The sequence below is a fragment of the Flagellimonas beolgyonensis genome (assembly GCF_003992615.1).
Taxonomy (GTDB): Bacteria; Bacteroidota; Bacteroidia; order Flavobacteriales; family Flavobacteriaceae; genus Flagellimonas; species Flagellimonas beolgyonensis.
In genome coordinates, this window is the sequence record NZ_RZMY01000017.1 from 115939 (window position 1) to 231281 (window position 115343).

Genomic DNA, 115343 nt, shown 5'->3' on the forward strand with positions numbered 1-115343 from the left:
ACCGCCATTGGGCATTTTACTTTTAGTGATGGGATGTCCGCGATGATACCCCGCTTTATCCCATATAAAAAGGAATTGGTCTGTATTACAGGCATCATGGAAATTGTATTGGGGGCCGGACTCTTATTTCCAAAATATCAAAAAGGATCCGCTTGGTTATTAATCCTATTTCTTTTTCTGGTATTACCTGCCAACATAAAGGCCGCCCTTGAGCATATCAATTACCGAACGGGCAAAATGGACGGCCCAGGAATAGCTTATCTTTGGGTCAGGATTCCACTACAATTGTTTTACGTGATTTGGATTTATTTAATGGCTATCAAACACAAATAAAAAAGCCCATCCTTGCGAATGGGCCCAATGTTTTATTGCTGAACAATCGATTTATTTCTTGTACTTATCGTTCAAGATTTTTAAAATGGCATCAGTCAAATCGTTGGCCTCTTCTCCGTACAAAACAGAACCGCCATCACCACCACCCAAAATATAGGTGTATCCGTTGGCCTTGCCGTACTCCTTGATTTCTTTTTTCACTTTCTTCACCAATGAATCCATTTCTACTTGGCTCACCTGTTGCAATTGCTGTTCTTCCTGTTGCAATTGTTGACCAATGAACTGGCCACGTTGCTGCAATTGCCCATATTCTTCTTGGGCGCTTTGTTGCGACATTTTTTGTGCCTTGGTTTGGAATGCTTGTAATTCGATTTGGAAGGATTGGGAAATACTGTCCCTTTTCTTGGTCAAGGCATCGGCCTTTACCTTGAAGCGGGCCTCCACATCAATTTTCTCTTGATATTCGTCCATCAACTTAACGCTGTCCACAAATCCGATCTTGTTCTGCTGACATGCCATGGCTGTAATCGCGATGGCAAGTACCACTAATTTTTTCATGCTTCACTTTTTAGAGATGCGCAAAAATAGGAAAGCTTTTGGAATGGCAACCATATTCTTTCCGAACATGAAAAACGCCTGAAATTTATCCCATTGTTAAAATCTATTGCCCTTGTTGCAATTCATTTGCACAATCTATTTTAATGGGCTTCAGAAACATGGCCTAGAGCGAAGATTTTGCTTTGGAGATGGAATTGGTCGGCTGCAACTAATTAAATGCCTCTGCGGCGAGCAAAACGGTTATTTTGCCTTTTGTAGCACATAGATCAAGGATGAAAACTCTTTGGTGAAGATGGCTTTGAAATTGGACCACAAACCAATCAAAAATCCAAGGGGCAAATGCCATTTGTTGCCTTTGTATTTTTCAGATAGCATGGAAACATAAAAAGCATCGAACCACATCGGCTTGATTGTTTTAACTACCATACCATGATGATCAAAAATTTTGGAAATGGCGGTTTGCGAAAAATGCCAAAGGTGTCGGGGCACATCATAGGCTGCCCAGTAACTTCCGTAATGTTTAGCATCAAAGGATTTAAAATTGGGAACAGCAACCACCATACACCCCTCATCTTTCAACATGACTTTCAGTTGTGCAATCTGCTCATCCAGATTGGGAACGTGTTCCAGCACATGCCACAAAGTAATCACATCGTAGCTTTTTCTTGTCAACGCTTCCAAATTTTCGTGAAGGGCTATTCCCTTTTGTTGCGCCAACTGTCTAGCAGCGTTATTTGGCTCTATGCCAGCTACTTGGACGCCAGCAGACTGGGCGATGGCCAAAAAATCGCCTGTTCCAGCGCCAAAATCGAGCACAGATTCAATGCTATCTGTCTGATTGTTAATTAGTTGGATTTTTTTCTTGATATTCCTTCGTTTTACAGCCTGATATAATTTGTCCATGAAAGAATTGGATGCATCCGTATGGGAAATGTAATCCGTACTTTCATAATACTTGGCCAAATTCGCTGGCACCGGTTGGGTCACCAACATATCAAGGTTGGGATCCCACAGCAAATCAAAGGATTCACCGGAAATAGAATGGTCCTTAGTTTTTAAAAACAACTTCATTGTAATTGCTCGTGGCGAGGTATTCGGATTTCAGCTCTCGAAGATAGGGCAAAACTACATCTCTTGAAACCGAACCTTCACTTAAACAATCCTGTTCTTGATCATTGAATACTTCCATGGCGATATACCAGTTTCCTATTCTCGAGGTATGCAACTCATCGAATACGGGATCCATATCTGCGGCCTGGCTCAAAATACCATCCATAGCAAGTGGAATTAAGTTAATGGTTTTGGTAGAGATTTCAACTTCATAAAAAGAAAGGAAATAATTGGTGCCATCAATTTGAAAAGGAACTTCCACATCCACAAAATAATCGTCCAGCTGAAATTTGGTGTTTATGTAGTTATAAAATTCGTTCGCTTCCTTCGGGTCTTCAAAAACAAAAACAGTTTTTTTGGGCAACCCCTTTTTAAATCGTTTTCCTTTGGTCAGTTTATAGTCCTTAATGTTCGGCGCAATGCGCAGCGGAATACAGGATATGGTAATTCCCAAAACAAAAACTAAGAGCAATGACTTTCTCATTTGAATCTGGCTTGAGAAAGTTAGCGCTCAAAAATCGCGCCACAACTAGTTAAAAATGTCTCGGTATAATTTGTGTTCCACGTGGAACACTAATGAAGTTTATCTACCCAAATACACCAAAAGCACACTAATATCCGAAGGGGAAACACCACTGATGCGAGAAGCCTGTGAGATGGTTACGGGCTGAATTGTTTTCAATTTTTCCCTGGCTTCATAGGAAAGGGATTTTAACTTACTGTAGTCGAAATTGTCGGGGATTCGCACGTTTTCCAAACGATGCAGTTTGTCCGCATTGCTTTTTTCCTTTTCGATATACCCTGAATATTTGACCTGAATCTCGGCCTGCTCCAACACTTCGGAATCCAAATTTTGTTCTGAAACAAACTCCGAAACCGATTCCAATTGCAGCATATGGTCCATGGTTACCTTTGGCCTGGAAAACACTTTGAACAACTTATCGGATTGCCGTACCGTGGCAGAATCCACAGATTCCAAAATGGGATTTATTTCCGCGGGATCAAAGCTCGTCTTCTTGAAAAACTCCACAAAGTTTTCCGATTTGGCCATCTTCTCCTCCATTCTTTCCAACCGTTCTTTCCTTGCCAATCCAATTTCATAACCTTTGGGCGTAAGTCGTAAGTCTGCATTGTCTTGTCGCAACAGTGTACGATATTCTGCCCTGGAAGTAAACATTCGATAAGGTTCCTCGGTTCCTTTGGTGATCAAATCATCAATCAAAACTCCGATATACGCTTCATCTCTTTGTAGCACGAACGGGTCCTTTTCGTTGATCTTTAAATGGGCATTTATACCTGCCATCAATCCTTGAGAGGCGGCTTCTTCGTAGCCCGTGGTTCCATTAATCTGACCTGCAAAATATAAGTTGTTGAGCAACTTCGTCTCCAACGTGTGTTTTAATTGGGTTGGCGGAAAGTAATCGTACTCGATGGCATAACCCGGTCTAAAGAACTTGACGTGCTCAAAACCTTTAACGGATTTTAATGCCTTGTACTGCACGTCTTCCGGCAATGATGTGGAGAAACCATTCACATAAACTTCCACCGTATGCCATCCTTCGGGCTCTACGAAAATTTGGTGGGAATCTTTATCTGCAAAGCGATTGATTTTATCCTCGATGGATGGGCAATATCTAGGTCCTATGCTTTGAATTCTACCATTGAACATTGGGGAGCGATCAAAACCTTCACGAAGTAAATCGTGAACCAAAGCACTGGTATGCGTCATGTGACAATCCCGCTGTGTATTCAAAATGGGCGTATTCAAATACGAAAACTTTTCGGGATTTGCATCCCCAGGCTGGGGTATCATTTTTGAATAATCCAAAGAACGTCCGTCCACTCTAGGAGGCGTTCCTGTTTTCATTCGACCACTGTCAAAACCAAAGTCTACCAACTGCTCCGTAATTCCTGTTGCGGCCTTTTCACCTGCCCTACCTCCTCCAAATTGCTTTTCACCAATGTGGATTAAACCGTTTAAGAAAGTGCCGTTTGTTAGCACAACTGCTTTGGACCGAATCTCTATTCCTAAACTTGTTCTAACACCTACAACCTTATCACCTTCCACCAACAATCCAGAAACCATTTCTTGATAGAAATCTGCATTGGGCGTATTCTCCAAAGCCATCCGCCATTCTTCTGCAAACCGCATACGGTCATTCTGTGCTCGAGGACTCCACATGGCAGGGCCCTTGCTTTTATTTAGCATTTTAAACTGTATGGCAGACTTGTCAGTAATGATTCCACTATAGCCGCCAAGCGCATCTATTTCACGCACAATTTGACCTTTGGCAATTCCGCCCATAGCCGGATTGCAGGACATCTGTCCAATGGTTTGAAGATTCATCGTCACCAAAAGCGTACGCGAACCCATATTGGCCGCAGCAGCTGTTGCCTCCGCTCCAGCGTGTCCGCCACCCACTACTATAACATCATATTCCTTCTCAAACATAACTATGGTTCCACGTGGAACAATTGCATTTTTTCTTCTTCCTTTTGACGCATTATTGCGGACTCCCTTTCTGTTTTGTCTCCATAGCCCATCAAGTGTAGAAGACCATGGCTCATGACCCGTAACAATTCATTACTAAACTCAACAGCAAAACTTTCTGCATTATCAGCAACCCTATCTGTGGATATAAAAATGTCGCCAGAAATTTGTTTGCCTTTTGTATAATCGAAAGTAATAATGTCGGTAAGTGTATCGTGATTCAGATATTCCAAATTAAGTCCCAACAAGTAATCGTCGGAACAAAAAATATAATCAATGTGTCCCAAGACAAATCCTTCAGAAGAAATAATCCTATTTATCCAATCGACAAAATTGGTTTTATCCCCTATTACAAAATCTGACTTAAAATGAAAATCAATCATTATTGAAATACGACTTTACCTTTCTTTCGAAATTTTGGCGCAAAGGTAAAACTTGTCTGTTTAATATTTCAATATCAGATGAATGATCTTTTAGAAGCTCTGGTTTGGTTATAATAGGATTTGTAAAATTACGCTCCGATGAATTACTTTCCCTTTCCTTACGTTCTCCCTGTTCCATAGCAGCGTTTTCCAATTTCATCAATTGGTGTTGAATAGTATTTGCTTTACTAATTGTTCGATTGGTGATTCCGTTTTCCAGCAAATCATTTTCAAAATCTTCCATTTGTTGGATCAATTTTTTAGTTAAATCCTTATCGGAATTTTGAATCATGTTTTCTAGCTGTTGCTCCAACTGTTGGCGCAAGAACTGTTGTTCTTTGTAAATTTCATACACCTCATTCAACCCCATTTCCTCACCACCGTTGCCATTTCCATTGGTACGGCCAGAATTGCCTTGTTCTCCATGATTGCCTTCCTTATTCTTTCCTGAAGCATTGCCGTCTTTAGACTCCTTGCCACTTTGTTTTCCTTCTCCTTCCTTCCCCTCCTGTGGATTCTTACCATCCTTACCGGAACCTTGCATTTGCTCCTGTATGCTTTGTTGCCCTTTTATGATATCAGGCAACTGAAAATCGGATCCTTGGCCATTGCCTTGACCGGGTTGCATATTCTGCTGCAGATTATCCAAAATGTTTGCCAGAAAATCCGCCAATGCATTCGTTGCATTGATTACATATTGCTGATAAGAAGCTCCTTGATAAATTTGATTATCGGCTATACTCTCCAAGGACTTGTCTATGTTGTAATACACTTCCGCAATCTGTTCATTTACAAATTCTGATATCTCCGCTTTGCGAAGTGATAGGGCAAACAAACTATCATCCACATGTTCAAACAAACGTCTGAGGTTTTGTTGATCTTTAACCGTTCTTGAAAACTGGGAAACATCTACATCCGCAGTTTGCACCTTATCAAATAGGGATTCCTGCTTAAATGAAAATGTAACCAGATTATCCAGAATCTGCCGTAACATTTCTGCGTCTTCACTATCGGAATTCCCCCCATTAGACGAGCCTTGTTTAAGCGCATCACTCATCTCCTGCATCTTTTGAGCTGCCGATTTTTGCTTTTTGGATATGGCGTCCTCCTTTTTATTTTGTGGTTGGTTCGAGTCCGCTTGCTCTTGTCCTTGTTGCTTATTGATTTCTTCCAAAGCACCTTCTTGATCCTGTTTTACAGATTCGGTTTTCCTGTTATCCAGATCAAAATCCATTGGCTTTTGTAAATTGGAATTGTCTTTGAGCAACTCATTAATCTCTTGCTCCAATTCCTTAAAATCTTCGTTAAGCTTTCGTTGTTCCTTATCCGAAAAATCATCCCCCAATTTTAACTCTGAAAGAATGTCCTGCCTTTTGGCCTGCTTTTCTAATTCCAACCCAATTTGGTTGGCCTTTTCGGTAACGTAATACCTTTTCGTAAGTTCCAGAATCTGTTCTAGATTTCTTGTATCCTTACCTTGGTTCTTGGCCATTTCCTCCAATCTACGCTGCAGTTCTTCTTTATCTATTTTCTCAGCTATCTTTTCGAGCTCCTTAAGCAGTTCGGCATTCTTCTTAGCTTCCAATTCCTGACGTTCCAGTCGTTCCTGAAGCATTTTCTTCATCTCACTATCGGCATCATCCTTGGCCAAACTTTTATTAAGATCCTCACTGAACTTTTTCATCAAGGCCTCCTGCTGTTGCTGCTTTGCTATAAAATCGCGTATCTGTGATTTATCCTCAAATGAAATGGAGCGCTCCTCTTTCTGACGGGTATTGATGGCATCCAAGGTTTCCTTCTGCTCCTTTAATTTATCCAAGGTTTGGTCCATTCTGGACAAAGTAGTGTTTTGAAACTCCAACTCCTTGTTTTTCAATTCATTATCGCTATAAACCGAGGCGTCGAATACCTTGCTCTTGGTTATCTTTCCACCTCTAACACCATCATTATCAACCACTTCGAAATACAATTTGTATCGCTTACCCTCTTCTAAATGTAACCCACTAGGAAAACTGTAATAAAACTGATGGACATTCGTATTGGGTGACTCCAAAAATAATTTCTGCAGGGCATTTTTATCATCGGACGGATAACACACCAACCTGAGTTTCGCTACGCCGTGATCATCTGAAACCACACCAGTATAATAGGACTGATTTGGATTAATTGAATCCATAAATTGTTCTACCTGAATTGTTGGGCTGGCATCTTTAACCACATCTATGTGATACCCCAATCTTTCAAACTCTTGAACATACTCGTTTGATGTGCTTATTTCATACGGAAAATTAGACAAGACCTGCTTTGAAAAATGGAATAATCCTTCGCTTCCTTGAATGTTTTGTATGGTATCGGATGTAGTTAACTGCAAGGCATCTATAAACTTTCCTTTAATCTGCCATGTTACTTTTGTGCCCTCAGGAACAACAGCATTTCCGCTACCAACAATGGTTTCAGGGCTTTGTTTTAGATAATCAGGATAAACCAGTTTCATGCTAAACTCATCCAACCTGGGTGTTTGAAAAGAACGAACCGTATACGACCTCGATGTCCATTGATCCGATTGTAAATAAAACACACTTTCAGCATCTGAAGGAGACAACGTATAGGTAAACTCTTCCCCGCTAGGCATCATTACCAAGGTTTCCCCATTGTAAACCAAACTTACCCGTTCGGGCCTAACCTCCCCGGTTGTGGTTACGCGCAACGTTAATGGTTCATTATCCAGAACATCCAGAGATTCATTCAAAACTTTAAAACTGAATGGGGCCGGCCTTTCAAATGCCATTTGATAATGTACTACCCGATTGTGTGAGTTAAAGAAGGATACCAAGTCCCCGGTAATCCAAATAAAACCAATAATAAGTGCGGGAATCAATAGATACTTCGCATACCGATAACTTTCCTTGACTTGAACTGCTTCAGTAAAAGGCACCGGACCCAAGGTCTTAGCACGTTGTTCTATACTCGCCAGCAACAAATCGGACTTCTGATCACTTTCAGATAACTCCAATAGATTGAGCAACCTATCGTCAACTTCAGGAAAATGTTTGCCCACCAATTTTGATGCTGCCCGATTATCAATTCCCTTTCGAACACGAAACAAATACAATAAAGGGACAACAATAAACCGATAGAGCAAAAAAGTTTCAATACCGATGAATACAAGAAAAAGCATCAGTCGCCATCCCTGATTGAGCCACAAAACATACTCAAAGGATAAAATAAACAACCAGAACAATAGGCCCAAACTCAAAAAAAGGAATACCCCTTTAATCAGTTGCTTGGTATAAAACTTTCTGATAAAGGCTTCCAATTTGCCTAAAATGTGCTGATAATTATTCAATAGGGACGTTATTTCTTACCAAAATACCTGATCCTTAGGAAATCAATGGAAAATATTTTGTTAAACCTTAGAGCCGATCGACCAAAGGTGATACAATAAATCCTTTTTCAAATCCTATCCCCCTATGTATCTTTGCAGCACAATATAAGATACCATGAGTGAAAAAGTACGGGTGCGTTTTGCCCCCAGTCCCACCGGACCGCTACATATTGGTGGTTTGCGCACCGCTTTGTTCAATTATTTGTTTGCCAAAAAACATGGAGGTGATTTTCTGCTTCGTATTGAAGATACCGATCAAAACAGGTATGTGCCGGGAGCAGAGGACTATATCATCAACGCTTTAAACTGGTGTGGTATCCCTTTTGACGAAGGACCAGGAAAAGAAGGTTCGGTTGGACCATACCGGCAAAGTGAGCGTAAAGCCTTGTATAGAGACTACGCGTTGAAGCTCATCAACAAAGGATGGGCCTATTACGCTTTTGATTCCGCTGAAACGCTGGAGCACCATAGAAAAGAGCACGAAGCCGAGGGAAAAACCTTCATATACAACTGGCACAATCGATTAAAATTGACCAATTCCCTTTCGCTGTCAGAAGATGAGGTTTCAGCTCGTTTAAAGGCCGGTGAAGATTATGTGATTCGATTTAAATCTCCAAAGGATGAAACCTTAGTGTTAAACGACATTATACGCGGTGAGATTAAAATAGACACCAATATTTTGGATGACAAAGTGTTGTTCAAAAGCGACGGTATGCCAACATACCACTTGGCCAATATTGTTGACGACCATTTAATGCAGATCACCCATGTGATTCGTGGTGAGGAATGGTTGCCCTCTTTAGCTCTTCATCAACTATTGTACACTGCCTTTGATTGGCAAGCACCCCAATTTGCACACTTGCCCTTGATCATGAAACCAGTGGGCAAGGGTAAACTGAGCAAACGTGACGGAGAAAAGGGAGGATTTCCTGTTTTCCCATTGTCGTGGAATGAATCCGTGGGGTATAAAGAAGCAGGCTTTTTTCCAGAAGCTGTTGTGAATTTCTTGGCTTTATTGGGATGGAATCCAGGTACGGAACAAGAAATTTTTACACTGGAAGAATTAATCCATTCCTTTAGTTTGGAACGTGTTAACAAGTCTGGTGCACGATTTGACCCAGATAAAAACAATTGGTATAATCAGCAGTGGTTACAACGAAAATCCGATGGTGAACTAGCCCGATCTTTTCAGCAACTATTGAAAGAAAAAGGTGTTACTTGTGAAGCTTCCCGTATAGAAAAAGTGGTGGGGTTGATCAAGGAACGAGCCACTTTCGTTGCAGATTTTTGGGATTTGGGCAGCTACTTTTTTGTTACACCAACCAATTGGGACGATAAGTCTGTAAAAAAACAATGGAAGGAAGATACACCCAAAATATTGGAGAAGGTAGCCGCTCTATTGGAAAATCTTTCCGACTTCCAATCCGAAATTATAGAAACACAAGTCAAAGAATGGATTGCAGACCAAGAACTTTCCTTTGGCAAGGTGATGCCACCCTTACGTTTGGTTATTGTTGGCGAGATGAAAGGACCCCATTTGTCCGATATTTTGGAATTCATCGGAAAAGAAGAATCCGTAAAACGCATTCACAACGCGATTGCCGCCCTTCCCAATTGATGGATGTGTAACAAAACTTGATGGATGCCTACTTATAGTGTACGAGAGTTTCGTAAATTCCATTTCTAACATAAAAATATAAACACTATGGGCAATTATTATCTATTTCTAGGCGGATTCTTTGCATTGGTCATTCTGTTCAAGTTTTTCTTTATCGTTAAACAACAGACCGCCGTAGTCATCGAGCGCTTTGGAAAATTCCAAAGTATCCGTAATTCCGGGCTTCAAATGAAAATTCCATTGATCGACCGCATTGCCGGAAGATTGAGTCTTAAAATCCAGCAATTGGATGTGATTGTAGAGACCAAGACCTTGGACGACGTATTTGTAAAACTCAAGGTTTCCGTTCAATACGTTGTTATTCGAGACAAGGTATATGAAGCCTTCTACAAATTGGAATACCCACACGATCAAATTACCTCCTATGTTTTTGATGTGGTACGTGCCGAAGTGCCAAAAATGAAATTGGACGATGTTTTCGTGAAAAAAGATGACATCGCCATTGCAGTAAAAGCAGAACTTCAGGATGCCATGTTGGAGTATGGGTACGATATTATTAAAACGCTGGTGACCGACATTGATCCCGATGCCCAGGTAAAAGCAGCCATGAACCGCATCAACGCATCCGAGCGTGAAAAAATTGCTGCCCAATTTGAAGGAGACGCTGCCCGTATCCTTATTGTGGAAAAAGCAAAGGCGGAAGCGGAAAGCAAGCGATTACAAGGACAGGGTATTGCCGATCAACGTCGCGAAATTGCACGTGGTTTGGAAGAATCCGTTGAAGTATTGAACAAGGTGGGCATCAATTCCCAAGAAGCTTCCGCCTTGATTGTGGTTACCCAGCACTACGATACGTTACAAGCCATTGGAGAAGAAACCAACACCAATCTTATTTTGTTGCCCAACTCCCCACAGGCTGGCAGTGACATGCTGAACAATATGGTGGCTTCCTTTACCGCAAGCAATCAAATTGGTGAGGCAATGAAACAACAAAACAAAAAGAAGGAGCAATAGATTAACGCTCACAAATAAAAAAAGGCTCCTAATTGGGAGCCTTTTTCTTTTGGTACTGGTTTAGGGTCAGTTAAGCTTTTGCAGTACTTTTTTTGCAACCAAGGAAATTGCAATTTTTTGAATTAACGGGGCCAGTTCACCCAATAAATTGGAGGGATACATTTCCTGTTTTACGTGTTCGACAGAAAGTTTCAGCTTTTCCTCATCAATTTGTCGTTGTAGCTTCAAGATGTGGAGATCTTGATCTATCGCTTCAAAAGTGTCGTATTTCGTATGTTTCATCATTCTTCAAAATAAAATTCAGAAAATCTTCTCAGTAGGGGACGCTCAAGTTTCTTTCTAATCAAGAAGAGTACAATACCAAACAGTACATAAATTAAGCCGACCATAAGAAATCCCTTCGTTATGCTTTCAAAATAACTTCCCATCCAAAATGCAAGACTCATGGAAAGAAACAACAGGGCAAGAATCACCATGGACCCCACCAAAACAGTCTTGGCGGCCATGGTAATGCCTTTCATCATCGACTTAAAACTTTTCAAGCGATAAAAGTCAATGCTGTGCTTCACATAAGATTTGGTACTCTGCTCGGCTTCTAAAAATTGCTCTTTGATCTCCTCAAATGCCATAGCCTACTTTTGAAGTTGGGCGTTCTTTTCCCTCAAATCTTCCAATTTCTTTTCTAGGGCCACGATAATGTCGTCTGCTTTGTAACTCATGGTGGAGAGGGTGTCTTCCAATTTTTCCTCGAACTCCACTTTTTTGGCTTCGGCCGATTTGGAGAACTCATCCTTGGCGTGGGTAATACTGTTTGCAAGATCATCCTTGGCCTTGATTGCGCTCTTCTTTATTTTCTTTCTCGTCTTTTTCCCTTTATCAGGCGCATACAAGATTCCAACTCCGGCACCTACTACAGCTCCGGTCAATAATGCGGTTAAAATGTTTCCAGTGTTATTTAACATGTTTTTTTGATTTTAAATTAAACTTCAGTGAAGAATCGATAAGCTTCCAAAAAACGTTCATCATTTCATCAAGCTCCATCCATTCAAGTGCAAGATACTTTCCGTTTATCGAGACATTTGATGCTATCGATATAAAGATTGACGCTTTCGCTGAAAAAATTCAATTACATGCCCTCTAACAGGGTTTTGGAGCCAAAAATGAAGAAATGGATGGCCCAAACTAAAAATGACGCCAAACGGCGCCATTTAAAGTCAATTTTCATTGCGGTTTTCTATGTTGTTGCTCTCAATAATAAGGTTTGCTTATATTAATCCTTTTGTTCCAATTTGGCCCAAGTATCCCTTAAGGTAACCGTCCTGTTGAAAACCATATGGTCTTCTGTTGAATCCTTATCCACATTAAAATAGCCCATTCGCTGAAACTGGAATTGGTCGCCAACTTTTGCCTCTTTTAAACTGGGTTCCAAATATCCTGTGAGCTTTTCCAAAGAGTCCGGATTCACGAAATCCATAAAATCACGATCCTTATGGGCATCGGGTGTTGGGTCATTGAACAAACGATCGTACAATCGAACTTCCGCTGTTACTGCATGGGGTATGGAAACCCAATGCAAGGTGCCTTTTACCTTTCTGAGACTTTCTTCGGTACCGGAGCCACTCTTACTTTTTGGATCATAGGTGCACTGCACTTCTATTACGTTACCATTAGCATCTTTGGTACAGCTTTCAGCCTTAATGATATAACCATTCTTCAAGCGAACCTCACCATCCAATTTCAACCGGAAGAACTTTCGATTCGCTTCTTCCCTAAAATCTTCTTGTTCTATATACAGCTCCTTGGAAAAAGGTACTTTTCGAAAACCTGCACCTTCATCTTCGGGATTGTTCTCAGCATCCAACCATTCTTCCTTACCCTCTTCATAATTGGTGATCACTAACTTTAACGGATTAAGAACCGCCATCACCCGAGGTGCAATCTTATTCAAATGTTCCCTTACATGAAATTCCAACAAGGACACGTCAACCACATTCTCGCGCTTGGCAATACCAATGGTATCCGCAAAATTCCGAATGGATTCAGGCGTAAAGCCCCTTCTGCGCATTCCAGAAATGGTGGGCATCCGCGGATCGTCCCAACCAGCTACAACTCCGCTGGCGACCAATTGCAACAATTTTCGCTTACTCACCACGGTATGACTGAGGTTTCTGCGGGCAAACTCGCGCTGTTTGGGTCGCAACTTATTTTTAGATACCAATTGGTCCAAAAACCAATCATAAAGTTCCCTGTGCGGCAAAAACTCCAGTGTACATAAGGAATGGGAAATTTGTTCAATGTAATCACTTTCTCCGTGGGTCCAGTCGTACATCGGATAAATACACCAATCGGTATTTGTTCTGTGATGGGCTTTGTGCAAAATCCGGTACATCACGGGATCGCGCATCAGCATATTGGAAGACGCCATATCAATTTTGGCCCGCAACACATGCTCACCCTCCTTGAATTCCCCATTTTTCATGCCATCGAACAAACGGAGGTTTTCCTCAACCGACCGATCTCGGAACGGACTTGCTTTACCGGGTTCCGTAGGGGTACCCTTTTGATTTGCGATATCCTCTGAAGATTGGCTGTCCACATAGGCCTTTCCCTCTTTGATCAACTGAACGGCCCAATCATACAATTGTTGGAAATAATCGGAGGCATAACATTCAGTGTCCCACTTAAAACCCAACCAAGAAACATCGGCTTTAATGGCCTCCACATACTCCTTTTCCTCTTTGGCGGGATTGGTATCATCGAACCGCAAATTAACCGGCGCATTGTATTTGAGTCCCAATCCGAAATTGAGACAAATTGAACTCGCATGTCCTACATGCAAATAGCCGTTTGGTTCGGGTGGAAATCGGAATCTCAAATCGTTTTTTGAGTAGCCACTTCGAAGATCTTCTTCAATGATATGCTCAATAAAATTCAGCGATTTTACATCTTCAGCCATATACAAATTTTGAAGCGCAAATGTAGCAAAATCAACAGTTCATCGCTATTATTTGTGCTTTAGTCTATACAAAGTAAGCGATTTCACAACACTTTTGGCACCGCCCACAACAATATCTTTCCGTTCGACGAAATTAACAACATATTTGTTATTGGAATACTATATGAAATCGGGCCGTAGAGAAGCGACCCGGAGAACTAACACATTAAGGGGCACAAACTAACAGGGCATTATTGCCCATAACCTCTTAAAAACTAACGGTGATGAAAAAAAGAAGTTCAACCTATGGTATTCCGTTTCTGGCCTTGGCCATGATGCTCCTTTTTGCCCTTGGAGCCCATGCCCAGGTATTGAACAAACCCACTCCTGCCGATAACCCCAATTTGGCCGGGAACTCTGCCTGGACGGCAGCATGTGCCTCGGCAAGCTTCAACGAATATTTTGTCAACTTTACCTGGAGCCCTCCTTTGGTGGCTTCCAACAACGAATTTATACTGGAGCTTTCGGATGCTAACGGCTACTTCAGTGATCCCGTTGAATTGGATAGGGTAAGTGACAAAAACACTGTTTTCGATTTTGAATTTCAATTTGCGTTGCCAACGGACATCCGTGGGGAGAATTACAAATTCAGGGTAAGAAGCACCAATCCCGCCAAGACCAGCCCTGCCTCCGATGCGTTTTCCATGTACTTTATCGATTACAATTCACCATTGCTCATTAGCGAAAATGGGAATGGAACCATTCCTTCGGGTGGTGTGATCCAGCTTTGTGGCAGCGGTTCGGTTACTTTGAAACCCCATAACATTCCCAATGCAAGCTCTTATCGTTACAACTGGTACAAAAGCGGCACTTTATTGGCCGAAAAGACTGAAAGCATCACCGTTTCAGATCCAGGAATGTACTACGTTGAGTTGGATTATGGTTCTGTTTGTTCCGGTTCTGCCAATACGTTGTCCAATACCATCGAAATCAATACAGGTACCAGCATAGGTATTGCAATTACCGGGAACAGCAGCGTACAGGTTTGTCCGGGTGATCCGCTGACTTTGTCTGCCAACATCACCGGCATGGGATATACGTATACCTGGTACAAGGATGGTACTATAGTTGGTGGGCCTACGGTTGAGGGAGGTTCTTTTAATGTGAATACCAATACGGCTGGTTTTGAAGGTGAATATGCCGTTGAAATCAGTGGATCCGGGGTTTGTATTGAAAAATCATCACCGGTTGCTGTTACAAGTCCCAGTGGTTTTGAGGTAGATCTTCAAAATGAAGAAAACATTGTACTGCTACCCGCGCAGACCAAGACACTCTCGGTTACCACAACGGCTTCATCTCCGACCTATCAATGGTATATGAATGGTGCCCCCGTTGCAAGCGCCACGAACAACTCACTAACTATTAATGCAGTAGGAACCTATTACGTAGAAGTAACTGAAAACGGTGGGCCATGTACTGCCGCGCCTATTGCCTCTGCAACCACTACGGTTGTAAGTCCGGATAGCTTTGAATTGGTGATTGATTATGTGGGATCATACAATTCTTGTGAAAATACGGATGCTACATTGAGTCTTTCCAAAATTAATGCGGTAAGCAATAATGGTGCAAAAACCGATGTAACTGCCGATCTACAGGCATCTTACAATTACCAGTGGAAACTGAATGGTGCCGATATCAACGGAGAAACTTCCAAAACAATTACTGTTTCCAATCAAAACAATGGGTCTTACGCTTTATATGGTACAATAAGCACCTTTAATGCTACATCCAATACGCTGGATGTTAAGTTGAAGTCCAGCCAAAACCTTCAAATCACCGCAAACAGCACAGTGTACTGTGAAGGCGGCGATCCTATCGTATTGGAAAGTTCATTAGATCTGACCAACGAAACCTACGCTTGGAAAAAGGATGGTGTAACCGTGGATAGCGCTTCTGAAGCGTTTACCGTAACTGCACCCGGCGTTTACGAATTGACCATCAACAGTAACGATTGCCCAATAGTTTCGAATAAAATCAACATTGTTCCTTTCGATGAGTCCTTGTTGGTACTGGACAGACCTCAAACTGTTATCATTATTGAGGGGGAAACAGAAACCGTTACTGCAACTGGTGCCAACTCGTACGAATGGTACGATGCGGGCAACAATTTAATATCCACCTCCAACAGCTACGATTTCCAGGAAGAAGGCGAATACCTTTTGATAGCCAACTTCGGAACCTGTACTGTAAGTAAAGTAATCACCGTAACGTTTAGGGACATGTTCTCCATTCCCAATGTGATTACGGCCAATGGAGACGGAATCAACGACCTATGGGTGTTGCCAAACACCTATTCAAGAGACCCTAATGTGCTGGTTACCATTTTCAACGAAAGGGGAGAGCAGGTATTTAGCCAAGCGGGTTATGAAAACAACTGGCCCCAATCCACCACGGCCTTCAACAAGCAGAGCATGATCTTCTATTATAAGATCACACGGGGTGGTAAAAGCCTGAAACAAGGAACCATAACTGTTATTAAATAAGCAGAAATGCAGACCAAAAAACCTCTACTATCACTCATATTCATCTTGCTACTTGTTTTCACCGGAATGCGTGGACAGGAAGAGGACCCCTTTGTGGCCTATAACGTCCCTTCCCAAAACTTGTTGAAGTTCAACCGGTTTTTGATAAACCCCACATTTTCAACGGTTAGGGAGGATAAATCCTATATTAACCTATTCCACAGAAACCAGTCGGTATCTTTTGATGATAACAATCAGGTCTACTTCTTGAGTTATAGTGGTAGGGTTAGTGATAGAAGTGGTGTTGGTCTTAGCTTATTTACCAACCGCGAAGGATTGTTCAACAATTTTGGTGTGCATGCCAATTACGCCTACGGTGTGCGTTTGAGTCCAAAAAGTACGTTCACCTTTGGTGCCAATGTTAGTTACTATCAAAGTGCCTTTAATCAAGATAGGGCCAATTCAGTAGAGATCGACCCATTTCTAAATACTCTGGAAAGTAGTTCTTTGGTGAGCTTTCAACCAGGTTTCAACTTCTCTTTCGGCAATTTCGATATTGGTGGTTTCGCCGAAAATCTATTTGATTACAACCTAAAAACCAGTGAATCGGTCACCGATTTCAATGAAAAGACTTATTCTGGACACCTGCAATATACCCATCAGTTTAAAAATGGTGCCGGGCTTTTGGAAAAGGCGCGGTTAATGCCGTTGGCGCGTGTACGCAAAATAGGGGACCAAGACTTGGTGTTGGGTGGAAACTTGATCCTTGATTTGCCCAAACTGGGATGGATTCAAGGAGGGTACGACGACTTTTATGGGGCTTCCGCTGGTCTTGGATTCAACTTGACCAAAAACATCTCTTTGGGTTATACCGTTGAAAAAGGATTGTCCAACGAGTTTGAAAACTTTGGGGTTACCCACGAAATCTCCCTTGCTTACTCCTTTACCCCTAACCTTACCGAGGACCGCGTAATGTTGGAGAAAGAAGGAGAAGAATTGGTGTCCAACGATGAAGATGTTCCCCAAGATGAACTGAACATCACAGATAAAGACCTTGAAATTGCACAATTGAAAGACAAATTGGCCGAAAACGATGCCATTTTGGACGAACTGCTAATGCGTCAAGATTCTATAGAAACCTATCGCAAGCAAGATCTAGAAAAACGCTTTGAGACCGTTATGAAAATGGTGAAGCGAGAAACCAAGGGAGAGAACCCCGCTTTGGAAGAAAAAGCCAAGGCATTGTATTTCGCCAATATGGACAGTGCCGATATTGTGGCCAGGCCTACCCAACCATTGGCCAATCACGGGCTATCCAACAATACTTCGACCAAAAAGGTCATCAAGATCAACGAAAACAAAAACAAGGATAGGGTAGTGGCCACCACGCCAGTGAAGCAGGACCAGACCCTAAGGGCCAACACAACCGCCAAAGTAACACGGGCCCGATTTAAAGCACACGTTGTTCCTCAGGTGGAAAGCGGCCATTATTTGATTGCCAATGTGTTCAAAAATCCTGACAACGTAGATGCCTTTATCGAAAAACTAAGGCAACAAGGTTTGGATGCTGATTATTTCCAAAATCCAAAGAACGGTCTCAATTATGTATTTATAGGCGAGTTCCAGGATAAGAGCGAAGCATTGACCGCCTACCATTCCAATATGAATGGGAAATACCAAGGCGATGCGTGGATCATGAACGTAAAAGGTGAGGATTCTCCAATTGCTGGATACAATCCAGTGGCACAGAACAACCCATCCAAATACGGCAACAGTGTATTGTCCAAAAATGTAGCCAACAGATCCAATGGCAAGGGAGGTGTCATCATGCAGACACAATCCATCAACGGCCTGCCTTCTGGATTCTACATAATTGCCAATGTATTCGACAACTCCTCCAATGCAAGAAGGTTTGTGAAAGAACTGAACGCCAGAGGGTTAAATGCCAGCTATTTTATAAATCCGAATGACAATTTAAGATATGTGTATCTCAAGAAACACGAAACTTGGGACAACGCGCTGACCTCATACTACAACAAACTAAACCATTCGTATGACGACGACATGTGGATCATGCGAATAAAACCGAACCGAACCACATAGCACCAAACCTATGAAACAATCACTACTCAAATGGTGTATGGTCACCTGTTTTCTTATGCTATCCCATTTTGGGATGGCACAGGTGAAGAATAACTTTGATGTCCGATATGTAAATCGACTCAAGGGTGATCTTACATTTATAGCCAACAATATTGTAAACAGGGATTCTGGTTCCACAGACCCGGAAGACCCCTATAATTTAACCGGAAGCAGCTCGGAATACAACGACCGGCTGAACATGCAGTACATCGACATAGATGGGGACCCCAGCACTTTCAGTTCAAGTAGTGCTACCCTTGCTGTTCCAGACCCAAGTTGTTCCTTGATCCGTTATGCGGGCCTGTATTGGTCTGCGGTATATCGAGACAGTAACCGAAGTGATTTCAACCAAGTTAAGTTCAGGGTCCCGGGCGGTTCCTATGTTGATTTGACCGCGGATGAAATCCTGTTTGATGGATACAATGATGTAGACTTCGGAAACTATAGCCCTTACGCTTGTTACAAGGATGTTACATCCATTGTTTCGGCTTTGGCCAATCCTGATGGGGAGTACACGGTTGCCAATGTTCGAGCCAGTTCCGGAAGCGGAATTACTGGTGGTATTTCTGGCGGTTGGACCTTGGTTGTGGTTTATGAAAATCCAACATTGCCCGGTAAATACATAACCACTTTTGATGGTTATGCAGGCATCAAATCTGGTGAAACGGTAGATATTCCTTTTAGCGGATTCACCACACTTCCTGCTCCGTTTCCTGTAAATGCCAAGTTGGGTGTTGCAGCTTTGGAGGGGGATAATAGAATTTCAGGCGATCAACTGTCACTTCGTGCAGACAGCAATGCCACCTTTACAACGTTGTCCAACACGGCCAACCCTTCCACCAACTTCTTCAACAGTAATATTACCAACGAAGGGGCAATTGTTACCACAAGAAACCCAAATAGTGTCAATACCCTGGGATGGGATGTGGACTTGTTTACCATTCCCAACCCCAACCAATCCATAATTCCCAATGATGAAACGGGTGCCACATTACGGGCATCTTCGACTCAGGATAAATACGATATTTTCTTCACTTCCTTGGACGTCGAAATCATTGAACCGCTGATGAACCTCGCCAAAACTGTCGAGGATATCGGTGGTAATGACATTACGGGTCAGGGTGTACATCTTGGTCAATTTCTGGATTATGTACTCACTTTCGAAAATGTGGGTAACGACGATGCGGTAAACTACACCATCAGGGACGTACTTCCCATAAATGTGACCTTGGACGAATCCAGTATTTCGATGCCAGCTGGTGTTACCTATGTATACGATCAAGCAACCCGAACAATTACCTTTACGATTCCGGATAGCATTGTTGAGGAAAACGACCCCGCTGCTACCATCCGTATGCGTGTACAAGTAGCCGAGAACTGTTTCGACTTTGTCGATGCCTGTACCGATATTATTCAAAACTTAGCGTATTCTACCTATTCCGGGGCCATAAATACGGCTCAGATTACCGATGATCCCAGTGTCTCCGATTTTGACGGCTGTGGATTTGGAACACCTGGGGCCACCAACTTTTTGTTGGACGACCTCAGCGCCTGTAATTTCAGCAGAACGGTTCAGCTTTGCGGTGAAAATGTATTATTGGATGCCGGTGACAACTTTGACAACTATATCTGGTACCGTGATGAAAACGGTAACGGACAGATTGACGTTGGAGTTGATACGGTAATCACGGATGCCGATACAGACAACGACCCTAGCACCATTTTGGTTTCCGAAGTGGGCACCTACCTTGTTGACAAGCAAGTGGCCGACCCATGTAAAGATTTTATGGAAATCATTATTGTAGAATTGTTTGGTTCTGTTCAATCGAACCCGATTACAGCATTGATCAACGATACGTCCAACACCATTGATGGTGACATTATTGTATGCCCAAACGATGGTAGTGAAACTCCCGAGATCTTTTTGTGCGGACTTAACGATACCGAATTGGTACAAGTGAACATTCCCGATGCCTTAAGTATTGAGTGGCAACAATTGGACGAAGGAAGTTGTACCGCCGCAACAGACGGATGTGCCAACACTTCACCAACATGTACTTGGAATACCGTGGACACCGGGAACGATTTCTTGGCCTCCAATTCAGGACAATATCGTTTGGTGATCAACTATCAAAACGGATGTTTCAGCAGGTTCTACTTCAACATTTATAAAAACCCGCTTGATCCCCAATATACTTCCAGCGACATTATTTGTAATACTCCTGGAAACATTACCGTGACCAATGTGCCGTTAACCTACGAATTCCAATTGGTAGACCAATCCAATGGCAACGTATTGGTTCCTTATGGTCCAAGCCCAAGTTTCGACATCGCCAACAATGGTGCATATAGGGTTGAAATGAGACAACAAGGCGTAACCGACGGTTGTGTATTTGTTTTGGACAACATTGGTATTTTGGAAAGGGATTTCCAAGTGCAAGTAACCTCCAGGGACACCGATTGTAACGGATTGGGAGAAATTTCCATTTCCGCGCTTAACGTAGAAGCCCAATACTACTATGAGGTCTCACAAGGTGGCACCGTGGTAGATACATACGGGCCATCAACCGACAACAATTATACTTTTGAAAACTTGAGCGATGGTGTTTATGACATTGCCGTATCTACAGATGATGGCTGTGCCTACACCCAACAAGTAACCATAAATGACCTTTCCGATTTAGAGTTAACTGCACGTATTTCACAACACATTACTTGTAAGGAAGGTAATATTTTGATGGAGTCCACAGGAGGCAAAACACCTCACGTATATGCCATTTGGTCTTATGTCGATGAAGGGGGCAACACGGTTATTTCTTATCCTTCCGTTAATGATATTCCTGCTTCCGCTTATCAAACCAGTCAGATATTTGACATCTACGACCCGGGACAATACACCTTTGTAGTAGTAGATCGAAACAACTGCCACGACATTTCAAACACTGTAACCATCGAGTTCAGGCCAGCGGCTGATTTTAATGCAACTTCGGTCATTGACGTCTTGTGTTTTGGGGATGCAACAGGTACCATTATGTTTAACCTTGTAAACAGCAATGGGTATCAATTGACGTATTACCTATTTGATGCTACAGGGTTTGACGAGGACAATTACAATTATGCCGATGCCTTGGCCACCAACGCTTCCGGAAATTTCCCCGGTTTGGCAAGTGGGGATTATGTGGTTGCTATCAACCAAAGAAAAGGTAGTGCGTCCTGTGATTATTTTGAATACCACACCATCTCCGCCCCGACCAATGCGTTGGCAGGCGATGCTGTTCTGGTTCAAGACTATACCTGTTTGCAAGATGGTATTATTGAAGCGCAGAACGTAACGGGTGGAACCGCTCCTTATGAATACAGTATTGACGGGGTAACCTTTGGTGCCTCACCTACGTTCCCCAATTTAACCGATGGAACATACTCCATTACCATTAGGGACGCCAACGGATGTACGTTTGTTACCAATTCGGTGACGATTGATCCGTTAGATCCTCCAACAGATATCGCATTCACTGCTACAAACCCGCTTTGTCCAACATTTGTTTCCGATGTTACCTTGGCCGTAACCGGTGGCACGCCAAGTTTGGTGTATGAATTGATCGCCCCGGCTGCTAGTGCAGTGAACAATGGCAACAATGCTACATTTACCGGATTGACTCCCGGCACTTATATGTTCCGAGTAACAGATGCCAACGGGTGTTTCTATGACGAATCGTTCACCATCGCTCCAGTAACCGAAATTTCTGTCGTTGGACAATTGATAAGTGATATTACTTGTTTTGGAGCTAGTGATGGTGAAATTCAATACACTGTTTCCAATTTCAATACAGATTATGATTATTCGGTTACCGGACCCGCCAGTTTCTCTGGAAGTGCCCAAACCAACAGCACTATTTCGTTGACTGGTTTGGCCGAAGGAACCTATACTATTACCGTTACCGATAACTTTACCAATTGTACCGATACTGCCGATGTGACCATCAATGCGCCTCCGGCAGCTATTACAACAACAGTGACGGTAGCACAACCAACGTGTATTGCTGTAGGTTCTGCCAACATTACCGCTAGTGGGGGTTGGGGAAGTTATACGTATGAAATTACAGCCGGACCTGCCGGTTATGTGCTTCCGGCACCACAATCCAATGGATTGTTTGGCAACTTGACCCTTGGTGGCACCTATACCTATACGGTGACCGATGCCAATGGTTGCGTGTTCACGGACACCTTCGATATTTTTGAAGCGATTGCTCCCATTTTGAGCATTGTTCCAAACGATATTTGTTATGATGATGCCGTGGGATTGACCCTGACCGCCAATGTTACTTCTGGTGGTGATGGCAACTTTGAATACAGCTTAAATGGAGGTCCATTTGTGGCCAGTAATGTGTTTACAGGTTTGGGCCCTGGCGACTATACCATTCAGGTAAGGGATGGCAACGATTGTTTTGCTTCTGCATCCATTACCGTTGATCCCGAATTAAGCGTGGTAGCTTCTGCACCAAACATTACGGCCTGTACAACCGATACCGATGTAACCATTACTGCTGCTGGTGGCGATGGAAACTATGTGTATGCCGTGGTTGCTGATGGAGTGGCCCCTACATCTGGTGACTTTGCCACTACAAATCCTGTAACGGTTACCGGTGCAGGTGATTACGATGTTTACGTAAGGGACAACAATGGCGCAGCTGGATATTGTGAGGCCATGTATAACCTTACAATTGTTCAGGATCCCCCATTGGCCATAACACCTACTGTTACTAATGTAAGCTGCAATGGCGGTTCCGATGGTAGCATTGTTTTGGCCGCTTCCGGAGGTGAAGCGCCCTACATGTACAGCATTGACAATGGGGTTACCTTTCAGGTTTCCAACACGTTTGTGAATCTTGTTGCGGGCACTTATGATGTGGCAATCAGAGATGCAAACAACTGTGTCGAAACCGTTCAAGTGACCATAACCGAGCCTGATCCAATCGTAGCTGAGGCCCTGATTACCCAAGACTATACCTGTCTTCAGTTAGGTCAAATTACTGTCGGTAGTGTAACTCCTACTTCCGGAGGTTCTGGTTCTTATCAATACAGCATTAACGGTGGCGCATGGACTGCTGCCACAACGGGCGGCACTATCTTTACAGGATTGATGGATGGTACGTATTCCATCCGTGTACGGGATGCCAATCAAATCGATTGTTTCATCACTTTGCCAGATGTTATCATTCCTCCGCTACCTGTAGAACCCACCCTCACCACTGCTGTGGTCTATAATTGTGATGGGACCGGTGAAATTACTGTACTTCCTTCTGACCCTTCCTACACCTATAGTTTGAATGGAGGCGTTCCGCAAGCCAGCAATGTATTTAGCAATGTGGCGCCCGGAACCCATACCATCGAGGTTGATTACGGAAGTGGATGTACCACACAAACAGCGGTTACCATTGATAGCGGTTATGCGTTTGATGGAGTGGTTACAGCATTTTCCAACCTGACCTGTAACAGTGCTGCAGATGGTTCCATTACCTTCGAAGTGGAAAATTTTGAGCCAGGAACCGGATTTACCTATCAAGTGGATGGTGGAGCTGTTTCGCCAGCCCAATTCGCCAGCCCGATCACAGTAAATGGATTGGCTGCGGGCAACCACACCATTACCATTGTTGACTTGAGGGATCCTGCGTGTTCCGTAATACTCAATCAAACATTGACAGAGCCTAGCCCTGTAGATGTTACAGCCTCCATCACCACCATTTTGACCTGTACCAATGGAGGTGCCACCATTACTGCTGCGGCAACTGGTGGAACTCCAACCTATCAATATCAATTGGAAGATGGCGTAGGCGGAATTTTGGTTGCCTACCAATCTTCGAACATATTTACGGGATTGGCCGCAGGGGATTATGTGGTAAGGGCAAGAGATCTTAATCTTTGTGAAGATTTTACAACAGTATTGACTGTTGATCCTCCTGCCAACATTGTATTCACTTCTACGCCAACGGCCTGTTATAGTGGTAACAATGACGGTTCCATTCAAGTGGACGTGACCAGTGGAAATGGCAATTATCAGTTCAGTTTGAACGGAGGTGCTTGGATGACTCCAACCCCTTCAACAGCAACCACATATACGTTCAACAACCTTACTTCAGGTACCTATACCATCGATGTTCGAGACGAATTTGGTTGTACTGGTGTACAACAGTCCGTGACCATTGCTCCACAATTGACGGCATCTGCGTTCCTTAATAATGATTTGACCTGTTTGGCTGATGCTACCATCACCATTACCGCATCTGGCGGTTCAGGTTCGTATACATACGAGTGGTCCAACGATGGGGGTGTAACCTACAACTCAACCGGCTTTACCGGCAATGTGTTCAACACCAATACAGATGGAACCTATATGTTCCGTGTAACCGATACAACTGCTCCTGTGGCCTGTTCGGTAACCACCAACAGCCTCGTGATTACACCTGCTACCACACCAGTGATCAGCAGCGTTACTCCAACGGACATACTTTGTAACGGTGAAAGCACTGGCGCATTGAATGTGGTGATCGACACTTCTGTCGGTGTGCCTCCATATACCATCAATGTGGTGGAAACCAGTGGTCCAACCAATTATGGTTCACAAACCACAGGATTGCCCGCGGGCAGCTATGAGGTTACTGTAACCGATTCCAAAGGATGTACCTCAGCTCCGTTCCCGGTTGTAATATCAGAACCGTCGCCTATTACCTATACAACTACCGATGTTCCAATAACTTGTGATGCTGGAACCGGTGTTACCAACCCTGGCTCCATCACCATTTCTGGAGTAACCGGTGGTACAGCAGAGTACACCTATGTTTTGACGGCAAACAACGGTATTGCTCCACAAACCTATACTACTACTTCAGGTGCACGGGATCATACCTTTACCGTATTGGAGTTCGGTATCTATCAAATTGATGTGATCGATGCCAATGGCTGTGCTTCGTATACCACAGAGATCATTGCTTCTCCGCCAGACGATTTGGATATTGACATAAGCACCGCCACTGTGGATTGTACCGCTGGTGGTACTGCCATTGTTACAGTAAGCTCTACCGTAGGTAGTGGCAACTATGAATTTGCCATTTTGGAATCCTATACCGCACCTTATTCCAGCAGCTACCAAGCTCCTGATGTGTTGGGTGGGGATACCGCAACCTTTACTGGGCTTACCCCAGGTATTACCTACACTTTTGTGGTGTTCGACCTGACTACAAATTGCTACTATTTTGAAGAAGCGGCAGCACCGATAAACACGCCATCTGCAATGACGGCAACTTTGGATGCTGTGAACAACGTTAGCTGTACAGGCTCAGCAGATGGAAATATTTCGTTCACCTTTACAGGATTCAATGCGGGAGCTACCGATGTGCAGTACGAAATCTTCAACAGACAATCCAACATATCCACTGGGTTTAGCGGAATCGCAAATGTGAACCTACCTACCTCGGTAACTGTAAACAACTTTGCAACACTCCCTCCGGGTGAATACTATTTGTTGTTGACCGAGATTGGAGGACCAAACAACGGCTGTTCCGTGAATGGTGGAGAATTCTCCATTCGCGAATCTGTGAACGCCTTGGATTTGGATGTGGCGAGCCCACAAAACGACAACTGTAATCCTAATGCAGGTGTAATCACGGCTGCAGGAAGGTACGGAACCGCTCCATATACCTATCAATACCTATTGAGCACAGATCCCGCTCCAACTGCCGCATCGGCTGGATGGACAAGTGCGACTTTTGCCAATGTAGAGGCTGGGGATTACATGGTATATGTAATGGATGCCTATGGATGTATTTTCCAAAGACCAATTACTGTTGATGAAGATCCAAGTCCGGAAATTTCTATAGCCATTGTGGATGAATGTGTAAACGAGGGAACCTTCCAAATCTTGGTTACCCTGGACAATCCTGCATTGGCCATGTCGCCATTCCAAATCAGTGTCAACGGCTCTGCATTCCAAAACTTCACCTTTGATGGCAGCAACCAGTATACCATTTCTGGATTAAGCTCAGGAGTCGGACAAACCGTTGCCGTTAGGGATTTGAATGGTTGTATCGATACCCAAACCATTGATATTTATCCTCCATTGGAGTTCATCGCCACACAAACAGTGGCCTTGGATTGTGAGCCTGGTGCTGCAGCCAATGCCGAGATTGAAATTGAAGTAATCTCCGGTTCCGGTAATTATGAATTTATCATCGATGGTCCTGGCGCCAATGATCAAACTAGAACGGTATTGCCATCCAACCCATTTACCTGGACGGGCGCTGCTGCTGCTGGCAGTTACAGCGTTACTGTATTTGATATGGGAACCACGCCTCCCAACTGTTTCGAGACCATCACCATTGATGTGCCCGATGCGCCACTGCCTTCGTTTACCGAAACCCATTTGGATGTTACTTGTTTTGGTGGCAGTGATGGTAGCATTACTTTGCACGAAGTGGACAATGGTATTGCTCCATTGACCTATACCCTTACCCCAATGCCGGCAGGTGCTGTATTGAACGGCACCACTTTTGAAAACCTACCTGCAGGAACCTATAGCGTTCGCGGTGTGGGCACCAATAGCTGCTTCGTGGATATCTTTGATATTGTTATCGCCGAACCCGCAGCCGTTGTTGTTCCTGCACCAACCGTGGTAGAATTCGGTTGTTCTGTTGGAAACAATACCGATAATGCGAGTATAACCGTAGACGCAGCATCCATTACCGGTGGTAGTGGAAACTACGTAATCTATGAGTTCATCAACGATCAAGGTACCGTTGCCACAGGGGACGATGTTGTGGTTCAATCTGGATCCAACAATACCTATCTTGAAACCGACATCAATGGCGGAAGCTATATAATCAATGTATACGACAGTAATGGTTGTTTGGGATCAACTACAGCCGTTATTTCCCCATTTGATAGCTTGGATTCAGCAACCGTTGCGGTCGATGCCGTGGCTACTTGTACCACTGGTGAAGATATCACAATCACGGCCATAGGATCAATTACAACATCTGTTACCGACCCAGCCAACTATGAGTTCAGGGAATTGCCATCTGGTACCTTCCAGGCTTCTGGTAGCTTCACCGGATTGGGAGTGGGCATACATTTCTTCGAAGTTAGAAATACTATCACGGGCTGTGTGATTACGGTTTCCCATGAGGTGGCCGACCCACAGGTATTGGATCTATTGGTGGTCAGTACCACCGATATAACCTGTTATGGTGATACCAATGGTGCCGTGGAATTGAACTTGGTAGATGCTACAAGCGTTACCTACCCAAGTGCAATCAGCTATACCCTATACTATGATATTAACAATACACCCGGCAACCTAGCTGATGATGTGTTGACCACAGGTTCTGATACCGATGGAAGCTTTACCATCACAGGTCTGGCGGCCGGAAGCTACAATATTGAAGTTGTCGACACCAACCCTCCAGGGTCTGACTGTCTGTACAGCACTTCATTTAACATTGCCGGACCAAGTGCCCCTATTGTTGGTGCTACAGTGGTAACCGACATCACGTGTATCGGAAATGATGGAGTGATCCAAATTACCAATGTAACTGGTGGATGGGGAGGTTATTCCTACTATGTGGGCACCTCGGCTCCAACTGGACCCGGTGATTATGTGGCCAGTCCAACTTTTAGTGGACTTTCTGTTGGCACCTATGAAGCATGGGTAATTGATGCCAGTGGTTGTGAGCAATTGGTGGATACCGTGGTTCTTGCCGATCCGCTTCCAATTACCGCTACCCTTCAGATCAATCAGGAAAACTGTACCGATCTACAGGGTGAAATTGAAGTGGTTGGAACGACTGGTGGTCAAGGTAGCAACTATACGTATCAATTGATCCGAAACGGTTCCAATGTTGGTTCGCCACAGACCAGTCCGATATTCTCTGGATTGGGTGCCGGTTCCTATGAAGTATTGATTGCAGACCAATGGTCTTGTACAACCACAATTGGCCCAGTTGTATTGACCAATGCCATGACGGCCAATACCACTGTGGTGAAACCCATCGATTGTAACGTGGATCCAGGTGGACAAATTACCGTGAATGTTACGGGTGGTTCATCCAACTTGACCTTTGATGTGGTCTATCCTGATGGAATTACCACGGCTAGCAACGGTACCGGTGTGTTTACTGGACTGACTCAGCCCGGTGTGTATACGTTCACTGTAACAGATAATGATACCGCTACACCTTGTACTTATGTGGTAACACAAGAATTGGACGACAAGGTTGATCCGGTGATCGACGATGTTATCGTACAAGATGTTAGCTGTAATGGTGGTTCCGATGGTAGTTTGACCGTGGTTTTGGATCCTGCAACAAATGTAGACCCATTGTACACCTACGAATTGTATCAAATGTCCGATTTGGTGAATCCGTACCGATTCGCACAATCAAGTCCTGTGTTCGATAATTTACCTGCCGGTGATTACCGTGTAAGGGTGATTTCATCCAGAGCTTGTGAGGATACTTTTGATGCAACCGTGAACGAACCTACGCCGTTGACCGCAACAGCTGTGTCCACTGATTTCTCTTGTAGCCCTAGCAATTCAATTGTGGAGGCCGTTGTAACGGTTACCCCAGCAGGAGGTACTGCTCCTTATCTGTATAGCTTCAATGGTAATGGATTCACTTCCAGTACTACCTTCAATGTGGTGGACAATGGTACTGTTCAGACCATCAACTACATCGTAAGGGATGCCAACGGATGTGAATTCCCAGGTAGTATTGATGTTCAACCATTGAACACGTTCACCTTGGCGGTTGCACAAGATGTTGCCATCACCTGTGTTAATCCAGAAACGGTAACATTGACGGTAACCGAAACCTTTGGCGGTGACACCTATACTTTTGAATTGTTGCCTACTGGAAACACCCAAGGCACCATGACAGGTTCTACAGCGACTACCGCAACGTTCGACTTGACTGCTCCTGGCACGTATACCTTCAGGGCAACCAATACTACTACAGGGTGTTTTGTAGAAGCTACACATACGATTGCACCATACGATACCATAGATGTAGTGGCCACTGCCATTGATCCTGCGGTATGTTTTGACGATGCTGGTTCTTTGGAAATCAATGTAACGGGTTACACCGGTGCATACGATTACGAAGTGTTCCGAACCGATGGTACATCCATATTAACAGGTAGTGGAAATACAAGCACGAATCCATTTATGATACCTGATCCATCGTCCTTGCTAGTTGGTGGTAATTACTTTGTTCGTGTAACCGAAACAGGAAGTCCGTTCTGTATTGAGGATTCTAATACCATAACCATTATTTCCCCAAGCAGTCCATTGGCGGTGACACCACAACAGGTGGCCGATGTTACCTGTACCAATGACCAAGGTGAGATATTGGTAGCACCAACTGGTGGATATGCACCTTACGATATGGTGTTGACCAACACTACAACCGGCCAAGTTTACACCATGAATGATGTAACTAGTTATGTCTTCACAGGTCTGTCTGCAGGTTCATACGAAGTACGGGTGACCGATGACCAAGGATGCGAAATTGTGGACAATTCAGTGACCCTGGTTGAGCCATTGCCAATTACCGCTCAAATTGACGCCGCTCCAATAGATTTGGATTGTTATGGTGACAACAGTGCATCGGTATGGGCCTACAATGTGTCTGGTGGTGAAGGCGTTTATCAATACCAATTGAATTATTACGACGCAACCGGAACCAACATTGTGTTCACTTCTGGTGAGCAAGGGAATCCAACCTTCACTGGATTGGGAGCTGGAATTTACAGTATCACCGTTTCCGATGGATGGAACTGTGGCATGGAAACACCACAAGTGACCATCAACGAACCAACAGAAGTAACGTCATCATTGGTACAAGTAAGCGAGCTTACCTGTAATGACATGGCCGAGATTCGTTTAACTGCATCCGGTGGAAATGGTTCCTATGAGTACAGTAGCGATAATATCACTTTTACAGCAATGGCCGGAAATACGGTTACGCTCACTGTACCTGCTGGAGTATATCAATTCTATGTGCGGGACACCAATGGTTGTGAGGCAGATATCTCCAACCAAGTAAGCATCGACCCTGTTCCACCATTGACGTTGAACATTGACGATACTGCGGCGTATATCAACTGTACCGGTGAGGCATCTGCTACCATTATTGCACAGGCCACGGGAGGTTTGGGTAATTATAGCTACGAACTGTTCACTGATGCGGTCTTGACCAATTTATGGGCAGGACCACAAGCCAGTGGCACGTTTAATATGTTGCCGGCCGGTAGCTATTATGTACGGGTGACCAGTGAGGATTGTGTGGAAGTATCCCCAGAAATCTTGATTGTGGACCCAGCTCCATTGCAGGTAGATCGTGAAGAATTCACCAATGTAACCTGTGCCGGTGAAAATGATGGTACAATCACGGTTGAGGTTTCCGGAGGTACCGGTGAAATTCTATATGCTATTTCACCCAACCTTGATCAATTTGATACGGAGAATACCTTTACCGATTTGGCTCCTGGCATTTACGATGTTATTGCTCAAGATGTGAATGGATGTTTCATCACGTTCCAATTTGAAATCACACAACCAGAACCAATTCAGGCCGAAGCGGTGAACATTATGCACGAAGTATGTTACAACAGTGCCGATGGTTCCTTCGAATTGCAGATAACCGGAGGTACCGCTCCTTATGAAACTGCCCTGAACTCCAATGCAGATGCCGATTTTGTACAAGACCAGATCTTGTTCCAAAACTTGGCTGCAGGAACCCATGTGGTATTCGTAAGGGATGCCCAAGGTTGTGAAACCAATGTGTTTGTGGAAATTGAGCCCGGTGTAAACTTGGCTGCTACCGTTACCCCGATTTATGAGTGTACCGGTAATATTCCTAACAACTATTTGGAAATTGTTTTTGAAAACGATTCTGTAACAGCAGATGTATTGTATGCCTTGGATTCTACCGATCCAGCAGATATGCAACTTACTGCTGACTTTATGAACATAGCACCGGGTGATCATTACTTGACCATAGCACATGCCAATGGATGTATGACCACGTATGATTTCACTATTGAAGGTTATGAACCATTGACCTTGGTATTGGAAAACAACAATATCAACCAGATTACGGCCGTGGCCGAAGGTGGAGTGGAACCGTATACCTTCTATTTCAATGATTTCAATAACGGAACCGACAATACGTTCTATATCAACAGAACGGATACCTACACGGTAACTGTGATCGATCAGAACGGTTGTGAGGCCACGGCGGAGATATTCATGGAGTTCATCGATATTGAGTTCCCGAACTTCTTCACGCCTGATGGAGATGGACTTAACGATACGTGGATTCCGAATAACATTGAAGGCTTCCCAGAAGTACTAATTAAGATTTATGATCGTTATGGTAGAGTAGTGGAAGAGATGACCCGCGACACCCAAGGTTGGGATGGCAACTATGATGGAAAACCATTGCCAACGGGAGATTACTGGTACGTGGTCCGCTTGAACGGCGAACTGGACGACAGAGAATTTGTGGGACACTTTACACTTTATCGACAATAATACTTAACCTGCAAGCCCCATGTTCAAAAAAGTATATTCAACGATCCTATTGTTTGCTTTGGCACTTTGTGCGAATGGGCAGGAGTTGACCATACCACAATTATCACAATACATTGCCGATAACCCATTTTTGATGTCCCCGACCTATGCAGGGATCGGGGACCATATCAAAGTTCGGTTGAACGGACTAACCCAATGGGTAGGCATTGAAGATGCGCCGGATACCCAAACCTTGGCCGCCGATGCCCGAATAGGAAACCGATCGGGAGTAGGTATGCTATTGTACAACGATAGTAACGGATATACAAGGCAACGGGGTGCGAGAGTATCCTTTGCCCACCATTTGACCTTGGATCGATACGATGATATTTTCCTTTCTTTTGGAATATCCTACAACTTTAACCAGTTTAGGGTGGATGTGGAAGAGTTTCAAGCCAACAATGGTCAATTACCAACAGATGACAAGGCTACTACCAATCACAATTTTGATTTGGGCGTACTTTACCGGTATAATAAATTCTATTTCAGTTTGAATGCGGCCAACGTGCTGAACAAGGACCTGTCCAACTTCAGTACCGACCAAATTCAGATAGAACCGAACAAGCTTCGTAACTACTACATCTATTCCGGATACAGTATTTCCAAAAATAAGAACAGCAAACTGGAAATTGAGCCTTCCGTTTTCTTCCAGTGGTTCGAAAGTGACGGTCGTTCGGTAACTGATTTGAATGCCAAATTCCGTTTCCACGATTTTGAGGATTACTATTATGTGGGTCTTACCTATCGCTTTTTGAACGATCAGTTGGGTGAGCCTTTATACATTGCCCCTATTGCCGGGTTTAAGAAAAGTAATTTCTATTTCGGATACTCCTACCAAGTGATTACCAATGAAATTTTGGGCTATAGTATGGGTACCCATGTGGTAACCGTAGGAATGGACCTTTTCCAAGGAATCAGCAACTGTAGGTGTATGTATTAATTTCCTATGATTTGACGTATTTTTGCACTTCTTAATCAATTGTGAAGTGGGAAAAATTAGGCTCAAAAACATTAGGATACATTCCAACCATGGCTGCTTACAGGAAGAAATGCTCATTGGTAGCGATTACCGAGTAGATCTTGAAATTTCGGCCGACCTTTCCCAGCCAGCTGTTTCAGACAAATTAAGCGAAACTGTCGATTACGTTCATTTGAACAATATTGTGAAAGAGGAGATGGCTATACGATCCAATCTCTTGGAACACGTTGCCAAAAGAATTATTGACCGTATTCTACTAGAAATCAATGAAGTTACCGAAATAGATGTGGAAGTGGCAAAAATAAACCCACCTATTGGCGGGGATGTGGAGAGCGTTTCGGTGAATCTCCGATATACTCGATAAACCGCTCCATGCTAAAAACAGTTCACGGTAAAGATTTTTTACTTTTGTTTATAGTAAAATGGCATTGTGGTCGAATTGGATAGACAAAGTCCCGCAAGGATTTTTATGGTGGTTCGAGTCCACCCGATGCCTCAAATTTAGGCTTTTTATTAAAGCACATTTATTTTTTTAGATAAGATCCAATCTAAAAAATTCATAAAATATTTATAGCTTTGCCAACCGAAATGGCATCGTGGCCGAGTGGCTAGGCAGAGCTCTGCAAAAGCTTGTACAGCGGTTCGAATCCGCTCGATGCCTCAAAACCCAGTACAAAGTGCTGGGTTTTTTGCTTTACAGCTTTTCTATTTTTTCGATTTCATCTTGGATATCGAACTTATCTTTGGGAATAAAACCTTTGACAATCAATACAATACCACAAATAACCAATACAATGCCCAGCCCTTTTTTAATCAATACAATACGTTCTTGGGTGAGGTAGCGCTTCAATTGTTTGGCCAAAAGAATTTTAAGCAGATCGGTACCAAAATATACCAATAGCACCGTTCCAAAAAACACAATCATGCGATCGGGACTATTATCCAAACTGGGACCAACTACAATGATCAGGCCCAACCAAAAGGCCAAAACGCCAATATTGATGAAATTCAACAAAAATCCTTTTACAAAAAGTCCCAGGTAATTTCCTTTTGTAGCTTGTAGATGGGTTTTCTTTTTTGGTTTTTTTACAAAAAGCACAATGCCATAAACCAGAAGAATCATACCACCAAAAACAAAAAGTCCAGGCTGATTGCTCAAATTTTCCAACAATTGATAACTACTGAAATAGGCAATCAACAGAAAAACAAGATCAGCAAAGATGACTCCTATATCCAAACTTACTCCCGCCCTAAAACCTTTGGTGGCACTTGTTTCCAGCAAAACAAAGAAAACGGGGCCGATCATAAAGCTCAATAAAAATCCCAGGGGTATGGCAGCTTGTATATCTTCAATCATCGTTTAATTCACTCTCTTTATTTTTCCACCGAACAAGGTTTGTTCATCCATTTTTTTTGGATCTCCGTATACCAATACTTCACCTCCGGCCTTAACATTGGCTTTTACATAGTCGGTTGCATAAATTTCGGCATTCCCGCCGGCATTTACACTTATGGTAGTAAACTTGGTCTTAAAGGTGCGTCCATTGTAGTGCCCACCGGTGTTAATGATCACATCTTGGTTGTTACTGAATCCACCAGCAAAGATTTCTCCTCCCGAAACTGCCTTGATCAATAACTGGTCCACTTGACAGTTTATTTCCAGATCACCGCCTTCTTGGGCCTTCAGTTCGAGCACATCCTGTACATAGGTTTCATCCGAGGTAATACGTGCATCCTCATTCACATCGATCACTACCAATTCTTCGGTATGGTAGAGATCAACATAGGTTCGGTAGCCACTAAAAATTTTATTGATTTCCATTCGGATTTTCAATACGCCATCATTATTGACAATGGCCACCTTATCGGTATTGGCACCTGTGATCACAGCTTTGTTCTTCTTACCGCGGATCAGGTTGATGGAAAGACCATCAAAACCCTTGACTTCGGTGAACTTTTGTAGGTTTTTGGTTACGGTTGTCTCCTGTGCTCCAATGAGTTGCAGCGATAGGAACAAAAACACAAACGTAATTGGTTTCATGTTATAAAAATTTGGTTATCAATAAAATAACAAATTTTATTCCAAAATTACATTACTCCTTTTTACCGATCAACGAAAAGTCGAGATGGCGCTTGATCAAATCGCTACTTTTTACCATCACATACACCTCATCACCCAATTGGTACATCCGCTTGGTACGTTCTCCCACAATGGCATATTGGCGCTCATCGAAATTATAGTAATCGTCCTTGATATCTCGTATACGGACCATACCCTCACATTTGTTTTCAATGATTTCCACATAAATGCCCCATTCGGTCACTCCGGAAATAACACCCAAAAACTCCTGATCTTTGTGATCCTCCATAAACTTGATCTGCATATACTTGATGGAGTCACGTTCCGCATTGGCCGCCAATTGTTCCATATTGGACGAATGTTTGCATTTCTCTTCATACAAGGCAGCTTTGGGCTGTTTGTCCCCATCCAAGTAGTGTTGTAACAATCGATGGACCATTACATCGGGGTACCTTCGAATTGGAGAGGTAAAATGTGTATAATACTCAAATCCCAATCCATAGTGCCCAATATTTTCGGTAGTGTACACTGCTTTGCTCATACTACGAATGGCCAAGGTATCCACCAAATTCTGTTCTTTCTTGCCTTTTACATCCTCCAACAACTTGTTTAGCGAACGATTGATGCTCTTTCTATCCTTTAGGTCTATACTATGTCCAAACCGGGAAATAACTCCATTCAAGGCCATTAATTTATCCTCATCGGGGCTATCGTGTATGCGATATACAAATGTCTTTTTCTGTTTACCGATAAATTCGGCCACCTTCCGGTTCGCCAACAACATAAATTCCTCAATCAACTTATTGGCCTCTTTGGCCTCCTTGAAAAACACTCCAACGGGTTCATTGTTTTCAGAAAGATGAAATTTTACCTCAATTTTATCAAAGGAAATAGCACCGGCATCCATACGTGCCTTTCGCATGATCTTGGCCAATCGATCAAAAGTGAGCACAGCTTCCACAACTTCATTGGAAACCGAATAGGCATTACCCCGAATTGAAATTTCCTTGGGAATAGTCGCCTCTTGGGTTTCAATTATGTGTTGGGCTTCTTCGTAGGCAAACCGTTCATTGGAATTAATGGCCGTTCGGCCAAACCATTGGTTGATTACATTCGCTTTTTCATCCAGTTCAAAAACAGCCGAAAAGGTATATTTTTCTTCATTGGGTCGTAACGAACAGGCTTGGTTGGACAACACTTCGGGCAACATGGGTACCACACGGTCCACCAGATAAACCGATGTGGCCCGATTATAGGCTTCATCTTCTAAAATGGTATCGGGCTGCACGTAATGTGATACGTCCGCAATATGGATCCCAATTTCAAAATTCCCGTTTTCCAATTTTTGAAAGGAGAGTGCATCATCAAAATCCTTCGCATCTTTGGGATCTATGGTAAAAGTGAGCACATTACGCATATCGCGACGCTTCGCAATCTCCGATTCTTTGATAGAGGTATCCAATTTTTTGGCAAACTGTTCCACCTCGTACGGAAATTCGTAGGGCAATCCATATTCGGCCAAAATGGCATGGATCTCGGTGTTATGTTCCCCGGGTTTGCCCAGAACCTCAATCACCGAACCATAGGGAGAATCGGCATCAGCTGGCCAATCGCCCAAACTGACCAGTACCTTATCCCCATCATTTGCTTTTTTCAGCTTCTCGAGCGGCACAAAAATATCAGTATACATTCTGGAGTCGGTAGGCCGTATAAAGGCAAAACGTTTTTGCTTGTCAACAATGCCCACATAGGACATTTTTTTACGTTCCAACACATTGGAAATCTCCCCTTCCATTTTTTTTCCCTTTCGTCTGGGTTTTAGGAATACCTCAACGGTATCACCATGAAAGGCCCTGTTCAATTTATTGAACGGAACAAAAATATCGTCGTCCAACTCATCCACGATCACATAGGCATTTCCGCTGCTGGTCAAATCTACCCTTCCGGTAAAATAGGTGTGCAACGATGGCTTTTTTTGATACTTGCCACGTTCCACCTCCGCAATACGATCGGTGGCTTTTAGTTGTCCCAATCGCTTGATCAATTCATTTCTATCCTGGGTGTCTGTAATCTCTAATTTTGAGGCTATCTGCTTATAATTGAAGCTCTTGGAAGGCTCTTTTTCCAATACAGTGAAGATACCTTTGGTAATCTCGTTCTTCCGCTGACTCCGTGCCCTCTTATTCTTTTTTGACATTAACGTCCTTATTTTTTTGAAAAGTACAAATTATAATTCTTGACACATAGGGAATACAGAAGTAATCACTTGTACAACCACTTTATCAACAATCATAATTATTATTCTTTTTCTTTCTTTCTTAAAATTTAAAAAATGATGATAGTGATGGGATGTTAATATGTGGAATAAAATTTTGATCAAAAAATTGCTTTGAACGATCAAATAACTTTTTCCACAATTTTTCAGACCAAAAGAAAAATGGAAATCAATGCTTTATAAATCTTATCCACGATTTTTGATAACCGTTGTCAACATCAATTTATTGAAAAGTTAATGTTTCCTTACTGTTAATTACCGTCGATAATTGTTTTATAGAAGTTGATTAATTTTTAATGGAATTTCTGCTGTACCAAAGAAAAAAATGTTACTTGATCTATTATCTGGATTGACAAAATTTAATTACGGTATTTTTTCTTAAAACAATCAACAAAATAGGCGATTTGTTAATTGATTGTGATTGAACAAAATGTAAAGTTTGATCGATTTTTATGAACAACGATACATTAAAAGATATTGTACCTTTGTTCCATATCCTCAAAATACCGAAAACATGAAAATAGCCATAGGAAACGATCATGCCGGAACAGACTATAAATTGGCCATAATGGGCCTGTTGAAATCCAAAGGTATCGAAGTCATCAATTACGGAACCGACGGCAGTGATAGTGTGGATTATCCAGATTTTACACACCCCGTAGCCACCGATGTGGAAGAAGGCAAAGTCGATTTTGGTATAGTGATCTGTGGAAGCGGCAACGGTGCTACAATGACCATCAATAAACACCAAAATGTTAGGGGTGCCCTGTGTTGGACGAAGGAAATCACCCAATTGGCCAGAGAGCACAATGATGCCAATATCCTTAGCTTACCCGCACGTTTTATTGCCTTACCACAAGCATTGGATATGGTTGAAACCTTCTTGAACACCCAATTTGAAGGGGGTCGTCATGAAAGAAGGATAGAAAAAATTCCATGTAGATAGTCATTTTATGGGACATCACCATCACCATGATCACGGTCATTCCCATCCTGATTTGAAGGGGAGAAACCTGCTCATATCCATTATTTTAAACATAGTAATAACCCTTTCCCAAATTATAGGTGGGTTTATTTCAGGAAGTTTGGCCCTGTTATCGGATGCGCTTCACAACTTCAGTGATGTACTTTCATTGATTATTAGTTATGGTGCCCGAATATTGGGCAAGAAAAAAGCCTGCAGCAACAAAACCTTCGGTTATAAACGGGCTGAAATTATGGCGGCCTTTGTAAATGCAGCTACCCTGGTAGTTGTGGCCATTATTTTAATGAAGGAAGCCGTGGAACGATTGGTCAATCCCCAGGAAATCGAATCGGATTTGGTGATTTGGCTTTCTTTGATAGCCATTTTTGCCAATGGTTTTAGTGTATTGTTGTTGAAAAAGGATGCACAGGACAACATGAACATGCGTTCGGCCTATTTGCACCTATTGACGGACATGATGGCTTCGGTGGCGGTATTGATCGGTGGTCTGTTGATGATGTTCTATCAAATTTATTGGGTGGATGCCGTGTTGACCATGATCATTGGCCTGTATTTGATCTATATGGGGTACGACCTATTGAAGGAATCGACCAAAGTTTTGATGCTTTTTACCCCAAAAAGGGTAATCATACAGGATATTGTCGATTCCATCTGCACCATAGAAAAAGTAAAGAATGTGCACCACGTGCATATTTGGCAACTCAATGAGGATGAAGTGCACATGGAGGCCCATATCGATTTTAGGGAAGACATCAAGCTATCACAATTCGATGCTATTCTGGAAGAAATAGAGGAGCATGTCTATCACAGACATGGGATCAACCATGTCAATATTCAACCGGAGTTTGACAAATGCGATTCAAAAAGCATAATTGTCCAAGATTAATGGAGGTCCAAGTAAAAACCTTTCAAGAACTTTCCACAACGGAACTCTACCAGATATTGCGTTTACGGAGCGAGGTATTTGTGGTGGAGCAGGACTGTGTGTACCAAGATATGGACAACAAGGACCAAAAGGCCCTGCATGTGATTGGATCTAAGAACGGAACGGTTGTTGCCTACACTCGAATTTTTAAACCCGGGGATTACTTTGACAATGCCAGTATCGGAAGGGTGGTAGTGGCCGAGGACCAACGTAAATTTGGTTTGGGAAAGGTAATTATGAAAGCATCCATACAGGCTGTTGAACAGCGATTTCCACAATCACCTATCGAAATATCGGCCCAATCGTATCTTCTAAAGTTTTATTCCGATTTGGGCTTTTCCGCATTTGGAGCCGAATATTTGGAAGATGGGATTCCGCATACCCGAATGGTAAAAAAGTAAGATCAGATCAACCGTTTCGCCACACCAATCCGGACTAAATAATCCAATCTTAAAATCAAATTGATGGGTTTTTCGGCCTTGTTCTGGGTTGAAAAGTACAGATAACCTTCCTTTTTTGGATTCAATTCTTTTAACTCGAGTTTGCCATGAAGGTTTTTGTGCACCAAAGTAAGTTCTCCTAAAAACTTTTTTGTCAAGCCCAATGTTGACAGATGCGCCAAAAGTTTTTCTCGGTTCACAAAAGTGATGTTGCAGGAAGTAAACACATCTTTTTCATCGGAAAAAATGTTGGTGACCAAAGCATAAAACTGCGTTTTTTTGGCTGTGTCGAACAACCATCCTTGTTTTTGCCCTCCCCTTTTTTCATATATCAATTCAAAAGCAAAAGTGGGCAAGGTTTCATTCACATAATCCAATTGCGCCTTTTCATCCACAGAATAAGAGATACCGGTGCGCTTGTCCGTAAAGATCATATCGATTCCTTGAAGTTGTTGTTTTTTCTCGGCAATACGCTCAAAGGTTGAATGTTTCAAATACATTGAGTAGTATTTGTCCAATAAAGGGGTCAGTCGTTGTTCTTTGGATAGGTCATTTTCAAAGTGGCTCTTCAATTTGGGAAATTTTCTGGAACAAGACCGAACCGATCTGTTCCACAATCCCAACCACTAGGGCATTGCCCATAAAAAAGGCCCGTTTGGCATCGGGTATGCCCTCCAAAAGCGTATGATTGTCCGGAAACATGTTCAACCGTTCCAATTCAACAGGTGAAAGTCTTCGCAGTCCCTTGGAGGTTTGGACAACGTGCTTGAACCGGGAAGGGCTTTTACCGCCCTCGCCGGTTATAATAGTTCTGGAAGGTTGATCGAGTGCGTCGGGAAACACCATGCTCCCTTCGCTATAATGGTATTCAAAACCAGCATTGGTTTTTCTAATCTCTTTTTTGGCCCCTTTCAAATACTGCCATTTGGGCAGATCGGCAGCATCTATATACAATTCTGGGGATGCAGTTCCATTTTCCAGGATATCCCCCAGCAGCGTTCTGTTGCCATCAAAGGAGGGCATTGTTTTGATGGTTGTTACTTTTCCACCAACACACACCCCGGAATTTAAAAATGGGGATAGCGCCTTCTCTTTTTCCGTGTTGAAATGCTCGGAAACCGAAACTAGATCAACATCCAATTCAAAAGTGGTAGAATTTTGTGGGGAAATTGACACAGGAAAAGCCTCACTTAGGGTACCCTCTTTTACAATCCAAGTTTTTGGATCGGAGTTTTCGATTTTTTTAAAAAGGGCTGTCGATTCGTGATACGCGAGAAAAAAAACGCGCCTTCGGCGCTGAGGCATACCATACTCGGCCGCATTGATCACTCGCCATTCCACCGCATAGCCCAAATCCGATAAACTCCGCAACATAACCGCAAAATCACGCCCACGTTGATTCGAAGGCGATTTCAACAGTCGGTCCACATTTTCAAGAAAAAGGTATTTGGGTTTGTTCTTTTTTTCGGAAAGAATCCGATGAATGGACCACCAAAGCACCCCTTTTTTACCCAGAAGGCCTTTGGAATTTTTTAAACTGGTGGCTACGGAATAGTCTTGGCAAGGAAACCCCCCTACCAATAAGTCGAAATCGGGAATGGCCGAAGTGGGTACTTCTTCAATATTGGTGTTGGAATGGCCAGTTTTACCAAAACGGGCCTCATAGACTTTCGATGCATGTTGGGTTTTGGTTGAAGGCTCCCATTGGTTGCTCCACACTACTTTGTAGTGTCCGGTTTTTTCCAATCCCAATCGGAAACCACCCACACCGGCGAAAAGTTCACAGACCCTTACTTGTTGCATGCCCAAAAATAGGATTTATTCAATGCTAATTGAAAGCCGATGCATTTAAAAAATATTTTGGTAGAAAGCCTCAATGATCACACTTGAAAAAACAAAAAGTACCAACAACAACAAAAAGCGGGTAAAACTGGACAGATCGTTATTTTCCAAGTTCTCGGTAAGTCTGGAAATTTCAGGGCAATCGGCTAAATACATAATGTCCACATGGTCGATTTCCGATAAGGCACCCACCTCAAGTTTGCCCACTACTTTTCGATCGCTTCCTTTGCATTCCACTCCTGAAAAATCTTTGAAAGTATACGAAAACTGGACGACGGGGTTGTCGTTGACCATGGCCCCTGTATCCTTGTAGGAATCAACGGTTGCCGAGGCATAAATGCCATTGTAAAGCAAATCCCAATGCTTAGCTCTGTTTTTACCATTTTCAACCAATCCGATTTTTTGCAAAAGAAAGTGGAGAAAAAGTACCACACCCGTAAAAATCAAACCCATTTGCCAAATTTCCGAACGGGCCAAGATAGACTCATATTTTTCTGGATTCGATGTTATCCGTTCCAGGGCCTCACCCATAAAAATATAGCATCCGATGCTGTAAAGAATAATTTTTAGGCTGCAGCCCAATAAAAAGGCAAACGAAATTCGACAATTGCCCGATGTAAGGGATATGGGATCCTTTGGTTTTTTGGAGCTATTGATCGTAACCTGGACTTTTTTATCGGTAACAAATCGGCCTAGTTCCGGTTTACTGTCCCACACCCGAATTTTTCTTTGAATGGTTTGACCGGACAAGTTTTCAAAAAGCAACAAAAGCTCCAAAAGTGGTTTTTTGCCAAGTTTCAAGGTGTTCACGGCCAATATGGTGGCCTCCCTTGTGAAAAGTGCTCCTTGGGTTTGGTTTTTCCAGATACAGAAGGCACGGCAAAAGCATTTGCACATCAATTTGTAGAGCCAATAGAGCAAAATGGAACCCACCAAAGCCAGGGTTATCCAAGTATAGACCATCGCGTGTTTTTGGTTAAAATACTACGCTTCGGACATTTGGAACCCTCAATTTGACCGTTGTAGTCTATGGGTTGATGAAAGTCCTTTATGAATTGTTTACGACCTTCAAAAAAATAACCCAAAAGATGGGTTGCCTACTTCAGAATGCTTCGATATTTGCTAGTATCGGCCAACAATTCCTTGGCGGTCAAGATGGCATCATCATGTTTCAGGTAATAACGATAAAGGCCATCTCGGTAAAAATACCTGGTAATGATCTCGTCTTCCAGATTTTTCCTGATTTCATTTTGGTACGTATCAAGGGCCGTAATCTTACCTCTGTTCACTGCCAACAGGAGGTCTTTGTATTTTTCCTGAACCTCAGGGCCCAATAAGGAGTCGTCTGTATTAATGGATTGCTCCAACAGTTCCTCGGTTTTGGTCTGAAAGGTAAAATTCTGGTTTTTGGCGTATAGTTTGAATGCCTCAAAATCAGCATCGGAAAAAACAAAATCATTTTCTGATGCAAAAGAATGGTCGTAATAATAATTGGTCGCAAAGTCGAAAATGATACTATTGCGTTCAAGAGCATCGATAAGCGAGTTGCTGGATAGGGAATTTATGGTCACGTCGGGCATTACACCGCCGCCATCCCAAACCTTACGGCCATTACGGGTTGTGAACTCCTTAAAATTGGTGTTACGTACCGCTTTTCCCTCTTCATCACGGTTCCAATAATCCAAGGATTGGATACACCTTCCGGATGGGGTGTAATAACGCGAAATGGTCACCTTCAATTGGGTGCCATAGGTCAGTTTAAGGGGACGTTGCACCAATCCCTTTCCAAAGCTACGTGCTCCCACGATAACCGCACGGTCCAGATCTTGCAGTCCGCCCGAAACAATTTCACTGGCAGAGGCACTTTTGCCATCCACCAAGACCACGAGCGGGATATCCACATCTTCCGGTTGGTTCTTGGTTTTGTATTCTTGATTGAATTTTTTCACCTTGGACTTGGTGGTCACGATCAGTTCACCTTTGGGCACAAACAGGTTGGTTACATTAATAGCCTCGGAAAGCAGTCCGCCAGGGTTGCCCCTCAAATCCAAAACCAAGCGTTCCGCTCCTTTCCCCTTTAAGTCTTGCATAGCAGATTTCGTCTGGCTGGATGCTTTTTGATTGAATCGGGACAGTACAATGTAGCCTGTTTTGTCGTCGATCATGTCGTAAAAGGGAACGGCATCCACTTCAACCCCTTCACGGGTAATGGTAGCGGTTTTGGTTTCTCCTTGACGCACATAGGTTACATTGACCGAGGTATTGTTGGCCCCCTTGAGCAGTTCACTGGCATTGTCATCAAAATCGGCCACATTGGTCTCACCGATTTTTATGATCTCATCCCCGGCCTTAAGGCCGGCCTTGTCGGCGGCATATCCTTTGTAGGGCTCAACTATCACCAATTTGCTTTCATAGGAACGGACCAACGCTCCGATACCGGAGTATTCTCCTGCGTTATTGATTTTATAGGCTTCCACATCCTGTTCGTTCAAAAACTGGGTGTATGGGTCCAATTCGTCCAACATATTTTTTATGGCCGAATCCATAAGTTCTGCCGGATTGGTCTCGTCCACATAGTTCATGTTGAGCTCCTTGAACAGGGTGGTAAAAATTTCAATCTGCTTGGCAATCTCAAAAAAATCACTTTTAAAACCACTGGCCACCACCAACACGGTAACAGCCAAAATGGGGACCAAAACTTTCTTTCTAATCAATTTCTTCATGGCATTCATTTTCTTTAAAAGCCGCCAACACTTTTTTCATGGCCAAATCCACTTCGGCAAAGTTGGGCTCCTTGTTGCCAAGGTATAAAAATAAGAACGCATAGGTTCCTTCAATGTTGTTAAAAATGAGGGGCTTGTTCAATCGATACGCTTCTCGTAACAACCGCTTGATCCGGTTTCTATCGACCGCTTTTTTGAATTTTTTCTTCGGGGCCACAACACCGACCTTGATGGGAACCTTGTCTTCATTGGTTGTTTTGAGATAGATCAGTTTGATGGGATATTCGCGCAGGTTTTTTCCTTCCACAAAGAGGGACTCAATTGTTTTTTTGCTCTTGAGTTTTTCTTTTTTGGGAAAGGTAAGGGCGGTACGATTTGGATCTAGTTGCTTATTCAATGGACATCCGTAAACTTCCCCAGCGGGGATATTTATTTAAGGGCAAATTACTCAATAAAATGGTTTGTAAAGAAATAGGGCGGGCCAACTTGGCCCGCCCTTATCATATTTTAGCCGATGAATTACGGGTTCGCTTGATAAACATTGTTTTCCCCATCCACATCAGCCATAAGCTGGGAGGGGTCGATCATAATGGCCTGAACCTCTTCCAAAGGCATATTGATGTCGAATTCATAGGTTGGGTAGGCCCATGCCCAATTATCCAAAACGGTGCGCTCCAAATTGGGGTACGGATTATCCTTTTGCCCGAACATCATGCGTAAAGGAATGTAGTACGTCTCTTGGGAACCATCTTTCCCTACCACCAAAATATCCAACGGCATGGGCATTTCGCCGATACGTTCCAACGCCACTTTTGTTTTATCCCCGTTCGCTTCCACACTTTTGATACCGTAGTCGATTGTGTTGGTGGTCATGGTCCAATCGGTCAAATACCAGTTGAGTTCCATGCCCGAAACCTTTTCAGCCGTCCGTTTGATATCGTTCGGGGTTGGGTGTTTAAATTTGAAGTCTTCGTAATACTTCTGAATGGTCTCCATCAATTTGTCCTGACCAATGATGTACCCCAATTGCGAAAGAAAGATGGAACCTTTGCTATAAGCCGAAATACCGTATGCAAAATTGGTGGTATACCTGTCGGAATGGGTGGTCTGCGGCATTTCCAAACCTGAATTGACCAGAGCGTAATATCCGCGGTACGACCCTTCAAAGGGGTTTTGCTTGTTCTGCTCCATAATCTGGTTCATACACAAACTGCTGATAAAGGAGGTGAATCCTTCATCCATCCAAGCATGTTCCGATTCGTTGGTGGCCAAAATATGCTGGAACCAGGAGTGGGCCATTTCGTGCACCATAACACCGACCAAACTACCGAATTCACGATTTCCTGTGATCAAGGTGCTCATGGCGTATTCCATGCCCCCATCGCCACCCTGCACCACAGAGTATTGCTCATACGGGTATTTGCCGATATTCTTGCTGAAAAAGGCCATGGCCTCAGCTGTTTTGGGCTGTAATTTTTTCCAGTTTTCAACAAATTCTGGGTTGTTTTTGTAGAAGAAATGAAGGGTAGGCCCATTTTCCATGTCCAAAGTATCATGGATATAATCAGGATCCGCGGCCCACATAAAATCATGCACATTGGGCGCCAAAAAATGCCAGGTGAGGGTTTTCCCTTTGGTTTTTACCTTGGTACCCGGGGTTTCGTAACCATGCCCGATTTCATCGGGATTTTGCAAATAGCCGGTACCTCCAACGGTATATTCCTTGTCCAAGGTGATCTTCACATCAAAATTGCCCCACACACCATGAAACTCACGGGCGATGTAGGGATTGGGGTGCCATCCTTCAAAATCATATTCCGACATTTTGGGATACCATTGGCTCATGGAAAGTGCCACGCCTTCGGTACTGTTTCTTCCTGAACGTCGAATTTGAAGGGGAACCTGTCCTTTAAAGATCATTTCAAAAGTGGTTTTACCTCCAGATGGAATCGGTTTGGCCAGATCCACCACCAAAATGGTGCCCTCTTCCTTAAAATTAACCGGTTGCCCGTCCTGAGTCAGGGTCAGTGCATGCAGGTATCCCATTTCGCTTTCGGATAGTGAAGAGATCCTGCTTTGGTCACCATCCATCATTCGTTTGTCGGGATCTTTAATATTTTGCAACCGAATATCCATTTCGCTGCCCGGTTGAAAGGCATTGTAGTACAAATGATAAAATACACGATCCAATTCGTCGGGCGAGTTGTTCGTGTAGACCAATTTTTGGGTTCCGGTGTACTGGTAGGTTTTCACATCCATATCAACGGCCATGGTATAATCCACATGTTGTTGCCAATAGCAGGCATCTTGTGCCCACATCATTGAAATTCCTGAGAAAACCGTCAAAAAGAATACTTGTAAATGTTTCATATCTTATTTTGAGTTACTGTCCAATGTCATTTTACCTTTTGAGATGTTATCCGCCAAAATCAACGCATTGTAGGCATTCACCATTTTTCCGGATTTTGAGATTTTATCAAAAGTGGTGGCCTTGGTTTCATCACCAGCCACAATAACGGAGGCTTTGGTTTTTAATCCGGATTCCATGATGATGTTTTTGATCTGTGGAGCGGATAGGTTCGGATAATACGAACGAATAAGTGCCGCAACACCCGCAACGGCCGGCGCAGCCATCGAAGTCCCACCCTGAAATTCATAATCGTTGTTCGGCATGGTGGAATAGATTTTATCCCCGGGGGCGAACACATCCACATTTTGATTTCCGTAGTTGGAGAAAGTAGCCACCATTTCGGAACCATAGCCGCTTGCAAGCGCTCCGACCGTGATCACATTGTCCACAAATTCAGTATTGCCAAATTTATGGTCGTTAGGGTAATTGGGATTTTCTGGGTCATCAAGATCATTACCATCGTTTCCTGCGGCATGTACGATCAAAACATCGCGGGATGCGGCATAGGAAATGGCCTCATACACCCATTGGGCTTCCGGCGAAAACGCTTTGCCAAAACTACAATTGATGATGGAGGCACCATTGTCCACGGCGTATCGGATACCCAAGGCGATATCTTTGTCATACTCATCCCCGTTTGGCACGGCACGAATACTCATGATCTCCACATTTTGGGCCACCCCGTTAACGCCTTTTCCGTTGTTCCGTTGGGCAGCGATGATTCCCGCCACGTGGGTTCCATGGCTTTCGGTATCCACTTGGTTTTTTGGGTTGCCGTTTCCATAGGGAACATCGGTAATGTCATACGGATCGTCACCAACAGGAGTACGTCCGTTAAAATCTTTGTTGAGGTTGTAGTTTACCTGATCGGCAAAATAAGTGATGCCCTCTTCCAATTCTGATATAACCCCGGAAATACTGTCGCCATAGGCGAACATTTGCGACAATACCGCAATGCTTTGTTCCATTTGGGGCGTTTTGGCTTCAATGGACAACAAATCTTCTTTGGTATAGGTGTCTTTTCCAAGGGCTTCTTTCACGTTTTTATCGGCACCTTTCACCACTTGGTAAATTTGCTCGTACTGCTGTTTGTTCTGCAGCGCTTTCGGATATTCCTCATCCAACATCAATCTGGCCTTGGCGCGATCCGAAGCATCCCCAATGTTTAGGCGCAACATGCGTACATATTCCAACTGTTCGTTATAGGCATCCCCTAAAAAGTTATAGCCATGTACATCGTCCACATAGCCGTTGCCATCATCGTCCTTGCCGTTGTTTGGGATTTCATCGGTATTTGTCCAAAGCACATTTTTAATATCCTCGTGTTCCAGGTCCATGCCCGAATCTAAAACGGCCACCACAATGGTTTTTCCTTTTCTGTTCTTAATGATTTCGTCATAGGCGCGATCAACGCTCATGCCCGGAATGGTATCCCTTAACAGGTCCAAGTGCCCCCAATGCTTTTTTTCATAATCGGTCAGTTCCGAAATCTTTAGGGGAACGGTATCGATGTTCTCAACTGGGGTGGAGACTAAGGAGGTTGATCCACATCCCATCAAAAACAGCGACGCGGAGAAGGATAGGAATGCCAGTTTATTGTATGTGCGGTTCATAAAAGGTATGTATGTTAATTTAATGTGTGTTAAAAAGTTCATTGAAGGTGTACAGCTGGTCGAGCCGGATTCCTTTTTCCGTTTCTTTTAAAGAACAGAGTTGATTGTGTGCATCGTGCTCAAAGAAGAGCAACCAGTTATTTTGTGCGGCGTTTTTTAAAAAGATGTCCTTTTCGGCCATGGTAAGCAATGGTCTTGTATCATAGCCCATCACGTAAGGCAAAGGAATGTGGCCTACGGTCGGAATCAGATCGGCCACAAAGACCAAGGTCTTGCCTTTGTAATTAATATGCGGTAACATCTGTTTGTCCGTATGGCCATCCATAAAATGGATGCCAAACCCAAGTTCTGATGAATCCAAATGTTGACGTCCCTTTCTGTCCACAAAGTACAAATGGCCGCTTTCCTGCATGGGCAAAAGGTTTTCCTTTAAAAAAGAAGCCTTTTCCCGAGGGTTGGGCTTGGTGGCCCATTCCCAATGTTCCTCGTTCGTCCAAAATCTTGCGTTTTTGAACGCGGGTTCATACCCTGTTCGGTCCTTGTTCCACTGAATACTTCCCCCACAATGGTCAAAGTGGAGGTGGGTCATAAATACATCGGTGATGTCGTCTCGGTGAAAACCAGCTTGTTTCAGCGATTTATCCAATGAATGGTCGCCCCACAGGTAATAGTAGCCAAAGAATTTTTCGGATTGTTTGTTGCCCAATCCGTTATCGATCAAAATAAGCCGGTCCCCGTCCTCGATCAAGAGGCAGCGGGCGGCAATGTCGATCATGTTGTTGTTGTCTGCCGGATTTGTTCTGTTCCAAATGGACTTGGGCACCACGCCGAACATGGCTCCACCATCCAACTTAAAATTTCCGGTCTCAATGGGATAAAGCGTCATCTAGAAAGTAAAATGGCATGCAAAATAAGAAAAGCACTATCCAATTGCTTCAAAAATAAGATTTTATTGGCCCTATTTTAACAAAAATCCGATTTAGGCACATCGACTTACATTTTAAGAGAGCAGAACACAGAAAAAGGTTGGCACCAATCAACCCTATTCCTATGAATGGCATTAAAAAACACTCGGTTTTAGCGGCATTGGGCTATTTCTAAAAGAAAAACAGTAAATTTCAAAAAAACTAGAACGATGCTCGAACTTGCTGGAATAATTATTCTTGGCATTATTGCACAATGGGTGGCTTGGCGGTTCAAATTGCCGGCCATTTTACCCTTGATTTTGATTGGCTTGCTTGTTGGTCCCATTGCAACGTTATATACCGATGATGGTTCCAAGTTGATCGAACCGATATGGAACGGCGAAAAAGGGTTGTTTCCCGGAGAGGGACTTTATTATTTTGTTTCCTTGGCCATCAGTGTAATATTGTTTGAGGGGGGACTTACCTTAAAGCGGGCCGAGATATCGAATGTGGGCCCTGTAATCACCAAATTGATAACAATCGGCACCGTGGTCACTTTTTTTGGCGCAGGGGTGGCCGCACATTATATTTTTGGACTTTCTTGGCAGATTTCCTTTTTGTTCTCGGCATTGATCATTGTAACCGGACCGACCGTTATTACCCCGATCTTACGGAATATTCCCTTAAAAAAGGATGTTTCGGCTGTATTGAAGTGGGAAGGCATCCTTATCGATCCCATCGGAGCTTTGGTGGCAGTATTGGTGTTTGAGTTTATCAGTGTTGGTGAAGGGCATACGTTTACCCAAACGGCATTGATCGAGTTCGGTAAAATCATTCTGTTCGGTACCACTTTTGGTTTCACCTTTGCCCATGCGCTGGCCTTTGCCATAAAAAGGGATTTTATTCCACATTATTTGTTGAATGTCGTCTCGTTATCCACCGTGCTTTTGGTCTATGTGGAGTCTGACGTGTTTGCCCACGAATCCGGACTGTTGGCCGTTGTGGTAATGGGAATGGTACTGGGCAACATGAACCTGCCCAATTTAAAGGAACTGCTCTATTTTAAAGAAAGTTTGAGCGTGCTATTGATTTCAATTCTTTTCATCTTGTTGGCGGCGAACATCAATATTGGCGACCTGGAGTTAATCTACAACTGGAACACCGTGGCCTTGTTTGCCATTATTGTTTTTATCATACGGCCGTTGGGGGTATTCCTGAGCGCTCAGGGCTCCAATCTCAAATTCAACGAAAAGCTCTTTATCGGATGGGTGGGCCCCCGTGGTATTGTGGCCGCAGGTATCGCATCGCTCTTTGGTTCCAAGCTTCTTAGTCGCGGGGAACCAGGATCGGAATACATAACCCCGTTGGTTTTCATGATTGTTTTGGGAACGGTATTGTTGAATGCGACCACAGCACGGTTGTTTGCCAAGATGGTGGGGGTGTTCCTGAAGAAATCCGAAGGTATTTTGATCATTGGCGCCTCCAAACTTTCCCGATTGATTGCCAATTACTTGAAAAAGAACAATAGGCACGTGGTGCTTATCGATAATAACCAGACCAATGTGGACCGGGCGAAAAAACTGGGCCTGGAAGCGATAACGGCCAATATATTCTCCGATTCATTGACCGACAACATTGAATTGAACGACGTGGGCTATTTGATGGCGCTTACCGGAAACTCCGACATTAACAAATTTGCCATTAAAAAGTTCCAAAAGCAGTTTGGTGAAAATGGTGCTTTCCGTTTGGTGAACACCGAGGAGGTCAATGATCCCGAAAACAACCCCAAAGAAGGCCTTTTTTCACACACCGATGATTTTATCCAATTGATGGACACTGTTCGAAAACATCCGACTATCCATGAAATTGACCTAAAGGACAAAGCGCATTACGACAGTCTCATCGACTTTACCCAAAAAGATATGGATATTGTGCCCTTATTTACCAAGGCCCCAAGTGGCAGTATCGATATTATCCCGGCAAACAGCAAGGATTTTGTGCCCAAAGGGGATGGTTATAAGCTGGTGTATTTGGGCAAGATGATCGATCCAGACCAAGACTAAACCCCCATACCCCCGTCTTTTTTGTTTCATTGTCCATATTGGGTGCTGAGATTTACGCCAAGTTCGTGTAATGCCACCAATATTAAGGTAAAACATCAATCCAAAAGGAGCATTCATCAATTAGCTTATCCAAGACAACTGATTATCAGGTAATTTCGAAACTTCAAAAATTTTATAAGATGAAAAAATTGATGTTTTTCGTGGTATTTGCCATAATTTTCCTGTTCTCTTGTTCAAAGGACGATGACAAAAAATGTGATTCATGTGATTTGGCAGGTCGAAAGGCCGAAATGTGTGATAACGGTGATGGCACCTATACTTTTTCCTATGCAGGAGAATCAGATAAAGTCACGCAAGAATTATTGGATTTTATTGAAATGACACCCAAAGAATATGTCGAATTTATCTGTGCGGCCGGGGCAGAGGCCCTATGATGAACGGGCAGTGAAAACTTTAAAAGGAGTGGCAACACCACTCCTTATTTTAATCATTCAATTTCAGGACGGCGATAAACGCCTGTTGTGGAATCTCCACATTTCCTACTTGCCGCATGCGCTTTTTCCCCTTTTTCTGTTTTTCCAATAGTTTACGCTTACGGGAAATATCCCCACCATAACATTTGGCGGTCACATCTTTTCGCAGGGCTTTTATGGTCTCCCGAGAAATGATCTTGGAACCAATGGCAGCCTGTATTGGGATATCGAACTGCTGTCTTGGAATCAGTTCTTTCAACTTCTCACACATTTTTTTACCGATGTGGATAAGGATTAATAGCAATCAGCGCCAACTTTCCCATTGTCACAGAGGTTTCACTTTCTGATGTGTTATTTGTAAATAACTTTTGTCATTTTATCCATCAAATTTCGCTTCCCACCAACTGATGGAGACAATTCGTCAATTTGAACTGATTGCCCATCAATTTATCCAGGCCAACCTTGGGATTTCTTTGTACAATTATCATTTAATGCATAATTCACGTACAAATGGAAAAACCATGAAGATTATCGAAGCCTTAAAAGAAAAGAACCGACTTATACGTAAAACCTTGGAGCTTCAGAATAGAATCAGCGCCTACAATTGTATCATTGAGGGAAATCCAAGGGCTTACAATCCAAAAAAGGAAATGATTGAACTCAACAAAACGGTTGAGGAATTGATTGAGCTAAAAACTAAAATAACCATGGCCAACCAACCGATACAGGAAAAAATCTACAGATTGTCCGAGCTAAAAACCAAAATCGGTTTCTTGAAAACCATACCAACGACCGAAGGTAAGGCACCATCCAGTAAAGGTTATTATTCCCAAGGAGAGACTTTTGTCTGGGAGTCATCCATAAAGGCCAACGAAAGGGATAATCTTGTATTGGAGTTGGAGAGTGAAATTGAAATCATCCAAAAAGATTTGGACCACCATAATTTTATGACATCCATTTAATAAAGTGCAGCTCCGAAATGCAGTCTTGGTTCGTATGACCGAAGTTACCTATTGATCAAGATATTGGTGTACAACTTGAACCTGATGCAGATATAAAGCTTCAAACTTCAAGAAAGTTGTAGTCAAAATTCAAAACTGATCGCTCAATATTCATGATTTTGACTTTGTTCAATACCAACCTTGATTCAAAGTAAGTGCTGCACCCTTTTTGCCCCTAATCATTCAACTTTAAAACTGCCATAAATGCCTGTTGCGGAATCTCCACATTCCCTACTTGCCGCATACGCTTTTTCCCCTTTTTCTGTTTTTCCAATAGTTTACGCTTACGCGAAATATCCCCACCATAACATTTGGCGGTCACATCTTTTCGCAGGGCTTTTATGGTTTCCCGAGAAATGATCTTGGACCCAATGGCAGCCTGGATTGGGATATCGAACTGCTGTCTTGGAATCAGTTCTTTCAACTTCTCACACATTTTTTTACCGATGTGGTAGGCATTATCAAAATGCACCAGGGCAGAAAGGGCATCCACATGCTGTGCATTCAACAGGATATCCACACGTACCAATTTGGATACGCGCATACCAATTGGAGAGTAATCGAACGAAGCGTATCCTTTGGATACGGTTTTCAGGCGATCGTAGAAATCAAAGACAATTTCGGCCAAGGGCATGTCGAAAATCAATTCGACCCGTTCTGGAGTCAAATAGGTCTGGTTTACGATTTGTCCTCTTTTTTCAATACAAAGCGACATCACGTTGCCCACAAAATCGGCCTTTGTAATGATGGTGGCTTTAATATAGGGTTCCTCCACACGGTCCAATGTTGAAGGGTCGGGCAGGTCGGATGGGTTGTTCACAATAATGGGTGTTTCCCTGTCCTTTGTGGTGTAGGCATGGTAGCTAACGTTGGGTACGGTAGTGATCACCGTCATGTCGAACTCGCGTTCCAACCGCTCTTGGATGATTTCCATGTGCAGCATTCCCAAGAATCCGCAACGGAATCCGAAGCCCAAGGCAGCACTGCTTTCCGGAGTGAAGACCAAGGAGGCATCATTGAGCTGCAATTTTTCCATGGAAGACCGCAATTCTTCAAAATCTTCGGTGTCCACGGGATAGATTCCGGCAAATACCATGGGTTTTACGTCCTCAAAACCTTCAATGGCATTTTGGGTTGGGTTGGCGGCATCGGTAATGGTATCGCCCACCTTAACCTCACGGGCATCTTTGATTCCGGTTATCAAATAACCCACGTCACCGGCAGAAATCTTCTGTTTGGGTACCTGGTGCAGTTTAAGCGTACCGATTTCGTCGGCATCATAGGCTTTATTGGTGGCCACAAACTTAATACGTTGGCCCTTTCTGATTTCACCATTAATGACCCTAAAATAGGTTTCCACGCCACGGAATGGATTGTAGACCGAATCAAAAACCAAGGCTTGCAAGGGTTCGCTCGGGTCTCCTTTTGGAGCGGGAATGCGCTCGATGATGGCGGCTAATATTTCTTCGATGCCAATGCCTGTTTTTGCACTGGCGGGAATTACATCCGAAGGGTCACAACCCAAAAGGTCCACAATATCATCGGTCACTTCTTCCGGATTGGCGCTGGGCAAATCCACTTTGTTGAGCACCGGAATGATCTCCAAATCGTTTTCCAACGCCAAATAGAGGTTGGAAATGGTCTGTGCCTGAATACTTTGGGCGGCATCGACCACTAAAAGAGCGCCTTCACACGCTGCAATAGATCGGGATACTTCATACGAAAAATCCACGTGGCCGGGAGTGTCTATCAGGTTCAGAATATAAGTTTCACCCTTATACTCATACTCCATCTGGATGGCATGGCTTTTAATGGTAATGCCACGTTCGCGCTCCAGATCCATACTGTCCAGCAATTGGTCCTGTTTTTCACGCTCGGTAACCGAACCGGTAGAATCCAACAAACGGTCTGCCAAGGTACTCTTACCGTGGTCTATATGTGCAATGATGCAAAAGTTTCTGATATTCTTCATAACAACTAAAATCCACTAGGTGAAAAGTGGTATTAAGCAACTGCAAATATAATTGTTTTCACTGCCCTTAAAGGGTTTTTTACAAATAAGAAATAGGGGAGCCTATTTCGCTCAAAAATAATTTCATAGATTTGAGGTTCAACCCCAATATATTCATGAAGCAAACCACCTGTATTCTTTTATTGGTGTTTTCCATAACCAACCTATTGACCGGCCAAACCTACAAGATTACCGGCAAGGTGGTGGATGAGCAGAATCAGGTTATTCCATTTGCGAACATTTTACTGCTACAAGCTTCGGATACCACTTTTGTAAAGGGCACTTCGGCAGATGATAATGGTTTTTTTACACTTACCGAGTTGGAGGCCAATCTGTATTTGCTACAGGCCAGTTATGTGGGCAGGGGTTCAGAACTACTCGCTTTGGATATAGCTCGGGATGTGGCCCTGGGCGCATTGATCATTCCTCTGGAAACCAATGAACTGGATGAGGTGGTGGTGACGGCACAGCGCCCGAAATTACAAAAACTGCCAGACAGACTGGTCTTTCAAGTTGAAAATACTGTGGTTTCACAAGGCTCTTCGTGGGACATCCTAAAAAGTACCCCCGGGGTTATAGTGAACCAAGAGGAGTTATTGATCCGCGGACAAAACGCAACAGTTTACTTGAACGACCGTAAGGTGCAGTTGTCCGGTCAGGAGGTACAGGATTTACTGCAGGGGTTATCGGGCGCCAACATTAAATCCGTGGAAGTGATTGCCAATCCACCGGCCAGTTACGATGCTGAAGGCGGTCCGATCCTGAACATTGTGACGAGCAAGACCATTATTCCCGGTTACAAGGGAAGCATCAATGGCTCCCATACCCAGGCAGTGTATCCAAAATTCAGCGTGGGGACCAGCCATTATTATAAGACAGATAAGCTCCATTTGTTTGCCAACTACACCATCAACCCTCAAAAAAAATTGAATAAAACGGTGAAGGGCATCAATTTTATGGACAACACCAATACCGTTTTTTCGGAATGGGATACCCAATACCAGCAAACAGAAAGTTCACAGTCCCAAAACGGAAGTTTTATCCTGGACTACGATTTCGATGATCGCAACAGTATCAACTTTACCTCCAATCTGTTGTTCAATTTGGACCAAGACCGCAATACTTTGTTGAACAATACCATGCGCAATGGTGTCGGGCAATTGGATTCGATATTTACCACAATTAACAATGCCAACCTGGACAACACCAATCTGGCGTTCGATCTATCGTATGTGCACAAATTGAAAAAACCGGGTGCCCGACTGAGCTTTAATGGCCATTATACCAATTTTAATGGAAAATCCTTTCAACGGTTGGGATCGGATTATTTTGATGCAAGTGGCGCGTTTTTGAGGGAATTCGGCTTTGATTCGGATTCGGAACAGGATATTCAGATCTATACGGGGCAAATGGATTTTTCCACTTCTGTGGGCAATGCCTCTTTTGAGACTGGTGCCAAGATATCCTCCATTGCATCGGAAAGCAATTTGGACTTTTTCAATTTTGTGGGCTCCAGCAACACGGTGGATGCTTCCCTATCTGACAGATATACGTATGATGAAAAGGTATATGCGGCCTATTTGAGTTTCGTGAAGAATTGGGAAAAGTGGTCCATGAAACTTGGGGTACGGGGTGAATTGACAGAAGCGGAAGGCCGCTCGTTGACGCTGAACGAAACCAACACCCAGGATTTTTTTGAACCCTTTCCTTCGGTATATGTTTTGTATTCGCCTTCCGACAAGCATAGCTTTTCCTTCGACTATGGCCGGAATGTGGACCGACCCAAGTACGACGATCTAAATCCGTTCCGGACCTTTTTCAACGAGAACGATTATGAACAGGGCAACCCAAGGCTGACCCCGAGCTTCAGCAATAATTTCAATTTCAACTATACCCTGAACAGTGAGTTTTTCTTTGATGTGTACTATCGGGATAATGGCAGTAACATCAACTATTTTGTGTTTCAGGACAATCAAAACCAAACTTTGGTAGAGCTGAAACAAAATGTATTGGACAGCAAATCTTACGGACTCGACTTTACCTTGAGCAAGGGCATTGTGCCCGCTTGGTTTTTGTATGCCTATACTTCGTTGTTTCATGAAGAAGAGACTTTTTTGGCCACGGAGAGCGGTAATGTGGAGTTCACCAATGAGGTGAATGGGGTATATGCCTATCTTGGAAATTACTTGACGCTTTCCAAGGACGGTACCTTCACTGGCGAAGTTACTGCCACCTACATTTCTCAATTTTTATTTGGATCTTATGTTTCGGACGAACAGTTCAATTTGACCTTGGGGCTTCGCAAGACCTTGTTCAATAACAAGATTATCCTGTCCTTGGCGGCAGAAGACATTTTGGAGAAGTATGTGCCCACGTATCGTTCACGGTACCTCAATCAGGACAATTTTTATAGGAGACGTCCAGAAACCCAGTTCATTCGTGTTGGGTTTACTTATAATTTTGGAAACTTCCGATTGGAAGATAATCAACGAAGTATCGATAAAAAGGAACGCGATCGACTACAATCGCAAGAGTAACGCATTGATTTTCGGTTATTTTGTATTTTTGCAGTCCAAAAAAAGAAGGATTTGCCAAAAATTGGTAACATAGAGCTGCCCGATTTTCCGTTGTTGCTCGCACCCATGGAAGATGTTAGTGATCCCCCGTTCCGTGCGTTGTGCAAGGAACAAGGGGCCGATGTGGTGTATACGGAGTTCATTTCTTCCGAAGGGTTGATCAGGGATGCTGCCAAAAGTGTCCTGAAACTCGACATTTACGAAAAAGAGCGCCCCGTGGGCATTCAGATATTCGGTGCCGAGTTGGATTCCATGCTACAGGCAGTGGATATTGTGGAGCAATCGAACCCCGATATCATAGACATCAATTTTGGCTGTCCGGTAAAAAAAGTGGTCTGTAAAAATGCCGGAGCCGGTATTTTGCGCGACATACCGCTCATGGTAAAACTTACCGAAGAAATTGTAAAGCGCACCCAATTGCCCGTCACGGTAAAAACCCGATTGGGTTGGGACGCGAACTCCATAAAGATTGTTGAGGTTGCCGAACGGTTGCAGGATGTGGGCATTCAGGCTATTTCCATACATGGCCGCACCCGGGTGCAGATGTACAAGGGAGAAGCAGATTGGAGACCCATTGCCGAAGTGAAGAACAATCCACGGATGGTTATTCCTGTTTTTGGTAATGGTGATGTGGATACACCCGAAGCAGCGGTAAAAATGCGCGACGAATTCGGGTTGGATGGCGCCATGATCGGCCGGGCCAGTATTGGCTACCCCTGGTTTTTTAAAGAGGTAAAACACTTTTTTAATACAGGGGAACACCTTCCGCCTCCCACAATGCACGAACGCGTCGACGCTGCCCGACGACACCTGCAAATGGCCATTGATTGGAAGGGCGAAAAATTGGGTGTTTTTGAAACCCGAAGGCATTATACCAACTACTTCAAGGGCATTCCCCATTTTAAAGAATACCGCATGAAAATGGTGACCAGTGACGAAGCTGTGGATGTATTTGCCGCCTTTGATGAGGTGTTGGAAAAATTCGGGGATTTTCAGTTCGCTTAGGCTGAAATCAGTTTTTTGGAAATGCGGCTACTCGCAATTTTGGCCGATATAAAGCCCAAAACCACAATGGTGGCCATCACGATCAAAAGGTTCATTACGTCATATTCCACAGGATAAGCCAAAGAAGGGGTAATCTTGAGCCATCCAAAAGCCAGTTGCGACCCGATCAACAACGATCCGATCAGCACGCCAATCAATCCACCAAAAGAAGTGACCAATAGTCCTTGGATAAAATAGATCCTGCGCAGTTCTTTGATGGTGGTACCCAAACTGTATAAGGTCTTGGAGTTTTGTTGCTTGTCCAAGATCATCATGATGATGGCCCCAACAACATTAAACAAAGCGATGATCAACACTAGGGTAAAAATCAAATAGGTGGCCAAGTTTTCGGTATTGAGCATGCGGTACAGGGTGTTGTTTTGTTCCCTTCGTGTCAACACCACGACTTTATTCCCCAATACATTTTTGATGGCATTTCGTGCTTCTTCCGGGTCTGTGCCCTCCATCAATTTAAAATTGATGCCGGAAACTTCTGTGCTATCCTTTTCCAATAATTTTTGCACCATTGGCAATTGTGCAAACACATATTTTTTATCCAGATTTTCCTCTATGGCATACACACCGCTGATCACCAAAGGCAATTCGTTGTAGGGTTTGGCATTCAACCCTTGTTGAGAAAAAGAGCCTTTTCCCGGTTTTGGCGTCAACACTTCCATTGGTGTCCGATTATTTGTTGGCACCCCGAGCAGATTGTAGATACCGATACCAATGACCCCATTGTATTCCATATCGCCCCAATTTCCAAAGTACAGGGTGCTGTCTACCCCGGTCACAGCCCTATAGTTTTCGTCAATGCCTTTAATGAAGGCTATGGTACTTTTTTCTTTATAGGTGAGATAGGCGCGTTCCTCCAATTCCTTGGCATAATTGGCAATTTTATCAAGATTTTTTAGGTCTTCCTCCTCTTTGGGAGAGATGGAAAACACTTTTCCAGAAGCAGGCAATGCCTTCAGATCGGGATCAAATGTATTGGAAAAGGACAGGCTGAACGTTTTTAGACCCGCGAAGGCCGATAAAACAATGAACAAGGCTGCAGAGCCGATCACAATCACCAAAAAAGTAATAAAGTTGATGATGTTTACGGCGTTCTGACTGCTCTTGGAACGCAGGTAACGTTTTGCGATATAGAGCGGAAAGTTCAAGGTCAGGATTTCTTTCTTTTTTCCAGTAGGTCCCTGTTTTCTATGGGGTTTTCTTCGCCTTTGAGCGATTTTTCGATGTTATCGATGTACTCCAAGGAGTCGTCCAGATAAAAATTGAGTTCCGGAACACGTCTTAATTGGTGCTTGGTGCGCTGGGCCAGTTCGTGACGTATGCTTACCTGGGAGGCCTTGATGCCCTCGAGCAATGCCTTGCCCTCCTTGTTCGGAAAAATACTTACATACACCTTGGCCAAGGACAGGTCCACAGTAACGGAAACTTTGGAAACGGAGATCAAAGTTCCCTTTAGACCACTATCCGTAGCTGCTCGCTGAAGGATGTCCGCCAAATCTTTTTGGATCACTCCTGCTATCTTCTTCTGTCTTTGTGTTTCCTCCATGGGTACAAAAATAAGTGAAATACTGACTAACCTCACTCTTTGAATGAATTACAGTGCGTAATTTTGAAAAAAGAACATTAAAAGCATACAATACAAACCAAGTAATGGATAAAATTGAACATATAGGCATTGCCGTTAAAAGCCTCGAAGCTTCGAATGCGTTGTTTGCCAAACTTTTGGGCGTTCCGCACTATAAAATTGAGGAAGTGGCATCGGAAGGGGTGAAAACCTCTTTCTTTCAAAGCGGTCCGAACAAAATTGAATTGTTGGAGGCCACCAATTCTGAAAGCCCGATTGCCAAGTTTTTGGAAAAGAAAGGAGAGGGCATCCATCATGTGGCCTTTGCGGTGGAAGATATTGTTGCTGAAATTGCAAGATTAAAGGCAGAAGGATTTACAGTATTGAACGAAATCCCAAAGCAAGGTGCTGACAATAAACTGGTTGCATTTTTGCATCCTAAGGGCACGAATGGGGTTTTGGTGGAGCTTTGCCAAGAAATAAAAGAACGGTAGCGGCGTTAAAACCTTGCGGTGTAGAAAAATAAACACTAATATTGCATCCGCAAAATGCGGGTCCTATAGCTCAGTTGGTTAGAGCACCTGACTCATAATCAGGTGGTCCCTGGTTCGAGCCCAGGTGGGACCACAAGAAACCTCGTTCAACGCCCTAAATATAAGGCTTTTTTTCAAACGGGGGTAAGAATAGGGGTCTATGAATTAAACTTAATTCAGGCCCCTTTTTTCGGAAATAAAACACACTTTAGAGGGGGTAGCATCTCGGAGCCCTTTACTGGCCTGATCGGAAAAATAGCACACTTTACGGAAACAAAACACACTTTACGGAAATAAAACACACTTTAGCCATTTTTGAAAAAAGCGTAAAAAACAGGGTTAAATAGCTGTAAAACAAATAGTTATCTTAATATTGTAAAAAAAGGGCCTCGGAAACAAAACACACTTTACCGGAAACAAAACACACTTTACCGGAAACAAAACACACTTTAGCCTCTGGGAGGCCCTGTAAAACCTCAAAAAATTGAAGCCCTAATTATATATATAATTCGAAACAAATTCGAAATTAGAATATGGAAAGGTTAACTCAGTTAACCGACCCACCCACCCACCTGCTCAAACGCCGCGAGGCTGTTTAACAAGGTCTCAATTTTTAAACGATCCACTTTGGGATCGATTAAAAATTTCGGAAGAATTCATTTTAGGTTTTTTTGAGCATTTAGGAGCAAATGCAGGAAGACAAAATCAATTTAAGGCGATTTAAGGCATTTTCTCAAAAAAGAACGAACACTTCCTCGCCGCGTGCGCAAAACGCGCTTAAAACACTTTAAAAAAAGAAAAAGCAGCATGTTTTGATGCTGCTTTCCAGGAAACTTTCTGCTTCCGCCACATGACTTTTGGCGCTTCTCACGGTCGTCCTCACGTTGCCGCTTTGTCCTTCCTCACATGCGCTTCAAAAATAGAAATATTTTTCAATTCCGAGTTAGGTCGCCTAGTACCAAAGAAAATTTTCTGCATTCGCTCCCAGTCGCTAAAAGAAACCTTTTTTTGAAAATTTTTATCAATCGAAAAGGGGTGTTCGTCAACTCAAACGGGGCATACCTTAATATTCTAAAAAAGAATATTTTAAATGTCTTATATTGGGGGTATATTCCCTATCAAATAATCACTATTTGATTTACTCGTCACGAAAAAGGAACCTATTCAGGTTCCTTTTTTAAACTGACAAGGAGGAGCTTCAAAGAAACTCCTCCCGTATCAAATAATCAATTCTAGTTACTCGTCAAAGGCTAGAAATGAACCTCTAAAGTAGTAAATTTTATTCTTTCCAGTTCCTGAAATAGTAGTTCATGTCAAAATCATGTTCCACCAAATACTTGATGTATTTGATAAATGCATCGCCATGGGCCAAGCCGTTTTCAACTTTTGAAAAAGTGGCTTGTGACATGTTAAGTTCTTTGCAGATTTCTTTTTGGGATTTACCCAATCTTTCCCGGTATTTCTTTAATGAATTATCTGGATTCAAAATATTCGATAATGCTTTTCGTCACACTCAAAGATATGCCCTTAATTCCTTTCTTTGAGTTCAGGTATGAAGATTCAGCCGAATTTGAGAAAAATCCCATTTCCAATAACAGGCTGGGAACATAGTCAATCGACTCTCTCAAGACTTGCAAATTGGACCGCATGACCCCCCTTGATCTATAGTTTAATTTTTGCTCCAAATTCCGATTCAAAATAAGTGCCAATCGAGCTGCTTGTCGCAGGTTTAAAATGACATCTTTTCGATGGGTATTTTGTAGGTAAATTTCAGCACCTTGAGCAGATGAGTTTGGGTTGTGGTTACAGTGCAACGAAATGAACAAATCCGCATTGGATATCTTGGCATAAAGGGGTCTTCTTTCCAAGGGCAAAAATACATCAGTATCCCGGGTCAAAATTACGTTGATGTCCGGGGCAAATTTGTTCAGGTACAGCTTTACAAATTTGGCGACATAGAGATTGATGTTCTTTTCGAAGCGACCATTTTTATCCACGGTTCCTGAGTCATGGCCGCCATGTCCGGCATCGATTACAACGGTAAATGACCTTTCAATTTTCGGCACGAATGCTTGTCCCAGGAGATACGTTCCAGAACAAAAGATCCATAAAAAGGCCAAGCTCAATTTGATATTCATAGCTGCTTATGAATGGATTAAAAAAACGCTTTTGGAAAACCGTCAAACAGGTTTCCGCTTTTCAAAGCGTAGCGTGAAAAAAAGGAAAGCGAGATGGAATCAGGCAAGCCCTGATTCGTATTGTGGTGTTTTTTTCCCGCTTATTTTCTGTATTGCTCATAGACATTAATGTTTTGAAGCACAAAATTATGTGGTGCTACACTTTTTATATACCACATTCGTCAACTCAAAAGTGGCTTTTGTCAATTGATAGGCTGTATAACAGGATGTTGAGAATAGATTTACACCACAATACACACCACTATGGGGTCAACTTATCACAATATTCGAGTTAACAAGATCAACAAGGACAATATCAAAAGGATGTCCAAAAGAGAAGGAAAAACAGAAACCGATTTTGTAAATCAAATGATCTCTTTTGTGCATAAAACAGGCATTAATGTATACGAGGATGCTTCACCAAATTTTATGGATGCCCTATCCAAACATGATAAAAGGGTGATTTCATTTTTAAAAAAAAGGGAGCAGGATTTTTTTGTGCCCATGCAAAAATCATTTCGTGAAATGATACGTGTCCATAATCTTACATTACAATCATTGGACATCCTCCACCCCGGAGAAATTGCCTTTAACGAAATGGGAAATAAGGAGGATAAAAAAGAGGAGAGACCAACGTTTGTAATCCCTCAAACCGATAGCCCAAAGTCTCTTGAAATCAAGCTTCCAAACGAGGCTGAAAAAAAGCTTGAAAGCAAGGTCGAAATCGATATGGTTTCTGCTTCAGAAAAGGAAGCCTTTTTAGATCGGATAGAACGCGCCGAAAAGGAAAAGGAAGCCTTTGAAAAGGAGCTTACATATTTGCTGAAAAACATTGTTCCCAACAAGAGTATTTCAGGACCAAAATTCACCTGTAATTTACCCCAAAAGGAGATTGATAGAATCAAACATTTGGTGGATGGTCATTAGAGTGCACACACCAAATTCATCCGGGGGCAAAAATAGAGGATCAGTGGCCAATCTGGTCGAATATCTAGAAAAGGAAAATGCCGGAAAGGATGTCGAGGAAATGGAAGAATTTTTTAATAAAGATGGCGATTTTCATACGGCTGCAGAGGTTGAAAAGGCCATCGATAACAATAAAGGTAAATTGGCGAATAATGAGACCAAATTTTACATGATCACTGTAAATCCATCAAAGGCGGAGTTGGTGCATCTCATAAAGGCGAATAAAATTAATCAGGAAAGTAACATGAATCCGGATTTAAATTATGAGTATAAAAGTGTGGATTATGAATGGGCCTTTAAGGAATATGTTAAGGAATTAATGGATAAATACGCCGAGAATTTCAATCGAAAGTTTGAAGATGGCCGACCATTGACAGGCGATGATATCCTATACTTTGCGAAAATAGAACACGAACGCACGTATAAGCATGGAGAAAAGCGATTTGAAAGGGATATGAGCCATAACAAGTCGATTGAGAAAAGGATATATGAGATCCGAAGGGACATCGATTCAATTTCGGATTCAGAAGAGAAAAAGATGAAACTTGCTGAAATCACATCTTTGGAAAATCGGTATATCCGAAACGATGATGGAACCATCATCAAGGAGGGAGCGAAAAAGGACGGAAACAATCTACATGCCCATATCATTGTGAGCCGGATGGATAAAAGTCAAACCATGCGACTTTCCCCCATGGCCAATCACAAACAAAGCAAAAACAAATTGAACGGTAAGGAAGTTTCCATTGGATTTAACCGGGACAATTTCGTTGCTGCCGGGGAAACCCTTTTCGATAAAAAATTTGCATATGAACGACCTCCTGAATATCAATACAATTATTACAAGGAAGCCAAACAGATCAGGAGCCTTTCGAATGTGCTTCATTTAAGAAATCCAAAAGCGTTTGCAAAATTGGCCGTTAGGAGGGCCCTATCCGAAATGATCACAGATAAAACACTTCAAAAACAACTCGGCTATGTTATGAAGGATCCTAGAAAACTCCCTCAAAAGGCGTTGAATAAACTGGAAAACAAAGCGATTGAATCGGTGGTTAAAGCTTTGGGGGCTGGAGCCTATACAAATCCGGTCACCGCAGGGGTTCAAGTGGCCAAACAAGCCATTACCATTGCAACAAAAACCGTTTCAAAAGGCATGGGAATATGAGGTAGGAAACAAATTTTTTATCAAATAATCATTAATACTCGTCACTAAAAAATGAAGATTATAGATGCATTTCTTAATGCCTCACAAGAAACCCAAATGATTATTTTGGGAATCAATCTAATAGTAGCCATTCTGTTGGGAATAGTTATGAAAGCAGGTAATTGGATGATTACCCTGATTGCTTCCCTGGTCATTTATTTTCTGCTTTTTTATCTATTGGGATATTTGGGATCCTCTTTACCCATCACCTACTTTTTGGTACTTTACGTGACGCCATCAGCTGTTTTAGGTGTAGTGGCCATGTTCGTTATCCAAGCTTCTAGTGGATCAAGTGAACCCAAAACAGGTAATGTGTTCGATGTGGCTATTCCCTATAATGGAAACAAAAGGCTCTTGGTGAACATTAAACGTGGAGTCAGTGTACAAGGAGCTGCGGGAAGTGGTAAAACGGCATCGGTTGCAGGGCATATTCTAAAATCTATGGGGGAGCGCAATGTTCCGGCCCTTGTCTATGATTATAAAAATTTCGAATTGGTGGAAGTGGTCCAATGGTTCTATCGAGAAAGCACTATTCCGATACACGCTTTTGCCCCCCATGACCCCGATAAAAGTATTTTTTTAAACCCAATTGATCCTGCCATATTGAAAAAAGATGAGGATGTTTCCTTGATGTGTAAGTGTATCGTGCAAAACATAATGGCCAAAGACAATAAAGTGGGCGATAATTTTTTTGTCCAGGCGGCAGAAGGTGCCATTATTGGTGCGATTTATGTTCTTCGAGACAAATACCCCCATTTTTGTTCTTTCCCTTATTTGGCGGGTATTTTTCTGACCAAGGAAGCGGATGAATTGGTGGAGTTTATAGAACTGAGTCCAGCGGCAAGCGTACATGCCCGGGCTTTTTTGGACGGTAAGGATTCCGAAAAGCAAATGGCGGGTGTGAAAGCTTCACTTAGTAACGCTTTTCGGGTTTTTGCCGTACCGAATATTTTCTATTGTATGCAGAAAAACACCATTGGACTAAACATCAACAACAAGGACAATCTTTCTTTACTGTGCTTGGTCAACATTCCAAAATATGATGAAATATACTCCCCGATATTATCCATTGTGACCCAAGCCGTGATTTCGTCAATGAGCGAAAGGAACCAGGAACCCTCATACATTTTGTTGGATGAAGCGCCCACCTTGCGCATCAATCGAATAGGGAAAGTTCCGGCCACCATGCGAAGTTTCGATATTGCGACCATTTATATGTTACAGGATAAAGTTCAGGCACAGGTGCAAATGGGCCTAGATAAAATGAAGGAAGTATTGGCCAACCTTTCCACCTTGTTTTTTGGGAAGACCAACGACCCTGATACAGCCAAATTCTTCGAAAGTTACTTTGAAACCATCAAGATCAAAACAAAGAGCACCAGTAAAAAGGCTGGATGGGGTGGTGCCGACCGAAGAATCTCAGAAGCGGAAAAAGATGAAAAGAAACACAAGAGCTTTGAAATGTTCAAGAGGTCTGCTGGGGAGTTTTTTGTTTTCAATGAAAAGGGAGAGAATTATGATGCAAAAATAAGATTACCCGAATTGAACCCCATGGAATACAAGGCGATAAACATTACTACCCAAAGAGAAATCCAAAGCTTTTTTGAATTGGTGCTTAAACAGGCCAAAGAACTGTAAACGAAAAGTATATGGAATAAAATTTATATTTTCAACACATCAAATAATCATTTTAAAATGCAAAGCATGCCCCGAATCAATAATTTAAATTTTAACCTACATGAAAAATGTAACGACCTTCGGGTCAAAAACTCGTCAATTGCTGCTAGGTGCTTTCCTATTGGCATCCTCTCCCATTTTTGCCATGGTCGACCTTGGTATTAAAGAAGCCGCCCAAGATTTATTAGATCAAGTTAAGGAAGCTGCCCCATACATCATTGGATTGGTGTTTTTGGTCGCAGCCGTATTCAATATTGGGAAAATTACCGGGGGTGATCGCGATTACAAAGGCTTCTTTGTTGGAATCGGCCTATGGATTTTAGGTGTGGTCATGTTGGGGGCCATATTCAATTTCCTGGTTTCCTACTCCTTCTAGTTTGAGCCTGGAACACCGGGACAAACAACGATTAAAAGTAGAAAAGGGCCTCGAAAGGCAAGCCACCATCCTAGGGTTTCGACTGCCTTACCTTGGTATTTTCGGGGCTCTTTTTTTGCTTTCCCTGATCCCATTGATGGGCGGGGTGTCCTTTAACGCCGTAGTTTTTGCCATTATTATCGACACCAGTGGCTTCATGTTCATCAAATATGCCGATGACCATAATCTTCTCGACAAGCTCTCGCCTGTCTCAATTCCCAAGATTCTTATAAACGACCTGTACAAAAAGCTGAAAAGTGGACCAAATCAATCTAAGTGAATACTATCCCATACTTTCCATAAGAGACAATATCATCTTATCCAATAATGGAGACATCATTTTGTGTTATGCGCTTGATCTTCCAGAGATATTTACGCTTTCACCTGACGATTATCTAAATATCCATGATTTTTGGTATCGGACCATTAAATACCTTCCGGCCCATACATTTGTCCACAAACAGGATGTTTTTTTAAGGCAACAATACCAAGGCAATGAATTGCCCGAGGATACTTTTTTGCAACAATCAACCAAGTACCATTTTCAAAGTAGGCCGTTTATCTCACATTTGGCCTATCTGTTCATTGGATATTCCCCCAAAGGCACCTTAAATCAGAACGGGATTCAAAACCCTTTTAAAAGTGTTCCCAACAAGAAAAAATTATTGGAGGAATTTGAAAGGGACAACTCTTTTATTTCGGAAGTGACCAAAAGCATTGAGTTTTTGAACAGTTCCAAATATGTCAAGGCACACCCCGTCCATGAAGATGAAATCCACACCTTGATACAGAGCTATTATAATGGTTTTGACCCGGATAAATATGTGGATACTTCCATGGATGAAAAAGTGGGAACAAAAGGAGGAAGCTACAATACCATTGGGGTAGGCAATAGGAGGGTGGGCGTGTTCACCCTAAATGACATCAAACAGTTTCCGGATTATGTGGACATCTATAAATTGGATAACGACTACAGCAGTAAGAAATTCAAGATTTTCAAAGGAGCTTCGGATGATTTTGGCTTTAAAATGCCCTTTGATCATATATACAACCAGGTTATTTTCATTGATGATCATTCCGAACATAAAAAACAACTGGAAAGTCGTAAGGAACACTTGGTCGGGGCCAAAGGTTTTGGTACAGATAACAAAACGGCAGCCGAAAGTTTGACCGAGTATTTGGAAGAACTTTCCAAGGATGAAAGCAAAAAGATTGTCCGGGGCCATTCCAATATCATTTACTACGCAGACAATGAAAATGAATTTGAAACTTTCACCAATATAATATCCACAGTATATCGAAGTCTGGATTACAAACCCCATTATCCCAATAAAAAAGCCTTACAAGAGATATATCTTAAATCTGTTTTTCCTTACACATCAACCTTAAGCAACAACAACCTATTTCGGACAGAACTACAAATAGCCCTTTCCCTGTTCCTTAATATCACCTCTTACAAATCAGATGATGATGGCGTGGTGTTTTCGGACCGCATTTTCAATATTCCCATCAAAAGGGATATTAGGGATGAAGCCAAAAAACGTATCAAAGCTTGGAACTTTTTCATATTTGCCCCGACCGGCGAAGGAAAGTCCGTTTTGGCGCAACACATTTTCAGACAACTCAATGAGCAGGGTAAAAAATTGGTCATTTTTGATATTGGGGGGTCTTTCAAAAAACTATCCTATCTCGTACCCAAGGATAAATGTATTTTCTTTTCCTACGAGCACGGCCAGCCCCTTGGTTTAAATCCCTTTCAGATTGAAAATATATCCGAACTGAACAGCGAGAAACAAAATTCCCTTGCTGACTTTGTATTCAATCTTTGGTATCCAGACAAGAATCCAGAAAATAGTGACCGGACCCTATTGATTAAACTGTTGCACACCTATTATATCAATGTGGGCCAAAACCATTCATTTCCCAGTTTCTACAATTTCTTAAAGGCCAATCGCAGTTCCCTTTTGGAAAAACTGGGTATTGATAATCGCTTTTTTGATTTGGATTCTTTTTTGCTCATGACGGATAAATATGTGACGGGTGAGTACAGCTTCCTTTTTGATACCGCCGAAGACTTTAGTGATAAACTCCAGGACAAAGATTTGGTGATATTTGAATTTGAAAAGGCCAACAACAATGTGGTTTTGCTTTCCCTGTTGCTCCAATTGGGCAATGAGGCCGTGGACAAAATTATTTTGGAAGACCGTAGTATCGATGGGGTCGTTTTCTATGACGAGTTGGCAAAGTTCATAAAGGATGATAGTATTCGGAACAGGGTTACGCATTACTATCAAACCAACCGTAAACACTCGGCTTCTGTGGGGACTGCTTTACAAACGCCCGAACAGCTGCCGGAAGGCCCGGACACCAATGCCATGATCGAGAATTCCCAAGTGGTGTATATCCTTCACAATGAAAAGGGGTATGAGCCCATAGTTAGGCGTTTCAATCTTTCCGAACACCAACATAACATCTTGAAATCCATTACCCCCAACTTAAAGGCAAAAAACCCGTATACAGAATTTGCCTTGATCATTGGAAGGGATATTTGGGTCATGCGCCTGGAACTTTCCAAAGAAGCCTTCTATGCCTATCAAACTGATGGCAAGGAGTATGAAGCTATAATGAAACTCTATGATGAACATCAAAATATGGAGGAGGCCATCAACCAATTCATTCAAATGAAAACATAAAACTCTTTAAATCAAGTAATCATGAATTTTAAATCACTCGTCACCCTTTTTATTAGCCTTTCCTGTTTTTGGGGAAGATCGCAGTTAGTGGTCAATGACCCCCAAACCAATGCCACACTGCTAAAACAAATTGCCCAAAGCGTAAAAACTGTGGAGCAAACTACCAAAACGGTTTCCTTATTGAAGGAAACCAAGGAAATGTATGACAATATCAATTCGGCATTTCAAACGCTGGACTATATCTCAGATATGTCTAGGACAACCACCCAAATCCTTGAAAACTCTGGAAAATTTTTACAGGAGATTCAAGGAACCAACATGTTTTCAAATAAGGAAATGGCCACCATTTCATCCCAATTTTCAAAGGCAATGACCTCTAGCAATTCAGTACTGAAGGTGGCTAATGATTTATTGAAGGGAGGCATTTTTAAAATGAATGATGCCGAACGTTTGACATTGCTCAAGGAATCCAAGAAAGAACTTAATGAAGCTTTGGTGGATACTCGGATAGTACGACAAAAATACCTGCGGATTGCCGAGCGCCGAGCACTTCGTAAATATTTCTCCACCCATAAAGAAAAGTAACAATGGATATAAGCTATGATGTTTTGCTGGCTCTATATCAACAATTTTTTGAAGAAGAGCTCCACCTTAAAGATTTAACCAATGTGCTAAAAATATTAGCCATTGCTTTTTTCTTAATAAATGCATATACCAATATGTTTTCTAAAATGACCGATAGGTTTGGGACTACCAAATTGCCTTTTAACGAAAAGCAATTTTTTAGTTCCCTGTTCATGGTTATGGTCATTGTTTTCTATGATAAACTTCTAAACTTTTTAGACACCCTTTTGTTGGGAATGGATGAAGCTTACAGTAAATTTTCTCCTTTGGACTTTGCACCACCTGAAGAAGAAATTAAGAAAGAGGACGAAGCTGATGTTTGGGCCATTTTGAAGTTGGCAGGATCTCATTTCATTCAATTTATGACTGATCCATCCTATATCGTTTTACTGCTCCTTAAAGGACTGGCATGGATAATAGATACTGCTATTTATGCTGTTTTTCTTATGGAGCGATTCTTCTTTATTGGTCTTCTAAAAGTGTTGGGAGCCATTGCAATTGTCTTGGCTGTTTTTGAAAAGTTTAGGGACCTTTTTTACAAATGGCTTAAACTGTACATTGCCATATATCTATTGATATTTCCATTTTTCCTAATCTTGGGTTTTACCGCTTTTATTTTTGATGCATTTGAACAAAATGCCGATATGCCACTTTTGGGAAATACAATACAAGTTACAGTTTTAAGCATTATGATTTGGCTTAAACTCCGTCTCTTCAAGAAATCTTACGACATCGTCTACAAACTATTTACTTAAACCCATTAATCATGGAAGTAGTAAAAACCAATATTTATAAGCAATTAAAACGGAGCAATCTTATTGTTTGGGCCGTTGTTATTTGCTCTGGACTTGTTTCCATTTTTGCCATTTGGACCGTGCAAAAGGTATCTGCCAATGCTGAGCGTTATGTGTATACCATTTCTTCTGATGAACAACTGCTTCCCCTGGAACAAATAGAGAAAAAGGAGGTGCAGGAAATTTACCGAAAATCCCATGTGAAATTGTTTCTCGAGCATTTCTATGGCTATGATCAGTGGAATTATAAAAGAAGAATAGAAAAGGCCCTTTGGCTCATTGATGAAGACGGCAAGGAGCTCTATAATTTCTACCGACAGGATGGCCATTTCAATCGGATGGTCCAAACAACTTCAAGTCAATCCATTTTAGATATAAACCCACAGTTTGATGCTGATGGTAATTTCCAGGTTTCCGCGATTATACAAATCAACAAGGTCAATCAAGAAGTGCCCAAAGAATATCTCTTGACCGCAAGGGGAAAACTCAAAAAAGTTGCAGAGCATTATCCTCTAAACCCTTATGGATATGTGATTACCAATTATAAAGAAATCAATAAAAAATTAGTTGAACATGAATGATATCCTAGAAAAATTCAAAACCATGGACAATTCCCAAAAGATGCTGGTCATTGGGGCAATTGTCTGTATTCTGACTCTCCCCCTGTTTTTAATATCTGGGGACGATGATAATTTCGAAGGCAATTTTGAGTCCTTGGAAACTCCAGAAAACCGTAATGAGGTTGAAGATTATAATTCCAAGCTGGAGGCGTATGAGGCCGCAAGATCCGAAAAGGAAAACGTCTCGTTAGACTTCAATATTGACGACTACAAAAATCAGGATGTAAGCGAAGAGGAATCGTTGGAAAAGGAAATTGACAGTCTTATGAATGAAAACAAAAGGCAGTATTCGGAACCTGTTGGTCAAACCCGGGGTCAAACTTCCAGATCTACGGCTTCCAGTGGTGGGCATCGTCCATCCACTTCCAAACATACCATTGACAAGACCCAACGAAAGGAAAACATCAATTCCGAGTTTGAAAGCTTTTTTACATCTTCCCCTGAAAGCCAAAACCCAACAACATCTGCAGCATCAAAAACCGATGCCTTTATATATGCTGTTATCCATGGAGATCACACGATAAAGCAAGGCGAGCGCGTGAAGCTTCGATTGACCAAACCAGCAACCATTGCCGGTATGGACTTTCCACAAAACAGCTATGTCTATGCCTTTCCCACGTTCCAGAACAATCGGGTATTGTTGGATATTAATTCCATCAATCATGTTGCTGTCAGTATCTCTGCATATGATACTGAGGACAGCGCCATCGGCCTCTATGTGAAAGGCGCCAAAATGGTCGGCGAGATCACGGATGAATCATCGAAGGATGCTGTGGATGATGTCGATGTTGGTGGCGTTCCATTGGGCTCCACCATTAAAAATGTATTCAAGAAAAAGCAGGAAACACCTACGGTAACCCTACTCAACAATACCAAACTAATCCTTAAACCCAATTCATGATGAAATATATTGCCTTGATCTTACTGATTCTACCCATTACAATTTTTGCCCAGGAACAATCCAATATCCTGGAGGCCACCACAGATAAAAATGTGTTCTTGTTTTTTCCTTCACCTATTGAAAAGGCACTTTCCGGAAATGGAGATTTTCAATTTGGGTACAATACCCAAACAGCGGAAAAATTTGGCGTACTCAAAGCTGTTGCAGCCAAAGGGGAAAGTACCCTGCATGTGATTACAGAGGACCAATCGGTGTATTCTTTCATTGTCAAATACAATCCCAATATCACCAAGTATGAATATTTTTTTGACACATCCAATGCTGTTGGCAGCATTAACGGTAAGAAAGAAAATAGTAATCCACCTCTTTCTGCTTCCCATCCAGAAGATTCCAATCTTGAATTGGGGCGTAAGATTACGGAAGCCGATTACTTTGAAGCCAAAGTTGACAATGTCGCCAAGGAGGATATCAGCTTTTGCAAAAAGCTCTTGGAAAAAGGAGATTATTACAAAAATATTTATCGGTCAAAAAGCGATGTTGTCTTAAAACTCACAAACATTGCCTATAAAGATGATAAGACTTTCATCTGCTTATCCATCAAAAATGATTCCCCCGTTGATTTTGACCTGAACTTCATTCAGTTCAACAAGATTGCCAAAAAAGCTTCAAAAAAAGCAAATTATCAGGCTATTGAAATAAGTCCAATACTGGAATCTTCCTATCAAACTTTTGAACGAATCGAATCAATGACGACCAAAAGTGCGGTATACGTTTTCCAGAAACTTTCCATTGATAAAAATAAACTCGTCAATATTGAAGTGAATGAAAAACAAGGGGAAAGAAATATAGAACTGCCTGTTGACTATAAACTGATCAATAACCCCAATAGTAATTATTAATCCTTAAAGCTTATCTATGATTAAAACAAACAAATCTATTTTTTTTATTATGGCATTGTTCCTTTTTGGGTGCGCCTTTTATGGTCACTCACAACGGAGCAAATCGGCCTTAAGCTTATCCGGGGGATATGTGCCTGATGGATACGCTGTGAAATTGGGTTACAACCATTACCACAATCGTACCGATTTTGTCAAGATTGCCCTTATTGGGGCTATCGGGAACCAATCCCTTTCCACTGGTCTTGAAATCCCATTCAACGATTTTATAGTGGATGGCGGGTATTTTGCCTCCTTGGTTAAAAGCCCCACCTCTGGAATTTCCCTTGCCGTGGGAGGTGGACTTTCCCTTGGTTATGAAAATGTCAACAATGGCGAATCTGTCCTTGATGATGGTTCCATCCTACTTTCCGAAAGTGGTTTTATCTACGGTCTTTTTGTGGGATCGGATTTTGATTTTTTCATTTCAGAAAAAATTTCCCTGATCATACCTGTCGATTTCCATTATCACTTTAACAGTGACCTTGGAAACTCCTTGTTTGTCGCTGGGCTTGGGGTCAGATACTATTTTAACTAAATTCTTTAATCAAATAATCATGAAATCTATTCAAATTTTCTCGTCAATTGCCTTAATAGTGGCCTTATTTCTTTCTTGTAGCAAAGAATCAGAAGTTATCTCAACATTTCCGTTCACCCTTACGGAAAGTCATGCAGATGTTACCATAATAAACACACCTCAGGAAACATTTTTTAAGATAACCCCTGAAAAGATTGTTTCGACAAATACCTATACTTTACGATATGATGTTGTTTCAGGTGGTGGAAGATACCTGGATAAAGAAGGTAAAACCATGCCGCCACAAACAGATGTTGCGCTGACTTCACTTTCACCTACTTTTTTTTACAAGGCTTCAAAAACAGGTGAAGAAAAAGTAAAAGTTTATGTCAAAGACAATTCTGGTAAAGAAGAAAGTATCGGTATTGTTTACGATGTTCAACACAACCCGTTTTCAGTTGGATTATCTGCTCCTTTTTCCGAAGCTAAGGTCAAATCCAACATACCCATTACCCTATCTGTATTCAATGAGGGTGAAGATGAAACCTTGACCTATGAACGTGCCTTTTATATTGTACAAGGTTCCGGTGCAATTAAACATCAGGACTCGGACGAATTATTGGAACTTGAAAAGTTTGCTGAAATGAAACAGGGAACTTTTTCTTTTGACCTTTCGTTCAACGACGTTGGCGAAACTAAAATCAAGGTCGCCGTTCGTGACAGCAATGATCAACTGATTGAAAAGACATTGACATTTTCCATTCTTGATGTTGATGTTTCATTTAGTGCCACTGTCGACAAAAACACGGTTAACAATGGAACGGAAAACAAAGTTTTCTTTTCGTTGTCCGAAGACCAGGGCCAAGGGGGAACCTATCAAATGAAATATGTTGTCAACAAAGGGACGATTGATGTCTTGAACGGGGATCAAAAGGTCAATCCTGGTGTCTTCGTGGATGTTGCCCCAGGTTCTTTTATGTGGTCAACAATTCCGGCCGAAGTGGGAACGGTAGATATTAATTTTGTCCTTAAAAACCAAAACGGAATCGAATTGACCCAAAATATTACCTATGAGGTCCTTGACATTAATGTGTCATTTGGAGCCACTGTCGATAAAAATTTGGTCACCACCGGAACAGAAAACAAAATATTCTTTTCTCTTTTGGAAGATCAAGGTCAGGGGGGAACCTATCAACTGAAGTATGTTGTCAATGAAGGGGTGATCGATGTATTGGATGGCAACCAAAAGGTGAATCCGGGAGTCTTCGTAAATGTGGTGCCCGGTTCTTTTTCATGGTCAACAATTCCGACCGCAGTAGGAACGGTAGACATTGATTTCGTGCTCAAAAATCAAAACGGAGTCGAATTCACTCAAAGTGTTTCTTATATGACCAATGCCAACCAACTTTCCATTTCTGCAAACTTTACAAATCAAAACCCGCTCTATGTAGATCAAAATAAAGAGATTGCTTTCTCACTGGATTCCCAACAGGGCCCCAATGGAAATTATAAGCTTAAGTATGTTATAAACCAAGGTGAGGTCAATTTACTGTCGAATAACAACTTAATGCCCGAAAATACTTACCTGGATATAAATCTAGGATCATTTTCTTGGTTTGTAAAAGGCATTGCTTCTGGGGCCGTGGACATTACTTTCTTTTTTAAAGATGAGTACGGAACTGAGGTTTCCACTAACATGAACTTCAATGTTTTCCAACACATTCTGAGTTTTGATCTCGTTCCTTCGAACACCCAAACCTATCCCAATGAAGCTATCAATGTTCAAGCAACCATTCAAGAAACCCCAGTGGCTTCTCCCCCTTATGCCATTACATTTGATTCAAATTTGGAAGGTGTAATTGTCTACAACAACAATGTGTACCATGATAATGATGTGTTCTATCTACTTGGGGCTAATTTTAATTTTGATTTTATTCCTTACACACATGGGGAATTTAATATTTCGTTCACTGCTGAAAACAAAGAGGGGGCCTCTGACAGTTTCCCGATTAACCTTTCTGTGTCTAAACCTTCTTTTATAGCCCAAAGTGGGCACAAAGCCTCTTATTCGGGACCAATACTATATTTCCAAATCCCCAATGTATTTGAATTCGCAGGGCCAAACCAGCAAATTCAGGTAAAGTTTGCCACCGACAACCCTGACTTGACATTTGTGATTGACAATGCCAACAACCCCATTGTTGAACAAGGTGTGTTCAATGATATTTCCATCGATGATCAGAACAAAGGAATTTATATTATTAAACCAACGGTTTTTTTTCAACCCATTGATTCGCCTATAACGGTAACATTCAAAAACCAATACGGAATTGAAAAAGTGGTGCAATTCAATTTGGTTTACAATCCATAATCGTAATTAACCATTCATGAAAGGGCTGTATTTCAGCCCTTTTTTTATATTTGAATTGTCCCCATACATCTTACTAACTTAATTCTATACTTATGAAAGCAAAACTTCTTGGTTGGGTTTTCCTGACCTTTTTATTTCTTAATTGTTCCGCAGGTGCCTCGAATCCCTTAATCGGCGTATACGCCAGTGAGCCCGATGGAAACCCTAATTTTCGTATTTCACAGGCTGACGGCCAATATTGGGCTGAATTGTTTGAAGACGGGAAATGGTCCGCCCCAAAAAAATTGGAGGAATCAACAGATAAGGATATTGCCAAATTCTTTGGTGAAGATATGGTTGGGCATGTGGACACTGGATTGATTAGCAAGAACGCACTCTTTGCGGTTTTTAAAATCGATGATGAATTCAAGGTTGCTGGCGATAGGGTAAATTCCGATTACATGGCCATCATGCTTTTCCCTTTTCCTGTGTACAAACTTTAAAGTTTGGGAGATGTGGGCATCCAAGCGGGCTATCGCTACAATCATTTTAGGTCGTTTTAAGCCTCGTTAGTGACTGCGGTAGCTTCTTGGCGCTTCCTCGTTTAAACTCGCTAAAAAACCTCCTAAAAATGGATTTCCGCTCCTATCCCTGATGCAATGGCCGTGTCCCTGCGGGAGTTGTGGCCTCTTTTCATCTTCAGGAACTTTCGTGTGCCGGAACCCCAGCAACCCTCAAAGCCTTTCGCTCCATTCGTTACAACCCCCTCGGGACCGCTCATAACATTGTTTTCGTTCTCGCAGGCTCCAACTCGACAACGTTATTCTTCCCAGGCTTTCCGGCAAATGTTTTTTCGGCTAACTTTATGTACTCAAAAATCATTTCCCATGTTTGAAAAGAAACCGAAACAAATTGATGCCCTGGGCCGACAAATCATCACCGGAACACAAATCCTGGATTACATTCCAGAACCTGTGCTTTTTCATTTGAAAAATTCCTGTGAAGGCTATGGATTGGATTGGGAACGGATACAATCGGAGTGTACATTGTTTTTGGATCAAAAACAACATTGCTCGATTATGTACCAGGTGGGTCAATGGCCTTTTTCGGGAAAGCTCTTATTAACCTTTGCACTGAACCCGAAATATGACTACCGTATTTCGTATCCCGATAAAGGAAGGTTTTTGGCATATACCCTCTCACATTATGGACACCTGGATTGAAGGCGCTTTCAACCCACTTTAATAGCTAGTACTTACCTTGCTTGTTCTTCACAAAATACCGGCAAACTCATTGGGTCTTGCCTAACATCTTTGCTCGCCAAGCCTCGTTAAGTTTGCTGTAGTAATGGATAAAGTAGGTTTTATTTACGGAAAGTAGTTTATCGTTTATTTGAACTTTTATAAATGTAGGAATTTTCAATAACTTACCGATTGGCTTTGGTTGACTTGATTCAGTAACCATTAAAAAATCTTAAATAGTAGAATCAAAAAAAGCACATTAAAGTGAAAATTAAAGCTAACACCAAGCCTAATTTCGAGTAGTATGGATAAAGATTTTCTCTATCTCCTTTATAGGCACTTGGAAGGGCTACTATGATTAGGTAAGCCTATCAAAATATGAAAACTAATAAGAAAGTAGAAGTTTTGCTTTTTGAATTAAAATTGGCTAAAAACGTATGCCCAAACCAAATTTAAGCAAAGCCATTCCTTCATCACTTATGTCAACCGTTGGGGCATAACCATTCTTAAATTTGATAGTATCATATTGTAATAGCAAAAACCAATAATCATCTATATCTAAGCTCAAACCTGAATTAAAGTTTAAACCACCATAAGTAAAAGTAGCTGTTGTCCTGGTTGATATTCCTAATTCTTCGGACCTCACGAAAGTATATCCCAATCCCAAAAACGGCCTAAACCCAAACAAAATAGGTGTATCTAGCTCAGCAAATAGTCGCGGCTGAAAAACCAAGGCAGATTCATTCAAAGATTGTTGGTCAGCTTCCAAGGAATTGGTAAAATAACCTGCGTTTGCCGATAAGCCAAAATGCATAGGTTCTGTGTTTACAAGTCGCATTTGAAAACCCAAATCCAAAACCCCCGTAAATTTGTTTCCATAGTTATTTCCAGTTACCACAGGATAACTCAAAGTAGCAGAAAGTAAAGGTTCCTGAGCGGTTGCTGAGAAGGTGAGACAAAAAAATAGGGCCGAGAAGACTAAGATTTTATAAAATTTCATTCTATATAATCGTTTATTTGAACTTTTAAAGCAAAACATGAATTCTTGCGCGGTCATGAATATCTATGTTTCAAAAGTTCATTAAAGTCTTGGACGAAAGGAGGGATACTCGTTTGATCAGTCTGAAATTTAAACCTTACAGAGTGGTCTTCATGAGTGCCACCAACTTGGCCGCTAACAATTAACCAACCATTTGGTTCAATTTCAAATTTTATAAAGCTATCAGAATCATTGTCTTCCAAGATAGTCGACCCCAATAGTTTCAAATACATATTTGACAAGTTGGAACACATTTCCTCTAACTGTTCACGTCTAACACAAAAATGAGAAGTCCCGCTAAAATTATCTGACAAAACTGATAAGTCGAAGGTGAAGTTGGCATAAACTAAATACCTAGTAGTAAAGCAAAGCCTTTCAGAAGAGGTGTTTGTCTTCAACTCTATTATATCGCAAACTTCAATCATTTCTTGAATTTATATGCCAATCGTTTATTTGAACTTGTTGACTTTATTTAATACTTGGCCTTAGTTCAGTTAATCGCTTTGGATAAAATGCTCTATCCTGAAGCGGTTTCAGTTTCATTCTATTCTCGTTCATTTCTAAAATTTGGAAGATGTGCTTTTCTTCGATTTGCCCTGGAGCAAAAATTAGGAAGTAAACATTATTAATTTCTTTCAAATACCAGTAGCCATCATCATCCTTCCATGTGTTATTTACCAAATTTAATCGCCCTTCCTTTCTGCCGAACATTTTGTCCAACCAAAATTGTTCACTAGAAAATTCAACGTCTAAGAATTCATACATAGAATCAAATTTATTGCGGATCAGGAACTTAATAATTGTTTTTTCTGCAATGTCATGGGATGCTTCCAGATCCAATTTGTGGAATACACTAATCATATTTCCGCTGGGCGGAAATTCTATGGAATCATTTTGGAATACTTTTATTGGTATTCGCTTATCAAAACCAACAATCCTTAACGTATTCTTTCTTCTTTTGAACGTAACAACGGAATCAGAACCTATATGTCCAAAGGTGTTGTTCGTAAAATCCAATATAAAGCCTTCCTGTCCTGAGGTATATTGTTCATTTTTGTCAACGATTCGGTTATTGTAAGACATCCAAACACCATCTAATTCTTGTCCAAAGGAATTAGAATGCATCACCAATAATATGATTATAACTATTCTTTTCATTTCGCCCCTAGTAAAGGCTTTTGTACATCCCTGATCGGTTCGACCTTAATCGTTTATTTGAACTTTATTTAAAAACTAATTTCTTGCCAATAGGCTTATTGGATATTTTTCATAATTAAATATCCTGATTTCATTGTCTAAATCTTGATATCGATTTTCAAGTCGCTCAAAGTTTAATGCATACCCAAATGATCCAGGCCTTTTTAAACCTTCAAGAAAATTGATGTAACCAATTCTTTCAAAACGATGCTTGAATTTCAGTAAGTCCTTATGTTCAACAGCGTCAACAACAAACCCGAACATGAAGTTTGGTTTACCACCAATATAATTCCATACGACTTCAATTCCAGGTTGCATTTTTCTTGTTTCCTCCCGATCAAAACCAGAGCCTATTCTACTACCCAATACATCCTCTCTCAGAATCGATTCAAGATGCGGTTTATTTGAATTTTGAAATGTTATTGGAACAAACCAATAATTACAATTGCCTCGGTATTGTTGAATCTTCATGCAAATCGCAGCACGATAGCTCCCATCCTTTAATTTAAAACCCAACACTTCATTTTCACCAAAAATAAAGTTTGATATCTTCCTGTACTTTTTGGGCGTCCTGACTTTTGGATTATTCTTGCCGATTTTCCGAACAAAGCTTTTAAGTACTCTAGATCTAGATGCACCCTCCTTTTCTGAAAGCTTTCTCCATTCATCGACACATGCATTCTTTGCAATAACTTCATTGATATAATCAAATCTATCTGGGGTCATTAACCCAATTTCCCAGTAGGCAAGGCCACAACTAGTAACATATACTTCCAAATCAAAATCGTCTAAATATTCAATTGGTTTTAATGGATACTCCTCAATAATCATTTCTAGAGAAGCTTCACTGTCATATAAATCCATTATACCCCAATAGGTATCATGAGCCCTATCTCCATCAATTATTTTTGTGCCGTCAGTCGCCATCGTTTATTTGAACTTTGATCCGGTTTTGTATAAACTAAGCAAGGGAATTGTATGCAATTACTTTTGGTTTAAAACTTCTTTTATAGGCACTAATCAGCCTTTGGTTTAAGTCTTCATCCCTTATTAAGTTTATACCTTGTTGGCAAATCGTTAATTATTAACTTCTATTTGTTTTACCCATAACCTCCCATCATTAATACCAAAAATTGTATAGTTGTTTAATTCGGTCTCAAGAACTCTGCTAGGCTGAAAACTATCTTGATTGTAGTCTTCTCCATCAATATATTTCCAAACTATATTTCCATTTGTATCAAATTTTATTAAAGTTGCTAAATTATATGCGTGATAATCTGGGTAATAAATATCAAAAAATAATGCCAGATAATTACCTTCAGAATCTACTGTTATATCCTTTCCTTGGTATATAAATTGATTCCGAGATTCTTTGAAATCCCAATTTATCTCTCCTGAGTTATTGGTTTGAATTACCCATCGTGATTCTCCATCAAATCCATTTTCATGACCATTTTTGCCAACTATTGTTATCGCATCATTTTCTATAAAAATATTATCTGCAGAGTCATCTGCTCCATAATTCCCATAATTTTTTGACCACAATAAACTGTTACTTGAGGTATATTTTTCTAGCATTGCATCCCAGGTAATAAGACCGTCGTTTGGAATAATATCGACATTACCATAATTATAAAAATCACCATTTATAGCATATTTTATTTTCCATAGGGGAAAATCATAGTTACTACCAATAATGTTTTCATTGATTATATCGCCATTATCATTTAATATAACTTCGCGAACATATGTATCATTATTTGAGCCATAATATGTGGAATCGGCAGCAAATAGAACTTTTAATTCATTTGAATTATTTTCAAATTCAATCGTGTAATCTAAATTTGTGCTGGCATCATTTAAAAGGGAACTGTAATTTTTTACCCATTCTATATTTCCATTATTGTCAAACTTACATCCATATACTTGATGATTATAAAGGCCAGAATTTGAATAATTAAACTTACGAGCAATAGCAATATAATTTTGATTACCTAAATTTAATAGGCCAGCAAAGTTATCTTGATGATTTGGGCTTTCATCAATAGTTTTACTCCAAATAAGAATAAAATTAAAATCAAATTTTAGAATTTTTATAGCAGTATTATTACTAGCAAACTGTTCTTCTTGCGCAAGTATTATGAAGCCATCATTAGTCCTTACTATTTGTTTTATTTCAGATATATAATTATTACCATTATTTGATAATATTTCTTCATCAAATAATAAATTAAAAGAATAACTTAATTCAAGAGTAGAAACTTCAACTATGTTACTATAGTATTCCAAATTATCTATGATGCCTTGAATTCTAAAATAGTAGTTTGTGTTAGGTTTTAGTTGTTCAACTGTAGCTTCTGTATTATTAAGATTTAAGTCTTTACTACCAATATGGTTATTCTCATCAACAATGTTACTTAGATTCCAAATCAATTTAATTTGATTAAAGTCTCCATTTAAACTGAAATTTAGACCCACTGTGTTAGTGTCAAAATTTGTTAAACTTAAATTTAATTCTGGGGTTGTATTTTGTTCTACTCCAGAATTTTCAGAACAGCTTATTATTAATAATAAAAAAGCCGTTAACAAATATTTTATTCTCATTTTTTGTCTTTTTATACTTGCCAATTTGTTTATATAAGCATAAAATACATCTATATAATCCCGATATGGTATAAAACCAATGTATTTAATCAGTATTTATAAAAGTAGGAAAATTCAATGAACAAGTTTGGGCCTTATCTTGCTTGTCCTTCACAAAATACCATCAAACCCGTTGGGTCTTGCCTAACATCTTTGCTCGTCGCGCTTCGTTAAGTCCTTTGTTTTGTCTACAAAAAGTGATTCCGGAACCAAGCTGCAGCTCGCGCCGGCAACGCAGGACATCTACAAAATTTTGTGGCCGTTCCCGGATATCGGTTTTTCCTGGAACGAAAATGTCTACAAATAGGAACCGCCCCCATTTCTTGACGTTCGTTCCAAGGGGTGGCCATGGCCGTATTTGTTAAACAGTTCAAGAAAAATGAAGAAGGCAACGAATAAAAACGTTGCCTTTCCTATAATTTTTGTTCCTAATTTTTATTTTAAATGTCTGGTGGTGGCGGTGAACAATTTTTGGTACATTCCTGTAGAAACAACCACCCACATCCGGTTGTTGTACGCTGACATCCAGAAAGACAAGTGCCTCCTAGAAATGTACAATCAGCACACCATTCACTGTCACATTGAGCATAAGCGTAGTTAACTCCCATCAAATCCAGAAATTTCAAATTCGGCCCCTCATAATTTGAGCTCAATATTTGATCCAGATATTGCTCGTTGAACTCCTTTTCCTCCTTGGTCACTTCTCCCAGCATTTTAAAAGCACTGATTCGATAATATCCCGTCCACTCAAACTTTAGTACACCTTCGGCAAACCAATTTTCTAAATAATCAATTTGTTCGGACGTGAGGGTTGTACTAAAATCTAAATTTGCGACAAATTGATTTAAAATATTTAGGTGTTGAATTTCATCATTACTTTGGGCTTTGCTTTTGACATGATTTAATTTGTCAATCCAAATTTCCTTTTTCTTAGACGGTGAAAATGTCCTAAAAGATGCACGCTGTTTTTCTAGGTCTAAATTTTGAAGTTCAATTCTAGACATTAAACTAATTGTCGTTAAATTTTCATGGGCCCAAGCATCAACAGTTTCATCACAACTGTAGCATACATCTTCCTCACAACTTGTGAAAAGGAGAAATAAACAGAACACGAAAAACGAATAAATTCTAAGAAGCTTCATCATTGTAAATGGTTTAGTGTTAAAAATACGTCTTTAAATTACAAAAAAAACGAATAAACCCTATTACAATGTAAGTATTTACGTATTTATATATCCCTTTTTTTGTAGATCATGATAATCTTCAATTTTAGAAATCTTTCCATTATTAAGAAGGTAAATTTCGTTGGATATTTCTAATATATCATTATACAAATGATCAGTAATGATGACTCCTTTAGTTTTGGACACTTCTACAATAAGACCCTTTATTGTTTTAACATGTTTAGGCATGATATGTGAAAAAGGTTCATCCAACATTGAAAATTTTGCTTTGCTTTTTAGAATTACATATATTTCAAGTATCCTTTTCATTCCCCCTGAAAGTTCTCGAAATTTGACAGAGCTTAATTTTTCAAATTCTGGGAATAGTTCAATAAATTGATGAATGTTTAAATCGAAATCATTAATAACTTTTGTGAATGTATAATTGTCAGGGACAATGTTATATTGAGGTAAATAGTTAATGTCTTTTTGATTACGTCTAGAACCCAAAAGTGTTTTGTTATCTATCCTCACCGATTTGTTGATAGGATTTAGCTCACCAAAGATTATATTCATTAGACTAGTTTTTCCGGAACCATTTCTTCCTAATATTCCTGTCACTTTGCCAGTCTCTGATTTCAAATAAATATCGCTGAGAACCCTTTTGTTATTGAATTCCAAAATTACGCTATCAACTTCTAAACGATGACTCATGTAAAAAGTAATATAAACAAACACATTAATGTTGAAATAAGTATGTCTATAATGTAGGCCCAAACTCCTAAACTGAATTTTGAAAAACCTAAGTTTTTAAAATATAGGAATTCATTTTTTTTTCTTTCAAGTTGGATGAGAAAAATAATGGGTACCAAAAAGGTTTTAATTCCAATTAATTGAAATATAGCATTGTATCCATTCAATACAACCAAATATTGGTAAATGATTGTTATTATAAAGCTAATTCCAAAATAGTTCAGGTAGAATATATTTAACACCCGTATTTTTCGTAATAATGACATTCTAAGATGGATAATTTTACTCCTTTGTAATAGTTTAAAACTTAAATTACAATCAAATAACAAAAAAGCTGAACTATGATTAAGGAAAAATCATATTTTTTATCCAATAGATTCTTAATATATATAAAAAATTTATTATTGATAATAAGCTTAGTGTTGCTAATACTCTATTACCCAATTTGGTTATTTATTGGAATTGTAAGCTTTTTTATTTTTCTTAAAATATTAGTATTCAGGTTAATGAGGGCGAAATCATATAAAGTTGGTTTTTTCCTCTTTGGTTTTTCAATTTACTTTTTCATCCTGGCTTTTTGTTTCAAATTATTTGTTGCAGATATATATTATGTGCCAACTAATTCAATGGAAAATACAATTTATCCAGGAGATTATGTATTGGTGAATAAATTGGCAATTGGACCCATTGTTCCTCAAAGACTTTCCCAGTTTCCATGGCTTGGTCTAATATTCAAAAATGAATTTAGTCGGAAGATTAATAAACAATTGGAACATTATCCAACTAGAAGATTAAAGGGCACTGATCAGCTTGAACGTAATGATGTTCTTATATTAGAAATATCAAACAAGTTCAATATTGTCAAGCGTTGTATAGCAATTAGGGGAGATACTTTACTAATTTCGATGGGGAATGTTTTTATTAACGGAAAAGGTATTTTAGAACCACCATTGTCGAAGAACAGGCACTTTTTGGAAGTATCTGACCTTCAAAAGTTTTTTTCCTATACAGACTCAAAAGGATTCAGCAGATATAGATTTCTTGTTCTGGATAAGTCAAGAAGAATTATTGGCTTATTTACAAATGAGGAAATTGAGGTTTTAAAGAGCTCAGGTTTTATTGAAAAATCAGCAATAGTTGAAGGATATCAAAATCCTAAAAGAAATGTTTTCGCCGAAGTGGATGACAATAGCTGGACATCAATTCAAATGGGTCCTTTTGTAGTTCCAAAAAAGAGTATGATAATTACACTTACCCCTTTTTACTATAAAATTTATAGAAATACAATTCTCAATTATGAAAACGAGATAATTGAGGAGATTGATGGGAAATATTATGTAAATGGGCATCAGATTGAACACTACCAGTTTAAAAGGAATTATCTTTTTGTAATGGGTGATAATCGAACTACCTCTATTGATTCTCGTTTTTTTGGATTTATACCTGAAGATATAATTATAGGGAAAGTCCGAAAAACAGTATTTCCGCTTCGTTAAGTCCTTTGTTTTGTCTACAAAAAGTGCTTCCGGAACCAGGCTGCAGCTCGCGCCGGCAGCCCTAAACATCTACAAAATTTTGTGGCCGTTCCCGGATATCGGTTTTTTCCTGGAACGAAAATGTCTACAAATAGGAACCGCCCCCTTTCTTGACGTTCGGCCCAAGGGGTGGCCATGGCCATCTTTGCCGGACAGGGCAAAGACCATCACTTGAACGGGTGCGGGGCATGTATGTGTTGGCTTCTGGATCCCCACGGGGGAGCCTCCCATCGACAGCAAATGTAGCCTGCAGCATTGTGGCCACTTCCATGTTTTTCCTGAAAATCGGGTATCCCACCTTCAGGGGAACCCACCACGATTTTAAGGCAGGGTCGCAAGCTCCCAAAAACCCGTTGTGTCCAAGCAGCAGGCAATGGGTATGGCATCGACGGGGCGACTAACTCCCCAGAGGGGGAAGCACAACCTCTTTAAGGGCTACTAGTGAATGCTATTGCATTGAAATATAACACTTTATATTGATAATAAAAGCAATATAATATTGTATATATATCTTATATTAGAGATGGAATTTATTTATCTTTGGGAAACAAATTATGGAAATAGAAGAATTATTTTTAGAAGCGAATGGCTTTTCTTCAAGAGGTTTTGATGAAGATGATTTTGAAATAATTGGGAATATTAAGGATTGGAAAAGATATGTGCCAACTGAATTTCGTCATAACTGGAAGATTCTTTCTGAACGAGATTAAAAAATTATTTTTATAATGGCCGCACATATGGCTTTGAATGCGGATTGGGAAGAGTAAACAACGAACCTTACCTCTGTTGTCCTTCTCAAAATAGCGTCAAACCCTTTAAGTCCTGTTTCATATCTTTGCTTGAAATATTTTGCTAGGCTTAGGGGTATTCTACTAAAAGTTTATTCTGTATAAATAGGATTGATTTAGAAAATGAATTAACCACGATGCTGTATGCGATAGTTTGGCGGGGAGTTTTACTGTTACATGAAAAAATAACACCACTATTTGTAGTTGAAAAATCTGACATTTATATTTGTTGGAATATACCATTAACTTAATTTTTTTCAACAACACACTCCTCAATTGAATTTCAACTTATTCAACACAATTATTTTTTCTGGTATTGTTTATGGTTTGGTTTTTGCAATAACAGCCATCATCAACCCCAATTTTCGTCATAAGGCAACCCTGTTTTTGGCATTGACTGTTTTGTCTTTGAGCTTAAGCAATTTGCAATATTGGATAAGGGATGTTTACAACATTTCAATTCCTGACCTTCTATATGTTCAATTTGAATTATTAATAATACCCTTCTTTTTTATTTTCCTAACCAAATTGATTTCATTAAAATTAAAATGGTCAATTGTAGTATTTGCTCCATTTTTTTTAGCAACAATTTATCAGTATTGGTCTGGCATAAATCATGAATATAAATACCATGTATATGTCGAGCTGGGTACAATAGTTTTTAACATCATGCTGATTGGCTTGGTATTGTATCATTTGCAAAATTATAGAAGAGGCAAAGACCAAATTGACCATAAGGTAAGGACAGGTTGGATTATAAAGACCATTTACATTGGCGCCATACTTATTCTTTTTTGGGTCATAGTCACATTCACTTTTAGGCTAGGAGATCAAACAGGTCTTGAGGCCTATTATCCGTTATGGATAGGAATTTCTATTTTAATCTACTTCATTGGTCAAAAGTCACTGGTTGATATAAGAACATTGAATGAACGAGCCAGAATTAGAGAGTTAAATTCAAATAATGCGATATCGATTCCACATATAGAAAGAGGGGGTTATGACACTTTCGAAAAAATTGAAAATGAAATTCAAACTTCTAAATTGTATTTGAACCCCAATCTAACTTTATCAAGTGTCGCAAAATTATTTGACATTAGCCCGGGCTATTTATCTCAACTTATGGGGCGATATTCAAAAAATGGATTCAATGATTTAATAAACTACCTAAGAGTCGAAGAATCAAAAAAAATGCTGGGCAACAAGGATTTTCATAAATACACGAATGTTGCCATAGGTCTTGAAGCGGGATTCAATTCAAAGTCAAGCTTTTTTGCCGCGTTTAAAAAACATACAGGCAAAACACCCAATGAATTTAGAAAGTCTATACATCTTTAAAAAGGTCCGAAATATTAAGGTTCCTACATTTTTTGGAGTTTAGCTTCCTTTTGTGTTCCGAAATTGGCAGGAAACATTAAAACCTTTCTAAAAATGATCAAAACACTAAAAACTATCATTTATTTTTCTATCTCCCTGATGCTGTTGGTCGGCTGTCAAGAAGAACCCCTTAATGATTTGGACCAAATTGAGAATCAAGATCCAAATTATTCTGCTTCAAAAATTTCGTTGGAAACATTGTCATCAGAATTAAAACTTGACCCCCATCACGACGAAATCATGTCCATGTTTCAGGGCAATCAAATTGATGAATCCGGCAAAAAACAGAAGGACACATATATTTTGGCTAAATCGAATATCGTCAAGATTACAAAGAAACATGGAACTTCCTATACCATTCAAGCAATTCCTGAAAATAATAGTGAAGGATCATTGTACAACCTTGTCCTATTTGCAAACCCCAATGGAAAGTTGGTAAGGGGGCATCTTTTGGAGTATAGGCCTGATAATTTTGACTGGTTAATTGATCCCTTAAAGCCCTACCAGGGAAGTGTTCAAGTTGTTGAGCAAAATTTTAAAAATTTGGATGACATTTTGAATACTGGTAATGTCACAGCAAAATGTGAACCAGTAATTTCAGAAGGATGGACCTGCAGTTTTGGTTACTCCCATGCACCAGGTGAGTGCAATGCCTCTTCTTTTGTTTATGAATTGAACATATCCTCGAGTTGCAGTGGAGGTGGCGGAACCACAACCAACAATTATAGTACCACTTATGTGGATGAATCCTTGGATGGAGGGTCCGGTGGAACTGGAGGGTCTGGATCAGGGTCGGGTTCTTCCGGTGGAGGCGAAATTGGTGGTAATGAACCAGGTTTTGGAGATGGCGGAACAACCACGACGCCCACAGGTGATATTCTGGTTACATTTTCCCCGGATAATCCAATCAATGATATGAATGATTATTTGGAATGCTTTACGACTAGTCAAGGCGCTACTATAACAGTATATGTTAACGAACCAAACCCGGGGTCTGGAGATACTCATGTCGGATCATATGTTGGACATACTTTCGTTTCTATCCAGCAAGGAAGTAATATTGCCACATTCGGATTTTATCCTGTCAGTGATGACATCAAGCCTCTGTTTGGCACCTCTTCCCCAAGTAAAATGGGTGATGATGGAAAAGACCCCTACACCGTAAGTATTTCATCAACAGTCACAGGAGCCAAGCTTGGCAACATATTAAATTATGCAAAAAATTATCAAAGTTCTTATGATTTGAATACCTATAATTGTACTGACTTCGCGATTGGAGTAGGTAATAAAGCAGGGTTAAATTTACCAGATGCCTACGGTTCATGGACATTTGGAGGAGGATCTAATCCTGGTACTTTAGGGAAGTATTTGTTGAATCGAACTTCAACTTCAAGTCAACCTATCAATAAAAATGGAGGAGCCGCTCCTGAAACCAATAAAGGATGTTAATATGAAATCAATGACACATTTTATTTTTTTCTTCGTATATACTCTAACAGTAGGGTGTAGTGCAAATCAGACGAATACCATGGTTAAAAGATTTGTGGATGACATTATTGTTTCCGGGGATGTTGGAAAAATTGAAGAATATTTAGATTTAGGAACGGAAGTTAAGTCCAACCCTGATTATTTAATTTTTTTCAAAGAATATTTTAAAGAGATTAGGGGCCTATTGGACAAAGGATGTGATTTTGACTATGACTTGCTGACTTTTGAAGAGGCCAAAAAATCCGATGTGAAAAGCATTGAACAATATGAAAAATATTATTCGCACTATGAGCAGGTCTTTTTTATTATCTGTAATGATCAAATTACTTTGCCTTTAATTGTAGAAAATGACAAAATCATTTCTTTTCAAAGTAAAATGCTTAAAAAGTATGGTGGGGATTATTCTCCATTTTTGCTAAATAAATAGGGACAAGAAAATTTATTATTTTTTTAATGACGAGTGCCGTCCAAGTAAGCCTTTTGGACGGCATTTTGTTTTATGAATGCATGGTTGAAGTTTTTTTTAAATTGAGAAATGGAACACTTCTTTTTAACTCTCAGCCCAAGAGGTGGCCATCTTTGCCGGACAGGGCAAAGACCTTCGCTAAAAGACAGCGAGGCATAATGATATTGGCTTTCTTCTTCCCATAAGGGAACCTGCCATCGACGGCAAATGTAGCGTACTACCCTTTGGACACTGCCCTGTTTTTTCTGAAAATCGGGTATCCCCAAGGGAGCCCTCCACGATTTTAAGATACGGTCGCAAACCTACTTAGGTTGGTATGCTTCCAAAAACCGGTGGTGTCCAGGTTGTCCGCATTTGGATGGGCATCGACGGGGCGACTAATTCCCTTTATGGGGAAGCCAACGGCTCTAGGGGCTCCTAATACTACAATATATATAATATTCTATTGAATATATTTTGTATATTGTTGCTATCAAATAATCATATTTACTCGTCACCATGAAAACAATACTGGCTGAAAAGCCCAGTGTTGCCCGTACCATTGCATCTGTTGTTGGTGCTTACCTTCGCAAAGATGGCTATCTGGAGGGCAACGGGTACCAGGTTACCTGGGCACTGGGACATCTCGTAGGTCTTTCGATGCCGGAAGCCTATGGTTTCAAAAACTGGTCCTTGGACCATCTTCCCCTCATTCCTCATGCTTTTAAATTGCAGGTTGCTGATGACCCCGGAATCCAAAAGCAGTTCAAGGTCATTCAATCGCTTTTTCAAAATGCGAACGAAATTATCGTGGCCACCGATGCGGGTCGGGAAGGGGAACTCATTTTTCGGTATATCCTCCAACTGGTCCATCCCCCAAAGCAAATGCCCATCAAACGATTATGGATCTCTGATTTGACTGTAGCTACCATCAAAAAGGGATTGTCCGAACTTCGGCCGATTTCTGAATTTGACCGACTCTATTTTGCAGCCAAGGCACGAAGTGAGGCGGATTGGTTGGTCGGTATCAATTTTACCCAAGGGTATACCGTGGCCAGTGGGAAAAGTAAGCCCTTATCCATCGGTCGGGTGCAAACGGCCACCTTGCGGTTGATCGTAGATCGATACTTGGAAAACCAGGGGTTTCAATCCAAACCGTTTTATGTTCCTAAAATCAACCTGGAACATGGTCAGGATTCCTTTACGCTTTCTTGTGAGACCAAATTTCAGGACAGGGCCGAGGCGGAACAACTTTTGGATGGGCTGGTGGGACAAACGGTTGCCATCCATAAAGAGGACAAGGAAGTAAAGGAAAAACCGCCATTACTGTATGACCTGACCACCCTGCAACGAACAGCCAATAAAGTACATAGGTTTACCGCACAACAAACTCTGGATGCTGCCCAAGCGCTGTATGAAAAGCATAAGCTCATCAGCTATCCCAGAACGGATAGCCAATATTTGGCCAACAATCAAAAGGAGGATGTTTCCAATGTGTTTTCCAGCTTGCCCTCTTTGGAATTTAACGGAACTCAAACGGACACTTTGACTATTGCGTGTATTGCGAATATTGCAGAAAATCTGGTGTTCAATGATGGCAAGATTTCCGACCATTATGCCATTATCCCTACGGGTACATCCATAGATTTAGCCGTTTTAGGGGCCATCGAAAAATCCGTTTTTCTGTTGATCGTACAGCGGTTTTATCAAAGCTTTCTTTCGGATTGTATCAAGGCGCAACGAAAACTAAGTACACAAATTCAAGACCATTCGTTTTCGGCATCCTGTACCCAAATCACTACCAAGGGATGGCGCTTATTATCCCCTGCAGCAGATCAAGAAATTACCCTTCCCGATATCCCCAAAGACACAAAACTTCCCATTTTGGAGGGTTTCATCCATGAAGGGGTGACCAAACCCAAACCGTTGTTTTCGGAAAGTTCCCTCTTGGGTGCCATGGAAACAGCCGGGCAGTTCGTTGCCGATAAAAGCCTTCGGGAAAGTTTAAAGGATAGAGGATTGGGAACCCCAGCCACGCGAGCTTCCATCATTGAAACCTTAATCAAAAGGGTGTATATCACTCGAGAAAAATCCAAATTAATTCCTTCTGAAATAGGGATTGCATTTATTGAATCCCTGAGAAATCTTTCGGTGGCTTCTCCGGAACTGACCGGGGAATGGGAATACCAATTGAAACGGGTGGAGCGAAATGAATTGGCCTATGAAGCATTCATGGATAACATCACCACATATGTCCGGAATGTGTTTCCCCAGGTGGTTGCTGCTGCTCAAAAAGTGGCACAGCTGCAAACCCCGGAAGAGCAATTGCGAAACCAAAGCTTTGGTTCATGTCCCAAATGCCAAACAGGAGACATCCGAAAGGGTAAGAAATCTTTTTACTGCTCTCAATGGAACCAGGATCCCCAATGTGATTTTACGGTTTGGATGAGCCATTGTAACAAGAAGTTGACAGATTCGCAGTTGGTCCAACTCATCTCCACCGGTGCAACCAAGAAATTGAAAGGTTTTAAAAGCAAAGCTGGAAAGGCCTTTGAGGCCAAGCTTGTACTGGATGATGCACACAAGGTCAAGCTGTCTTTTGACACATAACATATTACAGCTGAATATTCTATTGCACATATTACATCTATATCAAATAATCTTTAATACTCGTCAAAATGAAACAGATGTCTACATCGGATACCCCCGTGGTTTTCCATCCCTTTGGAAATATTGGTATTTCCATCAGTGAAAAGGTCAAACACCTTTTTGAAACCAAACTCTATGCGGGACTACTGGCCTATTTGGGCCTGCGTTGCCTGGAATACAACCAGGACGTATTCATCCTATTGGTGCCCGAAGAGGATACCTTACATGTCGGGATTTTAAATGCTGCCTATGAGGATTTGGAGCAATTGGATGTCAAACGCATCGCTACGATCAAGGAGGACTTGAACCTATTTTACTCGAACCAAAAAATTATGTTTGTCAATGAGATTCCTATGTAGGAATAATATTCTATTGCAAATATTATGATACCATAGTATATTTATGAAAATAATAGCATTGAGCAACCAAAAGGGAGGGGTGGCCAAGACCACCACTTGCCTGAACCTTGCGGCCTACGCGGCCAAAAAGCATAAGGTCTTGGTCATTGATTGTGATAAGCAGGCCAATTTGACCAAGAACTTAGGGATTGAAAGTCCTCAAACGACCATCAATGACCTGTTTCTGAAAAGGCCCTTTGACATCCTGAACGTGCGAAAGAACCTGGATCTGATTCCGAGCTCCATTGATTTTGCGGGGATCGATTTGGTGATCCAAGGGGTATTGGCACGGGAGACTATTTTAAAGAAGGCCATTAGGCAGTTCAAAACGAAGTACGATTACATCTTCTTGGATTGTCCCCCGGATATGAATCTGGTCACCGTGAATGCCCTGACCGCATCGGATTATGTGATCGTGCCGGTGCAGGCGACGCAATTCAGTATGGATGGGGTGAGTATTATGGTGGAGTTCATCAATGGGATTCGGGAAAGCCAATTGAATCCTAATTTGACCTTGCTAGGCATTTTGATCACCCATTTTGATCCTCGCTTAAAAATCAGCAAGAGCATTGAAAAGGATTTCAAGGTAAATGAATGGGATGCTGCCTTGTTCAAGACCCGGATTCGAAAGAACACAGCCATTGAAAATTCCCAGCATAAGGACAACCGCATGACCATTTTTGAATACGACAACCGAAGTTCGGGCGCGATGGATTATGCCAGTTTGGGAGAGGAGGTCCTACGAAAAATTAAAAAATTCAACTAGATATGTCATTAAAAGATTTGTTGCCAGAAAACAATCAAGGAGGGAAGAAACCTTCCAAAAATACCAACCCGACCAAGGAAGTGAAAGCTAAACCCGGACGACCCGGCAAACCGGAAACCCAGTATACCTTTTCTATACGGCATGATCTATCCACCAAGGTGTTGCTGGACAAAATCCAAAAGATACAGGAACTGACCAATCCAGCTGCGGGTCGTATTTCCCATGGGGATGTGGTTCGACAGGCTTTGGAGCTCTTGGCCAAGGAAATGAACATGCCCAAACAGGAAAAGACCTATAAACAGTTTATGGAGTTTATTGAGGAAAAGTATTAATGGCAAAGGACCCCTGTATTTTTTGCATCAAAACAGTCTCTTTATTTAAAAAGGCTTTTTAAATAGGGTAAAACCAAATCATGTTTCAATCCTTGTGTATGTCTAGCACACACCCAATCTGAAGGAAATCCTTCTTCAATTTTTTTGGTTTTGTTGTTTAAATAAAAGAATCTATTAGACTTTACTGTTTTGAATCGACTTTTATGTATGGATAACTTTTCATGATGCCCACCCCATACAAACCAAATCCAGGGGAATTTGTTCTTTTCGGAATAACATGTTTCAGGATTCATGTTGTTCTCTAGGTTTTTGATAGCTTCATTCAAATCAGGATTGCACAAGTAAAACAAGTTCAAAACTTGAATGTATATTCTGCCTGTAGTTTGATTACAACTTTTCAAGAGTAAGTTCCTAATTGTGGGTAATAATTTATCGTTGTTTAATGTGATTTCACTAAACCTCTCTTTATTCATATCAATAGGAATGGCACTCCCCGGATTTTTCCCTACAATGGCTCCAATACAAATGTCAGATTCCAAAACTTCATCTACATTTTGAAGATATATTCTTGTATCGAAGCGGTAAAGTTGGTTGTCAATATTTTTGAATTTTGCCCAGTAATATGCCATAATAATCGTTAAAATGAGATTTAGGCGTTTTGATTTATTCGGGTATATCTTTTAAAGTAATCCGAGGTTTCTACATCTGTACAATAAATATAACATCCCTTCATGCCCCTTGTCATCAATGTGCGATAGGTATTTTTAATTATAGTTTTTAATAGGGGCTTCCAATACTTGGGGTCCTCTTTAATACCTTTTTTCCATCCAAAAACCGTTCGGTCACCACTATCCCTTGCTTTTGGATTGACCAAGACTTCATCGTTCCTGACAATCAAATCATTCCCAATGATTACACCAATATAGTCAACCTCCAATCCTTGGGCGGTATGAATACATCCAATTTCTGAAACTGAATTGGGGTCGATTATCCATTTGCCTCCATAATCAGTCATATTCCAACGCATGTCGAATCCAAATTCCTCTTTTTTGAAATCAAATGTTTTGGGGTCTTTTTTACTGGCCCATGGCCAACAATAGCCAGCGACCAGTCTTGCTTTGTTGTTTATTTCATTTTTTGCATAAATGGCTTCCTGCAGTTTTTTGGGATCATCATAAACCCTAAAATCAAATTCGTAATCCAAGGAGCTCAAATCGTAATTTGCAGTTTCTTTTATTTGAAGGGCATTATCCAGCCATGCTAAATAACCGTCCGAGCCGTTGCACCTAAATTGGGATTCCAAAGTTTGTTTATGCACGTTAAGGCCCAATTCCTTGGCCAATTCTTCAATCACATATATTTCGCCATAATCGTCCACTGATACACGTTGGTCTTCATCAATGAAAAAAATTGACGACAGTGAAGACTTTAAAATTTCTTTAATTTGATTATCTCCTCTTTTCAGAAATCCTGTTTTTTCTGTAAGTCGATGGGCCTCATCAACAATCAATGTATTAATGATATTTTCAGGAGCTTTGATAAAGGTCCCTGAACCAACAAACAGGGATTTTAATTCTGCCATCCTTTTTTGCCCTTTTAACTTTTCAAAATAGACGTCCCGAGGTGCAGAAGTTTTTGTGACATATTGGGACATTTTCCCTCTTCGGTTTAGCTCAACGAGCAAATTGATGGCCACTACGGACTTTCCGGTACCAGGGCCACCTTCTACAATGAGAACATTTTTGTTCTTTTCATGGGATTTCAAGGCTAAATCCAATGCGGTTTCGTAAACCACTTTTTGATCGTCGATCATAATAAATTCTTTATGACCTTTGATCATTTGGCGTAAACTGTCCGCTAGACTTTTTGTCGGTTTGATTTTACCATTATCAATGCGGAACATGATATTGGAATCATCCCCTTGTTTGATATATTTCTTAATGAATGTCCTTAATTTGATTGCATCTGGTTTAAGAAATAGGGGGGCTTTCTCCGTGTAAAAGGAATAAAAATCACTTGTGATGTTATTATCTGGAGTATAATTGTGTAAATAGGCACAAGGATATAATGCGATTGATTCTTCATCTACCGTTGCATTGAAGGAGGATAATAGAGCAGCATAGGACCAGGCTTGGTAAGAAGGGTGGCTGGTTTCTGACTCCCCAAACTGAAACCTTGTTTTTACAATACCATCTTTTGAGGTCGTTTCTGCATAGTCCCATTGCTTAAGTTCAATGATAATGACATTCTCTTGAGCTCCATCTTTTCCTGTAATAATAAAATCAACACGTTTTGAGGTTTGAGGAAGATGATATTCTATGGATATTCCAGAATCCTCTGGAATATCCGGGTCCCTTACAACCCTTTCCATGTAGCTCAATGAATTTTCAAATGACCTGATTTCATTAGGGGCTACCTTATGCCCTGTTTTTGAAATAATCTGATTGGATATAATTGTACCAATATCGTTTGTCAAAATATCATTACTGAAATCTTCTTTGGTCTTATGGTAAACAATCATAGATCAGTATATTTCTTGGCAGTGCCCTTTGCTTTGTCTATAGGATATTTTTTTGCGTTTTTTTCAATTTTCTCCAATAAGATTTCTTTTACATCAAAACCATATTTTTCAGCTAATAACAAAGCATAGGCAATAACATCAGCAAGCTCTTCTTTAACCTTTTCCTTTTCCGCTTGCTCCGAGGATTTCCAGAGAAAGTTTTCCAAAAGCTCACCGGCTTCAATATTAAGTGCAACAGCCAGGTCCTTTGGGTTATGGAATTGTTCCCAATTCCTTTCATTCCGGAATTGTATCAAAGCATTGATGATTTCTTCTATATCATTCATGGGATGATGTTGTTAAATGTTGCTGAGCTATTTACTTTATTTTCAATATACGTACAATTGATCAAATGGAATTTCGTGCAAAGTAAAACCGGATTAATTATGACGGAGCATCAATGTTATTTCATTTAAGATTTTGCCCGTTACTGGATGTAATACGGGAGCAGTAAAATATTCAATTTACCCATCTTTATTTTTCAAACACATATTATTTGCTTACCATCTTCCTCAAAAAATTGGAAAGCTATGTTGACCTTCACTATTTTGAAATTTTTGGATGCCAGGTAGCTTTGTGAATTACAATTGTATATAACTCAGGCATTTTGCCTATTAATTTAAAATCAACCACTATAATTCCCTTAATTGTGATTATTTTCAATTTCAAATGGTATTCTCAATAAATTGTCCTTTATAAACTTTATTGTATCATGATTTAACTTTCCGGTTTTTTGGTAAGCCTTCCATTCAGCCACACCATCGAATACAACTTGTCGGATAAAAATCGCTACACCGTTTTCTTTGTTTTGGGATTCAATATCTTTCCAATGTGGATGATTTGGGTTAAACACCAAGATTATTAATGTTCTTCCATCCTCAATTTTCTTTGAAGAATCGGCAAGAATATATGGATCATATGGCGACATGTCTTCATCAGTATAAAGCTTAATCGTTAGTTCATTCAAATTAATAATTACCGGTTCGCTTATTCTTTTAACTATTGCTTGAAGTAGATATTCATTTGAATCTGCTAAAGCTTCCTCAGGAGGAATTTCAATGTTTTCTAAAAGATCAGATGCCTCAGGGCTTTCTAATTCTTTTGAAATTTCTTCAAAGCCAATCAAAACATCTGATGCGCCAGGGTAGCCATCAATAACTTTTACTCTGCGGGTAGATGCGATTCGCTTTATTTCACTGAGTTCTTCAACTAAAGTTTCTTCAACGATTTCCTCTTCCTCACCCGTCCAAAGGATTTGGTCCTTTGTGTGGCTTACATCAAAATCATCAATAAATAATTCGCCTACCATTCGCTGATTAACCAAATCATTTCGTCCGCCTTCTTGATCTCCAAAAATTAAATCAGGCCTGTAATTTGGATTAATTACTCTGTTGTTCTGAACCAAAGCGAACCCAGCTTTTCCTCTTCCTCCTTTCTCCAAAATACCTGCCCAACCTTTAACAGACTTTCCATTAACTTCGAAATGAAATTCTTTTTTTATAGTATCTCCTTCAAAATTCTGTAGAAGCAAATCTTCAATAGGCAACCATTCTAATGGCTCAGAATTCCAATAGATTTCAATTTCATTTGACATTATATCATATCTATAAATTGAGGAAAGATATGATTTCACTTTTCCTATTGTTTGCCCTACAAATCTCTTGTGCAAATTTTTAATGGTAATGATTGTGAAATGTTTTTCAGGCTCAATATCCTTTTGCTCAATATCAAGTTTTATACTTCCTCCGCTAATATCAGCAATGTTTACCTTAATGAAATACTTTTTGCCGACACCTAGCATGCTTGTTTCAACAGTCCATGTATCTCCCAACCAAAATGATGCTGTTTTCATTCCAAGACCATACTTGCTTCTGCCTTTATCATTGTCAGGTTTTTGGCCAGCGTTGAATGCCCTTCTCAGCACAGATTCGTCCATTCCAATAGAATTGTCCTCAATCCTAAAATAATCTTCTGATAAGTCGTTACCTCTGTGATAAAGAATGTCTACGAATAGTTTATTTCCTTCTTCTTTCAAGACGGAACTGAGTTGATCTTTATGATTTATATACGCCTGTGTTGAATTATCAACGAATTCCGAAAGTGCATACCAAAGTTTATATGATAATCGTTTGTATGATTCGGCTATGTTCGCAGTAAATGTTAATTCTAGATTTTCCATAGTCAATTCTCTTTTAAGAAGTATTCCTCATTGTCTGATTTAATAAGAAAGTATTGTTTGCGGACATTTAGGGGATTGCGGCCAACTGGGATTAAAATAGTTCTAGGACCATGGTTTTGTCTTTCCCATAAAGTCTTCCTTCCATCATAATAGATTATAAGTCGTTGCTTATGCTTTATTGTAAGTAATGTACCTTTTTCAACTATTAGTGTATTGGCGGGGTGCTTAGGGAAACTGCATCTTGATCTACCTGTTTCGAACACTGGATATTGCCCGTCCAGCCGATATGCCTCCACTCCTTCTGGATGATCGTACAAAGCAAAAACCATAATTCCGGTTCTTGGGTAAGTCATAAGGTCATCAGCCCACTTCGGATACTCATTTACCATTACTAGAACCTTGGGTGGATCAGCTCGTATGAGGTTTTCTAGCTTGGCTTGATCAAGTGAAGGTTTTTTGCCCACTAAATACTTACTAATGGCACGGGCGTTGTATCTTCCATGACTAAAAACTCTGATTTGTTTTTCAGTGTGTCCTTTAAAAGGTTTTTTGGCTAATTCAACCTCAACCACATACCAAACGCTATAATCCTTTTTTATTAAACATAAATCGGGATCACTACTCTCACCATCATAATATATTGTTTGTTTTAGCGGCAGCATATAATAGTCAGGAAATACATCGTCAGCCTTAGATAAGATGGTCTTTTCAAGGTCATCTTCTATATAGGTGCCAGGCATAAACTCTTCATACCAATCATCGAGTATTAATAGTCTTGATTTTCCTCTCATAGCCGATCACCCATGAAGTGTTTTGTACTTTCTTTAATTAGATCATAAGTCAAGTCAGATTTGCCATTTAATCTGTGGTTATCCTTAAAAGGATTAATGTCCGAGAGTATTACAATTCGATCTGTAGCAGTTGCCTTACCCTTAGTTTCACCCCAAATTCGAGTAGTCTTGTCAACTCCCTGTATGTAATCAGAGAAAATCCAAACGTTTTTAAACAGTTGATTTTCTTTAATCATTATAGCAAATTCACGGGCAAGCGGAATTACACTATTTTTTGATTTTGCAACATCACCAATGACAAATACTGCAACACCATCAGGTTTGAGGAGATTCTTGAACTGACTAACGGTATCCTTTGAGAATTTTATCCATTCAAAGAGGTTCAAATCATCATCAAGCTCGTTTGAAATCAATTCAGGATTAGCATCCAAAAACCAAGAGCGAATCCAATTTTGACGAGCGTAGTTTATTATTCCCAGGTATGGGGGCGAGGTTAAGATTAAATCAACCTTGTTTTTTAACTTTTTAAATTCATCAGTTTTAGAAACAACTTTGGCATCGCTTCGATAGACAAGACTACTGTTTTTTGGAAAAGAATGCTTATCAAAGGTTCTAATTATTTTTTCTCGGAGCAATTGAAAAGTATTGCGATACTCCCTATTCAATTGATTAGTTTGTACGAATCGTCTAACGTACTCTGGAGACATGCTAAAAGTATTAGGCATACTTATGGACAGATAACCTGAGGTTCCATCTTTCCTTTCACCACCGTGCATTATCCCCAGGATTGTACCAACTAAAATCTTTTCTTCATCAGTTTTGGGCTCTTTCAGTACAAGCTTTAAATAACAAAGTTCTGCCAACGTACGAGGGTGAAAAATTAAATGAATTTCATCTGCTTGTGCTTTGGCTTCCGGCAGGAATAAGGGATAATCATAATTTTCTTCCAGTTCATCAATTAGCCTGAGAATTTCTTTAATATCTGCCTTAACAGATTTTGCATGGCTCAAAGCCAAGGCAATAGGATTTAAGTCGGAGGCAACTGATTTGCGATTTAAAATTCTCGCTTCTAGTAGTGTAGTTCCGCGCCCCGAGAAAGGGTCGTAAACCAAATCACCTTCATCAGTAAAATACTTGATAAAGTAATTTGCCAAACTTGGAGGAAAGGAACCAAGATAGGAGCATAACGAATGCAAAGGGTCGCTACTTCTTTTATTTGCCCATGGCGTAACAAACTCTAATTCCTTCATGTAATTACGCTATCATTTTGAATGCTTTCAGTTATAATGGGCTCAAAAAAGTCATTAATCATACCACAAACAGTTTCACTGGCATTTTTAAGATATTCATCTCGTAGTTTTTCAAGATGTTCGACTGAAACACTTTCTTCATCGTTTTCAAAAAGTTTTGAAGGTTCTACCTTGTTAGCCATAAAAGCATAAAAAGAAATGTGCTCGAGATATTTGTTCTGAATACTGTCTACTGCTTCTTCACTATAACGTTGTGCTCTCGCAACCAACTTGGTTAAATTTTTATTCTCTGCAGACACATAAATGATTACACCGTCTTGATCGTCAAGTACCTGTGCAACACTTTGGTCGTTCCACTCATTTTCTGAAAACCATTGACTGTTGCGATCAACAAATTCCACTTGGATATTTGGAGTTTTATTAGCTCCATCACCTTTTGGATTTGAATCTTCTGGCCGCTCAATTGCGACCACATCAACTGTAGAATTAAAGGATTTTTGTCTTGGTGGACGGAGTTCAAGAGTAATTTGACCATCATCTCCAATTTGAGTTTCTTCGGAAACTCTGAAATGAGCTAAACCATATCCATCAACTACTCTTGCCGTGCCTGTGAACATTCCAAAGGATTGAGGCTCAATAAAGGCGACAAAGGTCTCCGTTTTGTTGAAGTAACTTGGGTGAGCATCTGTTTTGAATTTTATTGCAAAGCTCTTATTCTGATACACTTCCTTTGGAGAAGGTGTAACAATCTCAAAGAATGTTGGTGGGTCTTCAACAGGAATTTCAGGGAGTTTTTCGCTATTATGGGTCTCATTTGTTTTCATTGCTGTAACTGAGCTACCACTTCCTGAACTTTTAAGATAAGAGTTTATTCTTTTCGCTAGTCGTTTTCTAAGATTGTCTAGAGCAGAAGTGTCTTCTTGAGTGAAGTAACGCTGCTTTCTTTCACGGTCAAGACGCTTTAATTCATCATCTGCATCAAGAGTGTCTAGAGTTAATTTTTTAAGTTCTTCTAGAATCGAAGTGTCTCGAAGCGATTCCCTTGTGCTGCTAAAAAGCTGCCTTTTGGAATCATTATCCATATTATCTGCCTCAATTTGAACAATCAAGTAGTTGTCAAGAAATGGTAGTTTGAGGTCATTTTTGATTAACGTATTACTGATTACACCTTGCTTTTGTCCATTGAAAGTAATTACAATGGGTTGAGACGGAAGCACGTAATTTTTAATTCGAGTTTTTGGGTTTTCTCCTGTTGTATTTAAAACCCAGTAGTAAATTATGACTTTACCATCCTTGAACGTTAATGGCACTTCCTGTCTATAATCCAAGAAGTCAGTATTGGTTAATAGGCGATTATTACCTGTTACTGTTCTGTTAACTGGTTTTGAACCGCGTTCATCTGAAATGGTAAACGGAATTATTGGGTCAAATAGATAATTGTGGGCTAAATACCATAACCCTGTTCCCGGGGCAGTCATGTTTCCTTTGAATTTCCCCAAATCCATCATTAAATGCCTTACTAATGTGCCAGGCTCGAAATCCGTGTCATCAATCTCGGTCACGAATGGTTGACCAGTTCCTTTGTCTACCATATACTCGTACCATTCATGCTTATCTTTATTTACATCACCTGGATTAATTCGAACAATTGTCCAAGCCACTTTTGGCTTTTTCCTTTTGTCTCCAAAATATGGTCTCGAAATAATAATTGTAAGGTCGTTGTACGAAAGGGCAGTTGATCCACCTTGTCCATAGGCACCCATAAGGTGTAGCTTACCAATTTTATTATTTCCGTTTAGGTCAAGAATAGTTTTTGAAAACTGCTCGGGTTCTAGGCCAATTCCTAAATCTCTCACTTCTATAGTTGGTTTGGTTTTCTGACCTGAGTCTGTAAGTGTTACTTTCACTTTTGGCGAAAGTGATCTAATTCTTTCATCGTTACTGTCCGAAATCTTGGAAATTTTTCCTTGTTCTATATTAAACCATAGTTCACTTGCTCTTCTTGGCGATTTAATATCTGTTGGTCCTTCTTTTTCAACCCATTCTTTTTCTAAAATAGCATCAATTGCATTTGTAATTCTCTCGGTAACTCCCGCAGCTGGGTCTGTTCCAATGTTAATAGTTGCAAGATTGTTTTTTCTATTTCCGACAGGTTCAAAGCGATATTTTGCCTTGCCAATTTTCATTATCACTTCTCTTACTTGCTCTGGCTTGTGTGCCGCAAGAAGACTTTTAAATATTTCTTTCATTTCTAAAAGTTGAATGAGTCAATGTTGTTTTTCAAGTTCTTTTTGTAAAGCGTTTCCATAGTTTTGAGTTCGTCTTTTATGGCTTTTATCATTTTTTGAACATCGTCCTCCGAGTATTCATAATTGTTGATGTTTGAGCATTTAGATAAGCTACGAATGCCTGAAAGTAGCTTGTCAACCCTTTTAGAAGCTACACGCTTAAATCTGTTTCTTTTTAGTTCAGAATTGTTCATAGTTCTGATATTTTCTAGAATATAGGGTCAAATGTATTATTATTTACTACATAATAAAAAATATAGTATAAAATTCTATGAAGGCTTGTGTAAATTAGTTCTTTTGGTTTTCAGTGATTAGGTTGTGCCTTGGCAAAACTAAATACGCTGTATACAGTAGATATTTACATTACTTAAAACTTCATTGTTGGGAGTTCAATTACATCTATAAACACCCAATAAGGAATAAAAACGATGAATTTGATTTTATTTTTTAAATGTAGGAAAATTCAATGAATAAAGATGAATATCACTTTGTTTGCTCTTCACAAAATATCGCCAAACCTTTTGGTTTTGCCTAACATCTTTTCTCAATTCACTAAGTTAAGTCGAAGTTTGATTAGACCTACTATCACCAATCCTTTCACCAAAGTACGCCCATGAAATATTCCCATCAAAAGACTACGGCATAAACCAGGGCCCAAGGGCCACTTATTTATTCCGTTTCCTTTTGAGCTGAAATTTCCCTATCACATGGTGTTCGCAAAACGATTGTTTAATTAAAATCATGTATTATGAAAACAAAGGATTTTGCAGAGCAGGTAGAGAGCTTGCCAAAGAAACACAAAATGGCTATCTTGGGTATTATTGATGCCAAAGTTGAAACTGACATGGAAAAAATAATGCACAAATTGGACGCAATGGACACGAAGATTTCGGTGCTCTACTGGCTCATTGGTGCCTTGGCAGTCCTAATGAGTATCTATAAGTTTTTAGGGTAGCCCTCGGGCTACTTTTTCTTTTTGTCATGGTTTTTGACACAAAAACACACGCCAAAAGGTTGGCTTATTATTCCTGTCTTTTCCGCAAATAATAGGTAAAATTAATACCCACACCTAAAGTCACTTCATTGTAAGCACCAACCTTGTAATACCTGAGGAAAGTTGAAATACGCCTAAATGAACGTCTAATTTCCCCTTCGTATTCGCTAACCGATTTGTAAATACTCGTTTTTGCACTAACAGTAGCATAGAACGGAGGTCCCAACCAAGTTCCAACGCCGACTAATGGGCCATTAGAATAGATCAAGGTATCGTCTTTAAGGTATCTAATATTGCTGAACCCTACATGGGTCATCAATCCTCGAGTATGTAGAGTGGCTTCAATACTATTGGTCTTGGATTCAATTGTTTGATCAAAATCCAAGTCTCGCAATGTAGCATTGATATCCATGTTGAATCCACAATTCACAAACAGATGTTCTAGGTTAACGTAGGCATTTAATAAACGATTATCCTTTAAATTGGTTTGGTAGCCAATACCACTTTTTAAGGTGGGTGTGCCCCAAAAGGACGGAAAGGTAAAATCAAACTGTCCTCCTACTGGACCGTTGAGGACCCCACTTTTAATAGAAAAACCGATTTGTTGCGCATCAAAAAAACAGATGGTGCAATCTTCCTTCATAAAGATTTCAATAAAGGTTTCTTCCTTTAATCTATATTCCAGGGGTTTAAACCCAACATATAGGAAAGACAAAACCTGAATGGAATCCGGCACATTGATGGTAAAGTTGCCATCAAAATCGGTTTGTGTACCTATTTTGGTTCCTTTGAGTAAAACAGTAACACCTGGCAGTGGACCGTTTTCCCCTTTTATTTTTATGACTCCAGAATATTCGGTGGTTTGTCCTTGGACTACCGAAATAAAAAGGAGAAAAATTGAAACTATAGCTTTTCTCAAAATCATTGGGTTGGTTTTTCACCTAAAGTATATGATGTGTTGGTAAGATGAAAGGCCGAATGAGTGAAGTGTGAATCTGGCTGAGTAATGGTAAATTGAAGGAGAAGTATCGGATTTATATCGCGGAACTGTCAGATAGCCCCGACCTTTGATTTATAGTTTTATATTTCAAAATAGCACTGAACCCATTATTGCTTATACACAATGTTCCCGCCATGTGCTTTTATCTTAACGAAAAGTGTTTTTCCGAATATCTATTGGTGGAATCTTCTGTTTCTACCAAATCGCTCACAATGATTTCAATTATCTCTTTGATTTTATCCGGGTTGATGCCGTTTCGCTCATCAGTAGTTATGAGCCTGTCCATCAAACCATATTCATCATACGTTTTCTTTTTTACGTTGTGCCAGGTCCATTCGTACTTCTTATTTCCAAGCCGTCCTAAATGCTCCCAATACCAGATACCTTTTTTGGTGATTAAGGTAAAATCTGTTTTCATAGGCAGTTGCTGATCGTCCACAGTTGGTTTTATCTCATAGAAGAATTTCAATTCATCTTCTCCGCATTCCTTTTGAGCCTCTTTTAGTGCCTGATAGATCAATAGCTCCACCCTCGATTCAATGAAAACACCATCTACCTCCAGTGCATAATAACGATATGGTTTATCGAGCAACAGGGTTGTTCTTCTGCTTTCGGTGTATGAGCGCGAACGGGCTTTTTCTAAAACAGATTTTTCAAATGGTTCTTCTTTATCACCTTGCACAAATAGGGTGATGGACTCCCTGCTGCGGGTTAATGCCGTGTATATTAATTCCTTTGAAAGCAATCCCGGTTTTTTGGGCAGGATGAAGAAGCAATGATTAAATCCGCTTCCTTGGGCTTTGTGCACCGTGATGGCATAAGCCAAATCAAACTCTTCCAATTCAGTACTTCTAATACCCTTTTCACCATACACCGGCATGGGGTCATCAAGCTCAGGAAAATGTAAAAGCGTTTCGCTGTCATCCCGAATCAAACCAATAGAACCATTGGACAAGATGAGCTTGCCTTTTTCATAATAGTTCTTGGTGCGAATGATTTTATCTGATTGCTTAAACCAGTCATTGATTAATTCAAGTTCCTGTTTGGATTTGTAAGATCGCTGAATATAATCATTGATTTGTCCTGAACCGAAATACTCTGATCGATAAGGAGTGATTAACTGGAAGTTTTCAAGATTATAAGCCTGTTTTGGAGATAATTCGCCTGTTTGCTGTAATCCGTAAAGTTGGTTTAGTTTTTCATCGGTATTACCGACCAAAGGAGTTTCAAGGTTTGAACACAACCAGTCAAATTCTTCATTAACATGGCTGTAAAGCTCTTCTTCGTTGGTCCAATAATGGATTCTAAATCCTTTTGAAATATCGGTTTTACCGGATGATAAAATTGAAACCAAGTCTGCATCAATTTCCCCATCGGGAATAAAGCCTTCGGCAAAATCCAATATGCGGCTTTCGGCCAACTCCTGTCTGCAATTGGTTTGTAACTCAATACACTTATCAGTATGCTCTGTATTGGTTCTTAAGAAATATAGAATATCTTTCAACACTTTTCCATATCCAATGGCGGGTAATTGGTGCGGATCGCCCACCAGAACCAATCGTTTGAAGGAAGGCACTTCTACATTAATGAGCCTTAGTAAATCTCGGAGCTTCATTAAGTCAACCATCGACATTTCGTCAATGATGATGTTTTGGAAACTTTGCAGGGTAGGAATTGTCATTTTCTTAGTCCTGATGTCTGCCAGTACCTTGTCAATGGTGAACGCCTCAATGCCTTTGAAATCCGGATCTGTTCTTAACCGCAAAGCTGCTTTGCCTGTTGGGGCAAGCAATAAATATTTTTCGCCTCTTTTCTTCCATTCTGTAATGATGTTCAACAGCTCATACGATTTGCCGCTACCGGGATTTCCGGCCAATACAAATAACCTGTTGCGGTAAATGTTCTCGTACAATTGCTGTCGCTCGCTTCGGAATAAATTATCTTCAAAAGCACCACCCAGTTTGCCGCCTAATTTCTCGCAACTTGTATTGATATAATCGTCAAGGCCAGGATAGGTGGTCGTTAAAGATTCGTTTTGAATAAGCTGATGAATTACTTTTTCGATTTCTCCTTCAGCTTTATACACTTCGTACAGGTAAAAGTAGTTGGTGTCATTCTCCGAAATCACTTTCACCTTGTCTTCGGTTTCTTCAAAGTGAATTTTGTAATCGGCTTTCAGACTATGGAAGAAATGAGCCGGAATCTGGTACTCTGTACCCATGTTGTAAAACAGCGGATAGGCTTTCATCGCATTTTCCAATTCTTCTGCATCCACAAAACAATGGCCGGTATTTTCTAGCGTTCGCAGATAGCGAATGGTCAACGCTCTTAGTCTTCGCTTGTCGTTGTTGCGTATTTGCCGTTGCAAATCTTTACGTTCTATATCGAAGCGGGTATCCGGGAAGTAGGCTACATCTATTTTGAACAGGTCAATCGGGCTGTCGGTCTCTTCACCCGTTACCGGATCAAGTAAAGCATCGTAGGCTTGGTAATCTTCGTACAGCAAATAGGGATTTGAGCAGATTTCATCCAGATTGTGACTGGCCCGCTCGTCATCTATGGTCTTCTTCCAATCGCCAGATAATTTGAGCTTACCAGATAGAATTCGTTTGTACTGAAAGGGTTTCAGGTTGAGCATGCACAAATGCAAAAATTGCTCTTCACTGAGGCCATAATTATCTTCCAGTGCTTCTTTCACATCTTTAAGCAATCCGGCATACTTTCGATAGGTTTTGTTGCCATTCGGATTTTCAATCAATGCAAGGAAAGTGTCGAAATATTCATCCTGCTCGCTATGCTGTAATTCTTCGATCAACTCATCCAACAAAAACTCTTGTTTATCCCAATTTAAAATGCTGCGGCAGATAGCGGAGAATCCAGGAAAGTAGGTGCGCTTTTTCCAGCAAAAAGAAAGCAACTGCTCTACGGCATCAATGCGGTCATGCATTTCGGCAGGTGGCACAATGCCATCGTCTTTGCAATCGATGAGCTGCTTGCGCATTTTAGTTAGAATGAAAATGGCCTCATCGTCATCCACATCCATGGCTACATACTTAAAGCAGTGGTTGAGTTCAGGCTCGGTGATGGCAACCTTGATTTTATTCAGCAATTGTTCTTTGCCCTCTGCATCAAAGCCTTGCTGATTCACATAATCCAGATACTCATGATAGGGCATGCGTACCAGTAAGTTAGGCTCCTGAAAGGAATAGCGGATGGCCCAGTTCATGGACGGAAAATTCCGGAACTTGGGTTTGCTCACTTTCTTTTTGTCAACTAAGTCCTTTGGGCCGAAATAGTGGTAATCACCCTTATCTTTCACCAAGCCACAACCCACCACCAGGTATTGCTGGTCTTCTTCGGTGAGCGGATTGCTGAACTTGGCATACATAAAAGCCACCGACTGACCTTTGCGCACGGCATTGTTAAACTTAGGTATGCGCACCGACTCTAGGTTTCTTGGATAGGCGCCATCGGCTCTTTCTTGCTCTTTGGTTCGTGTAAACGAAACCGCAAAAGGCCAACTAAACATAGATTGTGCTGGCAGCTCTTCTTCAATCAGGGTTAAGCCTGGGTCGGCAGGGTTATCGTGTTTTACGGCGATGCTATGCTTACCAAACAGGTTGACACTCCAAAAGCAAGGTGGCACATATTCTTCTGTAATAGGCTGACCTTTGAAGGCCAACTCCTGTTCCAGATTTTTCTCTTTGCGCTTGCGCAAACGTTCTGAGAGTAAGGAATGAAAACCGCTGCAATAGCGATTCTTTAAAGGGTCTTTGCAAATACTGCCATCCCATTTATTATCGTGCCAGGCCACCCGAAAGGTGACATGCCGGGCTTTGATTTTATTATCGTGCTCCAGGGCTTCTTCGGCATCTTCATTCGCATCAGCCTGAGCCATCAAACGTTCAATTTTATCTGCTAAGCCAAGCCCCCAGCGGATGTCTCTATCGGCCGGCCGGTAGTATTGACCTGCTTTCTTTGCCATTCGTATAAGGCAACCTCTATCCTCAAATGTAAACAGGCGCTTGTTCTCAGGCAGCTGGGTAAAGTTAATGAATGCCTGCCAATCCTCTTCGGAGTAATTGTCGTAATCCGACCGCATTATGTCGAGATCGTAAGGATTGTTAATGTCGTATTTCCGTGCCATTAGTTAATTCGTCATTTATTTTTAGGATTGGCGGTAACGGTTTGTGTATGGTGCGTATCCTGCAGGGTATATACTATACACATTGTTGGCGGTATTTATTTTAATTTTCTTTCAATAAATCTTGTCGTAAGTTCAACGATATTTTCTTTGGAATACTTGAGAATATCAAAGTCTCCATTAGTCAAGGTGTTGATATACTCTTGCACTATCATATTTGGTGGGAACAGTCCAAATAAGGAAAACCATAGTCGCCTAAATCCATTTGCATAGAAGTCAACTGTTTGTTTCACCTTTTCCGCAGTTATGAATGCATTGAGCAGTTCTTTCCGAGCGGCATTATGTCTTATTGGAACAACAAATGATTGCTCATTACAATTTATGGAATCCTGATAGGCTTCTTCTGAATTAAGTCCGTGAATGGCAATGAATTGTACTGATTCTTGCGATTCATAAAACTGAATTATGAAATCATTGAAAAAGATGAGAAATGGGTTTTTGTCATTTGTGAATCCAACAAAATTCGAAGTGTATTCTGCTTGTCCACCTGTAGTTTCTAGGTATGTTACAGATAAAGGGTAGATTGAAATGTCTTGAACGTCATAATTGTCTGAATTGAGAATAAACAATCTTAGGTTTTCAGCAACTTCTTGTGGCAGGTCTATGGATTCTTCACAGATATGAGTTCGCCATATTTGTAAGTAAAAGAAAAGACGAAATAATTTGTTATCATCTATTTCGATTGTTGCTCTTTCGTTAAGATTCTCATTCCGAAATTGAGGTAGTAGATTGTCAATAAAGGCGGTTTCTATCTCAGTGAATTTTGCTTCGCACTGTGTGCAAAAAACATGATCCACTGAGAATGGTATCTGTTTGGCTTTATCTATTTCTTCTTCTGATGCTTGACGACCAAGCGATTCTTCAAGTTTATCTATGGAAGTTCCACGTTGGAAATTGAATTCAACAAATGCACTGTTATTCGATACGTCAAAATAGAAACCCTTCTCTCGTTCTCCGCTTCCATCTTGGTTTAAACAGCTTCGAATAATACCATCGGTCAGATAGTGTGTGTTAGCCTTATCTGCTGGGTTTTCTTTGCATAATGCACAAGTGTTTTTCGACATTTTCATCTTGGTTTTGTGAACGAACCATGCTCCAAATAACTAGTATTGCTAAAGGGAATATAGTGTATACTAAGAACTAAGTAATTAATCGATGTATGTAACATTTTTTGCATGTACTTCTATAAATGTAGGAAAATTCAAGAAATGAGGTTGAACCTTACCTTGCTTATTCTTCACAAAATACCGTCAAACCCTTTGGGTCTTGCCTAACATCTTTGCTCGAAAAGCTGCATTAAGGGCTACTTTTTGCCATATCCGAAGACGATTCCATAGATGTAACCAGGTACATTATCAATCCTACGGTGATCCGGACGTTGATATTCCCCATAATACCGATTTCCTTGGGCGTCCCTTTTGGCAACCACACTGTTTGAAATGCGATGTAATATGGAGGAATGGTCAAAGTCGGTCACAATTCGGAAACTTTGTTTGGTACTCAACCCATAGGACAATAAATAATCGAATCCCTTTTGTTGGTCTTCCGTCAGTTCGGCCAACTCTTCATCATACTCCACGTTTATGAAGATGCTCCGAATAGGTCTTCCTCGGGTCGAAAAATAGTTCTTTCCCTTTTTGAGCACCTGTATGCCGGTATCTTCCCTTTCTGAAATCTCTTCCAACCATTTGTTGAGTTTGGCCCGCAGGTTTTTCCAACCATCCACACCGATATAGGCCGTTTGTACAAATTCCTGTCCTTTGATCTTAAAAAGCTGCTGGGGCAAAGTCGGTTCTTTTTTATCCCGCAAATAGCCATACCCCAACATCAGATACAATTCGTCCTTGGCGAACTCAAACGAGTACTTTTTTAATCGGCGATACTGCAACAGTTTTTCAAACAGTTTTTTGGACTGGCTTTCCCGGAAATCAATAAACGTTTTGGGATAGTAGGAAATGTATTTGTCATACTCTGGATAACTCTGCTGGAACAGTTCTTTAACCAATCGATTGTCCTGGAAGTGACCCTCTTCCAGTTTGTTGATATAAAATAGGGGCAATACTTCATCCACGATGGATACCGAAAGAATCAGGTTTTTGTCCACCGTACACCGACTGAACAGGTTGTACATTGTAAACAAGGTATCCCCTTTCATATACTTAAAGGTCACCTTGGATTTTAATAGGTCATCGGTCAGCTCAGTATAGTGGGCTTGTCGTATATCCTCCAACTTCTGGCCCTTGGCCAGAAAGTAGGGCTTGAGATCAATGGTAAAATCATTGATGATTTCCTTTTGTTTGCTGGTCCAATGTTGCACCAACATGATAAAATCCTTTTGTACCGGTGTGAAATCACAATAGGCATCCACAAAACGCATAGGCTGTAAAACTTTTTTTGATTTGTTCATCTTTGGGAGGTTTTAGGTTAATCTCTAGGAAGTTTGACGAGTTTGGGATTGTTCCGGGCCAAATCCAATAATTCCTTTTTAGAATAAAAAATGGAACGATTGATTTGGTAATAGGGCACCAATTGTTTCTTCTTCCATTTGATCAGGCATTGAACCGAAACGCCCAACATTTCAGCCGCTTCCGTTTGGGTCAACCGGTCTTCTTCCGGAGCGATGTTTGTGTCCCCAATGAGCTCCGTTTTTCGGATTTTGTCGATTACGGATTCAATAATTTTCTCCACATCTTGCTTGGAGAAGGCATAGAGTACTGCATTCTGATTGTTCATAGTAAATAGATATTTGATTATTTGATAAGTAATTATGCATGATTAGATTTTGTCCCAGGTATTGCTCATTTCACGTTGTTTAAAATTTTCGGCGATATCCACATAGCGTTTAAAGGAAGCATCATCCTTATGGCCGGTGATATTTTTCAATACCCGTTCGTTCATCCCTAAAATCAAGCTGTTGGTAACAAAGGTTTTTCGGGCGGTGTGACTGGTAATGAGTTCGTATTTCGGTCGGGTTTGGTCTACCCGGCGTTGACCAATATATCGGGTGGTGCATATCAGCTCATCGATTCCGACACGCTCACAACATTCCTTGATATACTCATTGAATTTTTGTCCGGATATTCTGGGAATGGGTTCATATACTGTCCCTTGATACCGTTCCAGAATTTCCTTGGCCATTTTGTTTAAGGGTATTTTATGGTCAGTGCTCCGGGTCTTGTGCAAGGTCATTCTGAGATGGTCCTCAAAGACATGGGCGGGGCGCAAAGCTTTCAGGTCGGAAAAGCGGAGCCCGGTAAAACATCCGAAACAATAGAGGTCGCGAACCATGGATAATCGCCTTGAGTTGAAGTCAAAATGATATAGGGATAGGAGCTCGTCCATGGTCAAATAAATGACCTCAATGTCCTCTGCAGTGCGTTTGAATTTTTTGAATTCCAGGTTGTTGTGATAGCCCCTATCAAGGGCCCAGTTCATAAAGGTTTTGACAAAGGCGATAAGCTTACCATAGTAATTGTTCAGTGTATGTCGTTCCAGAAACGCATAATCCCTAAAAGCCTCAATGAACTTGATGTCAATGGATTCAAAGAAGAGTTCAAAGGACCTGGCCTCAGCAAAGTCCTTGATAAATTGAATGGTGGACCGATATTTTTTGATGGTACTGGCGGCGCGTACGGACCGGTGTGTGGCCACAAATTCATCCAGGGCATCCACAAAGTCGATTCGTGCCATGGATGTAGGCTTGCCGTCAAGACGTTGAAGGATATAATCTTTTGTAATGGGCTTTCCAGTGAGCAGGCTTTCCCTGTAGATATGCCGAATCTTCCGATCAATATCATCCAAGATCATATTGAATTCGACGTGATAGTTGTAAGGTTCGCTTTTAAGATTGGGTTTGATGCGTTGATTGCTCCAATACTTGGGCATCACTTTAACGGAGGGAACCACCTTTCTAATCTTTTTGGATCCGTGGGTGATGATCATCCGGACTGGAGCCAATCCCTTCTGGTTCTGTTTTTCTTTTCTAAGATTAAAATAAACGTGTAACATGCAACAACTCGTTTGAATCAGTGTTAATTTGATTTTCGTTAACGAGGTTGAATGTCAATTAAGCGGGGGTCAGAAAGGGGGTCTGGTTTAGATTGAAATTTTCTAATATTTCGTAGACCAAAATCCTACATCGCCTAAGAGCTTCAAATATAAGGGTTTAACCTTGGCTTATGAACACTGTCCAATTTCAAATGTTCAGGTGGGACCACAATTAAAATCCGTAACTAGTTTGTTTACAACATGTTGCGTATTTTTTCTTATAAAAAATGTTCGATTTTTGTAGTGTGAATCTTTTGTTTCCCGTTTTTTGAGGCTTTTTCTTCAATACCCTCAACTACACTTTCTCGGCCCTGTATTTATTGGGTATTTTATCTCTAACAGACTCTTTAAATCTATGTAGAGTAGAATAAGATACTTTTTCATTAAATGCCAAGATACCCACCACTATTGACGGATGAATTTTTTTCGAAAGTGAAAACTCCGTAACCTTTTCTTCTGTTATGTATCCAATGTACTCATCAAAAAACTCTAAGATTTCATCTTGCAATAAGATCTTTTCGGCCATTTCATTTGCTTCTTTTTCTTTTTTTGAAGTTATACTGCTTGTGGAATCATCCATGAAGACCATGTTTTTATGGTTCTTTTTAGGTAAATGGAGTAGCACGTGGGATGCTTCATGTGCCATATTAAACCAAAAATTATCCACTCGGTCATACCTTCCAGTTAAAGTAATAACTGGTCCAGTTTCAGATGCAAAGGCAGCGCCATCTAAGTAAGTTTTTGATAAGTGAGAAAGAAATACAAACTTAACCCCAACTTTTCCTAGGTCATTCAAGAATTTACTAATCCCACTTTTCATAATGGTATAAGTATGAAGTTTAGACAAAAGTTCTTCTAAACCATTCTTATCATAGGGGGCAACATTTAGCTTTTGGGAATGGTTTAGGGCCATTTGATACCAAGCCCTAGCGTTTATTTCATTTGTTGGATCTTTGTATGCATCAGATTTTCTATATTCTATATTGATGTTATTAGATTCTAAAATTGAAAAATCTAGTTGTTTGTTTTTTGGGACATTCCAAAAGGAGTGCAATTGCTTGTTTAAACCTTCAATATTTTCGTAAGGCTTTAACCAACCTTTTTTCAACAACTCATTAATTGGAAGATATTTGTATACTTCTACTTGGCGTTCAACCAATTGTTCCTTTGCTTCTTCAATCTTTTTAGAAAGCTGATAACTAGTATCTAACATTATCCACTCATGAGCCTTCCAGTCAAATACTTTTTCTAGAAGTCTTGCAATGTCAATAGATATAGGCTTTTTGTCTTTAATTATTTCATTGGTGTGTTTTAACGAAATGGTTAATATATGGGCTAAATCATCTTGAGTCCATCCATAGGAAGACAGAAAATATTTTAAAGCTTGACCTGGGGTTTGAAAATCATCAATCGTCTTGTTAGTCATAAAGCTTGTTTGAAGTATGTTGCAAGTGTTCAAATCATTACAATAGAAATAATCCATTGAAAATCAAATCGTCAGAAATAGATGCTTTGGGATATAGAATCTATATTGTAAATATAACCTTTTCGGTAAAATTTGCAAATTATTTTGAATTTTTTACTTACATGGTAAAATCTAATTTCTATATATTACCATTTAGGTAATGTTCGGTTTTCATGTTTAATAATATTTATTATCTTTGACAGAGTTCAGGTTGTCTGAAACAAAAAAATCAGGCAGAAAACTACCTGATTTTGGTCTTAAAGTTTG

Annotated in this window: 90 protein-coding genes, 3 tRNA genes and 1 pseudogene (1 of these 94 running past the window's edge); 44 read left to right on the forward strand and 50 right to left on the reverse strand. The window is 40.8% G+C overall.

Annotated elements, in window-relative coordinates; all coding sequences use genetic code 11:
- The 7 genes from EO131_RS17180 to EO131_RS13805 all read right to left on the reverse strand — a co-directional run.
- A protein-coding gene (locus EO131_RS17180; RefSeq protein ID WP_164731697.1) for a hypothetical protein crosses the window boundary here: on the reverse strand, positions 1-98 show its 5' portion. The gene continues 46 nt to the left of window position 1, outside the view; only the first 98 of its 144 coding nucleotides appear in the window; it begins with the start codon at positions 96-98; the stop codon falls past the left edge of the window.
- Positions 99-384: 286 nt separating this feature from the next.
- Positions 385-891 (reverse strand): OmpH/Skp family outer membrane protein, encoded by a 507-nt coding sequence (locus tag EO131_RS13780; protein ID WP_127023345.1) that lies wholly within the window; start codon positions 889-891, stop codon positions 385-387.
- Between the two features lie 240 nt (positions 892-1131).
- The gene (locus EO131_RS13785; RefSeq protein ID WP_127023348.1) at positions 1132-1962 is read right to left on the reverse strand and encodes a class I SAM-dependent methyltransferase; all 831 of its coding nucleotides are present in this window, start codon (positions 1960-1962) and stop codon (positions 1132-1134) included.
- Positions 1940-2485: a hypothetical protein gene (locus EO131_RS13790; protein ID WP_127023351.1), complete on the reverse strand. Its 546-nt coding sequence runs from the start codon at positions 2483-2485 to the stop codon at positions 1940-1942. The genes EO131_RS13785 and EO131_RS13790 overlap by 23 nt, the downstream gene beginning before the upstream one ends.
- Positions 2486-2584: 99 nt before the next feature.
- Complete coding sequence (gene mnmG / locus EO131_RS13795; protein WP_127023354.1) at positions 2585-4453, reverse strand: tRNA uridine-5-carboxymethylaminomethyl(34) synthesis enzyme MnmG; 1869 nt, start codon at positions 4451-4453, stop codon at positions 2585-2587.
- Positions 4454-4455: 2 nt separating this feature from the next.
- Positions 4456-4875, reverse strand: a complete 420-nt coding sequence (ybeY, locus tag EO131_RS13800) for an rRNA maturation RNase YbeY (protein WP_127023357.1) — start codon at positions 4873-4875, stop codon at positions 4456-4458.
- On the reverse strand, positions 4868-8092 hold the full coding sequence (locus tag EO131_RS13805; protein WP_241243857.1) for a coiled-coil domain-containing protein: 3225 nt from the start codon (positions 8090-8092) through the stop codon (positions 4868-4870). The genes ybeY and EO131_RS13805 overlap by 8 nt, the downstream gene beginning before the upstream one ends.
- A 322-nt stretch (positions 8093-8414) precedes the next feature.
- Between EO131_RS13805 and gltX the strand changes: the two genes are divergently transcribed.
- A complete protein-coding gene (gltX, locus tag EO131_RS13810) occupies positions 8415-9917 on the forward strand; it encodes a glutamate--tRNA ligase (RefSeq protein ID WP_127023363.1) in 1503 nt (500 codons plus the stop codon).
- Positions 9918-10004: 87 nt separating this feature from the next.
- Entirely contained in the window at positions 10005-10931 is a 927-nt protein-coding gene (locus tag EO131_RS13815; RefSeq protein WP_127023366.1) for an SPFH domain-containing protein, read from the forward strand.
- Positions 10932-10997: 66 nt separating this feature from the next.
- Here EO131_RS13815 and EO131_RS13820 read toward each other — a convergent pair whose 3' ends face one another.
- From EO131_RS13820 to EO131_RS13835, 4 genes are all read right to left on the reverse strand, one after another.
- Complete coding sequence (locus EO131_RS13820) at positions 10998-11216, reverse strand: DUF6327 family protein (protein ID WP_241243858.1); 219 nt, start codon at positions 11214-11216, stop codon at positions 10998-11000.
- Complete coding sequence (locus EO131_RS13825) at positions 11213-11560, reverse strand: hypothetical protein (protein ID WP_127023369.1); 348 nt, start codon at positions 11558-11560, stop codon at positions 11213-11215. Before EO131_RS13825 ends, EO131_RS13820 begins: the two co-directional genes overlap by 4 nt.
- Before the next feature lie 3 nt (positions 11561-11563).
- A complete protein-coding gene (locus tag EO131_RS13830) occupies positions 11564-11893 on the reverse strand; it encodes a YtxH domain-containing protein (RefSeq protein ID WP_127023372.1) in 330 nt (109 codons plus the stop codon).
- A gap of 308 nt (positions 11894-12201) precedes the next feature.
- Positions 12202-13887, reverse strand: a complete 1686-nt coding sequence (locus EO131_RS13835; RefSeq protein WP_127023375.1) for a glutamine--tRNA ligase/YqeY domain fusion protein — start codon at positions 13885-13887, stop codon at positions 12202-12204.
- 263 nt (positions 13888-14150) lie between these two features.
- On the opposite strand from EO131_RS13835, the gene EO131_RS13840 reads away from it, so the two are divergent.
- The 7 genes from EO131_RS13840 to EO131_RS13865 all read left to right on the forward strand — a co-directional run bounded on the left by EO131_RS13840 (position 14151) and on the right by EO131_RS13865 (position 33794).
- On the forward strand, positions 14151-16409 hold the full coding sequence (locus EO131_RS13840; protein WP_127023378.1) for an Ig-like domain-containing protein: 2259 nt from the start codon (positions 14151-14153) through the stop codon (positions 16407-16409).
- A gap of 6 nt (positions 16410-16415) precedes the next feature.
- Complete coding sequence (locus EO131_RS13845; protein ID WP_127023381.1) at positions 16416-18491, forward strand: PorP/SprF family type IX secretion system membrane protein; 2076 nt, start codon at positions 16416-16418, stop codon at positions 18489-18491.
- Positions 18492-18501: 10 nt separating this feature from the next.
- Positions 18502-32115 carry a T9SS type B sorting domain-containing protein gene (locus tag EO131_RS13850; protein ID WP_127023384.1) on the forward strand — a complete coding sequence of 4538 codons (13614 nt, stop codon included), beginning with the start codon at positions 18502-18504 and terminating at the stop codon, positions 32113-32115.
- Between the two features lie 19 nt (positions 32116-32134).
- The gene (locus EO131_RS13855) at positions 32135-33094 is read left to right on the forward strand and encodes a PorP/SprF family type IX secretion system membrane protein (protein ID WP_127023387.1); all 960 of its coding nucleotides are present in this window, start codon (positions 32135-32137) and stop codon (positions 33092-33094) included.
- A 46-nt stretch (positions 33095-33140) separates the two neighbouring features.
- Positions 33141-33497 carry a dihydroneopterin aldolase gene (gene folB / locus EO131_RS13860; RefSeq protein WP_127023390.1) on the forward strand — a complete coding sequence of 119 codons (357 nt, stop codon included), beginning with the start codon at positions 33141-33143 and terminating at the stop codon, positions 33495-33497.
- 60 nt (positions 33498-33557) lie between these two features.
- Positions 33558-33629 (forward strand) — tRNA-Cys (locus EO131_RS17185).
- 94 nt (positions 33630-33723) lie between these two features.
- A tRNA-Cys gene (locus EO131_RS13865) sits at positions 33724-33794 on the forward strand.
- A 33-nt stretch (positions 33795-33827) separates the two neighbouring features.
- Here EO131_RS13865 and EO131_RS13870 read toward each other — a convergent pair.
- From EO131_RS13870 to rnr, 3 genes are read right to left on the reverse strand one after another with little or no spacing between them, the layout of a single operon-like run.
- On the reverse strand, positions 33828-34490 hold the full coding sequence (locus EO131_RS13870; protein WP_127023393.1) for a LysE family translocator: 663 nt from the start codon (positions 34488-34490) through the stop codon (positions 33828-33830).
- 3 nt (positions 34491-34493) lie between these two features.
- Positions 34494-35174 (reverse strand): head GIN domain-containing protein, encoded by a 681-nt coding sequence (locus EO131_RS13875; protein ID WP_127023396.1) that lies wholly within the window; start codon positions 35172-35174, stop codon positions 34494-34496.
- Between the two features lie 52 nt (positions 35175-35226).
- Positions 35227-37410 (reverse strand): ribonuclease R, encoded by a 2184-nt coding sequence (gene rnr / locus EO131_RS13880; protein ID WP_127023399.1) that lies wholly within the window; start codon positions 37408-37410, stop codon positions 35227-35229.
- A gap of 592 nt (positions 37411-38002) precedes the next feature.
- On the opposite strand from rnr, the gene rpiB reads away from it, so the two are divergent.
- The 3 genes from rpiB to EO131_RS13895 are packed head-to-tail and all read left to right on the forward strand — an operon-like array spanning position 38003 to position 39799.
- Entirely contained in the window at positions 38003-38434 is a 432-nt protein-coding gene (gene rpiB, locus EO131_RS13885) for a ribose 5-phosphate isomerase B (RefSeq protein WP_127023402.1), read from the forward strand.
- A gap of 7 nt (positions 38435-38441) precedes the next feature.
- Positions 38442-39359 carry a cation diffusion facilitator family transporter gene (locus EO131_RS13890; protein WP_127023405.1) on the forward strand — a complete coding sequence of 306 codons (918 nt, stop codon included), beginning with the start codon at positions 38442-38444 and terminating at the stop codon, positions 39357-39359.
- A complete protein-coding gene (locus tag EO131_RS13895; RefSeq protein ID WP_127023408.1) occupies positions 39359-39799 on the forward strand; it encodes a GNAT family N-acetyltransferase in 441 nt (146 codons plus the stop codon). The genes EO131_RS13890 and EO131_RS13895 overlap by 1 nt, the downstream gene beginning before the upstream one ends.
- A gap of 2 nt (positions 39800-39801) precedes the next feature.
- Here the strand turns inward: EO131_RS13895 and EO131_RS13900 are convergent, their stop codons facing one another.
- The 8 genes from EO131_RS13900 to EO131_RS13935 all read right to left on the reverse strand — a co-directional run bounded on the left by EO131_RS13900 (position 39802) and on the right by EO131_RS13935 (position 49312).
- A complete protein-coding gene (locus EO131_RS13900) occupies positions 39802-40338 on the reverse strand; it encodes a hypothetical protein (RefSeq protein WP_241243859.1) in 537 nt (178 codons plus the stop codon).
- A gap of 55 nt (positions 40339-40393) precedes the next feature.
- Positions 40394-41641, reverse strand: coding sequence for a DNA (cytosine-5-)-methyltransferase (gene dcm, locus EO131_RS13905; protein ID WP_127023414.1), 1248 nt, complete (start codon positions 41639-41641; stop codon positions 40394-40396).
- Positions 41642-41686: 45 nt separating this feature from the next.
- The gene (locus tag EO131_RS13910; RefSeq protein ID WP_127023417.1) at positions 41687-42643 is read right to left on the reverse strand and encodes a hypothetical protein; all 957 of its coding nucleotides are present in this window, start codon (positions 42641-42643) and stop codon (positions 41687-41689) included.
- 134 nt (positions 42644-42777) lie between these two features.
- Positions 42778-44403: a S41 family peptidase gene (locus EO131_RS13915; protein WP_127023420.1), complete on the reverse strand. Its 1626-nt coding sequence runs from the start codon at positions 44401-44403 to the stop codon at positions 42778-42780.
- Entirely contained in the window at positions 44387-44800 is a 414-nt protein-coding gene (gene rnpA, locus EO131_RS13920) for a ribonuclease P protein component (RefSeq protein WP_127023423.1), read from the reverse strand. Before rnpA ends, EO131_RS13915 begins: the two co-directional genes overlap by 17 nt.
- A gap of 122 nt (positions 44801-44922) precedes the next feature.
- The gene (locus EO131_RS13925; protein WP_127023426.1) at positions 44923-46773 is read right to left on the reverse strand and encodes a M1 family metallopeptidase; all 1851 of its coding nucleotides are present in this window, start codon (positions 46771-46773) and stop codon (positions 44923-44925) included.
- Positions 46774-46776: 3 nt separating this feature from the next.
- Positions 46777-48426, reverse strand: coding sequence for a S8 family peptidase (locus EO131_RS13930; RefSeq protein ID WP_127023429.1), 1650 nt, complete (start codon positions 48424-48426; stop codon positions 46777-46779).
- 19 nt (positions 48427-48445) lie between these two features.
- The gene (locus EO131_RS13935) at positions 48446-49312 is read right to left on the reverse strand and encodes an MBL fold metallo-hydrolase (protein WP_127023432.1); all 867 of its coding nucleotides are present in this window, start codon (positions 49310-49312) and stop codon (positions 48446-48448) included.
- A 249-nt stretch (positions 49313-49561) separates the two neighbouring features.
- Between EO131_RS13935 and EO131_RS13940 the strand changes: the two genes are divergently transcribed.
- Positions 49562-51394, forward strand: a complete 1833-nt coding sequence (locus tag EO131_RS13940; protein ID WP_127023435.1) for a cation:proton antiporter — start codon at positions 49562-49564, stop codon at positions 51392-51394.
- Between the two features lie 179 nt (positions 51395-51573).
- Positions 51574-51828 carry a hypothetical protein gene (locus EO131_RS13945; protein ID WP_127023438.1) on the forward strand — a complete coding sequence of 85 codons (255 nt, stop codon included), beginning with the start codon at positions 51574-51576 and terminating at the stop codon, positions 51826-51828.
- A gap of 49 nt (positions 51829-51877) precedes the next feature.
- Here EO131_RS13945 and EO131_RS13950 read toward each other — a convergent pair.
- A pseudogene (locus EO131_RS13950) lies at positions 51878-52153 on the reverse strand (elongation factor 4); the annotation flags it as partial.
- A 235-nt stretch (positions 52154-52388) separates the two neighbouring features.
- Between EO131_RS13950 and EO131_RS13955 the strand changes: the two are divergent.
- Complete coding sequence (locus EO131_RS13955) at positions 52389-52829, forward strand: hypothetical protein (RefSeq protein WP_127023441.1); 441 nt, start codon at positions 52389-52391, stop codon at positions 52827-52829.
- A gap of 214 nt (positions 52830-53043) precedes the next feature.
- Here the strand turns inward: EO131_RS13955 and lepA are convergent, their stop codons facing one another.
- On the reverse strand, positions 53044-54840 hold the full coding sequence (gene lepA, locus EO131_RS13960) for a translation elongation factor 4 (protein ID WP_127023444.1): 1797 nt from the start codon (positions 54838-54840) through the stop codon (positions 53044-53046).
- Between the two features lie 155 nt (positions 54841-54995).
- On the opposite strand from lepA, the gene EO131_RS13965 reads away from it, so the two are divergent.
- Both EO131_RS13965 and dusB read left to right on the forward strand, forming a co-directional pair.
- Complete coding sequence (locus EO131_RS13965) at positions 54996-57416, forward strand: outer membrane beta-barrel family protein (protein WP_127023447.1); 2421 nt, start codon at positions 54996-54998, stop codon at positions 57414-57416.
- A gap of 51 nt (positions 57417-57467) precedes the next feature.
- Complete coding sequence (gene dusB, locus EO131_RS13970; RefSeq protein WP_127023450.1) at positions 57468-58460, forward strand: tRNA dihydrouridine synthase DusB; 993 nt, start codon at positions 57468-57470, stop codon at positions 58458-58460.
- On the opposite strand, the gene EO131_RS13975 is transcribed toward dusB, so the two are convergent.
- Positions 58457-59662: an ABC transporter permease gene (locus EO131_RS13975; RefSeq protein ID WP_127023453.1), complete on the reverse strand. Its 1206-nt coding sequence runs from the start codon at positions 59660-59662 to the stop codon at positions 58457-58459. The genes dusB and EO131_RS13975 overlap by 4 nt on opposite strands.
- Before the next feature lie 2 nt (positions 59663-59664).
- The gene (gene rbfA, locus EO131_RS13980) at positions 59665-60060 is read right to left on the reverse strand and encodes a 30S ribosome-binding factor RbfA (protein ID WP_127023456.1); all 396 of its coding nucleotides are present in this window, start codon (positions 60058-60060) and stop codon (positions 59665-59667) included.
- A 104-nt stretch (positions 60061-60164) separates the two neighbouring features.
- Between rbfA and mce the strand changes: the two genes are divergently transcribed.
- Together mce and EO131_RS13990 are read left to right on the forward strand one after the other, a co-directional pair.
- Entirely contained in the window at positions 60165-60572 is a 408-nt protein-coding gene (mce, locus tag EO131_RS13985; protein ID WP_127023459.1) for a methylmalonyl-CoA epimerase, read from the forward strand.
- A gap of 59 nt (positions 60573-60631) precedes the next feature.
- Positions 60632-60705 (forward strand) — tRNA-Ile (locus EO131_RS13990).
- 1185 nt (positions 60706-61890) lie between these two features.
- Here EO131_RS13990 and EO131_RS17420 read toward each other — a convergent pair.
- Complete coding sequence (locus tag EO131_RS17420) at positions 61891-62097, reverse strand: helix-turn-helix domain-containing protein (RefSeq protein WP_206512899.1); 207 nt, start codon at positions 62095-62097, stop codon at positions 61891-61893.
- Complete coding sequence (locus EO131_RS14000) at positions 62084-62749, reverse strand: N-acetylmuramoyl-L-alanine amidase family protein (protein ID WP_127023465.1); 666 nt, start codon at positions 62747-62749, stop codon at positions 62084-62086. The genes EO131_RS17420 and EO131_RS14000 overlap by 14 nt, the downstream gene beginning before the upstream one ends.
- 303 nt (positions 62750-63052) lie before the next feature.
- Between EO131_RS14000 and EO131_RS14005 the strand changes: the two genes are divergently transcribed.
- The 14 genes from EO131_RS14005 (at position 63053) to EO131_RS14070 (ending at position 76987) form a co-directional block, all read left to right on the forward strand.
- Entirely contained in the window at positions 63053-63715 is a 663-nt protein-coding gene (locus tag EO131_RS14005) for a BfmA/BtgA family mobilization protein (protein ID WP_127023468.1), read from the forward strand.
- On the forward strand, positions 63705-64919 hold the full coding sequence (gene mobB, locus EO131_RS14010; protein WP_127023471.1) for a MobB family relaxase: 1215 nt from the start codon (positions 63705-63707) through the stop codon (positions 64917-64919). Before EO131_RS14005 ends, mobB begins: the two co-directional genes overlap by 11 nt.
- A 51-nt stretch (positions 64920-64970) precedes the next feature.
- Positions 64971-66596 (forward strand): type IV secretory system conjugative DNA transfer family protein, encoded by a 1626-nt coding sequence (locus EO131_RS14015; RefSeq protein ID WP_127023474.1) that lies wholly within the window; start codon positions 64971-64973, stop codon positions 66594-66596.
- 100 nt (positions 66597-66696) lie between these two features.
- Positions 66697-67011, forward strand: coding sequence for a hypothetical protein (locus EO131_RS14020; protein WP_127023477.1), 315 nt, complete (start codon positions 66697-66699; stop codon positions 67009-67011).
- 1 nt (position 67012) lies between these two features.
- A complete protein-coding gene (locus EO131_RS14025) occupies positions 67013-67330 on the forward strand; it encodes a hypothetical protein (protein WP_127023480.1) in 318 nt (105 codons plus the stop codon).
- Positions 67308-69743, forward strand: a complete 2436-nt coding sequence (locus EO131_RS14030) for a TraG family conjugative transposon ATPase (RefSeq protein ID WP_127023483.1) — start codon at positions 67308-67310, stop codon at positions 69741-69743. Before EO131_RS14025 ends, EO131_RS14030 begins: the two co-directional genes overlap by 23 nt.
- Positions 69744-69764: 21 nt before the next feature.
- Positions 69765-70328 (forward strand): hypothetical protein, encoded by a 564-nt coding sequence (locus tag EO131_RS14035; RefSeq protein ID WP_127023486.1) that lies wholly within the window; start codon positions 69765-69767, stop codon positions 70326-70328.
- A 2-nt stretch (positions 70329-70330) separates the two neighbouring features.
- Complete coding sequence (locus EO131_RS14040) at positions 70331-71122, forward strand: type IV secretion system protein (RefSeq protein ID WP_127023488.1); 792 nt, start codon at positions 70331-70333, stop codon at positions 71120-71122.
- An 11-nt stretch (positions 71123-71133) separates the two neighbouring features.
- Positions 71134-71742 (forward strand): hypothetical protein, encoded by a 609-nt coding sequence (locus EO131_RS14045; RefSeq protein ID WP_127023491.1) that lies wholly within the window; start codon positions 71134-71136, stop codon positions 71740-71742.
- Positions 71735-72682 (forward strand): conjugative transposon protein TraM, encoded by a 948-nt coding sequence (gene traM / locus EO131_RS14050; RefSeq protein WP_127023494.1) that lies wholly within the window; start codon positions 71735-71737, stop codon positions 72680-72682. The genes EO131_RS14045 and traM overlap by 8 nt, the downstream gene beginning before the upstream one ends.
- Positions 72679-73581 carry a DUF4138 domain-containing protein gene (locus EO131_RS14055; protein ID WP_127023496.1) on the forward strand — a complete coding sequence of 301 codons (903 nt, stop codon included), beginning with the start codon at positions 72679-72681 and terminating at the stop codon, positions 73579-73581. The genes traM and EO131_RS14055 overlap by 4 nt, the downstream gene beginning before the upstream one ends.
- A gap of 49 nt (positions 73582-73630) precedes the next feature.
- Entirely contained in the window at positions 73631-74155 is a 525-nt protein-coding gene (locus EO131_RS14060; protein WP_164731699.1) for a conjugal transfer protein TraO, read from the forward strand.
- Between the two features lie 19 nt (positions 74156-74174).
- Positions 74175-76505, forward strand: coding sequence for a TraQ conjugal transfer family protein (locus EO131_RS14065; protein WP_127023501.1), 2331 nt, complete (start codon positions 74175-74177; stop codon positions 76503-76505).
- Positions 76506-76597: 92 nt separating this feature from the next.
- On the forward strand, positions 76598-76987 hold the full coding sequence (locus tag EO131_RS14070; protein ID WP_127023504.1) for a hypothetical protein: 390 nt from the start codon (positions 76598-76600) through the stop codon (positions 76985-76987).
- Between the two features lie 122 nt (positions 76988-77109).
- On the opposite strand, the gene EO131_RS17190 is transcribed toward EO131_RS14070, so the two are convergent.
- Positions 77110-77265, reverse strand: a complete 156-nt coding sequence (locus EO131_RS17190; RefSeq protein WP_164731700.1) for a hypothetical protein — start codon at positions 77263-77265, stop codon at positions 77110-77112.
- A gap of 106 nt (positions 77266-77371) precedes the next feature.
- Between EO131_RS17190 and EO131_RS14075 the strand changes: the two genes are divergently transcribed.
- On the forward strand, positions 77372-77707 hold the full coding sequence (locus EO131_RS14075) for a hypothetical protein (RefSeq protein ID WP_127023507.1): 336 nt from the start codon (positions 77372-77374) through the stop codon (positions 77705-77707).
- Between the two features lie 445 nt (positions 77708-78152).
- Here EO131_RS14075 and EO131_RS14080 read toward each other — a convergent pair whose 3' ends face one another.
- The 7 genes from EO131_RS14080 to EO131_RS14105 form a co-directional block, all read right to left on the reverse strand.
- Complete coding sequence (locus EO131_RS14080; RefSeq protein ID WP_127023510.1) at positions 78153-78782, reverse strand: outer membrane beta-barrel protein; 630 nt, start codon at positions 78780-78782, stop codon at positions 78153-78155.
- A complete protein-coding gene (locus EO131_RS17520) occupies positions 78779-79189 on the reverse strand; it encodes a WapI family immunity protein (RefSeq protein WP_470295070.1) in 411 nt (136 codons plus the stop codon). The genes EO131_RS14080 and EO131_RS17520 overlap by 4 nt, the downstream gene beginning before the upstream one ends.
- A gap of 43 nt (positions 79190-79232) precedes the next feature.
- Positions 79233-79922, reverse strand: a complete 690-nt coding sequence (locus EO131_RS14085; RefSeq protein WP_127023513.1) for a hypothetical protein — start codon at positions 79920-79922, stop codon at positions 79233-79235.
- A 75-nt stretch (positions 79923-79997) separates the two neighbouring features.
- Positions 79998-80888 carry a hypothetical protein gene (locus EO131_RS14090; protein ID WP_127023516.1) on the reverse strand — a complete coding sequence of 297 codons (891 nt, stop codon included), beginning with the start codon at positions 80886-80888 and terminating at the stop codon, positions 79998-80000.
- Positions 80889-81038: 150 nt separating this feature from the next.
- A complete protein-coding gene (locus tag EO131_RS14095; RefSeq protein ID WP_127023519.1) occupies positions 81039-82565 on the reverse strand; it encodes a hypothetical protein in 1527 nt (508 codons plus the stop codon).
- A gap of 479 nt (positions 82566-83044) precedes the next feature.
- Positions 83045-83749 (reverse strand): bacteriocin fulvocin C-related protein, encoded by a 705-nt coding sequence (locus EO131_RS14100; protein ID WP_127023522.1) that lies wholly within the window; start codon positions 83747-83749, stop codon positions 83045-83047.
- A 75-nt stretch (positions 83750-83824) separates the two neighbouring features.
- On the reverse strand, positions 83825-84481 hold the full coding sequence (locus tag EO131_RS14105; RefSeq protein WP_127023525.1) for an ATP-binding cassette domain-containing protein: 657 nt from the start codon (positions 84479-84481) through the stop codon (positions 83825-83827).
- A 380-nt stretch (positions 84482-84861) separates the two neighbouring features.
- On the opposite strand from EO131_RS14105, the gene lepB reads away from it, so the two are divergent.
- From lepB to EO131_RS14145, 9 genes are all read left to right on the forward strand, one after another.
- Positions 84862-86016: a signal peptidase I gene (lepB, locus tag EO131_RS14110; RefSeq protein ID WP_127023528.1), complete on the forward strand. Its 1155-nt coding sequence runs from the start codon at positions 84862-84864 to the stop codon at positions 86014-86016.
- 593 nt (positions 86017-86609) lie between these two features.
- Complete coding sequence (locus tag EO131_RS17195; protein ID WP_164731701.1) at positions 86610-86765, forward strand: hypothetical protein; 156 nt, start codon at positions 86610-86612, stop codon at positions 86763-86765.
- Positions 86766-87119: 354 nt separating this feature from the next.
- Complete coding sequence (locus tag EO131_RS14115) at positions 87120-88181, forward strand: helix-turn-helix domain-containing protein (protein WP_127023531.1); 1062 nt, start codon at positions 87120-87122, stop codon at positions 88179-88181.
- A 93-nt stretch (positions 88182-88274) separates the two neighbouring features.
- A complete protein-coding gene (locus EO131_RS14120; protein ID WP_127023534.1) occupies positions 88275-89669 on the forward strand; it encodes a hypothetical protein in 1395 nt (464 codons plus the stop codon).
- 79 nt (positions 89670-89748) lie between these two features.
- Entirely contained in the window at positions 89749-90135 is a 387-nt protein-coding gene (locus EO131_RS14125; RefSeq protein WP_127023537.1) for a hypothetical protein, read from the forward strand.
- Positions 90136-90672: 537 nt separating this feature from the next.
- Positions 90673-92763, forward strand: a complete 2091-nt coding sequence (locus EO131_RS14130; RefSeq protein WP_127023540.1) for a type IA DNA topoisomerase — start codon at positions 90673-90675, stop codon at positions 92761-92763.
- A gap of 68 nt (positions 92764-92831) precedes the next feature.
- Entirely contained in the window at positions 92832-93161 is a 330-nt protein-coding gene (locus tag EO131_RS14135) for a hypothetical protein (protein ID WP_127023543.1), read from the forward strand.
- Positions 93162-93204: 43 nt separating this feature from the next.
- The gene (locus EO131_RS14140) at positions 93205-93966 is read left to right on the forward strand and encodes a ParA family protein (protein ID WP_127023546.1); all 762 of its coding nucleotides are present in this window, start codon (positions 93205-93207) and stop codon (positions 93964-93966) included.
- Between the two features lie 2 nt (positions 93967-93968).
- Entirely contained in the window at positions 93969-94298 is a 330-nt protein-coding gene (locus EO131_RS14145) for a hypothetical protein (protein WP_127023549.1), read from the forward strand.
- Positions 94299-94339: 41 nt separating this feature from the next.
- Here the strand turns inward: EO131_RS14145 and EO131_RS14150 are convergent, their stop codons facing one another.
- From EO131_RS14150 to EO131_RS14180, 7 genes are all read right to left on the reverse strand, one after another.
- Positions 94340-94927, reverse strand: a complete 588-nt coding sequence (locus EO131_RS14150; protein ID WP_127023552.1) for a hypothetical protein — start codon at positions 94925-94927, stop codon at positions 94340-94342.
- Positions 94928-94947: 20 nt separating this feature from the next.
- Positions 94948-96819, reverse strand: coding sequence for a DUF2075 domain-containing protein (locus EO131_RS14155; RefSeq protein ID WP_127023555.1), 1872 nt, complete (start codon positions 96817-96819; stop codon positions 94948-94950).
- The gene (locus EO131_RS14160) at positions 96816-97145 is read right to left on the reverse strand and encodes a nucleotide pyrophosphohydrolase (protein ID WP_127023558.1); all 330 of its coding nucleotides are present in this window, start codon (positions 97143-97145) and stop codon (positions 96816-96818) included. The genes EO131_RS14155 and EO131_RS14160 overlap by 4 nt, the downstream gene beginning before the upstream one ends.
- Before the next feature lie 356 nt (positions 97146-97501).
- Positions 97502-99037, reverse strand: coding sequence for an ATP-binding protein (locus EO131_RS14165; RefSeq protein WP_127023561.1), 1536 nt, complete (start codon positions 99035-99037; stop codon positions 97502-97504).
- A gap of 2 nt (positions 99038-99039) precedes the next feature.
- Positions 99040-99828, reverse strand: a complete 789-nt coding sequence (locus EO131_RS14170) for a hypothetical protein (protein WP_127023564.1) — start codon at positions 99826-99828, stop codon at positions 99040-99042.
- Positions 99825-101078 (reverse strand): DNA methyltransferase, encoded by a 1254-nt coding sequence (locus EO131_RS14175; protein WP_127023567.1) that lies wholly within the window; start codon positions 101076-101078, stop codon positions 99825-99827. The genes EO131_RS14170 and EO131_RS14175 overlap by 4 nt, the downstream gene beginning before the upstream one ends.
- Positions 101075-103327 carry a hypothetical protein gene (locus EO131_RS14180; protein WP_127023570.1) on the reverse strand — a complete coding sequence of 751 codons (2253 nt, stop codon included), beginning with the start codon at positions 103325-103327 and terminating at the stop codon, positions 101075-101077. Before EO131_RS14180 ends, EO131_RS14175 begins: the two co-directional genes overlap by 4 nt.
- Before the next feature lie 787 nt (positions 103328-104114).
- Here EO131_RS14180 and EO131_RS14190 point away from each other — a divergent pair.
- Positions 104115-104321: a hypothetical protein gene (locus EO131_RS14190; RefSeq protein WP_127023576.1), complete on the forward strand. Its 207-nt coding sequence runs from the start codon at positions 104115-104117 to the stop codon at positions 104319-104321.
- Between the two features lie 67 nt (positions 104322-104388).
- Here EO131_RS14190 and EO131_RS14195 read toward each other — a convergent pair whose 3' ends face one another.
- From EO131_RS14195 to EO131_RS14225, 7 genes are all read right to left on the reverse strand, one after another.
- Positions 104389-105279: a carboxypeptidase-like regulatory domain-containing protein gene (locus EO131_RS14195; RefSeq protein ID WP_241243861.1), complete on the reverse strand. Its 891-nt coding sequence runs from the start codon at positions 105277-105279 to the stop codon at positions 104389-104391.
- Between the two features lie 223 nt (positions 105280-105502).
- Entirely contained in the window at positions 105503-109507 is a 4005-nt protein-coding gene (locus tag EO131_RS14200; RefSeq protein ID WP_127023582.1) for an ATP-dependent DNA helicase, read from the reverse strand.
- Between the two features lie 95 nt (positions 109508-109602).
- Positions 109603-110628, reverse strand: a complete 1026-nt coding sequence (locus EO131_RS14205; RefSeq protein ID WP_127023585.1) for a hypothetical protein — start codon at positions 110626-110628, stop codon at positions 109603-109605.
- 239 nt (positions 110629-110867) lie between these two features.
- Complete coding sequence (locus EO131_RS14210; protein WP_127023588.1) at positions 110868-111971, reverse strand: hypothetical protein; 1104 nt, start codon at positions 111969-111971, stop codon at positions 110868-110870.
- Between the two features lie 17 nt (positions 111972-111988).
- On the reverse strand, positions 111989-112297 hold the full coding sequence (locus tag EO131_RS14215) for a helix-turn-helix domain-containing protein (RefSeq protein WP_127023591.1): 309 nt from the start codon (positions 112295-112297) through the stop codon (positions 111989-111991).
- Positions 112298-112339: 42 nt separating this feature from the next.
- Positions 112340-113572, reverse strand: coding sequence for a site-specific integrase (locus tag EO131_RS14220; RefSeq protein WP_127023594.1), 1233 nt, complete (start codon positions 113570-113572; stop codon positions 112340-112342).
- 334 nt (positions 113573-113906) lie between these two features.
- On the reverse strand, positions 113907-115037 hold the full coding sequence (locus tag EO131_RS14225; protein ID WP_164731702.1) for an XRE family transcriptional regulator: 1131 nt from the start codon (positions 115035-115037) through the stop codon (positions 113907-113909).
- Positions 115038-115343: the final 306 nt, after the last annotated feature.

What these genes read in the sequence shown, in the direction of transcription:
- EO131_RS13780 (WP_127023345.1), bottom strand. Translation starts at nt 891, where the DNA reads ATGAAAAAATTAGTGGTACTTGCCATCGCGATTACAGCCATGGCATGT.
- EO131_RS13785 (WP_127023348.1), bottom strand. Translation starts at nt 1,962, where the DNA reads ATGAAGTTGTTTTTAAAAACTAAGGACCATTCTATTTCCGGTGAATCC.
- EO131_RS13790 (WP_127023351.1), bottom strand. Translation starts at nt 2,485, where the DNA reads ATGAGAAAGTCATTGCTCTTAGTTTTTGTTTTGGGAATTACCATATCC.
- mnmG (WP_127023354.1), bottom strand. Translation starts at nt 4,453, where the DNA reads ATGTTTGAGAAGGAATATGATGTTATAGTAGTGGGTGGCGGACACGCT.
- ybeY (WP_127023357.1), bottom strand. Translation starts at nt 4,875, where the DNA reads ATGATTGATTTTCATTTTAAGTCAGATTTTGTAATAGGGGATAAAACC.
- EO131_RS13805 (WP_241243857.1), bottom strand. Translation starts at nt 8,092, where the DNA reads ATGCTTTTTCTTGTATTCATCGGTATTGAAACTTTTTTGCTCTATCGG.
- gltX (WP_127023363.1), top strand. Translation starts at nt 8,415, where the DNA reads ATGAGTGAAAAAGTACGGGTGCGTTTTGCCCCCAGTCCCACCGGACCG.
- EO131_RS13815 (WP_127023366.1), top strand. Translation starts at nt 10,005, where the DNA reads ATGGGCAATTATTATCTATTTCTAGGCGGATTCTTTGCATTGGTCATT.
- EO131_RS13820 (WP_241243858.1), bottom strand. Translation starts at nt 11,216, where the DNA reads ATGATGAAACATACGAAATACGACACTTTTGAAGCGATAGATCAAGAT.
- EO131_RS13825 (WP_127023369.1), bottom strand. Translation starts at nt 11,560, where the DNA reads ATGGCATTTGAGGAGATCAAAGAGCAATTTTTAGAAGCCGAGCAGAGT.
- EO131_RS13830 (WP_127023372.1), bottom strand. Translation starts at nt 11,893, where the DNA reads ATGTTAAATAACACTGGAAACATTTTAACCGCATTATTGACCGGAGCT.
- EO131_RS13835 (WP_127023375.1), bottom strand. Translation starts at nt 13,887, where the DNA reads ATGGCTGAAGATGTAAAATCGCTGAATTTTATTGAGCATATCATTGAA.
- EO131_RS13840 (WP_127023378.1), top strand. Translation starts at nt 14,151, where the DNA reads ATGAAAAAAAGAAGTTCAACCTATGGTATTCCGTTTCTGGCCTTGGCC.
- EO131_RS13845 (WP_127023381.1), top strand. Translation starts at nt 16,416, where the DNA reads ATGCAGACCAAAAAACCTCTACTATCACTCATATTCATCTTGCTACTT.
- EO131_RS13850 (WP_127023384.1), top strand. Translation starts at nt 18,502, where the DNA reads ATGAAACAATCACTACTCAAATGGTGTATGGTCACCTGTTTTCTTATG.
- EO131_RS13855 (WP_127023387.1), top strand. Translation starts at nt 32,135, where the DNA reads ATGTTCAAAAAAGTATATTCAACGATCCTATTGTTTGCTTTGGCACTT.
- EO131_RS13870 (WP_127023393.1), bottom strand. Translation starts at nt 34,490, where the DNA reads ATGATTGAAGATATACAAGCTGCCATACCCCTGGGATTTTTATTGAGC.
- EO131_RS13875 (WP_127023396.1), bottom strand. Translation starts at nt 35,174, where the DNA reads ATGAAACCAATTACGTTTGTGTTTTTGTTCCTATCGCTGCAACTCATT.
- rnr (WP_127023399.1), bottom strand. Translation starts at nt 37,410, where the DNA reads ATGTCAAAAAAGAATAAGAGGGCACGGAGTCAGCGGAAGAACGAGATT.
- rpiB (WP_127023402.1), top strand. Translation starts at nt 38,003, where the DNA reads ATGAAAATAGCCATAGGAAACGATCATGCCGGAACAGACTATAAATTG.
- EO131_RS13890 (WP_127023405.1), top strand. Translation starts at nt 38,442, where the DNA reads ATGGGACATCACCATCACCATGATCACGGTCATTCCCATCCTGATTTG.
- EO131_RS13895 (WP_127023408.1), top strand. Translation starts at nt 39,359, where the DNA reads ATGGAGGTCCAAGTAAAAACCTTTCAAGAACTTTCCACAACGGAACTC.
- EO131_RS13900 (WP_241243859.1), bottom strand. Translation starts at nt 40,338, where the DNA reads ATGTATTTGAAACATTCAACCTTTGAGCGTATTGCCGAGAAAAAACAA.
- dcm (WP_127023414.1), bottom strand. Translation starts at nt 41,641, where the DNA reads ATGCAACAAGTAAGGGTCTGTGAACTTTTCGCCGGTGTGGGTGGTTTC.
- EO131_RS13910 (WP_127023417.1), bottom strand. Translation starts at nt 42,643, where the DNA reads ATGGTCTATACTTGGATAACCCTGGCTTTGGTGGGTTCCATTTTGCTC.
- EO131_RS13915 (WP_127023420.1), bottom strand. Translation starts at nt 44,403, where the DNA reads ATGAAGAAATTGATTAGAAAGAAAGTTTTGGTCCCCATTTTGGCTGTT.
- EO131_RS13925 (WP_127023426.1), bottom strand. Translation starts at nt 46,773, where the DNA reads ATGAAACATTTACAAGTATTCTTTTTGACGGTTTTCTCAGGAATTTCA.
- EO131_RS13930 (WP_127023429.1), bottom strand. Translation starts at nt 48,426, where the DNA reads ATGAACCGCACATACAATAAACTGGCATTCCTATCCTTCTCCGCGTCG.
- EO131_RS13935 (WP_127023432.1), bottom strand. Translation starts at nt 49,312, where the DNA reads ATGACGCTTTATCCCATTGAGACCGGAAATTTTAAGTTGGATGGTGGA.
- EO131_RS13940 (WP_127023435.1), top strand. Translation starts at nt 49,562, where the DNA reads ATGCTCGAACTTGCTGGAATAATTATTCTTGGCATTATTGCACAATGG.
- EO131_RS13945 (WP_127023438.1), top strand. Translation starts at nt 51,574, where the DNA reads ATGAAAAAATTGATGTTTTTCGTGGTATTTGCCATAATTTTCCTGTTC.
- EO131_RS13955 (WP_127023441.1), top strand. Translation starts at nt 52,389, where the DNA reads ATGAAGATTATCGAAGCCTTAAAAGAAAAGAACCGACTTATACGTAAA.
- lepA (WP_127023444.1), bottom strand. Translation starts at nt 54,840, where the DNA reads ATGAAGAATATCAGAAACTTTTGCATCATTGCACATATAGACCACGGT.
- EO131_RS13965 (WP_127023447.1), top strand. Translation starts at nt 54,996, where the DNA reads ATGAAGCAAACCACCTGTATTCTTTTATTGGTGTTTTCCATAACCAAC.
- rbfA (WP_127023456.1), bottom strand. Translation starts at nt 60,060, where the DNA reads ATGGAGGAAACACAAAGACAGAAGAAGATAGCAGGAGTGATCCAAAAA.
- mce (WP_127023459.1), top strand. Translation starts at nt 60,165, where the DNA reads ATGGATAAAATTGAACATATAGGCATTGCCGTTAAAAGCCTCGAAGCT.
- EO131_RS14000 (WP_127023465.1), bottom strand. Translation starts at nt 62,749, where the DNA reads ATGAATATCAAATTGAGCTTGGCCTTTTTATGGATCTTTTGTTCTGGA.
- EO131_RS14005 (WP_127023468.1), top strand. Translation starts at nt 63,053, where the DNA reads ATGGGGTCAACTTATCACAATATTCGAGTTAACAAGATCAACAAGGAC.
- mobB (WP_127023471.1), top strand. Translation starts at nt 63,705, where the DNA reads ATGGTCATTAGAGTGCACACACCAAATTCATCCGGGGGCAAAAATAGA.
- EO131_RS14015 (WP_127023474.1), top strand. Translation starts at nt 64,971, where the DNA reads ATGAAGATTATAGATGCATTTCTTAATGCCTCACAAGAAACCCAAATG.
- EO131_RS14020 (WP_127023477.1), top strand. Translation starts at nt 66,697, where the DNA reads ATGAAAAATGTAACGACCTTCGGGTCAAAAACTCGTCAATTGCTGCTA.
- EO131_RS14035 (WP_127023486.1), top strand. Translation starts at nt 69,765, where the DNA reads ATGAATTTTAAATCACTCGTCACCCTTTTTATTAGCCTTTCCTGTTTT.
- EO131_RS14040 (WP_127023488.1), top strand. Translation starts at nt 70,331, where the DNA reads ATGGATATAAGCTATGATGTTTTGCTGGCTCTATATCAACAATTTTTT.
- EO131_RS14045 (WP_127023491.1), top strand. Translation starts at nt 71,134, where the DNA reads ATGGAAGTAGTAAAAACCAATATTTATAAGCAATTAAAACGGAGCAAT.
- traM (WP_127023494.1), top strand. Translation starts at nt 71,735, where the DNA reads ATGAATGATATCCTAGAAAAATTCAAAACCATGGACAATTCCCAAAAG.
- EO131_RS14055 (WP_127023496.1), top strand. Translation starts at nt 72,679, where the DNA reads ATGATGAAATATATTGCCTTGATCTTACTGATTCTACCCATTACAATT.
- EO131_RS14060 (WP_164731699.1), top strand. Translation starts at nt 73,631, where the DNA reads ATGGCATTGTTCCTTTTTGGGTGCGCCTTTTATGGTCACTCACAACGG.
- EO131_RS14065 (WP_127023501.1), top strand. Translation starts at nt 74,175, where the DNA reads ATGAAATCTATTCAAATTTTCTCGTCAATTGCCTTAATAGTGGCCTTA.
- EO131_RS14070 (WP_127023504.1), top strand. Translation starts at nt 76,598, where the DNA reads ATGAAAGCAAAACTTCTTGGTTGGGTTTTCCTGACCTTTTTATTTCTT.
- EO131_RS17190 (WP_164731700.1), bottom strand. Translation starts at nt 77,265, where the DNA reads ATGAGCGGTCCCGAGGGGGTTGTAACGAATGGAGCGAAAGGCTTTGAG.
- EO131_RS14075 (WP_127023507.1), top strand. Translation starts at nt 77,372, where the DNA reads ATGTTTGAAAAGAAACCGAAACAAATTGATGCCCTGGGCCGACAAATC.
- EO131_RS14080 (WP_127023510.1), bottom strand. Translation starts at nt 78,782, where the DNA reads ATGACCGCGCAAGAATTCATGTTTTGCTTTAAAAGTTCAAATAAACGA.
- EO131_RS17520 (WP_470295070.1), bottom strand. Translation starts at nt 79,189, where the DNA reads ATGATTGAAGTTTGCGATATAATAGAGTTGAAGACAAACACCTCTTCT.
- EO131_RS14085 (WP_127023513.1), bottom strand. Translation starts at nt 79,922, where the DNA reads ATGAAAAGAATAGTTATAATCATATTATTGGTGATGCATTCTAATTCC.
- EO131_RS14090 (WP_127023516.1), bottom strand. Translation starts at nt 80,888, where the DNA reads ATGGCGACTGACGGCACAAAAATAATTGATGGAGATAGGGCTCATGAT.
- EO131_RS14095 (WP_127023519.1), bottom strand. Translation starts at nt 82,565, where the DNA reads ATGAGAATAAAATATTTGTTAACGGCTTTTTTATTATTAATAATAAGC.
- EO131_RS14100 (WP_127023522.1), bottom strand. Translation starts at nt 83,749, where the DNA reads ATGATGAAGCTTCTTAGAATTTATTCGTTTTTCGTGTTCTGTTTATTT.
- EO131_RS14105 (WP_127023525.1), bottom strand. Translation starts at nt 84,481, where the DNA reads ATGAGTCATCGTTTAGAAGTTGATAGCGTAATTTTGGAATTCAATAAC.
- lepB (WP_127023528.1), top strand. Translation starts at nt 84,862, where the DNA reads ATGATTAAGGAAAAATCATATTTTTTATCCAATAGATTCTTAATATAT.
- EO131_RS17195 (WP_164731701.1), top strand. Translation starts at nt 86,610, where the DNA reads ATGGAAATAGAAGAATTATTTTTAGAAGCGAATGGCTTTTCTTCAAGA.
- EO131_RS14120 (WP_127023534.1), top strand. Translation starts at nt 88,275, where the DNA reads ATGATCAAAACACTAAAAACTATCATTTATTTTTCTATCTCCCTGATG.
- EO131_RS14125 (WP_127023537.1), top strand. Translation starts at nt 89,749, where the DNA reads ATGGTTAAAAGATTTGTGGATGACATTATTGTTTCCGGGGATGTTGGA.
- EO131_RS14130 (WP_127023540.1), top strand. Translation starts at nt 90,673, where the DNA reads ATGAAAACAATACTGGCTGAAAAGCCCAGTGTTGCCCGTACCATTGCA.
- EO131_RS14135 (WP_127023543.1), top strand. Translation starts at nt 92,832, where the DNA reads ATGAAACAGATGTCTACATCGGATACCCCCGTGGTTTTCCATCCCTTT.
- EO131_RS14140 (WP_127023546.1), top strand. Translation starts at nt 93,205, where the DNA reads ATGAAAATAATAGCATTGAGCAACCAAAAGGGAGGGGTGGCCAAGACC.
- EO131_RS14145 (WP_127023549.1), top strand. Translation starts at nt 93,969, where the DNA reads ATGTCATTAAAAGATTTGTTGCCAGAAAACAATCAAGGAGGGAAGAAA.
- EO131_RS14150 (WP_127023552.1), bottom strand. Translation starts at nt 94,927, where the DNA reads ATGGCATATTACTGGGCAAAATTCAAAAATATTGACAACCAACTTTAC.
- EO131_RS14155 (WP_127023555.1), bottom strand. Translation starts at nt 96,819, where the DNA reads ATGATTGTTTACCATAAGACCAAAGAAGATTTCAGTAATGATATTTTG.
- EO131_RS14160 (WP_127023558.1), bottom strand. Translation starts at nt 97,145, where the DNA reads ATGAATGATATAGAAGAAATCATCAATGCTTTGATACAATTCCGGAAT.
- EO131_RS14165 (WP_127023561.1), bottom strand. Translation starts at nt 99,037, where the DNA reads ATGGAAAATCTAGAATTAACATTTACTGCGAACATAGCCGAATCATAC.
- EO131_RS14170 (WP_127023564.1), bottom strand. Translation starts at nt 99,828, where the DNA reads ATGAGAGGAAAATCAAGACTATTAATACTCGATGATTGGTATGAAGAG.
- EO131_RS14175 (WP_127023567.1), bottom strand. Translation starts at nt 101,078, where the DNA reads ATGAAGGAATTAGAGTTTGTTACGCCATGGGCAAATAAAAGAAGTAGC.
- EO131_RS14180 (WP_127023570.1), bottom strand. Translation starts at nt 103,327, where the DNA reads ATGAAAGAAATATTTAAAAGTCTTCTTGCGGCACACAAGCCAGAGCAA.
- EO131_RS14190 (WP_127023576.1), top strand. Translation starts at nt 104,115, where the DNA reads ATGAAAACAAAGGATTTTGCAGAGCAGGTAGAGAGCTTGCCAAAGAAA.
- EO131_RS14200 (WP_127023582.1), bottom strand. Translation starts at nt 109,507, where the DNA reads ATGGCACGGAAATACGACATTAACAATCCTTACGATCTCGACATAATG.
- EO131_RS14205 (WP_127023585.1), bottom strand. Translation starts at nt 110,628, where the DNA reads ATGTCGAAAAACACTTGTGCATTATGCAAAGAAAACCCAGCAGATAAG.
- EO131_RS14210 (WP_127023588.1), bottom strand. Translation starts at nt 111,971, where the DNA reads ATGAACAAATCAAAAAAAGTTTTACAGCCTATGCGTTTTGTGGATGCC.
- EO131_RS14215 (WP_127023591.1), bottom strand. Translation starts at nt 112,297, where the DNA reads ATGAACAATCAGAATGCAGTACTCTATGCCTTCTCCAAGCAAGATGTG.
- EO131_RS14220 (WP_127023594.1), bottom strand. Translation starts at nt 113,572, where the DNA reads ATGTTACACGTTTATTTTAATCTTAGAAAAGAAAAACAGAACCAGAAG.
- EO131_RS14225 (WP_164731702.1), bottom strand. Translation starts at nt 115,037, where the DNA reads ATGACTAACAAGACGATTGATGATTTTCAAACCCCAGGTCAAGCTTTA.